The organism is Streptomyces sp. NPDC042364 (assembly GCF_056437585.1).
The window spans coordinates 187,941-303,283 of sequence record NZ_JBWKAJ010000006.1; the positions used below are offsets into that span (position 1 = coordinate 187,941).

97 protein-coding genes, 4 tRNA genes and 2 pseudogenes (2 of these 103 cut by a window edge) are annotated in these 115,343 nt (G+C 70.0%); 52 read left to right on the forward strand and 51 right to left on the reverse strand.

Going from position 1 to position 115,343, the window contains the following annotated elements; genetic code table 11:
* From AC067N_RS15040 to AC067N_RS15070, 7 genes are all read right to left on the reverse strand, one after another.
* Positions 1–325, reverse strand: the beginning of a protein-coding gene (locus AC067N_RS15040) for a sensor histidine kinase (RefSeq protein ID WP_478679306.1). 1,394 nt of this gene lie to the left of the window's left edge; only the first 325 of its 1,719 coding nucleotides appear in the window; its start codon is at positions 323–325; its stop codon lies beyond the left edge, outside the window.
* Positions 322–1,062 carry a response regulator transcription factor gene (locus AC067N_RS15045; RefSeq protein ID WP_478679307.1) on the reverse strand — a complete coding sequence of 247 codons (741 nt, stop codon included), beginning with the start codon at positions 1,060–1,062 and terminating at the stop codon, positions 322–324. Before AC067N_RS15045 ends, AC067N_RS15040 begins: the two co-directional genes overlap by 4 nt.
* Before the next feature lie 253 nt (positions 1,063–1,315).
* The gene (locus tag AC067N_RS15050) at positions 1,316–1,705 is read right to left on the reverse strand and encodes an antibiotic biosynthesis monooxygenase family protein (RefSeq protein WP_478679308.1); all 390 of its coding nucleotides are present in this window, start codon (positions 1,703–1,705) and stop codon (positions 1,316–1,318) included.
* Positions 1,706–1,927: 222 nt separating this feature from the next.
* Complete coding sequence (locus AC067N_RS15055; RefSeq protein ID WP_478679309.1) at positions 1,928–2,812, reverse strand: DUF2797 domain-containing protein; 885 nt, start codon at positions 2,810–2,812, stop codon at positions 1,928–1,930.
* 121 nt (positions 2,813–2,933) lie between these two features.
* Complete coding sequence (locus tag AC067N_RS15060; RefSeq protein WP_478679310.1) at positions 2,934–3,383, reverse strand: hypothetical protein; 450 nt, start codon at positions 3,381–3,383, stop codon at positions 2,934–2,936.
* A 651-nt stretch (positions 3,384–4,034) separates the two neighbouring features.
* Positions 4,035–4,469, reverse strand: a complete 435-nt coding sequence (locus AC067N_RS15065; RefSeq protein WP_141689522.1) for a hypothetical protein — start codon at positions 4,467–4,469, stop codon at positions 4,035–4,037.
* Positions 4,470–5,037: 568 nt separating this feature from the next.
* Positions 5,038–5,838, reverse strand: a complete 801-nt coding sequence (locus AC067N_RS15070) for a TIGR04255 family protein (RefSeq protein ID WP_478679311.1) — start codon at positions 5,836–5,838, stop codon at positions 5,038–5,040.
* A gap of 444 nt (positions 5,839–6,282) precedes the next feature.
* Here AC067N_RS15070 and AC067N_RS15075 point away from each other — a divergent pair, with 444 nt between their 5' ends.
* Positions 6,283–6,816, forward strand: coding sequence for an NUDIX hydrolase (locus tag AC067N_RS15075; protein WP_043407174.1), 534 nt, complete (start codon positions 6,283–6,285; stop codon positions 6,814–6,816).
* On the opposite strand, the pseudogene AC067N_RS15080 reads toward AC067N_RS15075, so the two are convergent.
* From AC067N_RS15080 to AC067N_RS15100, 5 genes and pseudogenes are all read right to left on the reverse strand, one after another.
* Positions 6,794–7,453: pseudogene (locus tag AC067N_RS15080) on the reverse strand (hypothetical protein); the annotation flags it as partial. The gene AC067N_RS15075 and the pseudogene AC067N_RS15080 sit on opposite strands and share 23 nt — an antisense overlap.
* A 172-nt stretch (positions 7,454–7,625) precedes the next feature.
* Entirely contained in the window at positions 7,626–7,805 is a 180-nt protein-coding gene (locus tag AC067N_RS15085; protein WP_053560289.1) for a hypothetical protein, read from the reverse strand.
* A gap of 5 nt (positions 7,806–7,810) precedes the next feature.
* Complete coding sequence (locus tag AC067N_RS15090; protein WP_478679312.1) at positions 7,811–8,023, reverse strand: DUF2188 domain-containing protein; 213 nt, start codon at positions 8,021–8,023, stop codon at positions 7,811–7,813.
* A gap of 680 nt (positions 8,024–8,703) precedes the next feature.
* The gene (locus AC067N_RS15095; protein WP_478679313.1) at positions 8,704–12,210 is read right to left on the reverse strand and encodes a tetratricopeptide repeat protein; all 3,507 of its coding nucleotides are present in this window, start codon (positions 12,208–12,210) and stop codon (positions 8,704–8,706) included.
* A gap of 1 nt (position 12,211) precedes the next feature.
* On the reverse strand, positions 12,212–12,622 hold the full coding sequence (locus AC067N_RS15100) for a trypco2 family protein (protein ID WP_478679314.1): 411 nt from the start codon (positions 12,620–12,622) through the stop codon (positions 12,212–12,214).
* Between the two features lie 786 nt (positions 12,623–13,408).
* On the opposite strand from AC067N_RS15100, the gene AC067N_RS15105 reads away from it, so the two are divergent.
* The 13 genes from AC067N_RS15105 (at position 13,409) to AC067N_RS15165 (ending at position 22,941) form a co-directional block, all read left to right on the forward strand.
* Positions 13,409–14,263, forward strand: coding sequence for a helix-turn-helix domain-containing protein (locus tag AC067N_RS15105; protein ID WP_478679315.1), 855 nt, complete (start codon positions 13,409–13,411; stop codon positions 14,261–14,263).
* A 98-nt stretch (positions 14,264–14,361) separates the two neighbouring features.
* A complete protein-coding gene (locus AC067N_RS15110) occupies positions 14,362–14,757 on the forward strand; it encodes an ATP-binding protein (RefSeq protein ID WP_478477079.1) in 396 nt (131 codons plus the stop codon).
* Between the two features lie 175 nt (positions 14,758–14,932).
* On the forward strand, positions 14,933–15,793 hold the full coding sequence (locus AC067N_RS15115) for a sigma factor-like helix-turn-helix DNA-binding protein (protein WP_478679316.1): 861 nt from the start codon (positions 14,933–14,935) through the stop codon (positions 15,791–15,793).
* Positions 15,790–16,611 (forward strand): integrase, encoded by an 822-nt coding sequence (locus AC067N_RS15120; protein WP_478679317.1) that lies wholly within the window; start codon positions 15,790–15,792, stop codon positions 16,609–16,611. The genes AC067N_RS15115 and AC067N_RS15120 overlap by 4 nt, the downstream gene beginning before the upstream one ends.
* 210 nt (positions 16,612–16,821) lie before the next feature.
* Positions 16,822–17,169, forward strand: coding sequence for an SCO3933 family regulatory protein (locus tag AC067N_RS15125; protein ID WP_055713649.1), 348 nt, complete (start codon positions 16,822–16,824; stop codon positions 17,167–17,169).
* Positions 17,170–17,258: 89 nt separating this feature from the next.
* A complete protein-coding gene (locus AC067N_RS15130; protein ID WP_478679522.1) occupies positions 17,259–18,566 on the forward strand; it encodes an FtsK/SpoIIIE domain-containing protein in 1,308 nt (435 codons plus the stop codon).
* 88 nt (positions 18,567–18,654) lie between these two features.
* Positions 18,655–19,386, forward strand: coding sequence for a DUF2637 domain-containing protein (locus AC067N_RS15135; RefSeq protein WP_478679523.1), 732 nt, complete (start codon positions 18,655–18,657; stop codon positions 19,384–19,386).
* Between the two features lie 12 nt (positions 19,387–19,398).
* The gene (locus AC067N_RS15140) at positions 19,399–19,578 is read left to right on the forward strand and encodes a mobile element transfer protein (protein WP_159773066.1); all 180 of its coding nucleotides are present in this window, start codon (positions 19,399–19,401) and stop codon (positions 19,576–19,578) included.
* Between the two features lie 16 nt (positions 19,579–19,594).
* Positions 19,595–19,750 (forward strand): hypothetical protein, encoded by a 156-nt coding sequence (locus AC067N_RS15145; RefSeq protein ID WP_123541968.1) that lies wholly within the window; start codon positions 19,595–19,597, stop codon positions 19,748–19,750.
* Positions 19,751–19,769: 19 nt separating this feature from the next.
* Positions 19,770–20,063 (forward strand): SpdD-like protein, encoded by a 294-nt coding sequence (locus tag AC067N_RS15150; protein ID WP_478679318.1) that lies wholly within the window; start codon positions 19,770–19,772, stop codon positions 20,061–20,063.
* 102 nt (positions 20,064–20,165) lie between these two features.
* Complete coding sequence (locus AC067N_RS15155; RefSeq protein ID WP_478679319.1) at positions 20,166–21,509, forward strand: replication initiator; 1,344 nt, start codon at positions 20,166–20,168, stop codon at positions 21,507–21,509.
* Positions 21,506–21,712 carry a helix-turn-helix domain-containing protein gene (locus tag AC067N_RS15160; protein WP_478679320.1) on the forward strand — a complete coding sequence of 69 codons (207 nt, stop codon included), beginning with the start codon at positions 21,506–21,508 and terminating at the stop codon, positions 21,710–21,712. The genes AC067N_RS15155 and AC067N_RS15160 overlap by 4 nt, the downstream gene beginning before the upstream one ends.
* Positions 21,709–22,941 carry a site-specific integrase gene (locus AC067N_RS15165; RefSeq protein ID WP_478679321.1) on the forward strand — a complete coding sequence of 411 codons (1,233 nt, stop codon included), beginning with the start codon at positions 21,709–21,711 and terminating at the stop codon, positions 22,939–22,941. The genes AC067N_RS15160 and AC067N_RS15165 overlap by 4 nt, the downstream gene beginning before the upstream one ends.
* 94 nt (positions 22,942–23,035) lie before the next feature.
* On the opposite strand, the gene AC067N_RS15170 is transcribed toward AC067N_RS15165, so the two are convergent.
* A tRNA-Arg gene (locus tag AC067N_RS15170) sits at positions 23,036–23,108 on the reverse strand.
* Between the two features lie 189 nt (positions 23,109–23,297).
* Positions 23,298–23,388, reverse strand: a tRNA-Ser gene (locus AC067N_RS15175).
* 417 nt (positions 23,389–23,805) lie between these two features.
* Between AC067N_RS15175 and AC067N_RS15180 the strand changes: the two genes are divergently transcribed.
* Both AC067N_RS15180 and AC067N_RS15185 read left to right on the forward strand, forming a co-directional pair.
* Positions 23,806–24,423: an SSI family serine proteinase inhibitor gene (locus AC067N_RS15180; RefSeq protein WP_478679322.1), complete on the forward strand. Its 618-nt coding sequence runs from the start codon at positions 23,806–23,808 to the stop codon at positions 24,421–24,423.
* Between the two features lie 329 nt (positions 24,424–24,752).
* Positions 24,753–29,867 carry a PAS domain-containing protein gene (locus AC067N_RS15185; protein ID WP_478679323.1) on the forward strand — a complete coding sequence of 1,705 codons (5,115 nt, stop codon included), beginning with the start codon at positions 24,753–24,755 and terminating at the stop codon, positions 29,865–29,867.
* 90 nt (positions 29,868–29,957) lie between these two features.
* On the opposite strand, the gene AC067N_RS15190 is transcribed toward AC067N_RS15185, so the two are convergent.
* The 5 genes and pseudogenes from AC067N_RS15190 to AC067N_RS15210 form a co-directional block, all read right to left on the reverse strand.
* Complete coding sequence (locus AC067N_RS15190; protein WP_478679324.1) at positions 29,958–31,616, reverse strand: long-chain fatty acid--CoA ligase; 1,659 nt, start codon at positions 31,614–31,616, stop codon at positions 29,958–29,960.
* Between the two features lie 155 nt (positions 31,617–31,771).
* Positions 31,772–32,350, reverse strand: a complete 579-nt coding sequence (locus tag AC067N_RS15195) for a SigE family RNA polymerase sigma factor (RefSeq protein ID WP_478679325.1) — start codon at positions 32,348–32,350, stop codon at positions 31,772–31,774.
* Positions 32,351–32,581: 231 nt separating this feature from the next.
* Entirely contained in the window at positions 32,582–33,748 is a 1,167-nt protein-coding gene (locus AC067N_RS15200) for a lipid-transfer protein (protein WP_478679326.1), read from the reverse strand.
* A gap of 368 nt (positions 33,749–34,116) precedes the next feature.
* Positions 34,117–34,500 (reverse strand): annotated as a pseudogene (locus AC067N_RS15205) (MaoC family dehydratase); the annotation flags it as partial.
* Positions 34,497–35,420 carry a bifunctional MaoC family dehydratase N-terminal/OB-fold nucleic acid binding domain-containing protein gene (locus tag AC067N_RS15210; protein ID WP_478679327.1) on the reverse strand — a complete coding sequence of 308 codons (924 nt, stop codon included), beginning with the start codon at positions 35,418–35,420 and terminating at the stop codon, positions 34,497–34,499. The gene AC067N_RS15210 and the pseudogene AC067N_RS15205, both read right to left, overlap by 4 nt.
* Positions 35,421–35,645: 225 nt before the next feature.
* On the opposite strand from AC067N_RS15210, the gene AC067N_RS15215 reads away from it, so the two are divergent.
* The gene (locus AC067N_RS15215) at positions 35,646–36,581 is read left to right on the forward strand and encodes a bifunctional DNA primase/polymerase (RefSeq protein ID WP_478679328.1); all 936 of its coding nucleotides are present in this window, start codon (positions 35,646–35,648) and stop codon (positions 36,579–36,581) included.
* 176 nt (positions 36,582–36,757) lie between these two features.
* Here the strand turns inward: AC067N_RS15215 and AC067N_RS15220 are convergent, their stop codons facing one another.
* Together AC067N_RS15220 and AC067N_RS15225 are read right to left on the reverse strand one after the other, a co-directional pair.
* The gene (locus AC067N_RS15220) at positions 36,758–36,982 is read right to left on the reverse strand and encodes an antitoxin (protein WP_478679329.1); all 225 of its coding nucleotides are present in this window, start codon (positions 36,980–36,982) and stop codon (positions 36,758–36,760) included.
* 137 nt (positions 36,983–37,119) lie between these two features.
* Positions 37,120–37,419, reverse strand: a complete 300-nt coding sequence (locus tag AC067N_RS15225) for a hypothetical protein (RefSeq protein WP_478679330.1) — start codon at positions 37,417–37,419, stop codon at positions 37,120–37,122.
* Positions 37,420–37,750: 331 nt separating this feature from the next.
* On the opposite strand from AC067N_RS15225, the gene AC067N_RS15230 reads away from it, so the two are divergent.
* Positions 37,751–37,972, forward strand: coding sequence for a hypothetical protein (locus tag AC067N_RS15230; protein ID WP_478679331.1), 222 nt, complete (start codon positions 37,751–37,753; stop codon positions 37,970–37,972).
* A gap of 664 nt (positions 37,973–38,636) precedes the next feature.
* Here the strand turns inward: AC067N_RS15230 and AC067N_RS15235 are convergent.
* The 5 genes from AC067N_RS15235 to AC067N_RS15255 form a co-directional block, all read right to left on the reverse strand.
* Positions 38,637–38,888: a hypothetical protein gene (locus AC067N_RS15235; RefSeq protein ID WP_478679332.1), complete on the reverse strand. Its 252-nt coding sequence runs from the start codon at positions 38,886–38,888 to the stop codon at positions 38,637–38,639.
* A 389-nt stretch (positions 38,889–39,277) separates the two neighbouring features.
* Positions 39,278–39,362: transfer RNA gene (locus AC067N_RS15240), tRNA-Ser, on the reverse strand.
* A gap of 774 nt (positions 39,363–40,136) precedes the next feature.
* Positions 40,137–40,352: a hypothetical protein gene (locus tag AC067N_RS15245; RefSeq protein WP_478679333.1), complete on the reverse strand. Its 216-nt coding sequence runs from the start codon at positions 40,350–40,352 to the stop codon at positions 40,137–40,139.
* Entirely contained in the window at positions 40,346–40,513 is a 168-nt protein-coding gene (locus AC067N_RS15250) for a hypothetical protein (RefSeq protein WP_478679334.1), read from the reverse strand. The genes AC067N_RS15245 and AC067N_RS15250 overlap by 7 nt, the downstream gene beginning before the upstream one ends.
* Before the next feature lie 419 nt (positions 40,514–40,932).
* Positions 40,933–42,750 (reverse strand): S1C family serine protease, encoded by a 1,818-nt coding sequence (locus AC067N_RS15255; protein ID WP_478679335.1) that lies wholly within the window; start codon positions 42,748–42,750, stop codon positions 40,933–40,935.
* Between the two features lie 256 nt (positions 42,751–43,006).
* On the opposite strand from AC067N_RS15255, the gene AC067N_RS15260 reads away from it, so the two are divergent.
* The 3 genes from AC067N_RS15260 (at position 43,007) to AC067N_RS15270 (ending at position 45,996) form a co-directional block, all read left to right on the forward strand.
* Positions 43,007–43,816 carry a glycerophosphodiester phosphodiesterase gene (locus tag AC067N_RS15260; RefSeq protein ID WP_478679336.1) on the forward strand — a complete coding sequence of 270 codons (810 nt, stop codon included), beginning with the start codon at positions 43,007–43,009 and terminating at the stop codon, positions 43,814–43,816.
* 322 nt (positions 43,817–44,138) lie between these two features.
* Positions 44,139–44,681, forward strand: coding sequence for an ATP-binding protein (locus AC067N_RS15265; protein WP_478679524.1), 543 nt, complete (start codon positions 44,139–44,141; stop codon positions 44,679–44,681).
* A 325-nt stretch (positions 44,682–45,006) separates the two neighbouring features.
* Entirely contained in the window at positions 45,007–45,996 is a 990-nt protein-coding gene (locus AC067N_RS15270) for a DUF5926 family protein (protein ID WP_478679337.1), read from the forward strand.
* 255 nt (positions 45,997–46,251) lie between these two features.
* Here AC067N_RS15270 and AC067N_RS15275 read toward each other — a convergent pair whose 3' ends face one another.
* Together AC067N_RS15275 and AC067N_RS15280 are read right to left on the reverse strand one after the other, a co-directional pair.
* Positions 46,252–46,836, reverse strand: coding sequence for a hypothetical protein (locus tag AC067N_RS15275; protein ID WP_478679338.1), 585 nt, complete (start codon positions 46,834–46,836; stop codon positions 46,252–46,254).
* Between the two features lie 225 nt (positions 46,837–47,061).
* Positions 47,062–47,727: a bifunctional DNA primase/polymerase gene (locus AC067N_RS15280; protein WP_478679339.1), complete on the reverse strand. Its 666-nt coding sequence runs from the start codon at positions 47,725–47,727 to the stop codon at positions 47,062–47,064.
* A 512-nt stretch (positions 47,728–48,239) separates the two neighbouring features.
* On the opposite strand from AC067N_RS15280, the gene AC067N_RS15285 reads away from it, so the two are divergent.
* Both AC067N_RS15285 and AC067N_RS15290 read left to right on the forward strand, forming a co-directional pair.
* Positions 48,240–49,763, forward strand: a complete 1,524-nt coding sequence (locus tag AC067N_RS15285) for a PP2C family protein-serine/threonine phosphatase (protein WP_478679340.1) — start codon at positions 48,240–48,242, stop codon at positions 49,761–49,763.
* A 127-nt stretch (positions 49,764–49,890) separates the two neighbouring features.
* Positions 49,891–51,378, forward strand: a complete 1,488-nt coding sequence (locus AC067N_RS15290) for an aminopeptidase P family protein (protein WP_478679341.1) — start codon at positions 49,891–49,893, stop codon at positions 51,376–51,378.
* 162 nt (positions 51,379–51,540) lie between these two features.
* Here AC067N_RS15290 and AC067N_RS15295 read toward each other — a convergent pair whose 3' ends face one another.
* Positions 51,541–52,374 carry a triphosphoribosyl-dephospho-CoA synthase gene (locus AC067N_RS15295; protein ID WP_478679342.1) on the reverse strand — a complete coding sequence of 278 codons (834 nt, stop codon included), beginning with the start codon at positions 52,372–52,374 and terminating at the stop codon, positions 51,541–51,543.
* A 9-nt stretch (positions 52,375–52,383) separates the two neighbouring features.
* Positions 52,384–53,334: an intradiol ring-cleavage dioxygenase gene (locus AC067N_RS15300; RefSeq protein ID WP_478679343.1), complete on the reverse strand. Its 951-nt coding sequence runs from the start codon at positions 53,332–53,334 to the stop codon at positions 52,384–52,386.
* 730 nt (positions 53,335–54,064) lie between these two features.
* Between AC067N_RS15300 and fxsA the strand changes: the two genes are divergently transcribed.
* From fxsA to fxsT, 4 genes are all read left to right on the forward strand, one after another.
* Positions 54,065–54,262 (forward strand): FxSxx-COOH cyclophane-containing RiPP peptide, encoded by a 198-nt coding sequence (gene fxsA / locus AC067N_RS15305; RefSeq protein WP_055538757.1) that lies wholly within the window; start codon positions 54,065–54,067, stop codon positions 54,260–54,262.
* Between the two features lie 39 nt (positions 54,263–54,301).
* Complete coding sequence (locus tag AC067N_RS15310; protein WP_478679344.1) at positions 54,302–56,710, forward strand: FxsB family cyclophane-forming radical SAM/SPASM peptide maturase; 2,409 nt, start codon at positions 54,302–54,304, stop codon at positions 56,708–56,710.
* Between the two features lie 235 nt (positions 56,711–56,945).
* Positions 56,946–58,193 carry a TIR-like protein FxsC gene (locus tag AC067N_RS15315; protein WP_478679345.1) on the forward strand — a complete coding sequence of 416 codons (1,248 nt, stop codon included), beginning with the start codon at positions 56,946–56,948 and terminating at the stop codon, positions 58,191–58,193.
* 102 nt (positions 58,194–58,295) lie between these two features.
* Positions 58,296–62,267, forward strand: coding sequence for an FxSxx-COOH system tetratricopeptide repeat protein (gene fxsT / locus AC067N_RS15320; protein ID WP_478679525.1), 3,972 nt, complete (start codon positions 58,296–58,298; stop codon positions 62,265–62,267).
* A gap of 177 nt (positions 62,268–62,444) precedes the next feature.
* On the opposite strand, the gene AC067N_RS15325 is transcribed toward fxsT, so the two are convergent.
* Positions 62,445–63,308 carry an alpha/beta fold hydrolase gene (locus AC067N_RS15325; RefSeq protein WP_478679346.1) on the reverse strand — a complete coding sequence of 288 codons (864 nt, stop codon included), beginning with the start codon at positions 63,306–63,308 and terminating at the stop codon, positions 62,445–62,447.
* Positions 63,309–63,786: 478 nt separating this feature from the next.
* On the reverse strand, positions 63,787–64,233 hold the full coding sequence (locus tag AC067N_RS15330; RefSeq protein ID WP_478679347.1) for an ATP-binding protein: 447 nt from the start codon (positions 64,231–64,233) through the stop codon (positions 63,787–63,789).
* Positions 64,234–64,587: 354 nt separating this feature from the next.
* Here AC067N_RS15330 and AC067N_RS15335 point away from each other — a divergent pair, with 354 nt between their 5' ends.
* The 9 genes from AC067N_RS15335 to AC067N_RS15375 all read left to right on the forward strand — a co-directional run bounded on the left by AC067N_RS15335 (position 64,588) and on the right by AC067N_RS15375 (position 75,408).
* Positions 64,588–65,367 (forward strand): hypothetical protein, encoded by a 780-nt coding sequence (locus AC067N_RS15335; RefSeq protein ID WP_478679348.1) that lies wholly within the window; start codon positions 64,588–64,590, stop codon positions 65,365–65,367.
* Positions 65,368–65,686: 319 nt separating this feature from the next.
* Complete coding sequence (locus AC067N_RS15340; RefSeq protein WP_478679349.1) at positions 65,687–66,448, forward strand: YcnI family copper-binding membrane protein; 762 nt, start codon at positions 65,687–65,689, stop codon at positions 66,446–66,448.
* 118 nt (positions 66,449–66,566) lie between these two features.
* Positions 66,567–67,262: an SCO family protein gene (locus AC067N_RS15345; RefSeq protein ID WP_478679350.1), complete on the forward strand. Its 696-nt coding sequence runs from the start codon at positions 66,567–66,569 to the stop codon at positions 67,260–67,262.
* 11 nt (positions 67,263–67,273) lie between these two features.
* Positions 67,274–67,753 (forward strand): copper chaperone PCu(A)C, encoded by a 480-nt coding sequence (locus AC067N_RS15350; RefSeq protein WP_478679351.1) that lies wholly within the window; start codon positions 67,274–67,276, stop codon positions 67,751–67,753.
* A gap of 68 nt (positions 67,754–67,821) precedes the next feature.
* Entirely contained in the window at positions 67,822–70,194 is a 2,373-nt protein-coding gene (locus AC067N_RS15355) for a copper resistance CopC/CopD family protein (RefSeq protein ID WP_478679352.1), read from the forward strand.
* Positions 70,195–70,202: 8 nt separating this feature from the next.
* Complete coding sequence (gene efeB, locus AC067N_RS15360) at positions 70,203–71,642, forward strand: iron uptake transporter deferrochelatase/peroxidase subunit (protein WP_478679353.1); 1,440 nt, start codon at positions 70,203–70,205, stop codon at positions 71,640–71,642.
* Positions 71,643–71,788: 146 nt separating this feature from the next.
* The gene (pheA, locus tag AC067N_RS15365; RefSeq protein ID WP_478679354.1) at positions 71,789–72,724 is read left to right on the forward strand and encodes a prephenate dehydratase; all 936 of its coding nucleotides are present in this window, start codon (positions 71,789–71,791) and stop codon (positions 72,722–72,724) included.
* Between the two features lie 555 nt (positions 72,725–73,279).
* A complete protein-coding gene (gene serS, locus AC067N_RS15370) occupies positions 73,280–74,557 on the forward strand; it encodes a serine--tRNA ligase (RefSeq protein WP_478679355.1) in 1,278 nt (425 codons plus the stop codon).
* Positions 74,554–75,408, forward strand: coding sequence for an HAD family hydrolase (locus AC067N_RS15375; protein WP_478679356.1), 855 nt, complete (start codon positions 74,554–74,556; stop codon positions 75,406–75,408). Before serS ends, AC067N_RS15375 begins: the two co-directional genes overlap by 4 nt.
* Before the next feature lie 711 nt (positions 75,409–76,119).
* Here the strand turns inward: AC067N_RS15375 and AC067N_RS15380 are convergent.
* The 6 genes from AC067N_RS15380 to AC067N_RS15405 form a co-directional block, all read right to left on the reverse strand.
* Positions 76,120–76,203 (reverse strand) — tRNA-Ser (locus AC067N_RS15380).
* A 281-nt stretch (positions 76,204–76,484) separates the two neighbouring features.
* The gene (locus tag AC067N_RS15385; protein ID WP_478679357.1) at positions 76,485–76,787 is read right to left on the reverse strand and encodes an SGM_3592 family protein; all 303 of its coding nucleotides are present in this window, start codon (positions 76,785–76,787) and stop codon (positions 76,485–76,487) included.
* A gap of 356 nt (positions 76,788–77,143) precedes the next feature.
* Entirely contained in the window at positions 77,144–77,863 is a 720-nt protein-coding gene (locus AC067N_RS15390) for an ABC transporter permease (RefSeq protein ID WP_478679358.1), read from the reverse strand.
* A 10-nt stretch (positions 77,864–77,873) separates the two neighbouring features.
* A complete protein-coding gene (locus tag AC067N_RS15395) occupies positions 77,874–78,785 on the reverse strand; it encodes an ABC transporter ATP-binding protein (RefSeq protein ID WP_478679359.1) in 912 nt (303 codons plus the stop codon).
* Positions 78,782–79,720, reverse strand: coding sequence for an ABC transporter permease subunit (locus tag AC067N_RS15400; RefSeq protein WP_478679360.1), 939 nt, complete (start codon positions 79,718–79,720; stop codon positions 78,782–78,784). The genes AC067N_RS15395 and AC067N_RS15400 overlap by 4 nt, the downstream gene beginning before the upstream one ends.
* Positions 79,710–80,699: an ABC transporter ATP-binding protein gene (locus AC067N_RS15405; protein ID WP_478679526.1), complete on the reverse strand. Its 990-nt coding sequence runs from the start codon at positions 80,697–80,699 to the stop codon at positions 79,710–79,712. Before AC067N_RS15405 ends, AC067N_RS15400 begins: the two co-directional genes overlap by 11 nt.
* 327 nt (positions 80,700–81,026) lie before the next feature.
* Here AC067N_RS15405 and AC067N_RS15410 point away from each other — a divergent pair, with 327 nt between their 5' ends.
* The 6 genes from AC067N_RS15410 to AC067N_RS15435 all read left to right on the forward strand — a co-directional run bounded on the left by AC067N_RS15410 (position 81,027) and on the right by AC067N_RS15435 (position 87,680).
* The gene (locus AC067N_RS15410; RefSeq protein WP_478679361.1) at positions 81,027–81,872 is read left to right on the forward strand and encodes a M24 family metallopeptidase; all 846 of its coding nucleotides are present in this window, start codon (positions 81,027–81,029) and stop codon (positions 81,870–81,872) included.
* Positions 81,869–83,656: an SDR family oxidoreductase gene (locus tag AC067N_RS15415; protein WP_478679362.1), complete on the forward strand. Its 1,788-nt coding sequence runs from the start codon at positions 81,869–81,871 to the stop codon at positions 83,654–83,656. The genes AC067N_RS15410 and AC067N_RS15415 overlap by 4 nt, the downstream gene beginning before the upstream one ends.
* Before the next feature lie 169 nt (positions 83,657–83,825).
* Positions 83,826–84,935 (forward strand): MerR family transcriptional regulator, encoded by a 1,110-nt coding sequence (locus tag AC067N_RS15420; protein ID WP_478679363.1) that lies wholly within the window; start codon positions 83,826–83,828, stop codon positions 84,933–84,935.
* A 131-nt stretch (positions 84,936–85,066) separates the two neighbouring features.
* Positions 85,067–85,615 (forward strand): RNA 2'-phosphotransferase, encoded by a 549-nt coding sequence (locus AC067N_RS15425; RefSeq protein WP_478679364.1) that lies wholly within the window; start codon positions 85,067–85,069, stop codon positions 85,613–85,615.
* A gap of 155 nt (positions 85,616–85,770) precedes the next feature.
* Positions 85,771–86,673, forward strand: coding sequence for an LLM class flavin-dependent oxidoreductase (locus tag AC067N_RS15430; protein ID WP_478679365.1), 903 nt, complete (start codon positions 85,771–85,773; stop codon positions 86,671–86,673).
* Between the two features lie 137 nt (positions 86,674–86,810).
* Positions 86,811–87,680 (forward strand): HAD-IIB family hydrolase, encoded by an 870-nt coding sequence (locus tag AC067N_RS15435; RefSeq protein WP_478679366.1) that lies wholly within the window; start codon positions 86,811–86,813, stop codon positions 87,678–87,680.
* A gap of 114 nt (positions 87,681–87,794) precedes the next feature.
* Here the strand turns inward: AC067N_RS15435 and AC067N_RS15440 are convergent, their stop codons facing one another.
* From AC067N_RS15440 to hisC, 5 genes are all read right to left on the reverse strand, one after another.
* On the reverse strand, positions 87,795–88,865 hold the full coding sequence (locus AC067N_RS15440) for a M23 family metallopeptidase (protein ID WP_478679367.1): 1,071 nt from the start codon (positions 88,863–88,865) through the stop codon (positions 87,795–87,797).
* 212 nt (positions 88,866–89,077) lie between these two features.
* Positions 89,078–92,572 (reverse strand): thiol reductant ABC exporter subunit CydD, encoded by a 3,495-nt coding sequence (gene cydD / locus AC067N_RS15445; protein ID WP_478679368.1) that lies wholly within the window; start codon positions 92,570–92,572, stop codon positions 89,078–89,080.
* A 108-nt stretch (positions 92,573–92,680) separates the two neighbouring features.
* A complete protein-coding gene (gene cydB / locus AC067N_RS15450) occupies positions 92,681–93,685 on the reverse strand; it encodes a cytochrome d ubiquinol oxidase subunit II (protein ID WP_478679369.1) in 1,005 nt (334 codons plus the stop codon).
* Positions 93,686–93,705: 20 nt separating this feature from the next.
* Positions 93,706–95,214, reverse strand: coding sequence for a cytochrome ubiquinol oxidase subunit I (locus AC067N_RS15455; protein ID WP_478679370.1), 1,509 nt, complete (start codon positions 95,212–95,214; stop codon positions 93,706–93,708).
* Between the two features lie 260 nt (positions 95,215–95,474).
* Positions 95,475–96,554, reverse strand: coding sequence for a histidinol-phosphate transaminase (gene hisC, locus AC067N_RS15460; protein ID WP_478679371.1), 1,080 nt, complete (start codon positions 96,552–96,554; stop codon positions 95,475–95,477).
* 400 nt (positions 96,555–96,954) lie between these two features.
* Here hisC and AC067N_RS15465 point away from each other — a divergent pair, with 400 nt between their 5' ends.
* The 3 genes from AC067N_RS15465 to AC067N_RS15475 all read left to right on the forward strand — a co-directional run bounded on the left by AC067N_RS15465 (position 96,955) and on the right by AC067N_RS15475 (position 100,413).
* Complete coding sequence (locus AC067N_RS15465; RefSeq protein WP_478679372.1) at positions 96,955–98,067, forward strand: LacI family DNA-binding transcriptional regulator; 1,113 nt, start codon at positions 96,955–96,957, stop codon at positions 98,065–98,067.
* Between the two features lie 201 nt (positions 98,068–98,268).
* On the forward strand, positions 98,269–99,357 hold the full coding sequence (locus AC067N_RS15470) for a metallophosphoesterase (protein WP_478679527.1): 1,089 nt from the start codon (positions 98,269–98,271) through the stop codon (positions 99,355–99,357).
* A gap of 183 nt (positions 99,358–99,540) precedes the next feature.
* The gene (locus AC067N_RS15475) at positions 99,541–100,413 is read left to right on the forward strand and encodes a hypothetical protein (protein WP_478679373.1); all 873 of its coding nucleotides are present in this window, start codon (positions 99,541–99,543) and stop codon (positions 100,411–100,413) included.
* Positions 100,414–100,679: 266 nt separating this feature from the next.
* Here AC067N_RS15475 and AC067N_RS15480 read toward each other — a convergent pair whose 3' ends face one another.
* Together AC067N_RS15480 and thiC are read right to left on the reverse strand one after the other, a co-directional pair.
* Complete coding sequence (locus AC067N_RS15480) at positions 100,680–101,873, reverse strand: DUF4241 domain-containing protein (RefSeq protein WP_478679374.1); 1,194 nt, start codon at positions 101,871–101,873, stop codon at positions 100,680–100,682.
* Between the two features lie 238 nt (positions 101,874–102,111).
* Positions 102,112–103,956 carry a phosphomethylpyrimidine synthase ThiC gene (gene thiC, locus AC067N_RS15485; protein WP_478679375.1) on the reverse strand — a complete coding sequence of 615 codons (1,845 nt, stop codon included), beginning with the start codon at positions 103,954–103,956 and terminating at the stop codon, positions 102,112–102,114.
* Between the two features lie 220 nt (positions 103,957–104,176).
* On the opposite strand from thiC, the gene AC067N_RS15490 reads away from it, so the two are divergent.
* Complete coding sequence (locus tag AC067N_RS15490) at positions 104,177–105,640, forward strand: YibE/F family protein (protein ID WP_478679376.1); 1,464 nt, start codon at positions 104,177–104,179, stop codon at positions 105,638–105,640.
* Between the two features lie 29 nt (positions 105,641–105,669).
* Here the strand turns inward: AC067N_RS15490 and AC067N_RS15495 are convergent, their stop codons facing one another.
* From AC067N_RS15495 to AC067N_RS15510, 4 genes are all read right to left on the reverse strand, one after another.
* A complete protein-coding gene (locus AC067N_RS15495) occupies positions 105,670–106,107 on the reverse strand; it encodes an SsgA family sporulation/cell division regulator (RefSeq protein ID WP_478679377.1) in 438 nt (145 codons plus the stop codon).
* A gap of 99 nt (positions 106,108–106,206) precedes the next feature.
* Positions 106,207–106,920, reverse strand: a complete 714-nt coding sequence (locus tag AC067N_RS15500; protein WP_478679528.1) for an IclR family transcriptional regulator — start codon at positions 106,918–106,920, stop codon at positions 106,207–106,209.
* Positions 106,921–107,655: 735 nt separating this feature from the next.
* Complete coding sequence (locus AC067N_RS15505) at positions 107,656–107,868, reverse strand: DUF5326 family protein (RefSeq protein ID WP_478679378.1); 213 nt, start codon at positions 107,866–107,868, stop codon at positions 107,656–107,658.
* Positions 107,869–108,026: 158 nt separating this feature from the next.
* Positions 108,027–108,344, reverse strand: a complete 318-nt coding sequence (locus AC067N_RS15510) for a cupin domain-containing protein (RefSeq protein WP_478679379.1) — start codon at positions 108,342–108,344, stop codon at positions 108,027–108,029.
* Positions 108,345–108,401: 57 nt separating this feature from the next.
* Here AC067N_RS15510 and AC067N_RS15515 point away from each other — a divergent pair, with 57 nt between their 5' ends.
* The 5 genes from AC067N_RS15515 (at position 108,402) to AC067N_RS15535 (ending at position 112,149) form a co-directional block, all read left to right on the forward strand.
* On the forward strand, positions 108,402–108,779 hold the full coding sequence (locus tag AC067N_RS15515) for a phage holin family protein (protein ID WP_478679380.1): 378 nt from the start codon (positions 108,402–108,404) through the stop codon (positions 108,777–108,779).
* A 10-nt stretch (positions 108,780–108,789) separates the two neighbouring features.
* Entirely contained in the window at positions 108,790–109,281 is a 492-nt protein-coding gene (locus AC067N_RS15520) for a low molecular weight protein-tyrosine-phosphatase (protein ID WP_478679381.1), read from the forward strand.
* Positions 109,278–110,423 (forward strand): cystathionine gamma-lyase, encoded by a 1,146-nt coding sequence (locus AC067N_RS15525; protein ID WP_478679382.1) that lies wholly within the window; start codon positions 109,278–109,280, stop codon positions 110,421–110,423. Before AC067N_RS15520 ends, AC067N_RS15525 begins: the two co-directional genes overlap by 4 nt.
* 184 nt (positions 110,424–110,607) lie before the next feature.
* A complete protein-coding gene (locus tag AC067N_RS15530) occupies positions 110,608–111,513 on the forward strand; it encodes a LysR family transcriptional regulator (RefSeq protein WP_478679383.1) in 906 nt (301 codons plus the stop codon).
* A 153-nt stretch (positions 111,514–111,666) separates the two neighbouring features.
* Positions 111,667–112,149, forward strand: a complete 483-nt coding sequence (locus AC067N_RS15535; RefSeq protein WP_468096909.1) for an NUDIX domain-containing protein — start codon at positions 111,667–111,669, stop codon at positions 112,147–112,149.
* A 45-nt stretch (positions 112,150–112,194) separates the two neighbouring features.
* Here the strand turns inward: AC067N_RS15535 and AC067N_RS15540 are convergent, their stop codons facing one another.
* Positions 112,195–113,673, reverse strand: coding sequence for a globin domain-containing protein (locus AC067N_RS15540; RefSeq protein WP_478679384.1), 1,479 nt, complete (start codon positions 113,671–113,673; stop codon positions 112,195–112,197).
* 765 nt (positions 113,674–114,438) lie between these two features.
* Here AC067N_RS15540 and AC067N_RS15545 point away from each other — a divergent pair.
* Entirely contained in the window at positions 114,439–115,305 is an 867-nt protein-coding gene (locus AC067N_RS15545) for a GNAT family N-acetyltransferase (protein WP_478679385.1), read from the forward strand.
* Between the two features lie 37 nt (positions 115,306–115,342).
* On the opposite strand, the gene AC067N_RS15550 is transcribed toward AC067N_RS15545, so the two are convergent.
* Position 115,343, reverse strand: partial view of an MFS transporter gene (locus AC067N_RS15550; RefSeq protein ID WP_478679386.1) — a 1-nt sliver only. It continues 1,208 nt past the right edge of the window; just 1 of its 1,209 coding nucleotides falls inside the window; its start codon lies off the right edge, out of view; only part of the stop codon is in view: it crosses the right edge, with 1 base visible at position 115,343.

The window sequence follows — 115,343 nt, forward strand, 5'->3', positions numbered from 1 at the left end:
GGTCCGGTGGCCCCATCAGCTTCTTGTCGGGATCGACGGCCCCTTGCTGCTCATCGGGTTTGGGCTGCGCGACGTTGGGAGGTACGCCGTCGGGACCCTTGCCCGCGGCACGCCCCAGCACCTCACTGACCGACTTGTCGAGCTGGTCGTACAGACGTTCCTGCATCGCGAACGTCGTCACCGTCCCGATCACCGCGCACACCACCGCGATCAACGCCACCGCAGAGACGACGAGCCGCGTACGCAGCGTGCGCGGCTGCCGCTTCCCTCGTCCCGGCTCGAGCTGCGGCCACCACTGCGTACGCGTCCGTCGCCGACCGCTCATGACGCCGCGGGCTTGATCAGGTAGCCGGCCCCACGCCGGGTGTGGATCATCGGCTCGCGCCCGGCGTCGATCTTCCGCCGCAGATACGAGATGTACAGCTCGACCACGTTCGCCTGGCCGCCGAAGTCGTACGACCACACGCGATCGAGGATCTGTGCCTTGCTGAGCACCCGCCGAGGGTTGCGCATCAAAAACCGCAGCAGCTCGAACTCGGTGGCGGTGAGGTGGATGTCGTCCCCGCCCCGCGACACCTCGTGACTGTCCTCGTCGAGCATGAGGTCACCGACGACGAGCACCGAGTCGGAGCGCCGGTCGGCCGCGCCGGAGCGCCGGATGAGCCCGCGCAGCCGAGCGACGACCTCTTCCAGGCTGAACGGCTTGGTGACGTAGTCGTCGCCGCCGGCGGTGAGCCCGGCGATCCGGTCCTCCACCGCGTCCTTCGCGGTGAGGAAGAGGACCGGCACGTCCGGCAGCTCACGCCGCAGCCGCCCGAGGACGGTCAGCCCGTCCATGTCCGGGAGCATCATGTCCAGGACGACGGCGTCGGGCCGGAAGTCGCGCGCGGTCTGGAGGGCACCCGTGCCGTCCCCCGCACTCCGGATCTGCCATCCCTCGTAGCGAAGGGCCATGGACAGCAGCTCGGTGATCGACAGTTCGTCGTCCACCACAAGCACTCGGACGGGGCTCCCGTCCGGCCTCAGCAGTTCGGTGCGCCCCTGGGGCGAGGTCGTGGTCATGCTGGACACCTTGTCGGGGTCCTCTGAGAACACCCTTTCTGGAACCTGTGATTTTTCTGAGAAACGCACAGGCACCTCTCAGGGAACTCCTGGGAAGATCCCCGACTTCCGGGACAGACCCCCCTCCCACCAGGGGTTTCCCGCCCCGCCTCACGGTCTGCACCAGGTCGCCACACCGGGGGCCCACAGCTTCCCGCCCCACAGGAAACCGGGCGCGCACCCCCGCTCTGACTCCACTCTTATGCAAGCGCCGTCATGCTGCTCCCCCGCTCGCCGGACCGCCCGTCCCTGATCCCGTCCCCTGCCTCACGAACCCGTGGCTGCGCTCGACCTTGGCGACGTGCAGGGAATAGCTCTCGTACCATTCGGCCCGCCCCCGCTTCTGGGCCGCCCGGTGTTCCGCATCGCTCCGCCACCGTTCGAGGGCGTCGGCGTCCCGGAAGTACCCCACGGTGATGGCGAGACCGCCGGGAGTCCGCGCGTGGTCCATCCCGAGATACCCCGGCACCTCCCGCACCAGTTCCTCCATCCGCTCCGCCGTCTCCCCGTACCCGCTCTGGTCCTCGGTCCGCGTGGAGGTGAACACCACGGCGTAGTAAGGCGGTTCGAAGGCGGGGACAGGTGCTATCTGCTGATCGCTCATGTCGCCACTGTCTCGTCGGCCATCGGCCGGCGTCCAGCGCCTTTCCGCACGGGATCCAGAAGGGATCGAACTCTTTACCCACGGCCGGTCGCCCCGGGGCCGGCGCCCCACGGCCGGTCGACCTGCGGTCCACCGCCGGTGCCGAGGCCCGAGGACCGGCAGCCGGGGCGGGACTGGCGAGTCTGCACGGCCGACGGCCGGACTGTGCAGCACCGCCCGCCCTCAGAACAACCCGTCCTGCACCCCTTCCCCTCGTTCCCTCAACTCTCTGACCGGCACGGTGACCCCGGCACGCCCGCCCCCGCCCGTGGGAGCGGTCAACTCCCACCCGGTCATGAGCCTGGTGTCGAGGACGACGGCTCCCCTCCCGGTGGCCAGATGCAGATCGGGCCCTGCCACGGCGAGCACCTCACCGCCCACCACGCCACCCGCGACCAGCTCGCTCACCACCCCGTCGGCAGCCGGCAGCCCGCTCAGCCCGAACACCTCGACATGATCGAATGCCCGGAACGCCATCGGCTCCAAGGACTCCGGCCATCCCGGCAGCCCGAGAGCCCGCTCGTGCACCGCCGCCAACTCCCCTGTGCGCTCCGCCCTTTCCGGCAGAGCGGAACGCACCGTCCTCTTCTCGGCGTACGGAATCCGGTCCGGCACCTTCAACGCGGCCCGCAGCAGCTCCTCGGCGCGCCGCGTGGCCATCAGCGGCCCCCGCCCGAGCCAGGCGAAGCACACCGCCCCCTGCTCCAGCAGCCGCGCGGACCCCCGCTCGACGGCTGTGATCCCGACCTTCACCATGCCGGGCCCGAACCACGCGAGATACACGTGGTACGGCCGTGGATCATCGGCGATGGTGTCCGCGGCCACGGAATGCGCCCGGTCGAGCCGCGCACACTCCTCGCACCGCGCCCCGGTACTCCGCCCCGGCACCTCCGCCCGCACCGGACACGCGTGCCCCCGAGCCCCGACGCACGTCCGTCCGCCCCCGCCCACGACCTCGAAAGCCACCGCCTTCCCCCGAGGCAGGGGACTTCTCCGCCCGCCTTCCCACACCAGACAGGGCTCGGTGCCGCCCCACCGCAGCCCGGTACATCTCCACGTGTGTGCCATCCCTCACGACAGTAGAGTGCACCACTGACAATGACCCTGACCTGCGGAAACCCCGTGACCGTGGGGCGGTTCCCAGTCCGGGTACCGGCGAGGGGGCGAGGACCGCTCCGGCGCGAGCCGCTCAGGGGCGGGAGTCGGGCCGGGCGGTGTGGGCAGGGTGACCGGCCGTACGGCGGGCCTCTTTCATCTCGGCCTCGTAAAGATGGTCCCGGCCATCGGCCAATTCACCCACGGCGCTCTTCTCGAGCGCCTTGAACGGCTCGTAGTACGTGTCGTTGTAGGCCTCGACGATCTGGAACGTCCAGTGCCCGGGGATGACGTTGCGCCCGAGGATCTCCGTCCGCACCTTCTCGGCCCACTCCGGATGCCCGGCCTCCCGCAGCAGGCGTACCGCCCGGTCCAGCTCCAGATCGGCGCCGCCCGTCAGCTGGTGGAAGCCGTAGAGGTGGCCGCGGGCCCGCTCGGTCATCTCCAGCGCCTTGGAGAGCGCTCCGAGTGCCTCCACCGTCGTGTCGCTGATGCCCTCGGGCCGCTGATGGGCGCGGTCGGGGCCGTCGTGGTGAGCATTCATGATTCCCGAAGTGCCCGTTTTCTGCGCATTCCATTCGGTCGGCGTGGGTGTGTCACAGCCGGGGTGTGTCACGGCATCCCGGCGCGGTACTCGTGACACCGCCATGCAGACGTTCCTGCCCTACCCCGACTTCCGGGCCTCGGCGCTCTGCTGCGCGGCCACCCTCGTCGCGACCCCCTCGCCTTCCGCCCCAGCACGCGTGCCCTCCGCCAGCACCCCTGGCGGAGGCCGGCGAACTATCCCCCTGGCTGGGCGACGCCCCAGTCCACCGCAGCCACCGCTCGGCGCCACCGAGCCCTGAGGCCGCCGCGTCCGACGTCCATGGCCTCGGCCGACATCAACCGCTGCTGTACTTCCTGCGATACGGGCACGACAAAGCCCCCTCCGGGATGATCCCGAGGGGGCTTTGACCTGTGTGCACTCGGCAGGATTCGAACCTGCAACCTTCTGATCCGTAGGATCGGGCAGTGCGTTGGGCGGGGGCTCCGCCTTCCCCCCGGCTGATCGCTGGCGATCGTGATCAACGGCCTCTGTGTGCCGTCGTTGCCGTCAGCGTTGCCGTCAAGCACTGTGATCCAGCGCTGCCCTTCAAACGTCCACAATGCGCGTCTCGCAACAGAACACACCGAGTCAAGAGGGCGTGCCATCAGGCTACATACCGTCTGGATGATGAACACAGGAAGCTTGACGCGCAAGCTCCTTCGCCTTCTTGCCTATCTGATTCTGTGAAAGTCCTTGCCATCCTACGATGAGTGCATGTGCAGCATGGCGTGGATGTTCTGGCTCTGGCACATCCGGTGGCCACGGATCTGGAACTACATCAAGATCTTGATCCCGCACGCCCTTAACTTCCAGCTCCCAGATGGAGTCATGCGGATCTTCAGATAAGCCAGTCGGCTCCACACGGTGCTCATCTAGAATCCTGCGAACATAGACGGAGGTACCGTCATCATGGGGCTTAAATGCCGCACTAGAGGGCCCAAGTTCCTCCTGCGTCACACTATCGCGACGGATCATGCTTGGAACTTTGGTGTTTACTCTCCGCCAGAGCAGATCCCCATCGAGAATCTCCTGCTCTTCACTCATCCCCGCCCCCGATAACACAGACTTCACCTAGAAGCAGGCCTTCTTGCTTGCAGGGAGAAGTGCAGCAGGATCCTACGGAACTCGACAAGCCTGTCTCGCCGACTTGGGATGCTGAACTCAACTTCAGCTTCATCTTGCCCATCTGCTAGCGCGCATCCAGATTGGCCATCAGGGGCAACTTCGATCTCGATCGAATTGCCACTCACATGCCACTCAGCCTGGAGTCCACCGTTAGGGAGTGGGAAGATCTGAGGCTGCAAGCTGCGCCGATCCATGACCGAGAGCAGAACGTGAAGCATTGCCACACCGGCCTCGACGGTGACTTGCTCGGCACGGTATCCGTCCCAAGCTTTAGGCAGAGCGAGCAGCTTGTTGATCTTCTCAACCGCTAGGCCCATGTCCGGCACACCCGCGCCCTCTTCTTGGACATCGATTGTGGCCGACGGCCCTACCCTGGAACGCCGTGTGCGACGAGTCGTTGCACTGTCGACGGATGGGCCAGCCGGCGCTGCTCTCCTCGTGGTCAACCCAGTAACCACGGGATTCATCGCTTCCACTGCCATCAGAGTCATGAGCGTTTCCCCCAGCGTTCATGAGCTGTCTGCGTCGTAATTTCCGCGAAGCTTCTCACGAGATGATCATGAGCCTCTTTGAGAGCATCCAAGGCCCCATCAACTGACGTACTCGACGGCTTACCTTGGGTCGTCATAGTCAGGAATGCACCCGGCGTCTCATCACCCACAACTCCAGGCTCAATGGAAACACGCAAGAAGAAATCTCTACCAGTGCGGGCACCCTCGATCGGGAAGTCAAAGACTATCTGCGAATTTGCCGGGCGGCCGAGATGGTGAGTCGCAAAGTCGGGCCAGGTATGGAAGATGTCCTCCAAGTCCCATTGGCCAGACTCTCCAGCACGGAGCGTATTGATGTAACTCAGCTCAACATGAAGAATCTCAAGCTTCGACCGAAATGACTCTTCAACAAACCTTGAAACATCAGCGACACGTCGAGAAAAATGATTCAGGACATATGCGAACCGGGGATACGTGTCACCAACGCCGCAGCTACGCCAATTAACGATGAGTCGATCCGGCTGCAACTGAACTAGATCATTCCCGTTTTCACCATGGAACCAGTAGCGAGTTTCCCTCAGGGATGGAAAATCTACCCTGATCTTAGGACTCGAGCCAGCCGGACCAGACTCCACAGATGGAAGCGTCGGTTGTTCTTCAATTTGAGGCAGTTCCGACTTCCACATGTCATAAAGAGGAGCAAGCCGAATGCCACTCAGCTCCGGCACTTTGCGGAACTTAACCCCGCACGCCACTTCAACCACTGGCGGCTCAGAGAAGTCTGGCAGGCTTGTCACTGTATCCTCCTGTGTGCGCCGCCCGGCTTCATGCCCGTCTCGTAGTTCATGCCCCCCGCTTCCTGAGCAGACACCTACCCGCCCACTTGTTAACGAGCATAAGAGGACCAGACCTCACTGTCGATGGGAAAGTGTGACTTCAGTCACCCCTTGTAGTGAAACTGTTGCCTCTGTTCACCCATGTGTACGACAGATGCCTAGGTTTGACCCGACGCGTGACCTTCGCTGTCAACTGCCGGAAGTCGACCAGGCCGTCGGCCGGATGTGATCACGATGGGGCCCCTCAACGCCTGCTGCGCCACTACCACCACCTGCCCCGCCGCCATTGCGAGTGATCCGATCAACACATCCATTTCGTCACTCTGACGTGAATGTCGTTGAACCCTATGTTGCATGCCATCTTGGTCTGAGATCCTGTAGGCCGGATCGAGAAGGGCTGCAGGTATGGAGTGGAAGACGCACGGTGAGCGACAGATCTACACGAACAAGTGGGTGAATCTGTGCCTGGTCGACGTCCAGCAGCCTGACGGGCGCAGGTGGGAGTACCACGTTGTTCGTCTGCGGCACCTGGCCGTGGCCGCCGTGGTCAACGATCGTCAAGAGGTCCTGATGATGTGGCGGCACCGCTTCATCACGGACTCGTGGGCCTGGGAGTTGCCCATGGGCCTGGTCGAGGAGGGCGAGACTCCGGAGGAGGCTGCGGCCCGTGAGGTTCTAGAGGAGACGGGCTGGCGCCCCGGCCCCATCAAGCCCCTGATCTACGCCGAGCCGGCCAACGGGATTACCGACTCGCAGCACCACGTCTTCAGGATCGACGGCGCCACCTATGCCGGGCCGCCCACGGAGAAGAACGAGTCCGACCGCATCGAGTGGATTCCCCTCTCTGAGGTGCGGGGCATGATCGATCGCCGGGAGGTCGTGAGTAGCGGCTCGCTCGTCGGCCTGCTGTACCTGCTCATGGATGAAGCGATCCGCTGACTGGCGGGAGGAGTTCCCGTAGCCGCGCCTCGAAGGCCAGGGCTACGGGCTCCTGCCTGTGTGGGGCCAACTGGTCGTAGAACTCCCTGAGATGGCCTGATACTCGCTCGGATGCCACTGCCGACGCCGGTTCCAGTGCCTGCGTGGCGGTGTCGCACGCCTGGTCGAGCTTGCCCTGATCCAGCTGCGTACGGGCAAGCCAGAACGAGTGAAACGCCCGGCCGCGCTGGTTGGTGCGGGCCTCGCGCAGCAACGCGTCCGCGATCAGGGGTTCGGCGGTGGCTGCTTCGCCCAGTCGGCCGTGGGCAATGCCCGTGTCCACGATCAGCTTCGTCTCGTCGAAGTACGACACCCAGGACGGATCCGGGTCGCTGACCTGAATCAGCTCGAAATGGCGGTGAGCCTCCCCGATCGCCCGGTGCGTGGAGTCCCGGTTGCCGAGCGTGGCGTGAGCGAAGGCTTCGCGCATCGACAGCATGGACAGGACCCGCGGCGTGGTGTCGATAGCCGAGCGGGCCTGGTCCTGGGCGGCGGTGACGAAGGCCAGGGAGTCAGCGGGCTTGTCCTGGTACGTGCCCTGCAAGCTCATGCAGGCAAGGACGTTGGCCATGAACTGGCGGTCGTCGATCTCCTTGGTGCCTTCAACCGAGTGGGCGAAGTCCTGCGAGAGGACGACGGCAACCCGCTCGACGAAGCCGACAAGTAGCAGCGAAGCCCCCGGGTTACTCCCCCTGCTCCACAGGCTCAAGGTCAAGACGGAGCCCCCACCGACCTCGGTGGGGGCTCCGTCCTTTGGTGGGGCGGTCGGCTCAGCCGCTGATCCGATCGATGGTCTCCACCCGAGTGGCCCGGATGCGCAACGTCACGGCCGTGCCGCCGTGGCCATCGTGCGTGTAGAAGTCGATGAACTCTCCGACGGTGGCGAACCCCGTCGCTTCGACCTCGCGCTTGCTGCTGCTGAAATCCTTGTTGATCACGTACTTGTCCATAGCGGTCATCCCTTCGACCGCTTCGGGTCGTTACCCTGCGGAACCGTGTTCTGCTCCCGCACCTGGCCGTTCTTGCCACGGATACGCAGCTCTCCGCCACCACCGTTGGCCAAGATCTCCTTGGCACGCGAGACCGCCTCGGCCTGAGTCGGCAGCACGGCGCTGGCTCGCTCGGCTCCGGGCTTCGTCACTGCCCAGCCGTCGTCTCGCTTTGACACGTCCCGTGTGTTGGGCCGGCCTGTCATGGCACATCCGTTTCCGAGGACGGACGCACGGGACGGCCATCTTGGAAGAACCAAGAGAGAGCGATAGGGTCCGAAAGCGCTACCAACGCATCAGGCCCCATGCCGTGCGCCCAGCCTCAAGTTGGGCCCCAGCTGGGGCCTGCTTTGGTTTGGCGGATCAAGTGAAGCACCACAGACGCCCCGTCAGCAAGCAAGGAACCCCTACATATACGGGGGTGTCAGCGAAATGCCACAACATCTTGTGTCTGGCAGAGAGCTCAACACCAGACTACCGGCACCCACTGACAGTCAGGAGTCCTCGACGGGGAGGACCCGACTGCGAAGCTCCCCCGGCGCACCCACACGCCATCGAGCGCGGGGGTCACGGATCGGGGCCTCGCGGCAGAGGGCAGGATGGCGTGCCGCCGAGAACAAGGCCCGGCCTGCTGGACACCCGCCGTCCGCGCTCCTGCGTGACGGTCATGATCAGGGTCGACCGCACCGCAAAATCGATGCGGAGGCGGTTGCCGTCAAACACTGCCGTCAAAGCAAAAGCCAGAGGCCCTGTGGATCGCTCCACAGGGCCTCTGGTCTGCTGTGCACTCGGCAGGATTCGAACCTGCAACCTTCTGATCCGTAGCTCTACAGAGAACGGTCGGCGGCGGTCATACCGGTTACTTTGGGGAGTCTGATGGGTGTTGAAGGTCGGCGGTGGTTGCTTGGGTTGCTGTATCCGGTTGCTGCACAGCTGCCGCAGCATCACGGACATGGGCGAGGTTGGCGCGGGCGGTGAGCGTGTCAGGGTGCTCGCCGCCCTGCAGCCGCTCCCGTTCGGACGCCACCTGTTCGAGCAGCTCGATCGCTTCGCCGGTTCGCCCCGCCTGCCAGTAGGAGACGGCGAGGTTGCCGCGGGCGGTGAGCGTGTCAGGGTGCTCGCTGCCCTGCAGCCGCTCCAGGTCGGCCGCCACCTGTTCGAGCAGCTCGATCGCTTCGCCGGTTCGCCCCGCCTGCCAGTAGGAGGCGGCGAGGTTGGCGCGGGCGGTGAGCGTGTCAGGGTGCTCGCTGCCCTGCAGCCGCTCCAGGTCGGCCGCGACCTGTTCGAGCAGCTCGATCGCTTCGCCGGTTCGCCCCGCCTGCCGGTAGGAGGCGGCGAGGTTGCCGCGGGCGGTGAGCGTGTCAGGGTGCTCGCCGCCCAGCAGCCGCTCCAGGTCGGCCGCCACCTGTTCGAGCAGCTCGATCGCTTCGCCGGTTCGCCCCGCCTGCAGATAGGAGGTGGCGAGGTTGGCGCGGGCGGTGAGCGTGTCAGGGTGCTCGCTGCCCAGCAGCCGCTCCCGGTCGGCCGCCACCTGCTCCTCGATTTCGATCGCTTCGCCGGTCCGCCCCGCCTGCCAGTAGAAGGTGGCGAGGTTGGCGCGGGCGGTGAGCGTGTCAGGGTGCTCGCTGCCCTGCAGCCGCTCCCGGTCGGCCGCCACCTGCTCCTCGATTTCGATCGCTTCGCCGGTTCGCCCCGCCTGCCAGTAGGAGATGGCGAGGCTGGCGCGGGCGGTGAGCGTGTCAGGGTGCTCGCCGTCCTGCAGCCGCTCCCGGTCGGCCGCCACCTGCTCCTCGATCTCGATCGCTTCGCCGGTTCGCCCCGCCCGCCGGTAGGAGGTGGCGAGGTTGGCGCGGGCGGTGAGCGTGTCGGGGTGCTCGCTGCCCAGCAGCCGGTCCAGGTCGGCCGCCACCTGCTCCTCGATCTCGATCGCTTCGCCGGTCCGCCCCGCCTGCCGGTAGGAGGCGGCGAGGTTGCCGCGGGCGGTGAGCGTGGCGGGGTGCTCGCCGCCCAGCAGCCGCTCCCGGTCGGCCGCCACCTGTTCGAGCAGCTCGATCGCTTCGCCGGTTCGCCCCGCCTGCCGGTAGAAGGTGGCGAGGTTGGCGCGGGCGGTGAGCGTGTCAGGGTGCTCGCCGTCCTGCAGCCGCTCCCGGTCGGCCGCCACCTGCTCCTCGATTTCGATCGCTTCGCCGGTTCGCCCCGCCTGCCAGTAGGAGATGGCGAGGCTGGCGCGGGCGGTGAGCGTGTCGGGGTGCTCGCTGCCCAGCAGCCGCTCGCTGTCCGAGGTCATGTCCTGCCAGTAGGCGGTGGCGGAGGCGGCCAGCCCTGCGTTGAGGAGGCTGTTGCCTGCGCGGAAAAGGACCGGGTGCCCGTCCGGGTTCCAGAGGCAATGGTTGGAGTGGCCGGAGAGCGCGCTGGTGTTGGCTCGCAGGACGGCGGCGTGGTCAGCGTGGTGCTGGTCGGGGCTGGGCCAGAGCTGGAGGATACCGTCGGCCGCCGCGGTGGCAAGGGTCGGCATTTCGTTGGCAGGGATGGTCTCGCGGGTGGCGCGGGCGGTCAGGGCGTGCATGCTGACAGCGCGCGGTTCTGCCCGGGTGTCGCAGGTTAGCAGTGCGTAGCGGTGCAGGAGGCGGAGGGCCGCGTGGGCCTGCTCTGCTGTAGCCGATGCGCGTGACGCAGGGGTGGCGCCTTGTGGGGCTGTGGTGCGGTGGGTGGTGAGGTGGTCAAGGAGAGCGGGGGTGTTCCACAAGGCGTGGGGGTGGCCAGCAGGGTCGAGCAGGGCGGTGAAGCGCAGGGCTGTGGTGGCGAGACCGGTGGTGTCGCTGGCCCTTACAGCGTCGAGAGAGAGCAAAAGAGCGGCGGCAACCTGCGTGGGCTGTTTCGGCTTGTGGTAGCCCTCCGTGTCTGCGGCCGGCGGCATGAGCTCCTCCAAAAGGGCATGCCGATCGTTGTACCGGTTGAGGTACTGGGTGGAGGTGAGTTCTTCATTGATCATTTGGGCGGCGGCCATGCCGAGGCCGAGAGGGTGGTGCCCCAGAGCGTGGGTGAGTTCGGGCGTGTGGTCGTCGAGGAGGTGGCCCATGTTCTCGGCGTTGAGGCGTTGGTGCAGGTAGGCGTCAGATTCGGCGGGCGTGTAGACGTCGATGTCGATGCGGATGCGGCCGTTGCCGGTCAGGGAGGCGTCCCTACTGCGCGTGGTGGCCAGCACCCGGCCGCTGCCGGTCTGGCTGACAGGCCACAGTGGTTGGACGCCGTGCGGATCGGTGATGTCGTCCAGGACGACGAGCCATCGGCGGCTTGTGTTGCGCAGCCAGCCCAGCAGCAAGTCGGCGTCTGCTTCCAGATCCTCGCCGCTGGCGCCGGGCAGTTTCAGGCTGACGGCAGTCTGCGCGTAAAGGGTGATCACCTGTTGTACCTCTGAGGCAGCCACCCACAAGACCAGGTCGGTACGTTTTTTAACGGCATCAGTGGCGTAGGCGGCGGCGAGCTGGGTCTTCCCGACCCCGCCTCCGCCGGACAGCACGCGCGGCTGATCCTGCGTTAGTACGACCGAACGGTTGTCCGACCACGCTGCGTCGATCTGGTCCCGCAGAACGCTGCGGGGCTGGAACGCCGTCGCCAGTTGAGGGATCGGCAAAGGCACCACCGGCTGGGCCACGGCTTCACTTGGCTCCGTGTCTGCCTGGGCGGCGGTGATCTCCTCCGGAGATGCAGTGGTGCCGGGATGGCCGTGCCGCGTGACCAGGTCGGCGAAGCCGGGCAGGCTGAGAGCTTCATGGACGGGCGCGGCCTGCAGACGGCGACCGCCCATAGGCCGGTTGTCCTCAACCGCTACCCCGACCAGCCGGTCCCGGCAGAAGACCGCGGCTCCCGACGCGCCCGCCCATGGACGCTCACCACCGTGTCCGAGGTCCGGCCATACCCGGCAGTCCAAGACCCAGTCGGACGACGACGTGGACACCACCGGCAGCTCGCCCCGCAGATACTCGACATCCCCGCGGGCGGCTTCATCGGCGAAGGCAGGGAAACCGGCTCCGTCGAACGGCAGCGGCACAATCCCCCCGGGCCGCCCCCACCGCACCGGACCACCCTCCACAAGGACAGGCTCCTCCAACCACAACAGCGCCATGTCGAGAGAGTCCTTGGCGGGAACACCCTCACGGGGATCCGGCCAGCACACCTCGGCCCGCCGGTGCACAACGTCACCGAAACGGGGATGCCCCACCCGCGCCTGCACCCGCAGCGCCCACCGCTGGTCCGGCAGCACCACATGCAGGGCCGTCAGCACGAGCTGCGGCCCGATCAGATAGCCGGAACCGGAACCCCCCGGATCCCCGGTACGCACCCACACAAGGCGCCGAGCGTCCATCTCACCGCTCCCACGGCCGCTTCGCCCCGACTCCAGAACCTGACGCCCCATCCGGCGATTCAGCCGCCGCAGACTCTGCGATGGTGGCATCGTCACCGTCCTTGGCTGACGAGCGGCGGATCTTGGCACGGCTGCCGCCCATGGCCTCGTCATGGACCTGCAGACTCAGCGTCAAAGTCTGACGGTGCGTGGCCTCCAACCTGCCACCCGTCTCCACGCCGGCCTTTACTCCGGGAAGGCCAACCTCGACCTTCACCTTCCCGTCGCCACCGCGGCGGAACTCCACATCCAGCGTCAGCTGTGCCTGCTCCACCTCGAACCGCAGTTGCTGGCCGGCCCCGTCGTCCTGCGCGGCATACAACGCACGCCGCAACTCCATCAATGCTTCCGCCAGCGTGATCTTCGCTTCCACGGCAACCCCCAAGTACCGCGCCGAACTGGCGCAACCGGAAAACAATCAGCATGTCCCATTCGTCATGTGCCCCGCAGCACTTCCGCACGGATCCACGGTCGGCCTGAGAGGAGACATCCCCGCACGAACAGGGTGGGCTGTTCCTGAGCGGCAGCCTGGCGGCGGCTGCGGGACTGGACAGAGACTGGGTCCGGCCGTAACTGCACGCCGCCCTGATGGACCTGTACGAGCGCGCTGCGGACGGCTTGCCGTCCGAGCCATCAAACGCGAACAAACCGCGCTCTGATATGCCTCATGCGCCAAAGCTCATGCTGAAACGATCAGTAAGCCGAAAGCCCTCAACTCACCGCTCACCCCAGCTCCCATCCCGTCTGCCGTCGACCCACACACTGTGGAGCGGGCGTGGTTCAGGGCGTCAAGGTGGAGCGCGCCACTGTACGAACGACCTTGACGCCCTGGGCCACGTCCGCTCGGCTCTGCCTGGGTCGACGGCAGACGGGATGGGAGCTCCCTCGCGCACGCCATCCATCGGCCGGCACACGCGGACGGTCCCCCTGCCATCTCGGAGCTTGAGTGCCCCCGCCGGAGGCACGTCTGTGACCCGCAGGCGACTTCCTTACCTTTGCCCGCTACACGTAGCGCGCCGCCGGGCGCGGCCAGCCGGGGCGCAGACAGGAGGCAGGCCGCGCCGCAGAGGCGGCGCGCGCCCGCGCTGTGCGCGGGCCTTGAACCAGTAGAGAAAGTTTGAATCATGCTCGTGATGCCCCGTGGTGTAGAACCCTCAGCATGGGGAGTGAGCGGCGGGAGCGGATGCGGGCGCTTGGTGCGCGTCTTCGGGAACTTCGGGCAGAAGCTGGGCTGACGGGTGCTGTGCTGGCGCAACATGCCGGGGTAGGACAGCCGACCGTGTCCAAGGTCGAGACCGGGCGCATGGTTCCTAGCGTTGATGTGCTCGACCGGCTCTCGGGGGCCCTCGGCCTCGACGAGTCGACCGCTCGTGAGGTCCGTGAGCTACTGCACGCTGTGATGGCGGCTTCTGGTGCCGACCAACAGGCACAGGGCACAACTGCGGGCGCCGGTAGCACCGTTGATGAAGAGGTGCGGTCCGCGCAGCTGGTGAGGTCGTTCCAGTGCGTTGTGCTGCCGGCCCTGCTTCAGACCGCGGAGTACGCCCGCCACGTCTTCGCGAGTGCGCCGAACTCGACGCCTGATGCCATCGGTCGGGCGGTGGCTGCCCGCGTCGAGCGGCAGAGCGTGTTGTATGAGCCCGGTCGGGAGTCGGTGTTCGTGCTGACCGAGGCCGTGTTGCGTACCTGGCCAGGGTCTCCGGCGCTCATGCTCGCCCAGCTCGACCGGCTGCTGGCCGTCGAGAGCCTGGACACCGTGCGGCTCGGGGTCATCCCCTGGCGTCGGCGGGTGCCGGTGCTGCCTCGCCACGGGTTCACCCTGTGCGACAAGCGGGCCGTTGTCGTCGAGACCTTCGACCGTGAGCGTGTGTCGGCTGACCCCGCCGAACTGGCCGCCTACGAGGAGACGTTCGCCCGCTTCAAGGAAGCGGCCGTCTTCGGCGACGAGGTGCGGGAGCTGTTGGTGCGGTCGATGGCGGACTTCCGCAGCTTGGGAGACACCCTCACTCGATAGAGGAATAATTCCTCTAGATGCCTAGCTTGCTGCTCCGTCATGGGAATACTCTGCCGTTGCGCTGTCTAGCCCCCTAGACGTAGAGTGAGGGATCTCCCATGCGTACCAAGTGGTGCCGCGCCTTTCCCGGGCTGGCCGAGGAGGTGGGTCATGCTCGACGCTTCGTCGCTGCTCTGTTGGAGGAGCGAGGACCGGTCGACGAGGCGGTCTTGGTCGTCAGTGAGCTTGCGACCAACGCTGTGCGGCATTCGTTGAGCGGCGCGGCCGGCGGCTGGTTCGTCGTGGTCGTCAGCTTCGGCGACGACAGTGACCTTGTGCGCATCGAGGTAGTCGATGTGGGAGGTGAGCGCGAGCCTCACCTGTGCGACGTGACGGACCGGGATGAAGGTGGTCGCGGCTTGGCGCTGGTGGCCGCGTGCGCCAAGGACTGGGGTATCAAGAGCTGGCCCGACGGGCGGACGGTGTGGGCGGACCTAGTGCGGGAGAGCGTGTGATCGCGCCCGCCTCGACGGTCGTCTCTGGTCGCCTCGCGGGCGGTGACGGGTGAGCCCTCGGGGGGTGCCCGGCAGACGGTCGCGGTTCTACGTGGTCGGCGTAAGTACGGGACGCCGTCTCCCGCCCATTCCGTCTAGGGCCCTAGACTCCTGGTTAGTGCTAGGAGGTGAAGTCATGTCGGACGAGTTGCAGCGGATCATGGCGATTGACGATCCGTACCGGCTGTTGCGCGAGGTCACGACCAGGTTGGCTGATGCACAGCAGGAGGTGACCGAGCTGGCTCGCCTTCGTCGACGCGTGGTCCAGGACCTGCATGCGCAAGGGCTGTCGTATGCGCAGATCGCCGAGAAGGCGGGCCTGAGCCGCGGGCGCATTCACCAGATCCGGCACACCGGTCCGGCGCCGGAAGGGGCCTTCCTCGGCCGGGGCTCCGTCGTCGTCGCTACGCCGCTGCGGCGTGATGACGAGCGCGGGCGGACGGTCGTCGCCATGGACGACGTCAGCTCCGGCAAGCGGCTGGAGGACCTCGCGCGCACTTACGGGCTCGAAGTCGCCTCGGAGCATGTGTCGGTCGGTGGAGGGATCGACCTCAATCGCGACGGCCTGGTCGTCGTCTGTGGGCCTCGCATGTCCCAGGAGATGTGGGACACGTACGCGCAAGATCCTGTTCTGAGCTGGGAGCGCGCGGAAGACGGGCCCTGGACGGTGGTGGACCGGCGCACCGGCACGGTGTACCGGTCGGGCCAGGACAGCGACCCGGCCCGGCCGTACGACGTCGGATACCTCGGTCGGCTGCCGCGCCCGGACGGCAACGGTTCCTTGCTTGCCATCGCCGGTATCCACACTCAGGGTTCTCTCGGTGTTGTGCAGCTGCTCGCCAGCGACCTGAATGCGCTGTGGGGCCAGGTCGGTGACCGCCGGTTCTCCACGCTGGTCGGTGTCGAGTACGACCCGGAGACCAGCGAACCGCAGTCCGCCGAGCTGCTCTGCCCTCTCTACCGGCACGACGAAGAGGTGACGGGGGCGGCGGGGTGAGGTTCGTCCTCGCCACACTGCCCGCCGAACCCGACCGCGAGAACGAGGACTTCGCCGCTGCCGCCCCCGGCGCGGCCGTTGTCCTCGACGGTGCCGGTGTGGGCGGGGCTGAGACCGGTTGCACGCACGGCGTCGCCTGGTTCTCCGCAACCCTGGGCGCTCTGCTGCTGCGCAGCATGACCGCGCATCCCGCCAGGCCGCTCGCCGACTGCCTCGCCGACTCGATCAGTCTCGTCCGGTCGCTGCACGAGGACAGTTGCGACCTCGCCTACCGGGCCAGTCCCACCAGTACGGTCGTCGCCTCGCGGCTCGGCAGGGGAGCTCTTGAGTACCTCGTTCTCGGCGACTCGTCCCTGCTGCTGGCATACAGGGAAGGCCGTACGACCGTGGTCACCGACCGGCGCCTGGACGAGGTCGGCAAGCGGCTGCGCGGGGCCGTCGACCAACTGCCCACCGGATCGCCGGAACACACTGCCGCGCTCGCCGAGTACCGGGATGCCTTGACCGGGCTCCGTAACCGGCCGGGCGGCTTCTGGATCGCCGGCCCCGATCCGCGGGCGGCCGAGCATGCTCTGACCGGGACGGTGCCGTTGGACTCGCTGGCGTCCGTGACGCTGCTGAGCGACGGTGCCACGCGACTTGTCGACCGGTTCGAACTCGCGGACTGGAGCGAGACGTTGTCTCTCCTCGACTCGTCGGGGCCGGATGCGCTGATCCGCCGTGTACGTGAAGCCGAGGCTGGCGACCCAGAGGGCCGGCGCTGGCCGCGGGGCAAGGCTCGCGACGACGCGACCGCCCTCCACTGGGCCTTGGACTGACTGACGCACGCAACTCACGCGAGCGGTGAGGCCGCGACCCAACTCGTATACCCCCCTAGACAGTTCGAGCGACGGTCGTTTACCTTAGCTGTAGACCCCCCTAGACAGTTCAGGCGGCGGTCACCCTCCCTTCGTGCTGTCTAGGGGGGTATCCAGTTGGAATGGTGCTGCTCAGCGAGTGGGCATCAACGACCCTGTGAGGTACAGACAATGCGTGTCATCCCCGTGGACACCTCGGCCGCGACGCTGCTCATCACCAAGCTGCCGGAGGTCAAGGTGAGGGACCGGCAGACCGGTGAGGTGGCTGTTGACCCGGTGACCAACCAGCGGCTTATGACCGTGGAGTTGGTGTTCATCGCGGCCGGTGGCTCGGACATGATCAAGGTGACCGTTCCCGAGCCCGGCATCGGTGACGGTCTGGTCATGGGCGCCCCGGTCATCCTGTCCGGTCTGGTCGCCCGGCCCTGGGAGAGCGAGTTCGGGGGGCGTGCCCGGCACGGCATCGCCTACCGGGCCGACGCCGTCATGGTCAACGCCCCGGCTCCGGTTCAGGGTTGATCGCCGTGACCGAGGGATTCCGGATTCCGCTGTCGATTCTGCTGCCGGTCCTGCTGGGCCTGGTCGTGCTACTGGTCGTGCGCCGTCGTATGCCGGTCGTGTTCTGGTGGGCCATCGGCTATCCGGTCGCCGCGCTGCGGGTCCTCGTGTCGTACCGGGACACGATGGACGCCTGTGGTCTGACGGTCCCGGCTTCGGCCGTCCGTCGGGCCACGGCCCGGATGGTCGGGCGTCAGGCCGCGCCGGTACCGCCTCGGCGGTCGTTCCCGCTGCCGACCGGGTCCGGTCTCGTGATGCGGCTGCGTATGGCGGCGGGTCAGGCTCCCGAGGACTTCATGGCCTCCGCCGACCGGCTGCGGCACGCCTGGGGCGTCCATGCCGTGTACGTCCGCACCACCAAGCCGGGGCGACTCGAACTGCGGTTGGTCGGCTGGGACGTGCTCGCCGAGGTCAGGCCGGCCCGGCGTCGGCTGGGCTCGGATCCGCTCTGCCTGCCGCTGGCGCTGCGGGAGGACGGTGAGTGGCACGTACGGGACTTCCGCACCGTGCCGCACGAACTGATCCTCGGCGCCACGCAGTCCGGCAAATCCGTCTACCTGCGCAACCTGCTGTGCGGTCTGGCCCGGCAGTCGGTCGTGCTCGTCGGCATCGACTGCAAGTGGGGCGTGGAACTCGCCCCGTTCGCACCACGGTTGTCCGCGCTCGCCGACACTCCCGACCGGGCTGACGAACTCCTGGACGCGCTGGTGGACGAGATGGAGGCACGGTTCCGGCTCATCGGGCTCCGTGGTGGTGCGGGCAGTGGGGCCGATCCGGACGCCGTGCTCACCTCGGATGTGTGGGGGTTGCCGGAAGCCGTGCGGCCGGTGCCGGTCGTGGTCGTCGTCGACGAAGTGGCGGAACTGTTCCTCGCCGCGAACCGGGACGACGAGAAGCGACGAGACGCCATGGTCACCAAGCTGATTCGCCTCGCCCAGCTTGGGCGTGCGGCTGGCATCTATCTGGAGGTGTGCGGGCAGCGTTTCGGATCCGAACTCGGCAAGGGGGCCACCATGCTCCGTGCCCAGCTGACCGGCCGGGTTTGCCACCGCGTCAACGATGAAGCCTCGGCGAACATGGCACTCGCCGACATCTCCCCGGAAGCGGCCCTCGCTGCTACCGCCATCCCGGCCGAACGCCCCGGCGTCGCCGTCGTCGGTGACTCCTCTGGCGGCTGGTCCCGCGTCCGCGCACCACACTTCACCCTCGCCGAAGCGGCGGCCGTCTGCCGTGATACCGCCGCACTGATGCCGGACCTGCCCCGGCTCGACTCCTTCCGGCCCGCCGTCGCCGTGGAGTCCGCCGTCCCGTCCTCTGCCACCGCTGCCGTTCCCACCGCCCAGCCGGTGACCGAGTAGCCCCTTCCTCACCCGGTCGGCGCGACCGTCTCGCGCCACGTCCCTACCTCTCCCATGCCAAAAACCGGAAGGAAACCCGATGACCGCCATGGTCAAGCGCCTGCGGGTCGACGCCGTGATCGTCCAGGCCGTCATCGCCGGTGCCCTGTCCTTCTCCCACCTGCACGACCTCGCCGAAGCGGCCGGGCAAGGCGGCTGGAAAGCGTGGGCCTACCCCGTCAGCGTCGACCTGCTGCTGGTCGCCGCCTGGCGCCGGATGCGGCAGGCACAGCGAGCGGGGCTGAGGGCTGGGGGCCCGCGGCTGTGGTTCCTGGTGGCCCTGACCGCCTCACTCGGCGCCAATGTCGCCACCGCCGGGCTCCTGGACCTCGATCAGGTCCCCGCCTGGCTCCGCGTCCTGGTCGCGGGCTGGCCGGCCGTCGCCTTCTTCGGCGGCACGCTCCTCGCCCACACACCACACCACCCCCAGGAAGCGCCCGAGGGCCCGGCCTCGTCGACGACCGACCCGCACGAGGAATCACGCTCCGCCTCGACTGCCGTCGACCTTTCCGACCCGGTCGCGCTCCCCGCCCCCGACCTCGTCCCTGAGCCCACCATCAGCGAAGCAACCACCGTCGCCGACCCGGTGGCCGAATCCACTCCTGCTCGGGCCCCGGCGGCCGTTCCCGCCGTCGCCCTCCCTCCCGCTCTCGTCGACCGCGTCCGGGCACTCGCCGACGAACACCACTCGGCCACCGGCCACCCCGCCGACCCCGACGACGTACGCGCCCGGCTCGGCCTGCCCCCGTCCATGACCGCATCCGTCGCCGCCCACCTCTGAGAAGGGACCGCCATGCATCGCCGCTTCCGCAACGTCCGCCGTATCGGCCCCGTGAACGTCGCCTCCTACCTCGAACGCGGCAAGCACCGTCACCTGGCCGCCTGCACCGCGCCCCGCTGCGACTTCTCCGCCGAGTACGACTCCCGCGCCGCCGCCGAACTCGCCGCCCGCACCCACCGCTGCTCGGCCTGACAGGAGACCACCCCTCATGGACGTACCTCTCTGGCTCGCCCTCCTCTGCATCGGGGTCCTCGGCGTCAAGCTCATCCGCCCGCCCTGGTGGCTCATCACCGTGCTGCTCCTCGGCGGCTACCTCATCGCCGACAGCCTGCTGGCCCCCGTCATCAACTCCCTCGTCAAGTAACCGAGAAGGAGACCCGCTCATGCTCCGGCCCAAGATCCCGACCATGCCTCAGCCCACCGGCCTGGTGACACCGCCCGCAGTCATCGAGCCGACCACCGTCACCCCGGCCGCCCTGACCCCGCAACCGGCCCCCGCGCCGTCCCGTCCGGCCGTCCAGCTCACCCCCGGCACCGCACTCGCCCTCGTCGGCGGCGGCACCGCCGTGGTCCTGGTCGTCGGCACCGTCCTCGTCTCCATGCTCCTCGCCGTCGCCGTCACGGCCACCTCGACCGCCGTGTGCGCCGTCGTCATCCGCTCCCGCCGCGACCGCTGACGCGACAACTCCACGCGCCCGGCCCTACCCACACTGTCTAGCCCCCTCGACAGATGGGTCGGGCGCACCCGATCCGCAGCCCCTGCAAGGAGGAACCCGCACATGCGTCCCCCGGCTCCCCTCGGAGCCATCCGTCACCTGGCCGCCCTCGCCCGTTACGGCGACCTTGGCGCCTACGCCCGGCAGATCCAGCGCCTGGGCGGCTGTGAGCGGCCCGTACGGATGGAGGGCCACCGGCTCGACGTCGACGCCGCAACGGGCGAGATCGTCCGGGAGATCACCGACACCGACCTTCCGGCCGGACAGCTCCTCATCCGCTGCAACAACCGACGGGCCACCAGATGCGCCGCCTGCGCCGAGGTGTACCGCAAAGACACCTTCCACCTCGTCACGGCCGGACTGAGCGGAGGCAAGGGCATCGGCCCGGCCGTCGCCCAACACCCTCGCGTTTTCGCCACCTTCACCGCCCCTTCCTTCGGTCCCGTCCACAACCGCCCCACCGGCGGCCGGTGCCGCTGCGGTCGACTCCACCGCGACGACGACGCCGCACTCGGCACAGCCCTGGACCCTGACCGCTACGACTACCGCGCCGCCGTTCTCTGGAACGCCCACGCGGGCGCGCTCTGGGCCCGCTTCACCACCTACCTGCGCCAACAACTCGCCTCCCGCGCGGGCCTCACCCGCTCGGAGCTCCGCAACAGCCTCAAGGTCTCCTACGCCAAAGTCGCCGAGTACCAGCGACGCGGAGCCGTCCACTTCCACGCCGTCATCCGCCTCGACGGCCCGGAAGGTGCCGAGGACGCCCCACCGCCCTGGGCCACCACCGAACTCCTTACCGACGCCATCCGCACAGCGGCCCGCCTCGCCGAGACTCCCGGCCCCCTCCTCGACGGACGCCCCTACACCTTCCGCTTCGGCAAACAGCTCGACATCCGCCCCATCCGCTCGTCGGACTTCGCGGGCACCTCGGAGCTATCGAGCCGCGCCGTCGCCGCGTACATCGCGAAGTACGCCACCAAGGGCGCCGAGACCGCCGGCACCCTCGACCGCCCCATCCGCAACCCGATCACCGACCTCATCGGCACCCAGGTCACCGACCACGCACGACAGCTGATCCTCACCTGCTGGCACCTCGGCGCCCGCCCCGAACTCGAAGCCCTGCGCCTGCGCAAGTGGGCCCACATGCTCGGCTTCCGCGGCCACTTCTCCACCAAGTCCCGCGCCTACTCCGTCACCCTCGGCGCCCTCCGCCAAGAACGCGCCGACCACAACGAAGCCCTCACCCGCGCCCGCGCCGCCGAAACAGGCCACCCCCTGCCCGACCCGGACACCGTTCTCGTCCTCTCCCACTGGCGCTTCGCCGGGACCGGCCTGACCTCCGCAGAGACCTGGTTCGCCGCCTCTCATCGAACTGCCCCCGCATCGGAAGGAGAAGCAACCCAGTGACCACGGTGATGATCCAGCGTAAGTGGCACACGACGGCCGAGGTCGCCGAGATGCTCGGCTTCGGTCTCTCCAAGACAAAGGCGCTGGTACTGAGCGGCGAGATCCGCTCCGTGAAGATCGGTCGTAACCGGCGCATCCTCCCGGCCTGGGTCGACGAGTACGTGAACCGCTGCGCGACCGAGGCAGAGGAGTGGGCGGCATGAGCGGGAAGCGCGCCAACGGCGAAGGGTCCATCTACCCCTACAAGAACGGCTTCGCCGCCTACGTCTGGGTGACCACCCCCGACAACGACCGCAAGCGCAAGTACGTCTACGGCAAGACCCGCGAGGAGACCCACGAGAAGTGGATCAAGCTGCACAGTGAAGCCAGCAGAGGCCCGGTACAGACCCGGCACCGCACGGTGGAGGCGTTCCTCTCCTACTGGCTTGAGTCGATCGTGAAGCCGAACCTCGCCCCGCTGTCATACGTCTCGTACGAGGGATCGACCCGGCTCTACATCGTTCCGCACCTGGGCTCGAAGCGGCTCGACAAGCTGACCGTCCGGGACGTGCGGGAGTGGCTGACCAAGCTGGCCGGCATCTGCCAGTGCTGCGCCCAGGGCAAGGACGCCAAGCGGCCGAAGGAGCGGCAGCGGTGCTGTGCACTGCGCGAGTGCTGTGAGGCTTACCCGTCACGGCGGGTCGTCCAGGCCGCCCGTGATGCCCTGCGCGCCGCTCTCACGCATGCCGTGACCGAGGAGGAGATCAGCAAGAACGTGGCCTCGTTGGTGAAGGTCCCCAAGCCGCGCCGTCGGCGGATCAAGCCGTGGTCCGTCGTCGAAGCGGGTCGCTTCCTCTCCGATGCGCTCACCCGCGAAGATCCACTGTTCGCTGCCTGGGTCCTGGTCCTGTGCCTCGGTCTCCGCCGGGGTGAGGTTCTCGGGCTCACCTGGAAGTCGATCGACTTCGAGACGGGAGAGTTGTACGTCGATCACCAGATCCAGCGGGCGGGCCGCCAGATCCTCCATCGGGAGACGAAGACCGAGGAGTCCGACGACTTCCTTCCTCTCCCTGAGTTCTGCCTCAAGGCACTGCGGATGCGGCGCGCTCAGCAGACGGGAGACCGGAAGGCTGCCGGTGATCTCTGGCAGGACACGCGCGGCCTGGTCTTCACCACGAAGTACGGAACGCCTATCGAGCCGGGGAACCTCACCCGCATGTTCGCCTTGCGGGCCCGCCGCGCCGGCCTCCGCGTGATCCCGCTCCGAAACACCCGGCACACGTGCAGCTCACTGCTCGTCGCCCTGAAAGTGCACCCGAAGGTGGCTCAGCGCATCCTTCGGCACTCGCAGATCGCCATGACGATGGAGGTCTACGCGGAAGCGAGCGAGGAGCAGGTGCGTGCCGCCCTCGGCAAGCTTTCCGCAGCGATGGGCGGCGGCGCACCGGGCTGACATCAACGCCTGACATCAACCGTTGCTGTACTTCGCTGCTGTACAGCACGACAAAGCCCCCTCCGGGATGATCCCGAGGGGGCTTTGACCTGTGTGCACTCGGCAGGATTCGAACCTGCAACCTTCTGATCCGTAGTCAGATGCTCTATCCGTTAAGCTACGAGTGCTTGTTCTGTTTTCTCGCCGGTCCCGGTCCTTTCGGCCCGCTCTCGGCGACAGGAAGAACATTACATGACTGCCGTCGCCATGTGAAATCCGTTTGCCGCACCCCTTGTGACCTGCGGAAACGCCTCATCGGACGCCCTGGGGAACGACGAAGCCCCGGTCGCGTGGACCGGGGCTTCGGTGATCAAGCGCGGAGGCGGAGGGATTTGAACCCTCGATGGGCTTTAAGACCCAAACCGCATTAGCAGTGCGGCGCCATAGACCGGACTAGGCGACGCCTCCAGCACAACCGCCCGCGCGAGCGCGAGTGGTGCGTGCAGATGATGACACAGCCGGGTGGGCTGTCACCAATCGCCTCCCACGGTACTAGGCGGAGAGGCCGCAGGGCAAAGCCGTATGGCACGTCGCGGCGGGTCGGAGGGCGTTCGGAAACGGTTCGTCAGGGACGTCCTGGATCAATCGCCGCCAGGGCTCGACGTCGGTCGCCGCGAAAGGCCCGGCACCACCCGCCCGCCGCAGACATCCCCCGGCGCGGCGGACCGACCGGGAGGGCGGAGGACGGGGGACGGGGGACGCTAGGCGGCCGGCGCTCGCGGGCGGATGCGCGGTGCCGGCGCCCCCTCCCCGTACGGAAGCCGGCACGGGTACCGCGCGCTCGGTCCACCGCAACCGTGGGACCCGCCTGGCGTTATCCAGGTCATGTTGCAGACTCCTCCCCCCACACCGCCGCGGGCGTCCTCCGCCGACGCCTCCCGCACCGCGGCCCCCCGCCGCCCCGCCCGCCGGTTCGCCCTCGCGGCCGGTGTGCCCCGCACCACCGCCTTTGGCCGTCCCGCCCGTCGGCTGCTCCTCGGTGCCGCCGCCTTCCTCGCCGCGGCCGCCGGGGCGTTCTCGCCCGCGACCGTTCCGGTCGCGTACGCATCCGACGCGTCACCCCGTACCGGCGACGTACTCCCTCGTACGTGGTTGCCCATGCCCGTCGCCGGGCCGCAGGACCGGCTGGTCGTCACGGTCCGGGGAGCCGGCGGTGGGGCCGACGGCCGGTTCGTGCTGCGTTGCCATCCCGAGGGGGGCAGCCATCCGCAGGTCCGGGACGCCTGCGGGCAGCTCGACCGGCGGACCACCTGGGGCACGGACCCCTTCGCGCCCGTCCAGCCGGGGAGCGCGTGCACGATGCTGTACGGGGGCCGGGCCACCGCTCATGTCACCGGGACCTGGGCCGGTCGCCGGGTCGACGCCCGCTTCGACCGCGGCAACGGCTGCGAGATCGCCCGCTGGGACGCGCTCGTACCCGTACTCCCCGACCTCCGCGGGTAACGGCACGTCCCCATCCGGCACGGTTCGACGGCGTCCAGCCCCACCGGCCCCCGCGCGCCCCCGCTCGAGCCCGTCCCCGATAACTCCGACGGCATATGCCCATAAGCCGGAGCGGGGGCCGTGGGCGCCGTACATATGTGCCGCGGGGCGTGTCGCTCGGCAAAACACACGGTCACGGCATCTCCGTATCTTCGGTGTGCGACCTCCCTCTCATCCGGCGTCGCGAGCGCAACCTCTGCCCGTAGACTCCCTCGCGTGACACGTTGCGGGCCGGTTGGCAAGATGGCCCAGGCGGTCGGCAAGATGCGGTAACAGGGAGGAAGCGTCTCGTGAGCAGCAGGCCATCCCGAGGCGCTGCTCGCCTCGCAGCCATACTGGACGCGCTGCCCGATGCGTTGGTGCTGGTCAACGCCAATGGGACCGTCGTCAACGCGAACACCATCGCCCTGGAGGCCTTCGAGACCCCGGGTACCGCCCTCGTGGGGCGCGGGTTGCTGGACCTCCTCCCCGAGTTCGACTCACGGCTCATCCCCGGCTCGATGCGCCGGCCCGACACCATGGACCCCACCGGGCGGACCAAGCCGACCCGTATGATCGCCCGCCGGACCGACGGCAGCGAGTTCCCGGTCGAGGTCACAAGCGCGAATCTGGAGAACGGGCAGCAGGCGTACGACGGTTACGGCTACGCCAATGACGAGCTGCTCATGCTGGTCGTGCGCGACCTCTCCGGCACCGTCGACACCGAGGCCGAACTCGCGCGTTCGCAACGGCAGACCGAGATGATCCTGCGGGCCGTGGCCGAGGGCGTCGTGGGGACGGACACCGACGGGCGGATCGTCCTCGTGAACCCGGCCGCCGCCCAGATCCTGGGCTACCGGGCCAGCGATCTCGGGGGGCGCGAGCTGCACACGCTCGTCCTGCACTCCCGCGAGGACGGCTCCCCGTTCCCGTACGGCGAGTCGCCGCTCGCCGACACCCTGCGGTCCGGGCGCAAGCACCGGGTGCGCGGACAGGTGCTGTGGTCCAAGAGCGGCGACAAGGTGTCGGTCGACCTGACGACGGCGCCGGTGCGCGACGGGGACCAGCTCGTCGGGGCCGTGATGACGTTCACCGACCGGCGGCCCTACGACCAGCTCGCCGAGGAGAAGAACGCCGAGGCCCAGCGGCACGCGGAGGAGCTGAAGCAGGTCACCGAGGAGCACGCCGAGGAACTGGAGGGCGTGCGGGAGAAGCACACCGCCGAACTCGCCGAGCTGCGCGAGAAGCACGCCGAGGAACTCGCCTCCGGTGACGAGCGCTACGCCGCGCTCGGTGAGCGGGAGAAGGACCGCTACGAGGCGCTGGCGGCGCGGCACGAGCAGCTGCTCGCCGTGCTGGGCACCTCCCTGCGCGGCCCGCTCGACCAGCTCCGCAGCGAACTGGGCACCCTCGCCGCCGACGACGCCGGCCAGCTGTGGCCCGAGGCCAACCAGGTGCTCCACCACCTCACCGCCGGGTACTCGCGGATCACGACCCTGATCGACAACGTGCTGGGGTACCAGCGGATCGACGCCGGCGAGGAGGACCTCGTCCGTACGACCGTCATGCTCGACGCGGTCGTGGCCGCCGGCGTCGACGGCGCCGTGGAGCTGGTCGGGCCGGGGCGGGTGCAGTTCGCCGTGCACGCGCCGCCCATCGAGGCCGAGGTGGACCAGGCCCGCCTCGCGACCGCGCTCGCACACCTCATCGCGGATGTCGCCGGCGTCGACGCGACCGGCAACGCGCCCATGTCCGTCGGCGGCTACATGGACAACACCGTCGTCGTCGCGGCGGCGCAGCGCGGCGAGGTCGTACGGATCGAGGTGCGCGGGCCCTACGCCGGGGGAGACCCCGTCCACCAGCCGATCGTCCAGGGGATCGTGCGCGCCCACGGCGGTGTGCTGCAGACGCACGAGGTGCCGGGGATGAGCGGCAGCGCGTATGTGCTGGAGGTGCCGCTCGGAGGCGGCGCGGGAACGGTTTCCGTCCAGGCACCGGTCGTGGCCGTCGACGAGCCGGAGACCGCTTCCGGGACGCCTGCCGACGCGGCTCCCGTGGCCGCCGGTGCCGAGGTCTCGTTGCCCGAGCAGGCCGGCGGTGGTGCCGGTGGCGGGCGGCGACGGGCCCGGCGGTCGTCCGTTGACGCGTTCCTGGAGGGCGACGACGCCCCCGGGGAGGAGACCCAGCCCGCCGCGCCTCCCACCGGGCGGCGCCGGCGCCGGGCCGAGGACGCCGCGGGCGGCCCCACCGCCGGGGACGCGCACGTGCCGGCGCAGGGCGGCGCCGACGACGCCGAGGGCACCGGGCGGCGGCGCGGCCGGACAGCCGCGGCCGGCGGTGAGTCCGTGGCCGCCGAGGGTGCGGTCGTCATGGCGGCCGAGCACGCCGCCGGAACCGCTGCCGCCGCCAACGGGCTCGGCGGGACCGTGCCGCCGCAAGGCGTTCCCGCGCCCAGCGGGCGACGGGCACGCCGGGAGCCCGCCGCTCAGAACGCACTGCCGCCCGCGCTGCCCGCCGGTCCGGGCACGACTCCCGCGCCCGACGCCGCGAGCGGCGGCTCCGGCTCCGGCGACACGGCCGGGGGCCAGCCGACCGGGCGCCGCCGTCGTGCGCTGGCCAAAGCGGAGGAGCGGGCCGCCGCCGAGCCGGCCGGGCGTGCGGTCTTCGCGCTGCCACCGGCCGAGGCCGACCGAGGGCCCGAGTACGCGCAGAACGCCGGGCTCGGGCCGATGCCCCTCCCTGTGCCCGCGGCGCCGGAAGCACAGGGTGCGCCTGGCGGGCCCGTGGCCGTGCCTCCCGCGCCTGCGCAGGGTGCGCAGGCGGGCGAGGTGTACGAGGGAGAGGGCGGCCAAGGGGCCGCTGTGGCCGGGGGGATGCATCCCGCGGGTGGTGGCCTGCCCGCAGGAGGGGTCGTACCGCCTGGTGGGGCCGTGCCGATGGGTGGGGCCGCAGCTGCCGGAGGGCCGGTGCCCGCCACAGGGCCGGTGCCCGCCGGGCAACCTGTTGCCGCAGGACCGGTGCCCGCCGGACAGCCACTTCCCGGTGGGCCGGTGCCCGCCGGACAGCCGACTACCGCAGGACCGGTGCCCGCCGGGGAGACGGTCCCCGTCGCAGGACCCGTACCCGCGGCCGGGATCGCCCAGCAGGCCGCTCCGGCGCAGGTCCAGGCACCGGGGCAGGCGGCCCGGCCGCAGCCTCAGGCGCATGGTCAGGTTCAGGCTCAGCCGCAGGTCCAGGCCGCCGGGCAGGTTGCCGTACCGGTCGCCGAGGCGGCGCAGGCGCCCGGGGTCGGACCGGCGGTCGCCGCCGGTCAGGTGCCGGGGGCTCCCGCCGGTGGTGTGGACGACGGGCGCCATGACGCCGCGCTGCACCATCCGGCGGACGACCACACCCCGCCACAACCCCACCCGGTGCCCGCTCCGACCGGCCGCCGCCGAGCCGTCCGCCCGGCGGCACAGCAGGATGACGCCGGGGCCACGGTCGCCCCAGGGCAGCCGGTGCCCGCACAGGGCCTCCCGGCGGGACCACAGCCCGTCCCCGCGCAAGGTGCCCCCATGGCGGCCGCGCCCGCGCAGGCGGCGGCACCCGGTCAGCCCATCACCGCCCAGGGTCTTCCGGGCGCCCCGCAGCCGGTGCCCGCACAGGGCGTTCCCGGTGCCGCCGCTCAGGTATCGGCCGTACCGCCCGAGGGTGGTACCGGCCCCGCTCAGCCGGGATACGCCCCGGCCCCGAACCAGCCCGGCGCCGCTCCGGTCGCCGGAGCACAGCCCGTACCCGAACAGGCCGCCGCCGTGGCGCCTCCGGGTGCCCCGCAGCAGGTTCCGCCCCAGGCCGCGGCGGCCCCTGGCCTGTCCATGCCCGCGCAGGGAGCCGTGCCGGGCGCTCAGGGCGCGCCCCAGCCGGTGCCCGCCCAAGGGGCGCCCGGCGCAGGCAGGCCAATTCCCGCTCAGGCCGCGCCTCAGCCGCAGGCCCAGCCGCAGCCCCAGTCATGGCCCGACCCCGGTCACGACACTTCCGGCGCGGGCATCCCCGTGGCGGGCGCGCGGGCCCCGCTGCCTCCGCAGTCGACGCCTTCGTCGGGCACCCCGCTGCCGCCGGAGCGTGCTGTTCGGCAGCAGCCGCGGGCCGCGCAGCCGCTGCCCGCGGAGGCGGCACCGGCCGCCGCGCCCGCCGCGTCGCTCGACCCCAACTCGACGCAGGGGCGGGCGATCAGCGTGCGGACGCTGGGCCAGGGGGTCCCGTTCGCCCGCCAGGGCGCCGCGCAGGCGCAGGGCCAGCCCCAGCCGGGCTCCACTCCGGCCCCGAACCAGCCCGGCGGTTCCGGTCGGCGCCGCAAGCTCGGTACGCCGCCCGCGCCCGCCGGTGACCGCGCCGAGTCGGCCGCGCGCCCCCACCCGCAGTCGGCCCAGGCCAAGGGCAACGGCAGTGGGCAGACCCCGCTCCCCGCTCAGTCGGGCCCGCCCTCACTGGCCGGGCAGGTGCCGTTGCCGCCCCATGCCTCGCTCGCCGGGCAGGTCCCCCTGCCGCCGCAGCCCTCCCTCGCCGGGCAGTCCCGGCTGGTCGGCAACACCGACGGGGCCGGGCGGTCGTACGCCATAGGTGCCCCGGACGAGAACGCGGCCGAAGGGCCCGAGCCTCTGGACGGGCCCGGCGGTGCGGTGGAGGTCCCCGACCGGCCCCAGCCGCAGCCGATGGACGACGAGTTGCCGCCGGAGCCGTTGGACAACCCGCGCCGGCTGCTGGTGTGGCCGGCTCCGGACGCGCCCACCCACCAGGCGCTGAGCGAGCGCGGCTACCGTCCCGTCATCGTGAACTCGCGTGAGGACGTCGACGCGCAGATCGCCGCCTATCCGGCCGCCCTGTTCGTCGACCCGCTCACCGGTCCCATCACGCGCACGGCCCTCCAGTCGCTGCGGCAGGCCGCGGTAGCCGCCGAGGTGCCCGTGCTCGTCACGGCGGGGCTCGGCCAGGCGACGCGCGACGCCGCGTACGGGGCCGACCCGGCCATCCTGCTGAAGGCGCTCGCGCCGCGTGACTCCGAGCAGCACCCTCCACGTGTCCTGCTGATCGAGGAGCACGCGGAGATCGCGCTCGCCCTGACGGCCACGCTGGAACGGCGTGGCATGCAGGTCGCGAGGGCCGCGTCCGACGCGGACGCCGTCACCCTGGCCGCGCAGATGCGGCCCAACCTCGTGGTGATGGATCTGCTCCAGGTCCACCGTCACCAGGCCGGGATCATCGACTGGCTGCGGACGAACGGGCAGTTGAGCCGCACCCCGCTCGTCGTCTACACCGCCGCCGTCGACCAGGCCGAACTCCCGCGCCTGGCCTCGGGGGAGACCGTGCTCTTCCTCGCCGAACGCTCGACGAGCCCGGACGTCCAGACCCGCATCGTGGACCTCCTGGCACGCATCGGCACGAACTGAGGCGGCCGGCCACCAGCACTTGGGGCACTGTTTCACGTGAAACAGTGCCCCAAGTCGTCCAGGTCTTCTCAGTCGGTCAGCCGCCGCCGCTCAGAGCTGCGTCACGTCCAGCTGCCCTTCCGCGTACTGCCTGCGCAGCACCTTCTTGTCGAACTTGCCGACGCTCGTCTTCGGCACCGACTCGATGATCGTCCAGCGCTCCGGCAGCTGCCACTTCGCGATGTGGCCCTCCTCCGCGAGGAAGGACCGCAGCGCCGTGAAGTCCGTGCTCGCGCCTTCCCTCAGCACGACGGTGGCCAGTGGGCGCTCGCCCCACTTCTCGTCCGGTACGGCGACGACGGCGGCCTCGGCGACATCCGGGTGGGACATGAGGGCGTTCTCCAGCTCGACCGAGGAGATCCACTCACCGCCGGACTTGATGACGTCCTTGGCTCGGTCGGTGAGGGTGAGGAAGCCGTCCGGGCTGATCGTGCCGACGTCGCCCGTCTTCAGCCAGCCGTCCTCGCTGAACTTGTCCTCGGGCCGGATGTGCTCGGCGCCCTGGCCGCCGTAGTACGCGCCCGCGATCCAGGGGCCGCGGACCTCCAGCTCGCCGGCGGACTCGCCGTCCCAGGGAAGCCGCTCGCCACCGGGACCGGTGAGGCGGGCCTCCACGGAGGCGGGGAAGCGGCCCTGGGTGAGCCGGTACGCGAACTCCTCCTCCGAGTCGGCCTCCACATGGGCCGGCGGCCGGGCGATGGTGCCCAGCGGGGACGTCTCCGTCATGCCCCAGGCGTGACAGACACGCATCCCGAGCTTGTCGAAGGCCTGCATGAGGGAGGGCGGGCAGGCGGAGCCGCCGATGGTGACCTGGGTGAGGGAGGAAACCTCCCGCGGGCGGGCGTTCAGCTCGGCCAGCAGTCCCTGCCAGATGGTCGGGACGGCGGCGGCGTGGGTCGGCTTCTGCGTCTCGATCATCTCGGCGAGGGGGGCGGGCTGCAGGAACCGGTCCGGCATCAGCATGTTGACGCCGGTCATGAACGTGGCGTGGGGCAGGCCCCAGGCGTTCACATGGAACTGCGGGACGACGACGAGGGACAGGTCCGCGTCCGTCAGGCCCATGGACTGGGCCATGTTGACCTGCATGGAGTGCAGATAGATCGAGCGGTGGGAGTAGACGACGCCCTTGGGGTCGCCGGTGGTGCCGGAGGTGTAGCACATGGCGGCGGCGGAGCGCTCGTCCAGCTCCGGCCAGTCGTAGGTGGTCGGCTTGCCGGCGATCAGGTCCTCGTACTCGTGCACCTGGACGCTCGCTCCGGCGAGCAGCGACCGGTCACCGGGGCCGGACACGACGACGTGCTCCACCGGCTTGAGGTGCGGGAGGAGCGGTGCGAGGAGGGGGAGCAGCGAGCCGTTGGCGATGATCACGCGGTCCGCGGCGTGGTTGACGATCCAGGCGAGCTGCTCGGGGGGCAGGCGCAGATTGAGGGTGTGGAGGACGGCTCCCATGGAGGGGATCGCGAAGTACGCCTCGACATGCTCCGCGTTGTTCCACATGAGGGTCGCGACCCGCTCGTCGCCCTCGACTCCGAGGTCCTCGCGCAGGGCGTGGGCCAGCTGGGCGGTTCGGGCGCCGATCTCGGCGTAGGAGCGGCGGTCGGGTTCCCCCTCACCGGTCCAGGTGATCACCTGCGACGTCCCGTGGATGACCTGCCCATGGGCCAGGATCCTGGAGATCAACAGCGGTACGTCCTGCATGGTGCTCAGCACGGCGTCCTCCCGGGGCGGCTCTGCCTACGCGGTGGTAACGGTTGCGCTGATTCTGCTCACATACCGCGCGGTATGTCACTAGGTGCCGGGATGATCGATCAGAGAGTGTTACTCGGAGAGCCCGGTCGCAGCCGCGTGTCAGGCCAACGTTCGGGCTAGCGGACGGGTTCCAGCTCCGGATCCTCGCGCAGCTTGCCCAGCGCCCGCGACACCGCCGATTTCACCGTGCCCACCGAGACCCCGAGGACCTCGGCCGTCTGCACCTCGCTGAGATCCTCGTAGTACCTGAGGACGACCATCGCCCGCTGCCGCGCCGGCAGCTTCATGATCGCCCGCCACATCGCGTCGCGCAGTGCCTGCTGTTCGGCCGGGTCCGCCGTGTGGACGCCGTCCGGCTCCGGCAGCTCGTCGCAGGCGAACTCGTCCACCTTGCGCTTGCGCCACTGGGACGTCCGCGTGTTCAGCAGCGCCCGCCGTACGTACCCGTCGAGCGCCCGGTGGTCCTCGATCCGCTCCCAGGCGACATACGTCTTGGCCAGCGCGGTCTGCAGCAGGTCCTCGGCGTCGCTCGGGTTCGCCGTCAGTGACCGGGCGGTCCGCAGCAGCAGCGGCTGGCGGGCCTTCACGTACGCCGAGAACGACGGGTACGACAGGGTCACCAGCGGCGGGGTCGGCAGGGTCCGCGTCGCCGGTGCAGCGGCGTTGGAAGCGCTGGTGCAGACGAGTGTGGTCATGGCTCCACGCTAGGAGCGGGCCCGCCCCGGCGGATCGGCCGCAGGTCCCGAAGACGAATCCCCCTCAGGTTGTAGGAGTGGGGCAGACCTCACCTACTGGAGGTGGATGAACGGCCCCCATCCACTGAGGGTGTACCCCTGAGGAACGCCTGCCCGGAGCGAAGGGGGCACACCTGGCCTGGGAGTACGGAGAGCACCCGCTCGGGGCATACGGGGACGAGGCCGCCGCCCTCACCCGTCCGTGCCCAGCACCAGACCCGAGGTGGGTACCCCGGTGCCCGCGGTGACCAGGACGTGTTCCGTGCCGGTGATCTGGTTGACCGCGGTGCCGCGGAGCTGCCGTACCGCCTCCGCGATGCCGTTCATCCCGTGCAGATAGGCCTCCCCGAGCTGGCCGCCGTGCGTGTTCAGCGGCAGCCGTTCCTCCGCGACGAAGCCGGCCGCCTCGCCGGCCGCGCAGAACCCGAACTCCTCCAGCTGCATCAGCACGAACGGCGTGAAGTGGTCGTAGAGGATGCCCACGTCGATGTCGCCCGGCCCGAGCCCGGAGGTCCGCCACAGCTGGCGGGCGACGAGGCCCATCTCGGGCAGACCCGTCAGGTCGGTGCCGTAGAAGCTCGTCATCTGCTCCTGGGCCCGGCCGGCGCCCTGGGCGGCGGCGACGATCACCGCGGGCGGCTTCGGCAGGTCCCGCGCCCGTTCCACCGACGTCACCACGAGAGCCTGACCGCCGTCCGTCTCCTGGCAGCAGTCCAGCAGCCGCAGCGGCTCGACGATCCACCGCGAGGCCGCGTGCTCGGCGAGCGTGATGGGGCGCCCGTGGAAGTAGGCCGCCGGGTTGGTCGCCGCGTACGTCCGGCCCACGACCGCCACATGCCCGAACGCCTCCGGCGTCAGCCCGTACGCGTGCAGGTACCGCTGCGCCGCCATCGCCACCCACGAGGCCGGGGTGAGCAGCCCGAACGGCAGCGCCCAGCCGAGCGCCACTCCCTCCGCCGAGGGCTCGCGGTGCCGCACCCCGGCCCCGAACCGCCGCCCCGAACGTTCGTTGAACGCCCGGTAGCAGACCACGACCTCCGCCACGCCCGTCGCCACGGCCAGCGCCGCCTGCTGCACCGTCGCGCACGCCGCCCCGCCGCCGTAGTGGACGCGGGAGAAGAAGGACAGCTCGCCGATGCCGGCCGCCTGCGCGACCGTGATCTCCGGGCTCGTGTCCATCGTGAACGTCACCATTCCGTCCACGTCCGCCGGCGTGAGCCCGGCGTCGTCCAGCGCCGCCCGCACCGCCTGCACGGCCAGCCGCAGCTCACTGCGCCCCGAGTCCTTGGAGAAGTCGGTCGCCCCGATCCCGACGACGGCGGCCCGGCCGCCGAGGTGGTCCTTCGCCCGCACGCTCATACGGCGCCCTCCGCCGGGTCGGTCACGGTCGTCCACGGCTCCCTCGCGACCGCCGCGACCGCCGCGCTCGCCGCTCCGGCGTCCGCCGGGTCCGCCGTCACGTCCGGTGGCGCGTCCGCGGTCGCCTCCGCCGTCACATCCGCAGTCGCCTCCGCCGTCCCGTCCGCAGTCGCCTCCGCAGTCGCCTCCGCCGTCACATCCGGTGGCGCGTCCGCGGTCGCCTCCGCCGTCACATCCGGTGGCGCGTCCGCAGTCGCCTCCGCGGTCGCCTCCGCCGTCACATCCGGTGGCGCGTCCGCAGTCGCCTCCGCCGTCACATCCGGTGGCGCGTCCGCAGTCGCCTGCGCCGTCACGTCCGTGGTCGCGTCCGGTGGCGGGAGGGTGAGGGTGACCGTCCCCGTGACGTGGCGCCCGATGCCGTTGTCGCCCACGATCCTCACGGTGGCCGTGTTCCCGTCGACCGCCTCGACCGTTCCGGTCAACACCATCGTGTCGCCCGGGTAGTTGGGCGCGCCGAGCCGGATGGCGACTTTGCGGAGGACGGCACGCGGGCCGAAGCAGTCGGTGACGTACCGTCCGACCAGCCCGTTCGTCGTCAGGATGTTCATGAAGACGTCGGGCGATCCGCGCCGCCGCGCCAGTTCGGGGTCGTGGTGCACGTCCTGGTAGTCGCGTGAGGCGATGGCTCCGGCGACCACGAGGGTCCGCGTGATCGGGATCCGCAGCGGAGGGAGTCCGTCCCCGGCCCTCATGCCCGCACCTCCTCCCGCGCACGGAACACGGGCAACTCCAACTCCTCGTCGCAGCGAACGAATTCGAGCCGTACGGGCATACCGATCCGCACCTTGTCGTACGGCACCCCGATGACGTTGCTGATCATCCGGACGCCCTCGGCGAGTTCGATCAGCCCGACGGCGTACGGGGGGTCGAAGGCCGGGAAGGACGGGTGGTGCATGACGACGTACGAGTGGACGGTGCCGTCGCCGCTCGCCTCGACCGTGTCCCACTCGGGCGAGCCGCACGCGTTGCACCCCGGCAGCCAGGGGAAACGCAGCGTGCCGCACCCGGCGCAGCGCTGGATGAGGAGGCGATGCCGGGCGACGCCCTCCCAGAAGCCGGCGTTGTCGCGGTTGACGACGGGGCGGGGGCGCCGCTCGGCCCGGCCCCGGTCCTGCTGTGGGGCGGGGGCGTTCGGCGCGTACTTGAGAATCCGGAAGCGGTGGGTGCCGGCGAGTTCGCCGCCGACCCGGACGTCCGTGCGGGTGGTGACGAAGTACCCGGTGCCGAGTCTGGTGCCCTTCCGGTCCGACACCGACTCGATGACCGAGTCGAAGGTGATCTCGTCCCCCGGCCGCAGCGCCCGCAGGTACTCCTGCTCGCAGTCGGTGGCGACGACGGAGGTGTACCCGGCGTCGTCGAGGAGGGCGAGGAGTTCCTCGTACGCGGGCGAACGCGTCTCGTGTCCGCTCAGCCCGCCCATGGTCCACACCTGGAGCATGGTGGGCGGCGCGATCGCGTCGGGGCCGGTGTACGCGGGGCTGGTGTCGCCCATGGCCTCGCACCAGTGCCGGATCATGGGCGAGTTGACGGGGTCCTTGCCGAGGCCACCGCGTACCGCAGGACGCCCCTCATAGGCCTTGAGCCGTACCGACGACAGATCCTCGACCACCACGCCACGGCCCCCTCCGGAGATTTCTGACTATCCGTCAGATTGAAGGAAGAGGTGGGGCGACTGTCAATACGCCCGCACGGCGGCACCGAGACGGCGCCACACCTGGACCAGGCGCGGAAGGGCGGGAGCGTTCCGCGCTTTCCAGCCGCCCCCGAAAAGCCGCGGGACACATGGAAGCCCAACCGGCCCCTTCCTTTTATCGAACATGCGTACGAACATAGAAGTATGGCCACCACGGACCGGCAGGCCACCACCCTGGCCCTGGCACACGCCCTCTCCGTCGCCGAACGCGGACTGGCGGTGATCCCCCTGTCCCGCTCGAAACTCCCGGCCCTGCGCTCACCTCACCGGGACGACCCGGCCCCCACCCCCTGCCACGGCGAATGCGGTCGCTTCGGCCACGGCGTCTACGACGCCTCCACCGACCCCCGCCGCATCCGAGCCCTTTTCGCGGCCGCGCCGTGGGCCACCGGCTACGGCATCGCGTGCGGTCTCCACCCCCACCATCTGATCGGCATCGACCTCGACACGAAAACCGGTACGGACTCCTCCGCGGCCCTCCGTGAACTGGCTCTCCGCCACCTCTTCACGATCCCGGACACGGTCGTGATCGTGACCCCCAGCGGCGGCCGCCATCTGTGGCTCACCGGCCCACCCGACGTCGTGGTGCCCAACTCGGCGAGCCGTCTGGCCCCCGGCATCGACGTCCGCGGCTCCGGCGGCTATCTGGTCGGCCCCGGCTCCCGCACCGACCACGGCGTCTACGGCACGGCTCCGGGAACGGCCCACCTCCCGCCGGCCCCCTGCCCGGCCGCTCTGCTGCGCCTGCTCCTGCCGCCGCCTCGTGCCCCTCGGAACCCACGCGCAAGCTCCCCCTCCGGAGCGGACCGGAATCGAGGCCAGGGCCGCAGCTACGGCAACGGCCTCGGTCACGGTCATGGCCAAGACCCTGGCCACGGGCTGATCCACTTCGTCCTCAGCGCCCATGAAGGCCAACGCAACACCCGCCTCTTCTGGGCCGCCTGCCGCGCCTACGAGAACGGCCTCGGCCCCGACCTGACCAACGCCCTCATCGACGCCGCGATCCACACGGGACTCACCGAACGCGAGGCCCGCTCGACGGTGGCCTCGGCGGCCCGGATGTCGGGGCGGCGAGAGTGAGGGGGTGGCGGGAGCGCGAGGACGGTGGGAGCGCGAGGGGCGGGCGGTAAGGGCGCGGCTGGGCAACCGACCCCCACCGGCGCCCCACATCGGGGCGCCGGACTCATACGGCTGAGGGCCGCGGGTCTCCGGTCCGACTCGGCGGACCAGCCGGCCGGCCGCACGACCCCACGCCCCTACCGCGGAGGCGGCTCTTCCCGGCCACCCAGGTCCCTCTGGCCCGTCTGGCCCGTCTGATCAGTGCCCAGCCGCTGCCTGAGCCGGTCCTGAGCGGTGTCGACGTGTCGGCTGTGCCTTCCCTGCGTCTTCTCGTCGACGATGTCACCGGCCCGGTCGACGCCCTTGCCGGCCTGCTCCTCGTGGCCCTTCAGCATGTGCTTGAGCTTGTCCATCATGGACATCGCGGCTCCTTCCGCCGTTCGCCATTGCCTCCAGAATCAGCGCGCGCCCTCCACCCCGCATCCGGAGACGCGAAAGGGGCGCCCCGCAACCGGGGGCACCCCTTCCGCCCAGTGAGTTCACCGGGACGTGCGCGTGCTCACGCCGCACCGCTGACGCCGGGCGCGATGAACCGCCGGTGCAGCGAGCTGAACACGACCTCGGGCGCGCCCGTGAGGCCGGCCTTCTGAATCGCGGGCGCGAGCCGCTCGCCGAAGAACGCCTCGAACGCCTCCTGGGAGTCCCAGACATCGGTCACATGGAGCCCCTGGTCGTCGAACCAGGCAACATGCGTCTGCCCACCGGCCGCCGGCACGTCCTCCCAGCCGACCGCGTCCCGCACCAGGTCGTACTGCTCCGGCGTGACCCCCGCCCACCACATCGACAACACCACAGCCATCCCAGGCCCCCTTCAGCTGATCCCCTGATCCACTGATCCACTGATCCACTGATCCACTGATCCCTCGCCGAAACCGGCACGGGGATCGTTCCAGCGGGTGGGTCCCACCGGGCAGAGCGTGCGGACGCACACGGGCGAGCGCTCAAGCCTCCGTACGCTCGCCCGGCACGGCTTTGTGTGAGCCCACAGGCTTGTACGAGACGGCCGTGTCGGCTGATCACAGGCGTGACGGGTCTCCCCGGAGGGACCTGTGCCGATTTTCCCGATTTTCCCGGAGGGATCTGTGCCGACGGCCACAGCGGGCAGGATGCGCGTAGGCTCATACTGAGCCATGACAAAGCCCGCGGCACCGAAGCGTCATTTGCCCACCAGCCCGTTCAAGGCCCCGGTCATCCCGGCTCCCAAGCACTTCGCCCTGGGCGACCAGGTCACGCACGACGTGTACGGCCTCGGCCGCGTGGTCGGCATCGAGGACGGAATCGCGGCCCTCGTAGATTTCGGCTCGGCGCAGGTGCGGGTCTCCAGCCCGTACGCCAAGATGACCAAGCTGTAGAACCGCTGTGCCCGGTCACGGCACACCAGGTCCCCTCAGGGATCTGTAACGAAAGGCAGACCTCTCATCGACCCGACGTCGCTGTTCTCCGCCATGGAAGGGCACCCCAGCCGTTCCACCGCGGTATCGCCGCCTCCGACGACCGACCCGTTCCGGGCCCCGGACTTCGGAGAGGACGAGCCCTACTGGCCCGAGGACGCACAGGACCCCGCTCCGAGCCCACGCGCCCGGCGCCCCAAGGCTGCCTAGTAGCGGCTGTCGTCAAACCCCCGTCGTCGCCCGGAGGGCGGCCCCGCGGCGTCTGGTGCGTGCTCTCGGCACACCGGCGGAAGTCCTCGTACCCGGTGTACTCGGCGTACACGGCGTACTCGGGCTTTCGCCCGGTGCGGTGAAGGTGCTTGCCAGGCGCCCCGGGGCGGACGGGAGTTCGACCACACCCCCTGGCGCCCACCGCGAAGACCAACGGCCCCCGCCGTCCGACCTGGTCAGGGGGCCGTCCACGAGGTGATCCCAGCTGCGGGGACGGGGACGCCACCGGGCCTCGTTCTCCGCGCCGCCAGGCCGCTGATCAGGCCGGCCCGGCTGGTACGGCCGGGAGGCGCGGATACGAGGCCGAGCATGCGGCACGCCACTGCCGTCAGCCCCACCGACGTTCGCGGCGCCTTCACGTACGCGCGGCCGCCGAGGCGTTGTCGTCCTGGCCGGTCACCGCGTCGGGCGTACGTTCCTGTCTGTCGGGAAACATCAGCCAGGCGCCGCCGTGGATCGCTCCGAGAGACGCGAGTCCCAACCCGTGGCGCAGCCACCTCATGCCGCCCTCCCAGTCCTGCGGAGAACCGAAGACCAGCCAGGTCGCGAGGGCAATGCTGCCCAGCACGCACATGACGCCGACAGTACGACGTAATGCATAACTCATGAGGTCATCATCCCCTGCCCCCTCCGGCACCGACCACCGAATTCACGGCTCTGGCAGTTCGACGCCGCAAGCGGCTTCCCACGCCCGTACGCCGGCCCAGCCGACGGGAGACCGTCGGAGATCTCCGGGGACAGCATCGCTGAGGACGGAGATCGCCCTTCGCAGCCGATGCCGCTCCGAGCTACCTGTCATGTACATAGCGAACACCAGGGCAGACGGCAAAGGCCGTGGCCCGGGTCCCTGAAGAGTCTGCTGCCTCACCGGCACCGCGGGCGCCGTGCCGGTCCGTGCCCGATCGTGCGGGAACCGCGGGGAACCACGGCCGCCACCAGGCATGCGCAATACAACGGCCCCCGACCGATTCACCTGGTCAGGGGCCGTTCACTACGCGGTGGGTGTGGGATTTGAACCCACGGTGACTCGCGCCACGACGGTTTTCAAGACCGTTCCCTTAGGCCGCTCGGGCAACCCACCCGCGCCCCGTCCCACCAGGGGCGGAGCGGGTACAGCGTACCGGCCTCCGGCCTCGTGCGGGGCTCTTGGTCCACACGGGTCCACCGGCTCCGACTCGACTCGGGGTCCCTCCGGATCCAGCGAATGGCCGAGGGCCTCGCCATACGAGGAAGCGTACTGTTGCGTGAGCCGCTCGCGTCGTCCTCCGTCGTTCTTCAGCGGCGGCGAGTGCGTCGATGCCAGACGGCACCTTCTCTGGTGGGACTGAGCATCTCTCTGGCGGGCTTCACCAGATGAAGTGATCAGTTTGAAAAGTACGTCAGTCAGCTTCTCCAGGCCTTTGGCCTCGCTGTTCGTCAAAAGTTGGGCGCACTGCATCCACCGCGACCCGCAGCAGCCAGCAGGGCTGACAGCGCCGCGGCCGCCTCATCGGCGGGGACCGCACGCGCACCACGCCAGTGCTCAGCGCGGCGGTTGCCGTAGGCGTTGCATTGCTCGATCGTGACCACCCCGTGCAGGCGCAGTCGAGGGCCGTCAAACACCTTGCACGGCCACAGCCGCCACGAGGGTGAGCGAGTGTTTGGAAGGTTCTCCACCACGCACATGAAGCCAGCCTCTTGGTGCACCTGTTCTCCTGGGTGCCCGGCTGGCAGGATCTCTGTTCTACGGGCACGGCCTGGGATTGCGGCAACGTCGTGGATTCCACCTCGGGCCAGGATCCGAGCTCGGAGTTCAGCGCTGCCATAGCCGCGGGGCCCGGCGACGGTCTTCGCCGTGCCGGGCCGCACGGGCGGGCTACCGGCGGTTGCTGCGCCATTTCTCCCAGAGAGGCCCGACGGCCACTGAGAGCAATCCCACGGCAGCGGCAACCAACGCCGAGCGAAGCGTGACCTCTCCCTCGAAGGCGAACTGCATGACGAGCAGGATCGCAACGACGCTGGCAAAGGTCACGGCTGTGCTACGAGCAGTGCCCACGGGTTCTCCTCGCTCTGCGTTCTCCGGCGTCAGCATGCGACCTTCTTCCACTCGGGCCAACCGATGACGACACCGATCGGGGCGTAGGGCAGCCGGATCTGGACACAGCGGTTCTGGCTCGCGGCGTCCTTGAAGGTCTTCCGCAGGCTCTGGGAAGCCGCGCCAAGGGCCCCACGGCAGATAGTCCGCACGGGCATGTTGCGAACCCGGTTCGGGACCTTCTGGCATGCAGCGACGTCGAACCGGCGCCGCCGATGCCAAGCAGTCGCCCGCCGCTGTCACTACCTGCGGCGTTGTCGCACGATCGAGGGGCGGTCTCCGTGAGCCGCCCCCGCACGATCGAAGTCCCGCTACACTCCCGCCACCCGACGAAAAGACCAGGTCAGACAGCAAAATCCTGCTGGAGTACTAGGCCGCTCGGGCAACCCACCATGCCCCGGCCCACCAGGGGCGGAGCGGGTACAGCGAACCGGCCCGGAGCGGTTCGCGGGGGCCGTGGGCCGCGGGCGGAGGCCCGTGGGGAGGACGGGCGACGCACCGCGCCGGGAGAGGAGCGGTGCGTCGCGGTCGTCATGCGCCGGTGTCCTCCCCCGGCCGGCTGTCGCGTAGCCTCCCGTCAGCTGTCGCCCTCGCGTTCGCCGAGGGTCACCTCGGCGGTGCGGGTCTTGCCGTCACGGATGTACGTGAGGGTGACCTTGTCGCCGGGCTGGTGGGTCCAGATCTCACCGATGAGGGTGGGGCCGCTGTCGATGACGTGGTCGTCGAGCTTGGTGATCACGTCTCCGGGCTTCAGACCCGCCTTGTCGGCGGGCCCGTTGGGCGTGACCGAGGAAGCGCCGCCCTCACCGGAGTCGGTGATCTCCGCGCCGCCGGTGCCCTCGCTGAGGGAGACCGAGGCGCCGATCACCGGGTACACCGGCTTGCCCGTCCTGATCAGCTGCTGGGCCACGTTCTTCGCCTGGTTGATCGGGATCGCGAAGCCAAGGCCGATCGAACCCGCCTGGCCCGAGCCGAAGCCTCCGCTGCTGGCGGACTGGATCGCCGAGTTGATGCCGATCACGTTGCCCCGGGCGTCGAGCAGGGGACCGCCGGAGTTTCCGGGGTTGATCGACGCGTCGGTCTGCAGGGCGCTCATGTACGAGGCCTTGCTGCCCGAGGAGCCGTCGCTGGAGGCGACCGGGCGGTTCTTCGCGCTGATGATGCCCGTCGTCACCGTGTTCGACAGACCGAAGGGGGCGCCGATCGCGATCGTCGAGTCGCCCACGGCCACCTTGTCGGAGTCGCCGAGCGTCAGCGGGTTCAGGTCCGACGGGGCGTTCTTCAGCTTGATGACCGCCACGTCGTAGCCCTGCGCGTGGCCGACGACCTCGGCGCTGTACTTCTTGCCGTTGGGGAAGGTCGCCGCCACCTTGCCGCCGTCGACCGCGTCCGCCACCACGTGGTTGTTGGTGACGATGTGCCCTTCCTTGTCGAACACGAAGCCCGTGCCCGTGCCGCCCTCACCGTCGTTGCCCGACGCCTCGATCGTGACCGTGCTCGGCAGCGCCGCCGCGGCCACCGCGGCGACCGTACCGGCCGCGCGCTTGACGTCACCGCCGTTCTGGGAGGCCGAAACGGTCGTGGAGCCCGTCGAATTGTCGCTGCGGTCGGCCAGCGTGTAGCCGATGCCGCCGCCGACGCCGCCCGCCACCAGCGCGGCCACGAGGACCGCCGCGATCAGGCCGCCGCGCTTCTTGCCGCCCGGGTTGGGGGCCGGCTGCTGCGTCTGCTGCCACGAGGAGCCCCAGCCGCCGCCCGCGCCGCCGCCGTGACCACCGGCGCCGGCGTGGTCACCGGGTCCGCCCGGCCCGGCGACACCACTGCCGTCGGCGTACGTGTGGCCGCCGTCCGCGTACGACGGGACGGCGGGCGGCGCCGGGGGCGGCCACGCGGCGTCGGGCGCGGACGAGCCACCGGGACCGCCGGGAGCGCCCGGCGCCTGGCCGTAACCTCCACCGGCGCCGGGGCCCGGTGCCTGGCCGTAGGCAGACCCGTGGCCATGGCCGGAAGCGGGCCCGTACCCGGGTGCGCCCGCGGTCACCAGCTCAGGCTGGGCCTGCTGCCCATGGGGATGGGGGTGCGGCTGGGTGTGAGGTGCCGGCTGCTCGTACGGCTGCTGCTGAACGGCGGTCGGCTGCTGCTGAACGGCGGTCCGGTCCGGGGCAGTCGGCGGGACCGGCGGGAGCTGGGCCGTCGGGGCGTTCTCGGCGGTCGTGCCGCCGGCCGGGGCCGGGGGCGCCGTGTGCCCCGTCGGTGCCGACTCGGAGGTGGTCCCCGCGGGCGCCTCGCCCGGCTCGGGAGCGGGTGCCGGCGCGGGGGCAGCGGGAGTGTCCACCGGCACGGGAGGTGCGGACGGGGCCGGGGGTACCGCGGTGCCCTCGTTCTCGGTGCTCACAGCTTCTCTCCTCGATCCACGGCTGTCACCTGTCAGCGGTCGGCTCTTCTCGGTCGCACAGCGGGGCTGTGCGCGAGTCTTGTATGCGGTCAGCTTTTCCCACGAGCCGTCAGGGCACCATAAGCGGTGTCTGTGGGTCCGGGAGCAACCTTTATATAGGATCTATCCGACTAAAGGAGCGCATCACCCATGGAGCCGCAGCCGTACGACGCCACCGTCCCGACGCGTACCCCCTTCACGGTGGCACCATGACGCGGTGACCCATGCACGACAGCTCCCGATTCAGGTCGTCGCCCATCGAGGGGCCTCCGAGGAAGCCCCCGAGCACACCCTGGCCGCGTACAAGAAGGCGATCGAGGACGGTGCGGACGCCCTCGAGTGCGATGTCCGGCTGACCGCGGACGGTCATCTGGTCTGTGTGCACGACCGACGCGTCAACCGTACGTCGAACGGCCGGGGCGCGGTGTCCGCCCTGGAGCTCGCCGATCTCGCCGCGCTGGACTTCGGCTCCTGGAAGAACGGCGACGAGGCACCCGACTGGGAGATCGCCCCCGAGGAACGGGCCGACACCTCCGTCCTCACCCTTGAACGACTGCTCGAACTCGTGGCGGACGCGGGACGCCGCGTGGAACTGGCCATCGAGACCAAGCACCCCACACGCTGGGCGGGGCAGGTCGAGGAACGGCTGCTGGTCCTGCTGAAGCGGTTCGGGCTGGACGCACCGGCGACGGCCGACGAGTCCCCGGTACGGGTCATGAGCTTCTCGGCGCGTTCACTGCACCGCGTGCGTGCCGCGTCCCCGACACTGCCGACGGTCTACCTCATGCAGTTCGTCTCGCCCCGGCTGCGGGACGGACGCCTGCCGGCCGGGGTCCGGATCGCGGGCCCCTCCATCCGGATCGTGCGCAACCACCCCGCGTACATCGAGCGCTTGAAGAAGGCCGGCCACCAGGTCCACGTGTGGACCGTGAACGAACCCGAGGACGTCGACCTGTGCGCCGGCCTCGGCGTCGACGCGATCATCACCAACCGCCCGCGCGCGGTGCTCGGCCAACTCGGACGCTGACCCCGCCGGGCGCCCGCGGCCGCCCCCGCCCCGCAGCACTCCGAACACACCGCTGTTCAGACTTGGCCATGCCACTGGCCCTCTCCGCACCCCTCACACGGTTTCGGCGGAGGTAAGAATTCCGCCGCCCCGGCCCATCCGCGTGCGGGGACAAGTCCGTACATCGGGGGCGGAATTCGGCCACTTGCTCACAGGGAGTGCACCGGCGCGTTCGGACCGTGTTCGATCGATAGGAGTGCGTCAGAGCACAGGTGTTGGCCGGTTTCCAGTCCAGTCCAATGGGGCATTCACACCGTGGCGTGGGGTGAAGGAGGTCTCGGGGGTGGCGTTGGTGGTGGCACAGGAGGTGCCCACGTCGTCGAGCATGGCCGTACCCCATGGCCCTGCGGGCGTAGGGCTGGCGAGGCATCGGTTGCGTGATCAGTTGCGTGACGGTGGTGTGGCGGAATCGGTCATCGACGATGCCCTGCTGATCCTTTCCGAACTGCTCAGCAATGCCTGCAAACACGGCAGGCCCCTCGACGACGCGTTGGCCGGCGACGGCGACGTGCGCTGCGCCTGGCGCATGGACCCCACGGGGCGGCTCACACTGGAGGTCACGGACGGCGGTGGTCCGACCCGCCCGGTTCCGTCCACGCCCTCGGTCACCGCGCACGGCGGCCGCGGGCTGAACATCGTGACGGCACTGGCCGACGACTGGGGCGTACGGGACGACGCCCGGGGCGAGGTCACGGTCTGGGTGGTCGTCCAGGACGACGTCCGCCGCACCCACCGTCGGGACGACTTCGCCACGCGCGTCGCGGCTCCCCCGGTCACCGCGATCCCCGACCTGGACTTCGCGGACGCGTTCGAGGACATGGACTGAACCACCCGTCCCGACACGTCCACGACGGCGACCGCCCCGGGACGCGAACGCGTACCGGTGACCGCACACCGGCGATCCCGGACCCGCGTCCCGTACCGGCACAGACGCGGCCCCGTACCCGCGCAGATCCGCGCGACGCCCACCTCCCCGTACACGCGGCGCACACCTCCCATACAACAGTCACCCCGGCCACCACCGAACAACCTGGCCTGATTCACCGGTTCCGGGACGACTTGGTGCGTTGTCCACAGGGTCCCGTCGGCCGCCGTACGAGCGGCTAGGCTCGCGCCAGTACGAGACGAGCCGTGATCGGGAGACACCCACGATGGCCAAGAAGCGACCCCACACGAAGGCCAAGCGCCCGCAGGGCACCGGCGGAGTCGGCGCCGCCGGCGCCGATGGGCAGGTTCCGGTTGTCGGTGCGCGCGAGCCCTGCCCCTGCGGCAGCGGCCGGCGCTACAAGGCCTGCCACGGCCGGGCCGCCGCGCAGGCGGTGACCGAGCTGGTGCAGCGCCCGTTCGAGGGCCTGCCCGGCGAGTGCGACTGGGTCGCCCTGCGCGAGCTGGTGCCCGCCGCCACCGTCGAACTGACGCTGCGCGAGGCGCTCCCCGAGGGCGTCCCGTCGGTGACGCTCGCCACGGTCCTGCCGATGGCGTGGCCCGCGCTGCGCCGTGACGACGGCTCCGTGCTGATCGGCCTGCAGAACGACACGGCGTCCGGCGACATCAGCCGCGACCTCGCCGACACCCTGCAGCGCGCCCTCGTGGCCAAGCCGGGCACCCCGGTGCAGGGCCGGCGCGCCCCGGCCGACGGGCCGCGGCTGCAGGACCTGCTCGACCCCGAAGGAAAGTTCGAGCCAGTTGTGCACTCGGGCTTCGAGTTCTGGGTTCCCGACACGGAGAACGCCACCCCGGAGGTCACCGCCTCCCTGGAGCGGGCCAACTCCGCGGCGATCCCGACCGTGAAGCTCTCCGGGGTCGACGCGGCCTACTGGTGCGAGACCCCGGACAGGAACCACCTGCGCTGGGTCATGCCGCACCCGGAGGAGCGTCTTCTGGACGCTTTGGCGCGGTTGCACGCGGCGGGCGGCTCCAGCCTCGGCGAGGGCACCCGTCTGGTCGGCTCCTTCCGTGCTCACGGGCTCACGGTGCCCGTGTGGGACCTCCCCAGCGCGGTCGGCGCGGACGACGTCGAGAAGCCGGCCGCCGAGTTCGCCGAGCGGCTCACAGCGGCTCTGGCGGAAGAGGCTCCGCTCACCCACGACGAGCGCCGGGCCCGCGGTGGACTCACCAACCGGCAGGTCACGCTCAGCTGACACCAGAGGCGGTCGGCCGACCCGGCGATCGGCCGGCCGCCACCCTGGGTCTGTGGTGACTCCTGTCACAACTCCCCTACGTGACAGGCTAATTCGTGTCCGAATAGCCGAGATCGAATTTGCGAAGCGCCGATCTCTTGTTACGGTTCCATCAGCCCGGTTGCTGGTGCATCCCCCGTCGCCAGCAACCGGGTCTTTTCATGCCCTGGTTCGCGAGCGGCCTCGCGTGCGGAACCACTGGCGCCGTCAACGCCCTTACGCGGGGCTGGAGTTGCTTCCGGAACGGAGCAGCAGCGGCCCGCTCCCGTCCGGCGCCGCGAACTCCGCCACGGCCGTGTAAGCGCCCGGCACACCACGTGTGCGCTCCCTCGGCGTCTCACACACTCCGGGCTCGTCCCCCGCGCCCACGGGGCAGTGGACGCGTACGTTGCGGCCGCCGGGCGCCATCATGCTGAGGACGGAGCTCAGCTCGCCTCCCGTCGCGTTGCGGTAGTACGTACGCGCCCATGTCTCCTCACCCTGGGTGAGGACGCAGGTCTGGGCCTCGATGCCGTCGGGCGAGGTGAGTTCGGGGCCGCAGTGGGCGGCGGTCGCGAGCCCCAGCCCGAGCAGCTTGCGCGAGCGGGTCGCATCGGCGGCCCCACGGGCGTCGGGCGCCCTGTCGCCGGATCCGTCGCCGGGCCCGGCCGCCGCCCTCCCGGCGGACCCCTCCCCGGAGCGCTCGGTCACCGGGTGCCCCGCTGCTTCGGCGGGGAGCCGCCCGGCCGCGCCCCCCAGGTGTCCGCTCGCCTGCCTCGTCACCGTGTCGCCGGCGTCGGCGAGGGGTCCCGCGGACGCCACGAGCGGCAGGGTGAGGGTGCATGCCACCCCGACCGTCAGCACGAGGAGCCGGAGCCTGCGCGCGTCCGGACCACCGCGCGCCGCCTTGGGCGCTCGGTGGGTCCGGGGTGAGGGGGCACTGTGCCGGCCACGCGGCGACGGGGCCCCGAGGCCCCCGGGAAGACGCTGCATGTGCGGAAGATAACGACCGGCCGTGGCGCCCGGCCAAGCGCGCGCCGGGCGGACTCAGAACTCGGGGGCGCTCACACCCGTACGAGTGAGGGCGTCGACCACCGCGTCCACCACGGCCTCGACATCGGGCACCCAGGGGGCCGCCGAGCCGGGCAGCGGCGCGCGCTCCCAGCGGACCCGGCCGTGGCCCGTCTCGGACGGCGGCAGCGCGACATAGCCGCCCTCGCCGTGGAAGCGGAGCGAGCCCGGGACGAAGTCCTTGGCGTAGAGCAGTTCGCCCAGCTGCTCCATCGAGTACGGGGCGACGAGGATCGCCCAGCGGTGCGGGGCCGCGACGACGGGGCCGAGGCGCATGCCGCTGCGGTCGAGCGCGGCGAGGGCCCGCGAGGCGGCGAGCGCCGGCAGGCTGACCGCGCACGGCGCGCTGCCCCCCGTGGCGAGGACGATGGGCGCCGTGGGCCGGTTGGTCCACCACCAGCGGACCATGCGCTCGTCGGTGGTGGCGGCGAGCAGGCCGGGGTCGAACGGGTGAGCGCCGGGCACCACGCACTCCGGGTCCGGGCAGGCGCAGCGGGCGCGCCCCTGCGGGTCCGGCGCCACGCCCGGGAGTACGGGCCACTGCCATTCCGTCGCGAACGTCAGGGCCTGCTCGAGCAGCTCGTGCCTCCCGCCGTTGCGCTTGGACAGGAGCCTGCGTCGCTTTCCGGGGATCTCGCGCATCAGCGCTCGTCCTTTCCGTTGCACGCATGGCAACACCGTGGGTCACTCACAACATGTGTCGTTCACTTCACTGTGCATACCTGCTGGCGCATCACACCCCTGTCGCGGACAAGGGGAACCCCTGCGGGCCTGGCTCGGCTACGTCCGCTTCCATCGCTTGCGCTGACTTGCGTCTGTCTGAAGCATGGGCATGGCGTGGGGGTGGCGACGCCTGGCGTTTTGTCGTCCGGCGTTTGCTCGCCGCCTCCGCCACGGGAGGATGGGGCTCGGTCGTCGGTGGATAGGACGCCCGGTTCCGTCGCCAGGTTCCGGATGGCTGACGCCACCCCTGGCCTTCACCGAGTACGTACCCATCACGACCGCTGTGACGCTCTGTTGAACAAGGCCAGTCGACCGCAATACACCGTTCACCACAACACTTTTAAGCCAACTTTGTTTTTTCCAAAGGACTGGACAAGAACCCAACACAAGTCCAACACAGCCCCACGGACACCACTTATCCCAGCAGGACAATGCTGGACATCCCCTTACGAGTGCGTGTAGATGTGGAGACACTGCTAGCGGCGCAGAATGACATGGGGGTTTGCGATGCTTTTGAGCAATACGCACCGGTCGGAAAGCCGGACACCATGAACGCCCCTCACCTCCCGAAAGTGGCCGGAATCGATTCAACGGTTCCCTCCCCCGCACACACTGTCGCGCCCGCGCCAGCCGCCACGGGCACCTCAGCGGCCACACCCGCCACAGGAGCGGGCACGCCCCCCGGGGCCGTGCTCCAGGACCGGCTCGCCGGCTGGGTCTCGGACCTCACGACCCTGCACGAACTCACCGAACGCCTGGCACACACGGACGCACTCGACAGCGCCCTTCAGGAAGCCCTGCGCGCCGGAGCCGCCCTGGTCGGCGCCCGGCGGGGCCTCGTCGTCATGGAACCGCGCGACGGACTGGGGCCCGACACGACCATCGGCCTCGGCCTCGGCCGCGCCGACCTCGGCCACATGGAGACCGTGCCGCGCAGCTCACTGCCGTACGGCCGCATCCTCGACGGACTGCCCGGCGGCGACGGCGAGATCGCGCAACCCGACCTGTTCGCCGAGGACGGGCTCGACCCACGCCACCGCGAGGTCGCCGCCCGGCTCGGATACGCCGCGAGCTACGCGCTCCCCCTGTCCACCGAGGCCGCCGGCCGCCTCGGCGCCGTCGTCTGGCTGTACGACGAGCCCGCCGAGCCGGCCGAACGGCAGCGGCACCTCGTCGGGCTGTACGCGCGGTACGCCGCCGAGCACCTGGCCCGGCTCGTCGAGGTCGAGCGCACCCGCAGGTCCATGGCCACGATCGCCGAGGAACTGCTGCCCTCCCGGCTGCCCCGCGTCGCCGGCGTCCAGCTCGCCGCCCGGCACCGTACCGGGCCGCGCGGCGGCGGCGACTGGTACGACGCCCTGCCGCTGCCCGACGCCGCGCTCGGCCTCGCGGTCGGCTCGGTGTCGGGGTCCGGACCCAGCGCGATCGCCGCGATGGGCCGGCTGCGGGCCTCGCTGCGCGCGTACGCCGTGATGGAGGGCGAGGACCCCGTCGCCGTCCTCTCCGATCTCGAACTGCTGCTGCGTCTCACGGAGCCCGCCCGCTCCGCCACCGCGCTCTTCGCCTATGTCGAGCCCGCGCTGCGCAAGCTGACGCTGGCCGGGGCCGGGCACAGTCCGCCGCTGGTGATCGGCGAACGGCGCACCGAGTTCGTGGAGACGTCCCTGTCGGCACCGCTCGGCATGCTCGCCTGCTGGGAGGCGCCCAGTATCGAGCTGACCGCCGCACGAGGAGAAACCGTCCTGCTGTACACCGACGGCCTCCTCCAGCGCACCGGCGAGCCGGTCGACCGCGCCTTCGCCCGGCTGCACGCGGCGGCCGCCGGCGTCCCCCGGGCACTGCGCTCCGACCCCGGCGCCGTCGCCGACCACGTCCTGCGGACCGTGCTTCCGGACGAGCTGGACGCGACAAACGGCGCCGAGGACGTGGCGCTGCTGGCGGCGCGGTTCGAGTAGCCGCCCGAGCCTCCGCCGCTGCCTCGTGTGAGCCTTCGGTGACCGCCCGTGAGAGGTCCTGAACGGCCCCTGGGCCCCGTCTCGTGCGACCGTACGATGGACGGGGTCCAGTGCCGTACCTAGGAGGATGACCGTGGCGGACGAGCTCGAGCCGGTGACCCCGGAGAACGAGGCGACCGAAGCCGAGGAGCCCATCAAGCAGCGCAAGAACGGCCTGTACCCGGGCGTGTCCGACGAGCTGGCCGAGAACATGAAGTCCGGCTGGGCGGACACCGAGCTGCACGACCTGCGGCCCGTCGCCCAGGCCGCCGAGACCGCCGCCCGCCGCGCCGCGCTCTCCGCGCGCTTCCCCGGCGACCGTCTGGTGATCCCCTCGGGCAACCTGAAGACCCGCTCGAACGACACCGAGTACCCCTTCCGGGCCTCGGTGGAGTACGCGTACCTCACCGGAAACCAGACCGAGGACGGTGTCCTCGTCCTGGAGCCGAAGGGCGAGGGCCACGAGGCGACGCTCTACCTCCTGCCGCGGTCCGACCGCGAGAACGGCGAGTTCTGGCTCTCCGGCCAGGGCGAGCTGTGGGTCGGCCGCCGCCACTCGCTGACCGAGTCGGAGAAGCTGTACGGCATCCCCGTCTCCGACGTGCGCGAACTCGCCGACAAGCTGCGCGAGGCCTCCGGCCCGGTCCGGGTCGTCCGCGGTCACGACGCGGGCATCGAGGCGGCGCTGACCGACAAGGTCACCGCCGAGCGCGACGAGGAGCTGCGGGTCTTCCTCTCCGAGGCGCGGCTGGTCAAGGACGAGTTCGAGATCGGCGAGCTGCAGAAGGCGGTCGACTCGACCGTGCGCGGCTTCGAGGACGTCGTCCGCGTGCTGGACAAGGCGGAGGCCACCTCCGAGCGCTACATCGAGGGCACGTTCTTCCTGCGCGCCCGGGTCGAGGGCAACGACGTCGGCTACGGCTCCATCTGCGCCGCGGGCCCGCACGCCACCACGCTGCACTGGGTCCGCAACGACGGCCCCGTGCGCTCCGGCGATCTGCTCCTGCTCGACGCGGGCGTGGAGACCCACACGTACTACACCGCCGATGTCACGCGCACGCTGCCCGTCAACGGCCGCTACAGCGAGATCCAGCGGAAGATCTACGACGCCGTGTACGACGCGCAGGAGGCCGGTATCGCGGCGGTGCAGCCGGGCGCCAAGTACCGCGGCTTCCACGATGCCGCGCAGCGTGTGCTGACCGAGCGGCTGGTGGAGTGGGGGCTCGTCGAGGGCCCGGTGGAGCGCGTCCTGGAGCTGGGTCTGCAGCGCCGGTGGACGCTGCACGGGACCGGGCACATGCTCGGCATGGACGTGCACGACTGCGCGGCGGCGCGGGTGGAGACCTACGTCGACGGCACGCTGGAGCCGGGGATGGTGCTGACCGTCGAGCCCGGACTGTACTTCCAGGCGGACGACCTGACCGTCCCGGAGGAGTACCGGGGGATCGGCGTCCGGATCGAGGACGACATCCTGGTGACGGAGGACGGCAACCGGAACCTGAGCGCCGCGCTTCCTCGCCGAAGTGACGAGGTCGAGCTGTGGATGGCGTCCCTGAAGGGTGCCGGACAGGGCTGAGAGTCGGCGTTGGCCGGGGTGCCCTTGCGGGGTGCTCCGGCCATCGTCGTTTGTCTGCGGGTGGGTGGGGATTACTCGCGCAGTGCCCCGCGCAGGGGCGCGGGGAGCTGCGCGAGGAACCACGAACCACCCGCACCCGCCGACGAGAGGCGCACCCCCGAGTCACCGGGCGCCCCTGCCCGATCGCATCGGCAGCCCGTCGGCGAAGAGCGCCCCGGCGAGCAGTGACCCGCTGCCCCGCGGACTCCACCCGCGCTGCTGAAGGTCCGCGTCGAACACGGCCAGGGCTCGGCGGCCGGCCCCCGTGGTCGTGCCGCCCGCGTCGAGGACGCCGCGGGCGGCCGCCTGGACGTGGCGGAGGCCGTGGGGGCCCGCGGTGTAGAGCAGTCCGGTGTCCTGGAGGGTCGACATGACCGTCAGCAGGGCGTCGAGACGGGCGTCCTCCTCGCGGGCACCGGCGGCGCGCGCCGCGGCCAGGGCGTCCAGGGCCCGGCGTACATGGGGGAAGCCGGCGCGGGCCTCGCCCCGGGCGCCGGCCGCGCCGTACTTGACGGAGACCGACGACCCCGGGGAGGGCCGCCGGGGTGCCCTTCGGTCGGGGTGGGCGGCGATCTTCTTCGCCGTGGCGACGAGTTCGCGGCCCCGGGCGCCCGGTTCGAGGGCCGCCGCTGCGACCAGCAGGCCGAGGACCCAGGTGGCGCCCCGGTGGCCGCCCCCGGCAAGGGCCAGTGAGTGCTCGGTGGAGCGCCCTATCGCGCCGAGTTCCGTGCGGAGTCCGGCCGTCGGGGCGCCGTTGCGGCGGGCACAGGCCGCCATCGCCGCGAGGCCGGGGAGCAGGGCCTTCGCCGACCAGCGCAGGGCGCGGTGGTCCTGGCGGGTGACGCGGGCGCGGAGGTCGCGCGGGTCGGGCAGCCCGGGTTTGGGAGTGAGTTCCAACTGCCGGGTGAGCGCGGTCACGGCGGCGTGCGCCAACGTCTCGTCCTCGCGGCTGCTCATGGCCGTACCTCACGAAGCGGTCGCGGGGGCGGAGGCGGCGTCGGTCGAGGCGTCCGACGGGGGGTCGGCCGGGGGCTCGCCCGAAGGGGGCGCACCTCCCTCGCCGCCGCCGTTTCCGGCGCCGGTGTTCTCCGCGTCGGGGTCGATGCCGAGGGTGAGGAAGCCCAGGTAACCGCGGGCCGGGTTGCCCTTCCTCACCGCCTTGAGGGTCAGCAGGCCGCCGGCGGCGCCACCGCCGTCGTAGACCATGTCGTCGTCGAGGGTGGTGTAGCTGCCGGTGTGCCGGGAGTACGGCTCCAGGGTGAAGACCTCCCGGGCGATCTCGTCGTCGAAGAAGAACTGGCCGGTGTGGTTGACCTTGCCGCCCTCGTAGGTGCCGTCCTCCTTCTCGCCGCCGGTGTGGACCTTGACGTGGATGTGGCAGGTACGGGGGGTGTACCAACCGGGGAAGACCGTCTGGAACTTGACGACCCCGTTGGCGTTGGCGATCTGGTAGCCGCGGAGGTAGGTGTCGTCGTCGGCGGTGGAGCCGTCCTCGCTCTCGGCGGGGGCCGAGCCGCCCGGGTTGGCGGTGGTGTAGCCGGAGTAGTAGCCCCACGCGTCGCAGTGCCAGATCTCCACGGCCGCGCCGGGGACCGGGGTGCAGCCGTCGGTGGCGTCGACGACCGTCAGCCGCAGGGTGAGCGGGACGCCGCTCTTTCCCTCGGTGATGTCCTTTCGTACCAGGGCGCCGTCCAGGTAGTACGGCCCCTCGGTGACGCTCGTCATCAGCGTCATGCAGGCGCTGCCGCTCGCACTCGTCGCCGAGGCCGTGGCCGCCGTCTCCGCCGCGCCGGTCGTCTCGTCCGCGAGCGCCGACCGGTGGCCCGCGACGGCCAGCCCCCCGGCCGCGACCGTCCCGCCGGTCACGGCGAGAGCGCGGCGCCGCGTGATCGTTTTGCTTGCGTGGTGTCCCGTCATGCCGCAGAACCTAGGGACGCAGTCCGTCACCGGGCTGGGGGGTGGCTGTGCGGGCGCTGAGAGAGGGGGCAGGCCGGACTGCGAGAGGTGCAACCGTTCACCGGGGCCGTGGCGTCGTCACTTTGCGCGACCCCTGTGGAGGGGCTCGGCACTGCGGAGAGTGACGTTTCCTGATCTCGCCTGAACCCGGCGCAGGCATGGCCGCGCCCAGGGGGTGGGGCAGGGAAGGCAGTCAAGTCGCCTGGGGGCGCACTTAGTTGCGGTGGGGCGCGGAAGGGTGCGCTGCTGCCTGTTGCGTGCTTCAAGCTCGGTCAAGTGCGCTACCCGGAGGACCGATTTGTCCGTGTGACCGGCCGGTCGGATGGTAAAGAATGAGCAAAAGCCTTCCGGGGTTACGGTCGGCTCGCGATCGTCGTGATTGCAAGGTTGACCAGGAGTCAGGGCGGTGGCCTCGGCATTGGCGACAGAGGGAGGTGCGGGTGTTCACCCACCAGTGTGACCTGCCTCACGTTTATCTGCTGAAGTCTCGTGGACGAGCCCCCTCGCGGCCAATCCTGGCGCTATCGTCAGCACGCAATCAGACCGGCTGGCACCTGACGCCGCTCGTCCAGTCGGCCCCTGCAACACCCTGGCTCGGCCCTCACGACAGGCGGTTCCCGTCGGCTGGTGCTTCAGTTATCGAAGGCCATACAGGTCAGCACCTGAGGTGCTGTCAGAAGATGAGGTCCGAATGAACGCTTCCCTCGACATCGCGGCCGAAGAGCCGGGAAAGCCGACCGCTGTCGGCCCTGAGCGGGTTTCACTTGTGCGTCTGGCTGCGCAGAGTAGCGGTGCGCTGTCCCCGGCGGTGACTCGTGCCGTATCGAACGGCGTCGAGCGGCGGGGGCCGGGCAGGGTCGCGGTCGCGGCCTTCCAGAGCTCGGTCTGATCTCATCGATCACCATCGATCGGAACCGACACACCTCTCATGACACCTATGGGCCGGCCAACCCACCCCTTACGCCAATTCGTGCTCAAAATGCACAGCCGCTGCGATCTGGCATGTGACCACTGCTATGTGTTCGAACATGCGGACCAAAGTTGGCGCGGTCGGCCCATTGTGACGTCCGAAAAGATCCTCGAGGCCACGGCGGAACGCATCGCCGAACATGCCACCACACATGGCCTGGACACCGTTCACGTGGTGCTGCACGGCGGCGAGCCGCTCCTGGCCGGCCGCACCCGGCTGCGCCGAGCGGCCGAGGAACTGCACCGGGCGCTCAGTGGTGTGTGCGCCCTGGACCTGCGTATCCACACCAACGCCGTAACCCTCGACGAGCGGTTCCTCGACCTGTTCGACGAGTTCGACATCAAGGTCGGCGTCTCGCTCGACGGCGACAAGGCCGCGAACGACCTCCACCGCCGCTACGCCAACGGGCGCAGCAGCCACGACCGGGTCCTACGGGGCATCGCCCTGCTCGACCGGCCCCGCTACCGCCACCTCTTCGCGGGCATCCTGTGCACCGTCGACGTGCGCAACGACCCGGTGGCCGTCTACGACGCGCTCGCCGAACTCCGGCCTCCCCGAGTCGACTTCCTCCTCCCGCACGCCACCTGGGACGAGCCCCCGCTCCGACCGGCCGACGACACGGACGGCACGGCGTACGCACGCTGGCTGCTGGCGGTGTACGACCGCTGGCTCGCGGACGGCCGCCCCATGGACGTACGTGTCTTCGACTCCGTCCTGCGCACCCTGCGCGGCGACAGCAGCCTCACCGAGTCGCTGGGGCTGGCCCCAGCAGACCTGGCCGTGATCGAGACCGACGGCAGCTTCGAGCAGGCCGACTCGCTCAAGACGGCCTACGACGGCGCCCCCGCCACCGGCATGGACGTGATCACCCACTCACTCGACGAGGTGGCCGCGCACCCGGGCCTCCTCGCCCGGCAGCAGGGGCTCGAGGGGTTGTCGGAGCAGTGCCGGGCCTGCCCGGTCGTGCGCTCCTGCGGCGGTGGGCTCTACGCCCACCGGTACCGGACCGGCAGCGGCTTCCTCAACCCGTCCGTGTACTGCTCCGACCTGCTGCGCCTCATCACCGACATCCGGGACCGACACATGTCCGACCAGTCCGTCCAGCCCGCGCTCGCCGACGAGCACCTCGACGAACTGGCGGCGGGCCTCGGCTCCACCGCCACCACGGACCTGCTGGCCCGCCACCAGCTCGCCCTCGGGCGCGAGTTGCTGGGCCTCGTCTGGCACGAGACACCGCACACCCCGCTGGGCGAGGCCGCCTGGGAGACGCTCACCCGCCTCGACGGCACTGCCCCGGAGTCCGTCGACCGGGTCCTCGCCCACCCCTACGTACGTCCCTGGGCCCTCCGGTCGCTGCGGGGTGACCCGGAAGCGGCCGACATCGCCATGCGCGGTGTCGCGGAGATCGCCGCGTCCGCCGCGCTCCGCGCCGGACGGGCGGAGGCCGTCGTCGTCCCCGTCCGCCACGGGGCGCTGCGGCTGCCGACGCTGGGCACGCTGGCGCTGCGGGACGGCGTCGAACGCGCCGAGGTGCGCGCGAACGACGAAGGCTTCACGGTCGGCGCGGACGGGCAGACGTACACGGTGTGCTGGAAGGGTCCCAGGGATCCCGCCTGGCGGGGGAACCGAAGGTTCGAGCTGGACGGCTGGGCCGTCGCGCTGGAGGACACCGACCCCTGGCGGGACTGCCACGGACACCCGGCGCACCCCCGGCTCGCCGAGGACGAGGCCGAGGCATGGCGGGCCGGGCTGGCCGGCGCGTGGGCGTGGATCCGCCGCGAACTTCCGCAGTACGCCCCGGGCATCGCCGCCGGACTCCAGGTGGTCACCCCCCTCCGCCCCTCCTCCGACGGCTCCGACATCAGTTCGGCGGCCCGCGACGCGTTCGGGGCCGTCGCCATCGCCCGCCCCGCCGGGCCGGAGTCTCTCGCGCTGCTGCTCGTCCACGAGTTCCAACACGTCAAGCTGGGTGCCGTACTCGATCTGACCGACCTCTACGACCCGTCCTGCGAAGAGCTGTTCTACGCGCCGTGGCGCCCTGATCCCCGCCCCCTCGAGGGGCTGCTGCAGGGGACGTACGCCCATCTCGCGGTCATCGACTTCTGGTTCGCCCGGTGGCGTTCCGCCGCCGGCGACACGGCCCGCGACGCCGAGGTGCAGTTCTGCCGCTGGCGGGACCAGACGGCCGAAGCGGTGGAGACGCTGGCCGGGTCCGGTGCGCTCACTCCTGCCGGGGAGCGGTTCGTTGCGGGGATGCGGGGGACCCTCCGGGGCTTCATGACGGCCGAGGTCGGGGCGCGGGCGCTGCGGGCGGCTCGGGAACTGGCCATGCGGCATCGGGGCGCCTGGGAGGAGGAGGCACGGTAGCGCCCGCGGAGCGAGCGGCGGATTCCGCCTGCGGCGCCGGGACTTCCAGGCTGCTCACACGCCACTCGCGCCGCCGCGCACCGGCTCGGACCCTCACGCTTCGCGTCGGCTTTCCCGGCATCCCGTTGCCAGAACATGGCCTTCCGAGGCCGAGTCGGGTGTGTTCGTCCTGTTCCGAACAGGACTTGCGGCTTCCTACACTGGGGGCCCAGTCACGGAGCGTCGGGGGGCATACGTGCAAGGAGCCGGTCTGGCCAGAGGGGGGAGCAGTCCTTACTTCTTCCTCAGCTACGCGCACACACCGAGTCATGACTCGGGCGGTAGCGACCCCAATGTGTGGGTGAAAAAGCTGTTCGACGGTCTGTGCGAGCACATCATGGGGCTGACCGACCTGCCCCGGGGCGCGAAGGTGGGGTTCCTGGACCAGAAGATGTCGGTCGGCACCAAGTGGACCGACGAGTTGTCCATGAACCTGGCGCGCTGCAAGGTGTTCGTACCGCTGTACTCACCGCGCTACTTCACGAGCCAGCAGTGCGGCCGTGAGTGGTGGGCGTTCTCCCAACGCCAGGTCACCCAGCGGGCGCGCGGCGGCCCGGTGCGGGAGAACACGATCATCCCGGCGTTATGGGTGCCGGTGGAGCCGGCCCAGATGCCCCAGGTGGCCAGGGATCTGCAGTTCAACCACGCCGCGTTCGGGCAGGACTACGCGGACGAGGGCTTCTACGGACTGACCAAACTCCGGTACTTCAGGGACGAGTACGAGCGGGCCGTGTACCGGCTGGCCAAGGAGATCGTGCGGGTGGCCAACGAGGCCTCGCTGGAGGAAGGCAAGGTCTCCAAGGAGTACGAGTCGCTGCCGGCCGCATTCGGATCGGACGAACGGCCGCCGGAGTTCGACATATCCGTGCTCGCCTGCACCCGCTCCGATCTGCCGCAGGGACGCAAGCCGGACTACTACGGGGACCAGCCCCACGACTGGAACCCGTACCACCCCGAGTGCGCCCTGCCGCTGGGCGACCACGCGGCGGAGCTCGTGCGCACCAGGAACTACAAGGTCAACATCGGAGTGCTCGACGAGAGCGCCCGGATGCTCAACGAGGGCGGCCCGAAGGCGCCCGGGCTGATGCTGCTCGACCGGTGGGCGCTGGAGTCCCAGCGGAGCAGGGAGCTGGTGGGCCGGCTGTGCGGGGAGCAGCGGCCCTGGATCAGCGTCATGACTCCCCGGCACAAGGACGACGTCGTGACCGCCGAGCGGGAACGTGAGCTGGACGAGCTCACCTACCGCACGCTCGTGTCCCGCACGACGGACCGGTCCGGCCACTACTCGGCCCACGGCAGCATCCATGACCTGGACTCCTTCGGCAACGAGCTGCACCGGGCCGTGACGTCGGCCGTCCACTACTACTGGGAGAACGTCGAGACCTATCCACCGGAGGGACCACCGAGCGAGCCTCCACGGCTGAGGGGGCCCGACCTGGGTTAGCGAGCCCCGGGTGACGGACCCCGGCAGCACCACCTGGCACGACCACCGAAAGGCGCGCGACGAGCGAGGCCGAAAGAGGCCGACAGGGCGGAGGGCATGAGCATGACCAAGAGCCGCAACGGCACCGTGATCACGTTCTACTCGTACAAGGGCGGCACCGGGCGGACCATGGCGCTCGCCAACGTGGCCTGGATCCTGGCCGCCAACGGCCACCGGGTGCTGGCGGTGGACTGGGACCTGGAGGCGCCGGGCCTGCACAAGTTCTTCCACCCCTTCCTCGACGCACAGTTGCTGCGGGGGACCCCCGGGCTGATCAACCTGATCGACGAGTACCGCCGGGAGGCGCTGCGCAACCTGCCCGACCGGGCGCCGGACTGGCACCGCCACTACGCCCGGGTCAGGCCGCACGCGCTGTCGTTGGACTGGGCCTTTCCCGAGGGCGGCAGTCTTGACTTCCTGTCCGCCGGCAAACGGCACCGGGACTACCCGATCGTCGGCAACATGGACTGGGACCGCTTCTACGCGAGTTACGGCGGCGGCCAGTTCTTCGACGCGATGCGCGACGACATGCAGCGCTACTACGACTACACGCTGATCGACAGCCGGACGGGCCTGAGCGACCTCGCGGACATCTGCACCGTGCAGATGCCGAACACCCTGGTCGTCTGCTACACCCTGAGCGAGCAGAGCATCGAGGGTGCCGCCGCGGTCGCGCAGGACATCAGGGAACTGCACGGCGAGAAGGGCATCCGCATCCTGCCGGTCGCCATGCGCATCGACCTCGGTGAGAAGGACAAGCTGGACGCCGGCCGCGCCCGCGCCCGGGAACGCTTCTCCGGGCTGCCCTCCGGCCTGAACGCCGACCAGATGGCCGACTACTGGGCGACGACGGAGATCCTCTACCAGCCGTACTACGCCTACGAAGAGATCCTCGCGGCCTTCGGCGACCCGCCGAAGTCGGCCAACTCCATGCTGAGCGCCTGTGAACGGCTCACCTCCGTGATCACCGAGGAGCGGGTCACCAAGCTGCCGCCGATCAGTGAGGCGAAGCGGGCCCAGTTCAAGGCCGCGTACACCCGGCAGCGGCCGGTACCGCTGTCCCAGCTGACGCTCTACTACGTGTCCGAGGACCGGATGTGGGTGGACTGGCTGGAGTCGGTGCTGCGCGGTGCCGGTTTCGAGGTCGTGCCGAAGAACGTCCAGACGATGCCGACGGCCGAGATCGGCGCCGAGGCCATGCCGGGCGGCGCGCACCGGGTGCTCGCGGTGCTCTCGCCCAGCTTCGTCGACTCCCGCCGGGCGCGGGTGGCGTGGGAGGCGGCGGTGCACTCCGGCGGCTCGGAGAAGCGGCAGCAACCGGTGTCGATCCGTGTCGACGACGTGCAGATCAGCCTGCCGTTCGCCGGACGCGGCGTCATCGACCTCAAGGGCCTCAACGAGACCCAGGCGTACAGCGCCCTGCTGAACGGCCTCGACCGCCCCGAAGCCGTCTCCACCGTCTCCCCCAGCTCGCGCGGCCTGCGCTTCCCCAGTGTGGGCCGGCGGGTCTCCAACGTCCCGGCCCGCTACCGGTGGTTCACCGGCCGCTCCACGATCCTGGACAAGCTGCGCGAGCAGCTGACCACGAACCGCCCCGGACAGCGTGTGCCGCAGGTGCTGCACGGCCTCGGCGGTGTGGGCAAGACACAGCTCGCCCGCGAGTACGCCCACCGGTTCATGGCGGACTACGACGTGGTGTGGTGGGTCGACGCGGAGCAGCCCGAACTGGTGATGCCGAAGCTGGCGGCGCTCGCGCAGCACCTCGGCCTCGGTGTGGGCGAGGACGTCAAGGAGGCGGCCGAGGCCGTGATCCAGGCGCTGCGGGAAGGGGAACCGTTCAACCGCTGGCTGTTGATCTTCGACAACGTCGAGGATCTCGACAAGGTGCTGAACAAGTTCCCGGAGTACACCGCTCCGGTCCCTGACCACGTCTACGGCCACCTTCTGGCGACCACCCGCACCCGGCCCACGCTGCCGAAGGTCCAGCCGCTGGAGGTGGAGGTCTTCACCCGCGAGGAGAGCGTGGAGCACCTGTGCCGCCGGGTGCCGGGGCTGAGCGAGGAGGACGGGGGGCTGGTCGCCGACGCGGTGGGCGACCTGCCGCTCGCCATCGAGGTCGCGGCGGCCTGGCTGGAGGCGACGGCCACGCCCGTCGAGGAGTACATCGAGCAGCTGCGCGAACAGTCCACCCAGGTGCTCTCCGTGAAGGAGGCGGTGGAGGCGGTGGAGTACCCGAGGTCCGTGGGCGCCACGTGGAACATCTCCATCAACCGCCTCCGCGACGAGTCACCGGCCGCCGCCCGCCTCCTCGAACTCTGCGCGTTCTTCTCGGCCGAGCCCATCTCGATGAGCCTCATCGGCAGCGACGCGATGATCAAGGCGCTGCTGCCGTACGACCGGGACCTGCGCGCCCGCTACATGCTGGGCCGGGTCACCCAGGCACTGAACCGCTTCGCCCTGGCCAAGGTCGACTCGACCGACAACTCGATCCAGGTGCACCGCCTCGTCCAGGCCGCCGTGCGCGACGGCATGGACGACGTGAAGTTCGATGACACGATCCATGAGGTGCACCGCATCCTGGCCGCCGCCCGCCCTCCCGAGGAGGCCCTGGACGACCCGGCCCAGTGGCCGGGCTTCGAGGTGATCTGGCCGCATCTGACGCCCTCCAACATCCGCAACTGCTCGGAGGAGGAGCCGAGGCAGCTGATGGTCTACCGCGTCCGCTACCTGTGGAAGCGCGGTGACCTGCATGCCGCCCGCACCCTGAGCACCCAGCTCAACGAGTTCTGGTCGGACGAGTTCCCGGACGCCAACGACGAGCAGATACTCAATCTCCGCTTCGAGCTGGCGAATGTGCTGCGTTCGCAGGGGCAGTACCAGGAGGCCCTCGACCTGGACGAGAAGACCCTCGCCGACCAGCGGGAACTCCTCGGTGACGACCACCCGAGCATCCTGATCACCTCCGGCAGCTTCGCCGCCGACCTCCGCGCGGTGGGCCGCTTCAAGGAGGCCCTTGACCTGGATCAGCGGATCTACCGGGGCTTCCGTGAGATCTTCGGCGAGGACCACCCCCGTACCCTGTCCGCCGCCAACAACCTCGCCATCGACTACCGGCTGGCCGGTGACAGCGAGCCCGCCCGCCGGCTCGACGAGGACACCGTCCGGCGCCGTACCGCGCTGCTCGGGCCGCTGCACCCGTACACCCTCACCACCAAGGGGCATCACGCGCGCGACCTGCGGGAACTGGGCGACTACAAGAACTCGGTGGAGATCCTGCGCGAGGTGCGCGAGGGCTTCAAGCAGGTCCTGAACCCGAACGTGCCCGAGGTGCTGCGGGTCGACAAGAGCCTCGCGGTCTCCCTGCGCAAGGACGGCCAGATCGCCGAGGCGCTGCGGATCACCCAGGAGACCTGGGAGACGTACGCCCTGTACCGCGACCGCTACGGCAGCACCATTCCCGAGGCCCTGGCCTGCGGGCTCAACCTCGCCGCGGACTACTTCGCCACCGACCCGGACAGCGGTGCCGCGCGGGCGGTCGAGCTGGTCAACGAGGTGCTGGAGGGCTACAGGACCTCCTTCGGCCCCGAGCATCCGTTCGTCATGTACTGCCTCAACAACCTCTCCATCTACTACCGGGCCCTGGGCCAGGTGGAGAAGGCCGCCGAGTTGAGCAGGCAGGCCCGTGACGCCCTCGCGGAGGACCTCGGGGAGGATCACCCGGCTGTGCTCTGTGCCGGGATCAACCTCGCCAACGCCTACGGGGAGATGAACCTGTACGACCGGGCCGAGCACTGGGAGCGGCTGGCCGTGGAAGGTCTGCGCCGCCGCTTCGGCCCCACCCATCCGGACGTCCTGGTCAGCACCGGCAATCTGTCGATCACCCTGCGGGACATGCGGCGCCAGGAGGAGGCCGAGCGGCTGCAGCAGCAGGCCGAGTCCAGATCGTCCGTGCTGCTGGGCGACACCCACCCCGTCACCGAGGCCATCCGGGTGGGGCGCCGGGTGGGCAGGGACCTGGAGCCGCAGCAGACCTGATCCGGGAAGGTCCGGAAGGCCGGCGCTCCCGTGGAGCGCCGGCCTCCCCTCTCGGTCGGAGGTCGTGTGCCTCGTGCCGCGGCAGGCAACGTTTGCGACCGTACTTGGGCTTGTGCCCGGTACGGCGAGAGTGCGTGCCGGGCCTCGTGACGGGGCGAACGCTGCCTGTTTGCGGCACTAGCTCACGGCCCAGCTCAGGACTCGGGTCAGTACCCGCAGCGCGCCGAAGTGGGCGGCGCCCTGCTCCACCTCGACCTCCGCGTCCGGGATGTGCCGGCCCAGCCACCGGGTGTGCTCGACGGGGGCGAAGATGTCGTCCTCGCCGTGCCAGAGCTTCACCGGGGTGTTGATCCGGCCCAGATCGAACCCCCACCCCGTGCTGAACGCCATCACGTCGTCCACCCAGCCGTCGGCTGAACTGCGCAGCCCCTCCGCGAAGTTGCGTACCAGCATGTCCTGGATGCCGGCGTCCGCGACGATCCACCGGTCCGACTCCGGTAACCCGCCGGCCATCTCGGCGACGGACGCGGCGGGGTCGGCGAGGATCGACCGCGAACGGCGCCCGAGGGTCGCGGTCACCCGGTTGCGGCCGATGGCGGCGTTCACGTACTCGCGGACGTTCGACTCGGTCATCCCCTCGAACCAGTCCAGCCCGAGCGCGTCCCGCGGGGCGAGGCTCACCAGGGCCGCCACCCGAGTCGTACGGTCCGGCAGCAGCGCGGCACAGGCCAGCGCGTGCGGGGCGCCGCCCGAGCGGCCGACCACGGCGAAGCGGCCGATGCCGAGCGCGTCCGCGATGTGCCTGACATCGGCGGCGGCCGCGCTGACGGTACGGCCCGGCAGCCGGTCGGAGTCGCCGTACCCCGGCCGGTCGAAGGTGATCAGCCGGACGCCCAGGTGGTACAGCACCCGTTCACGCGGCGCGGGCCCGAATCTGCTGCCCGGCGTGCCGTGCAGCAGGAAGACCGGCCGACCGGCGGGATGCCCGCCGTCGTTGACCGACAGGCGCCGACCGTCCGAGATACGCACCGTGAGCTGCATTCGCCATCCCCTGTCGTCCCGTCCCGCCCGTGTGCCCCGCCAATCCCCGCCCTCGCCCGTCGTCAACCGCCAGGGCGGGCACGGACCTGGGGCCGCGCCGGACGTCGGCGGTGGAGAGCACCGGGGGAGTCCATGCCCTCGGACGCCCCGGGAGAGGAACGCCCGGGACGCGGTGGCGTGCGGCAGGAGTACTTCGTGGCACGAGTACTTCGTGGGGGGAGGCAGGTGTCGTACGGCTGGGCGCGGTCGTACGGGGTGGTGCGGTCGGCCGAGGCACGCTGTCGTACCGCTTGGCGCCGTCGGTCACGCGCGCCGTCGGCGCGGGTGCCTTCGCACAGGCCACGGCTGCCGTTTCCGGTGACTTGCTGTCGGCCCGTGACCGGGTCCCCCTCACCGGTGGACACCCGTGCTGGTCGCCAACTCCCCCATCCGGCCAGTATGCAACCGGGACGGCCACCCGGCCCAGACCGCGAACCCGCTACACCGCCACGAGCGGTGCGCCCTCCCGCCATTTGAGGATCTTGTCGAAGCTCACCACGGCACCGCCACGGCCCGGCTTGTTGCCGATGTGGACATGGTCGGCGAGTTCGCGGATCAGACAGAGGCCGCGGCCGTTCTCGTCGTCGGCATGGGCCGGGCGGGGCGGCTGGCGGTGCGGGAAGCCGGGGCCGGAGTCGGCGACCTCGATACGGCACTTCTCGCCGTCGAGGTACGCGGTGACCCGGTACGCCTCGGAAAGGCCGCCCGAGGGGGCGGCGCCACCGTGCTCGACGGCGTTGGCACACGCTTCGCTGAGGGCGACGGAGAGGTCGTAGGAGACATCCGGGTCGACGCCCGCCGTCTCCATCGTGCCGAGCAGCAACCGCCGGGCCAGCGGCACGCTCGCAGCCTCACGCCGCAAATGGAGTGACCACCAGATGCTCATGCTCCAGCCTCCCGGCCGCGGCTCGACATACCGTTACGTATTGCCACCGAGACGCGCGCGCAATCGCCCGGAACCGGCCCTCCCGCCCATACGGCGGATGCGTCCCCGTCACATTCGGTGTATGCGGACGAAACCCTTCCGAATCCCCCACCACTTCCACACCTCGGCCCCCGGGAACAAGGGGCACGGGCAGACGTCCGAAATGCCCCGACGAGGGCATTTGCAGGAACTACCACAAAGCCCCCTCCCTCCGGGTGTCACACCCCGCATGAACACCGGCCCCTCCTGTCCCGTACCTCCCCGCGGGAACCCGGCGCTCCCCCGACCGCACCCCGATGGGATGATGACCCCGCCATGAAAGCCCGCACGCGCACCGGAGGTGATCTCCGGGTTCTACGGGCCGCGGTGTTCGCCGCGGTCTGCGTCGTGCTGGCCGGGGCCGGCCACGCCCTCGCCTCGTGTGCGACGGTCCCGCTGTGGAGCCTCGGCGTCGGATTCGGCGGTGTCTTCGCCGTCGCCGCCACCCTGGCCGGACGGGAACGCTCGCTTCCGGGGACTGCGGCCCTGCTCGCGGTGGGCCAGACCGTGCTCCACACCCTCTTCGGGCTGGGCCGGCACGGCGCCGAGGCCACGTCCAAGGCCACCGCTGCCATGGACACGGCGCTCGTCGAACGCGCCGCCCGTCTCGTCTGCGGGACCACCGCGGCGGCCATGAGCCCCGCCGAGGCCCGACGCGTCCTCATCGATGCCGGGCTGGGCGGCACGTACGCCACGCACCATCCCGCGGACGCCATGACGGCCGCGCCGGACTCCTCGGCCGCCGTTCTGCCGTCACTGCCCATGCTGCTCGGCCATGTCCTCGCGGCCGTCGCGGCCGGGTGGCTGCTCCGCCACGGCGACCTGGCGCTGCTCCGCCTCGCCCGGCTGTCGGCCCTCGAGCCGCTCGTACGGTCGCTGCGGGGGGCGCTCGCACTGGCGCGGGCCCTGCGGTCCGGGCTCCCGGGCGCGCCGGACGCCGTAACGCGTGCCCCTCACGCCACGTGCGCGACATTGCCGGCCCCGCGTACGACCGCTCTCCACCACACCGTGATCCGACGCGGCCCCCCGACGGCCGCGCTCATCCTCGCCGCCTGACACGACGACGGCCCACTCGCACTCACACTCCACGCGCTGCACGGCTTGGCATCGCAGGGCTTCGCCCTGTGCCACCTCGCGTCGCCTCGCACGGGGGGGGAGGGGGGACGCCGGCGTGCGGCGCACGCGCGTGTGCGGGTGCGGGTGCGGTGCGGGGACGGGGGCCGTGCGGGTGCGGGCAGTTCCGCACTCCTCGCCCTTCCTCTCGCCCCTCCTCGCCCCCTGTCTCAGCTGTCGAGCCCAGATGTCGAGCTCAGCTGTCGAGGCGCGCGTTTCCCCTTTTCTTCTCCTACTCACTCACCGTGGAGTGTCACCAGCCATGAAGGCTTCTCGTATCACCGCCGTCGGCGCCCTCGCCGGTTCCGCCGTCCTCGTTCTCTCCGGTCCCGCGTTCGCGCACGTCAGCGTGGCGGCGGAGGGCACGGCGGCCAAGGGCGGATACGCGACCGTCAACTTCAAGGTCCCGAACGAGCGCGACAACGCCTCGACCACCAAGGTCGAGGTGAGTTTCCCGGCCGACCATCCGCTCGCCTCGGCCCAGCCGGAGGCCGTCCCGGGCTGGAAGATCAAGGTCACCCGGGCCAAGCTCGACAAGCCGATCGAGCTGCACGGCGAGCAGATCGACGAGGCCGTGTCCAAGGTCACCTGGACCGCCACCGGCAAGGGCATCGAGCCGGGCTACTTCCAGAAGTTCCCGCTCTCCCTGGGCCAGCTCCCCGAGGACACCGACGAGCTCGTCTTCAAGGCGCTGCAGACGTACTCCAACAAGGAGGTCGTCCGCTGGATCGAGGTCCCGCAGAAGGACCAGGAGGAGCCCGACTACCCGGCGCCCGTCCTCGCGCTGTCCGCCGCGTCCGACGACCACCACGGCTCGTCCACCTCCACCACCGCCTCGGACGGGTCGGACGGGTCGGACGGGTCGGATGCGAAGAACGCCGGGGCCGCCTCCGACGAGACGGCGGCCGGGCCCGCCGACAGCAGTGACACCACCGCCCGCGTGCTCGCCGTCGTCGGCATCGTCGTCGGCGCCGTCGGCGTGGCGTACGGCGTCCTCGCCGGCCGTCGGCGCACCGACGCCTGACGCCCGGCTCCCCCCTCCCTCCCCCGGCGCGCACGCGGTCGCCGTACGGCGCGTGTGTCCGCCGTCGCGGCGCACGTCCCGTGCGTGCCGGGGCTCGAACCATCTGGGACTTTTCCATATGCGCACGAACACCAAGAACACGAACACCAAGAACACGAAGAAGACGTACGCGGCCGGCGCCCTGCTCGTCGCCGCCGTCCTCGGCCTCTCCGCCTGCGGCAGCGAGGACGCGTCGACGACATCGGTCGCCGAGGTCTCCGACACCGGCCCGGCCGATGTGTCCACGGTCCTCGACCGGCCGTTCGTCAAGCCGGATCTGGTGCTCACCGACACCGAGGGCAAGCCGTACGACCTCCGCGAGGAGACCGAGGGCAAGCCGACGCTGATCTACTTCGGCTACACCAACTGCCCCGACGTGTGTCCGCTGACCATGAACAACATCGCGGTCGCGAAGAAGGAGGCGTCGAAGAAGCTGCCGAAGTCGGAGCTGGCGGACCTCCGGATCGTCTTCGTCACCACCGACCCGGAGCGGGACACCGCGGCCGAGCTCGGCAAGTGGCTCAAGGGCATCGATCCCGAGATCGTCGGTCTGACGGGCGACTTCGACAAGATCCAGGCCGGCGCCCTCAAGCTCGGCATCTCGGTGAACCCACCGACCAAGGACGAGAACGGCAAGACCGTCTCCGAGCACGGCACCCAGGTCATCGCGTTCTCACCGAAGACCGACGCGGGCTATGTGCTGTACGACGACGACGCGACCGTGCAGGACTACGAGAAGGACCTGCCGAAGCTGCTCAAGGGCGAGAAGCCGTGAGGCCGGCTTCCGTGCCCGCGGTTTCCGGGCGGCGTGGGCTCGGCGCGGTGGCCCTGGTCGCGGCCGGCGGGCTCGTGCTGGCCGGGTGCGGCTCGTCGGACTCCGCCGGTTCCTCCGCGGCGGAACTCTCCGTGAAGGCGGCGTACATGCCCCAGCCGGTCACCGACTCCATGGCGGCCGGATACCTCGTCATCGAGAACAAGGGCGGCGCCGCGGACGAACTCACCTCCGTGACCAGCGACCTCGCCCAGGACGTCACCGTCCATGAGACGGCCGGCCGGTCGATGCGTGAGGTCTCGGCCCTGAACGTCCCCGCCGGTGGCGAACTCGTCCTCCAGAGCGGTGGAAACCACCTGATGTTCGAGAACCTGAAGCGCAAGCCGAAGGAAGGCGAGACGGTGTCCCTGCGGTTGAACTTCACCAAGTCCGAGGCCATCACGGTCGAGATGCCCGTGAAGTCGGCGACGTACCGGCCGACGACCGGCCACTGAGGGAGGGAACCCCGTTGAGGCCCTTGAGCGGGTTGCGGCCGTGGAGCCGGTCGAGACCGTCGAGCGAGGTGCGGCGCTCCAGCGCGGCGTGGTGGTCGGGAGGTGGTGCCTCGCCGTCGCCGAACCGGCTGAGGCCGCTGCTTCTGCTGCTCGCCGTGGTGGCGGTGGTGCTCGCCGGCGCCGTGCCCGTCTCCGCGCACGCCGCGCTCACCGGCAGCGACCCGCAGCAAGGGTCGGTCGTCCAGGAGGCGCCGTCCCAGGTGTCGCTCACCTTCTCCGAGAAGGTCGCGATGTCGGACGGGTCGGTGCGGGTGTACGACCCCAAGGGCAAGCAGGCCGACACCGGTGACGTCACCGACCTGGGCGGCAACAGCTACGGGGTGAGGCTGCGCCCCGGGCAGCCCGACGGCACCTTCACCGTCACCTACCAGGTGGTCTCGGCGGACAGCCACCCCGTCTCCGGCGCCTTCACCTTCTCCGTGGGGGCGCCCTCGAAGACGACGGTCTCCGTGCCGGGCCAGGAGGCCGGCGGCGGGGTCGTCGGCGGGCTCTACGGCTTCGCCCGCTATCTGTCGTACGCCGGTTTCATCCTGCTGGTCGGCGGCGCCGCCTTCGTCCTGGCGTGCTGGCAGCGCGGCGCCGGGGTACGCCCCGTACAGCGCCTCGTGGTCTCCGGCTGGCTCACGCTCGCCGTCGCCACCCTCGCGATGCTGCTCCTGCGCGGCTCGTACACCGGCTCCGGCGAGTTCGGCGACGTCTTCGACCTGGACCTGCTCAGCGATGTCCTCCAGACGAAGACGGGGGCCGCCCTCATCTCCCGTCTGCTGCTGCTCGCCGCGGCGGCCCTCTTCATCGCGGTCCTCTTCGGCGCGTACGCCCGGCGGGACGAGGAGGACGTAGAGAGCGACGGCGAGAGCGACGTAGAGAGCGACGTCGAGGGGATGTCGGCTCCGGAGGGGACGAAGAAGGAGAAGAAAGCGGACGACGCCGCGGAGTGCGGCGCGGAGCCGGCGGAGGAAGACGGCGGGGAGCCGACAGGGGGTGCCCCCCGTGTCGTGGCTGCCCGGAACTCCGGGGAGGCGGGTGCCGAGGAAGAAGGTCCCGGGGACGGCGACGAGCCCTCCGACGTCGACGACGACTCCTACCAGCGGGACCTCACCTTCGGTCTGGCCATCGGCGGGGGCGTCGTCGCCGCCGGGCTCGCCGCGAGCTGGGCGATGGCCGAGCACGCCTCGACAGGAATCCAGACCGGCATCGCGATGCCCCTCGACATCCTGCACCTGCTGGCGGTCGCCGCCTGGCTGGGCGGTCTGGCGACGCTGCTCGTGGCGCTGCTCCGAGCACCCGCCGACGCACAGATCGAGACCACGGCCGTGCGCCGGTTCTCACGGGTCGCGTTCGGCAGTGTGCTGGTGCTGGCGGCCACCGGCCTGTACCAGTCCTGGCGGCAGACCGGCACCTGGTCGGCGCTGACGGGCACGTCGTACGGGCAGTTGCTGCTCGTGAAGATCGCCCTGGTCACCGTACTGGTCGGGATCGCCTGGATCTCCCGCCGGTGGACCGCGCGGCTGGCGGATGCACCGGCGTCCACGGAGACCGCCGTGGAGGCGGGGTCCGATGCCGGACGGGAGCCGGTGGCCGCCCTGGCGGAGCGGGCGGGGGCATCCGGCACGCCCGGCGAGGAGGCGGCGCCCGCCACCGGGCGGGCCAGGACCACCGCAACCTCGTCCGCTGCCGATGGCGCTCGCGAAGCCGTCGGCGCCGGCGAAGGTGGCTTCGCGAGCGAAACCGTCGGCGGGGGCAAAGGTGGCGGCAGGGGCGAGGCCGTCGGCGCCGGCGAAGGTGGCGGTGACGGTGGCGGGAACCCCGAGCGGGCCGCCCAGCTCGCCCGGCAGCGGGCCGCGATGGCCACCGCGCGCGAGAAGCGGCTGCGGGACGCCGATCCGGGCCGTCGGGGCCTGCGCCGGTCGGTGCTCGCGGAGGCGGGCGTCGCCGTCGTCCTTCTCGCCGTCACCACGGCGCTGACCTCCTCCGAACCCGGCCGCACGGTGGAAGAGGCCAAGGCGGCCAACGCGGCCGTCGCGCCGGACACCCAGTCGGGGGCCCTGGCGCTGGACATGTCGTTCGACACCGGCGGCAAGAACGGCAAGGGCGTCGTCCGGCTGGAGATCGACCCGGCGCGCGTGGGCGCCAACGAGATGCACGTCTACGTCCAGGGACCCGACGGCAAGGCGTACGACATCCCCGAGGTGAAGGTCGCCTTCACCCTGGAGGCCAAGGACATCGGCCCCCTGCCCGTGGTGCCCGACCACATCGCCGCCGGGCACTGGACGGCCGACGGTCTACAGATCCCCATGGCGGGCGACTGGAACATCGAGGTCACCGTGCGCACGTCCGACATCGACCAGGTGACCGTGAGCAAGAACGCGAAGATCGGCTGAACCGCACCATGACCGACCAGTCCACCACTGCCCCCTCCGAGGGGAACGGCCCCGCCCGCAACAGCGCGACGAGAAGCGTCGCCGCCGGCAACGGGACGGCCAAGAACTCCGCCACCCGGAACGGCACGACCGGAGGCTCCGCCACGGGGAACGGCTCCGCCGCGTCCCCCGCCGCGAGGATCTCCGTACCGGCCGAGGGGACGATCTCGCGCCGCCGTCTCCTCGGTACCGCGGGTGCCACCGGCCTCGCCCTGGGCGCGGCCGGGGGAGCCGTCGGATACGCGGCCGGGTCCTCGCTCTCGCCCTCCACCGCGAAAGAGGCCGTCCCTCTCTCCTCCCTCGGGGCGGGCGAGGTGATGTTTCACGGGAAACATCAGCCGGGGATCACGACGCCGCTCCAGGCCCGCGGCCATCTCGTCGCGTTCGACCTGGCCGCCGGGGCGGGTCGCAGAGAGGCGGCCGCCCTGCTGCGCCGCTGGTCGGAGACCGCCCGGCGGCTGATGGCGGGCGAGGCCGCGGCCCAGGGCGACACGGATGTGGCCCGCGACGCGGGGCCCTCGTCGTTGACGGTCACCTTCGGCTTCGGGCACAGCTTCTTCGCCCGTACGGGGCTGGAGAAGCAGCGCCCGGACTCACTGGACCCGCTGCCGGACTTCTCGTCCGACCGGCTGGACAAGGCGCGCAGCAACGGTGATCTGTGGGTGCAGATCGGCGCCGACGATGCCCTCGTCGCCTTCAACGCCCTGCGCGCGATCCAGAAGGACGCGGGCGGCGCGGCCCGGGTGCGCTGGCAGATGAACGGCTTCAACCGTTCGCCGGGTGCCACGGGCCGTCCCATGACGGCACGCAACCTGATGGGGCAGATCGACGGCACACGCAATCCCAAGCCGGCCGAGCCCGACTTCGATGAGCGGATCTTCGTACCCGCCTCCGGGGCGTCCGGCGACCCGGCGTGGATGGCGAACGGCTCGTACGCCGTCGTACGCCGTATCCGCATGCTCCTCGACGACTGGGAGCGGCTGTCGCCGAAGGAGCAGGAGGACGTCATCGGGCGCCGGAAGTCGGACGGCGCCCCGTTGAGCGGGGGCGCGAAGGCGACGGAGACGACCGAGATGGACCTGGAGAAGACGGATTCCCAGGGCAACCTCCTCGTTCCGATCAACGCGCACGCCCGTATCAGCCGCCCCGACCAGAACGGTGGCGCGGCGATGCTGCGCCGCCCCTTCTCCTTCCACGACGGCATCGACGCGAAGGGCGTACCCGACGCGGGCCTCCTCTTCGTCTGCTGGCAGGCCGACCCGCTCCGCGGCTTCGTCACCGTCCAGCGCAAGCTCGACCGCGGCGACGCCCTCTCCCCGTTCATCCGCCATGAGTCCAGCGGCCTCTTCGCGGTACCGGGCGGCGCGGCGCAGGGGGAGTACGTGGGCCAGCGGCTGCTGGAGGCCTAGAAAGCTCGTGAAGATCTTGGCGAGCCTTCCAGGGGACGTCCGGTGCGGTGCCGTGGTGGGGGCGCTCCGTGCCGTGGGTCGCCCGCGGGGGTGGGTGTGGACGGTGCTCGTGCCGCATGCCCCTGTGGGCCCATTAGGGTGAGGTCATGCCAGCCAGCTACGTGTACCTCGGCCCCGAGGGCACCTTCACCGAGGTCGCCCTGCGCACGCTGCCGGAGTCCGCGACCCGCGAGCTCGTCCCGATGGTGTCCGTCCCCGCAGCCCTCGACGCCGTCCGCACCGGCGAGGCCGAGGCCGCCTTCGTCCCGATCGAGAACTCCGTCGAGGGCGGTATCACCACCACCCTCGACGAGTTGGTCGCCGGCGCGCCGCTGATGATCTACCGCGAGGTGCTCCTCTCGATCACCTTCGCGCTGCTGGTCCGGCCGGGCACGAAGCTTTCCGAGATCAAGACGGTCACCGCGCACCCGGCCGCCCAGCCGCAGGTCCGCAACTGGATGAAGGCGAACCTGCCCCCCGACGTCGTCTGGGAGTCCGCCGCCTCGAACGCCGACGGCGCCCGCCTCGTCCAGGAGGGCCGTTACGACGCCGCCTTCGCCGGCGAGTTCGCGGCCTCGCGGTACGGCCTGGAGGCCCTGGAGACCGAGATCCACGACGCGGAGAACGCCCAGACCCGGTTCGTCCTGGTCGGCCGTCCCGCCCGGCCGGCCGCCCCGACCGGCGCCGACAAGACCTCCGTCGTCATCTGGCAGCGCGACGACCACCCGGGCGGTCTGCGTGATCTGCTGGGCGAGTTCGCCGTCCGCGGCGTCAACCTCATGCTGCTCCAGTCCCGCCCGACCGGTGAGGGCATCGGCAACTACTGCTTCGCCATCGACGCCGAGGGCCATATCTCCGACCGCCGGGTGGCCGAGGCGCTGATGGGCCTCAAGCGGGTCTGCCTCCAGGTGCGGTTCCTCGGTTCGTACCCCCGTGCGGACGCCGCCGTGGCGGAGGTACGGCCCACCCTGCCGGGGACCTCGGACGACGAGTTCGTCGCCGCCGCGGACTGGGTGGCTCGCTGCCAGGATGGCCGGTTCTAGGCCACCCGACCTGTCCTACCTGCCTATTTTCTTTGTCCACAGAAGTTATCCACAGGCGGGTCCTCGATCTGGGGACAAGTCGACAGCGCAGCGCCATTCAGTCGACAAGTCGCCTTGCGGGATCTTGCCCTGTCCACACCTCCGTGGATCACCCTTCGCCCATGCGTTTCCCCGAGTCAATCCTTTAGAGCGACCCATTTCCCCACGAATCCACTCGAACGTGGGCGTGAAGGTGGTTTGAGTCGGGAATCCTGAAGTCGACACCCGCCTCCGGAAACGATCATCTCGACCGTCCACAGATCTTTCACACAGCCTGTGGATAACTTTTCGGCACACAGGACCCCTGTGGACGACCGGCCCCAAGTCCCTTTCACCGCAAGGGAATCGAGTCAACCGAAGCCCTTCTTCGCGCCCTCTTTCGGGGAGTCGGCCCGTCAATTCATTGACGCCGGTCCATCTCGTCGGGGTGGCGAACATTCCTCTCAAGTCACCGCAGCGGCGGCGTACCGCAATTCCGAGTCGTGGGGCGGAAGGACTCCCCGGTAGCCTTGAGGGGTGATTGACCTTCGCCTGCTCCGTGAGGACCCCGACCGTGTGCGCGCGTCCCAGCGCGCCCGTGGAGAGGATGTCGCGCTCGTCGACGCTCTCCTGTCTGCCGACGAGCGGCGCAGGTCCTCCGGCGTCCGCTTCGACGAGCTCCGCGCCGAACAGAAGTCGCTCGGCAAGCTGATCCCCAAGGCCACCGCCGATGAGAAGGCCGAGCTGCTGAAGCGCGCGGAGCAGCTCAAGGCCGACGTCAAGGCCGCCGACGCCGAGCGCGACGCGGCCGACAACGAGACCCAGGAGCTGCTGCTCCAGCTCGGCAACCTCGTTCACCCCGACGTCCCCGTCGGCGGCGAGGAGGACTTCGTCACGCTGGAGACACACGGCGAGATCCGTGACTTCAGCGCCGAGGGCTTCGAGCCCAAGGACCACCTGGAGCTGGGCACGCTCCTCGGCGCCATCGACACCGAGCGCGGCGCCAAGGTCTCGGGCTCGCGCTTCTACTTCCTGACCGGCGTCGGCGCCCTCCTGGAACTCGCCCTGGTCAACGCGGCGATGGCCCAGGCCACCGCGGCCGGCTTCACTCCGATGCTGACCCCGGCGCTGGTCCGCCCGCAGTCGATGGCCGGCACCGGCTTCCTCGGTCAGGCCGCCCAGGACGTCTACCACCTGGACAAGGACGACCTCTATCTGGTCGGCACCTCCGAGGTCGCGCTCGCGGCGTACCACATGGACGAGATCATCGACGCCGACCGCCTCCCGCTGCGCTACGCCGGCTTCTCGCCGTGCTTCCGCCGCGAGGCCGGCTCGCACGGCAAGGACACCCGGGGCATCTTCCGCGTCCACCAGTTCGACAAGGTCGAGATGTTCTCGTACGTCACCCCGGAGGACTCCCAGGCCGAGCACCAGCGCCTGCTGGACTGGGAGAAGCAGTGGCTGACGTCGCTGGAACTGCCGTTCCGCGTCATCGACGTCGCCTCCGCGGACCTCGGTTCCTCGGCCTCGCGCAAGTTCGACTGCGAGGCCTGGATCCCGACCCAGGGCAAGTACCGCGAACTGACCTCGACCTCGGACTGCACCGAGTTCCAGTCCCGACGGCTGTCGATCCGCGTCCGTGACGGCAAGCAGGTCCGCCCGCTGGCCACGCTCAACGGCACCCTCTGCGCCATCCCGCGCACGATCGTCGCGATCCTGGAGAACCACCAGCAGGCCGACGGCTCCGTCCGGATTCCCGAGGTCCTGCGCCCGTACCTGGGCGGCCGCGAGGTCCTGGAGCCGGTCACCAAGTGAGCGAAGCGGCTGCCACCGGGGAAACACCCGCAGGAGTCTCCTCCGCGCCCTCGGGCTTCCCGTACAAGCTGATCGCGACCGACCTCGACGGAACGCTCCTGCGCTCCGACGACTCGGTCTCGCAGCGCACCCGTGAGGCGCTCGCCGCGGCCACCGCGGCGGGCGCCGCCCACATCGTCGTCACCGGCCGGGCCGTCCCCTGGACCCGCCACATCCTCGACGACCTCGGCTACCGCGGTCTGGCGGTCTGCGGCCAGGGCGCCCAGGTGTACGACGCGGGGGAGCACCGCCTCCTCACGGCGGTGACCCTGGACCGCAAGCTCGCCGCAGTGGCCCTCGCCAAGATCGAGGCGGAGGTCGGCCCGCTGTATCTCGCCGCCAGCCGCGCGGGGCTGGACGGCGAGCTGCTGGTCGGCGCCGGTTACGCCCTTCGCGGCTCCCTGCCCACCACCCCGCTCACGGACGTGTCCGACCTCTGGTCGGCGCCGCTGAACAAGATCTACATACAGCACCCCACCCTGAGCACCGACGAACTCACCGAAGCCGCCCGGCGGGCGGCCGGCGGCTTCGTCACGGTGGCCATGGCCGGCGAGGGCATCGTCGAACTCCTCCCTCTCGGCCTCACCAAGGCCACCGGGCTCTCCCTCGCCGCCCGCCGCCTCGGCGCCAAGGGCGCCGACACGATCGCCTTCGGCGACATGCCCAACGACATCCCCCTCCTCAACTGGTCCGCCCACGGCGTAGCCATGGCCAACGCCCACCCCACCCTCAAGACCATCGCCACCGAGGTCACCTCCTCCAACGACGCCGACGGCATCGCCGAGGTCCTGGAGCGCCTGCTGGCCGGCTGAACGGTTGGCCCTGCCGTTCCGATCACGCCGCCTTCGGGATCGGTGCCTTCGGCTACCGATGAGGGGGGTCGCGGAGCCGTACGGTTGCGGGGCGGAGGGGATGTCGACGCGGAGCGTTGGCAGCCGACCACAACACCGCCGCGGGTGTGCCATGCCTCGCGGCCCAGACGTGATCCAAACGCCAGGGCCCGGCCAGCGGCTGACACCGCTCCGTTTCTGCGCAGGCAGGAGTAAAGGGGCAGCGGCCGCCTCCCGCCAGGGCTCAGAGTGAAGGGCCTGGGACCGCCGAGGTTCAGGGAGTGACGGGACTGGGACCGCCAGGGCTCAGGGAGTGAGGGGCGGGAAACCGCCAAGACTCAGGAACTGACAGGCGGGCAACCGGGGGCGGACAGGACCGTGAAGGAGCAGGTCGTCTCTACCCCACCGCTACCCCTCGCTGCGGGCAGTCGTGCCGCTGGGGCGGCACGGGTGGGCGCAGGCGGCACCTGGCAAGCGCCGGTGAGCGAGACCGACCTCCGGCCGGCCCCCACCGCCGGGCGACCCAACTGCCAGGCAACCTAACCAGCGGCAGGCCCCCCGGCTGGCAGCACCCTTGGCGCCCCTGACCCCTTGGAGCCCCCTAGGGCACCGGGGCCGAGTACCACCACCGAGGGCCTCTCCCACGCGCCCCCGGCCCCAGCACTCGGCCAAGTCACAGCGACAGCGAACCGGCGGAGGATGCACGATTCGAACGTGCGCGGGCAAAACCCGACCACGGCTTAGCAAGCCGGTGCCTTACCACTCGGCCAATCCTCCGGGTGGGCGACCCACGCGAAGCGATTCGCGTGCTCGAAGCGGCCGCCCCGGGCAGTTTCCCTTGCTGCGGGACTCGACGGAGGGGTAACTACTCCGGAGCCCGCCGCGGACTGCCCTGTCGGGAACTCGGCGTACTGCACCTGATGAACAGCACCACCGGGCTCCTCTCCCAGAACGTGATGCCGCCTCGGTCCGGCGGCCTGGACATCAACCACTGTGCCGGGCGCCCGAGTTGTGCGCCACTGAATATCGACCACGTCGATCTCGCTCATGGAGAACGGTCAGCGGCGACGCCACTTGCGCCGACGCGCCTTGCTGAAGAACCACCCGGCAGGTGGTTCGTCCGACCGCCACGGCTGAGGATCGGGCGCCTTCTCCCGCCAGCGCGCCGTGAGCATCCGAGCCCGCGCCGACGGCTCGGCGGCCTCCGCGGACCGTATGAAGTTCTCGTCCAGAACGATGTCGTCCCAGACGCCCCCAGGCTCGTCCCCGCCCCGGTCCCCGGCTCCTGAAGCGGCCCCGGAGTCGTCCTCGGACGCCGTGCCCTGTCCCTCGCCCCCGTCGGGTGTGACCTCCGCTGTCATCCCCGTTCCTCCTGCCTCCTGGCCGCCCTTCCTGGCCATCTCCCCACTGCTTCGTACCCCTCGCCCAGTGTGTCTGGACGTGCGTGAAGCCCCCGTCAAGATCAGTAGAGGCGGCGGTACGCAGTCCGGTGGTGTTCCGGCCACTGCGGTCTTCGGTGGCGGTGCCCGCCCCTGGAATTCGGTGGCGGTGCCCGCCCCTGGAACAGGCACTGCGAAGCCGCGTCCCCTGAACGGTTCTCCGAAACCGCATCCTCAAGGTCCTCGGGGACGCCCCCTGAAGCCGAGTATCCGGAAGACCTCTCCCCCGGGGCGGCGGCATGCCCGAAGGGACATCCTCGCCTCCCCGGAGGGCTCCGTCACTCCTCGCCGGCCAGCTTCAACGTCCGAAGCTTCTGCCCCGCGTACCAGGTGGCCCCGGCCGTGACGACCGTCAGCAGGATCACCGCGGTCGGGAGTCCGACTTCTGAGGTCACGAGGTCTCCGTCGGTGACCTTGTGGGCCACTGCGAGGGACCACTGCTGAACACTGAGCGTGCGCGCTCCCTGCACCAGCGACCCGAACAGGGCCTCCCAGACCAGCGCGTAGACGAGCCCGAAGACGACCGCGTGCCGGGTCACCGTCCCCAGGAGCAGGAACATCGCCGCGTACGCGATCGAGGCGACCAGAGCGGCCACGGTGTAGGCGACCGCGATCTGCTGCCCGTTGCCGTTCAGGATCAGGCCCGCGAGGAACGTCGGTATGGCAGAGAAGGCCATGGTCACGGCGATCGCCACGATCAGCTTCGTGAAGATGATCGTCGACCGCTTCACCGGCTTCGCCAGCAGATACACCACCGAACCGTCGTCGATCTCAGGCCCGATGGCGCCCGTCCCCGCGATGACACCGATGATCGGCACCATGGTGGCGAGCGCGAAACCGCCGAGCAGGTCGGCTGCCACCTGGTCGTCGGCGCCGCTCAGCCCGCGTACAGCCGCGGAGATCACGAGCAGCAGTACGGGCAGCGCGCCGAGAATGAGGGCCCGACGGCGGCCGAGCAGGGCCCGGTAGGTGAGCCGGGCGACTGTGGGGTCGTACATCTTCGGCCTCCTACGCCGCGACCAGATACGAGAACACGGACTCGAGGGACTCGTCCGACGGCGAGACCGTGAGCAGACGAATGCCCTGGTCCCGGGCGACCCTTGGCAACAGAGAGGTGAACCGGCCAAAGTCGACGGCCTGGATGCGCAGCGCGCCCTCGGTCACGTCCACCTCGATCCCTGCGGTCGACGGATCGGCGATCAGCGCGGCGGCCAGTGCCCGGTCGTCACTGGAGCGGACCAGGTAGACGTGCGGCCGGTCGGTCATCAGGCGGCGGATGCGGCGGAAATCGCCGCTCGCCGCGTGCCGCCCGGCGACTATCACCTCGATGTGGGAGGCCAGTTGCTCCACCTCCTCGAGGATGTGCGAGGAGAACAGCACCGACCGGCCCTCGTCGCCCATGCGCCGCAGCAGTTCCATGAGCTGCATCCGCTGGCGCGGGTCCATGCCGTTGAACGGCTCGTCGAGCAGAAGCAGCGACGGATCGTGGACCAGCGCGGACGCCATCTTCACGCGCTGCCGCATGCCCTTGGAGTACGTGGAGATCTTGCGGTCCTGCGCGTACTCCATCTCCACCGTGGCGAGGGCCTTTTGGGCTGCCTTCGCCCCGAGCCCCTGCAGTTCGGCGTTGGCGACCACGAACTCGCGACCCGTGAGGAAGTCGTACATCGCCTCCCGCTCGGGGACGATGCCGATGTCCTTGTAGATCTGCTCATTGCGCCAGACCGGCCGGCCGTCGAGAGTGACCGAGCCCGTGGAGGGGGCGAGGAAGCCGGCCATCATGTTGATGAGGGTGGATTTCCCGGCGCCGTTCGGGCCGAGAAGGCCGGTGACACCGGGGCCGATCGTCATCGTGACGTCGTTGACCGCCACCACGTTGCCGAACCAGCGTGAGACGTGGTCGATGTTGAGCGTGGTCACAGCCCGGCCTTTCGGTAGCGGCGCATCAGCAGGCCGTAGCAGCCCGCGATGAGACCCAGGACGACGAGGAGGTAGACGACACCCTGTCCGCCGGACGGCCCGTGCCCACCGGGGAAGGCGGAGGTGGCTCCCAGGAAGGCGGTCTGCACTCCGTCTATCAGCGTGACCGGCGAGAAGAGGCCCAGCCAGGGGATCACGTCGCTGCTGGACTGCACGTCGGCGATGGCCTGGACGACGGACACGGCCCCGTAGGAGATGGTGAAGACGGCGATGACGGCCGCGATACCGAAACCTCGGCGCGGTGTGATCGCCGAGATCACCAGCCCGATGCCGGCGAAGAGGAGCGACAGGAGTGCCACGGACACCAGTCCTTGCGCGAAGCCCTTGGTCTGGTCCGTGAAGTCCAGCTTGGCCAGCAGGGCGCCCGCATAGAGCACGACGAGGGGAACGGCGGTGATGATGAACAGTGCGGAGGTCAGCGCGGCGAACTTGGAGCGCACGTAGTCCGCGGTCTCGATCGGACGCGAGAAGTACAACGGCACCGTCTTGAAGCGCAGATCCAGGGAGACGGACTGGGGCGCCTGGGAGGCGACGTACAGCCCGATGACGGCCTGCATGATGATCGCGTAGTCGGTGTACTTGATCGGGAGGTCATTGGCCTTGGTGGCGACCGAGACCGCCACCATGATGGCCGCCGGCACGCACATCACCGCGAAGAGCATCATCGGCAGCACCTTGGACCTGGCCGAGCGGCCGAGCCCGTACGCGCCGCGCAGGGACTGCGAGTACAGGGAACGGCGGGCGTAGGCGCGCCCCAGACGGGGGCCGTCGTAGCTGCGATAGCCGATGTTGTGGATACGGCTCTGTTCGCCCGTGTGGGGGGCCTGTGCGCCGACGTGCGCCGGGGCCTCGGCCCGGGTCTGCTCAACCGCCATGGCCGACGGCCTCCTTCCAGGCGTCCTGTGTGCGCTGGGAAATCGCCTGTTCGTCGCTGTCCTTGAACACCTCGGCGATGTGGTGCCTGCGCTGCTCCATGCGGACCAGACCGAGGCCCAGATCGGCGACGACGTCACGGATCAGGTCGTAGGTCTCCTCGCCCTGCGCGGTGAGCAGCAGGATGTGCCCGGCGCCGGGGAGGCCACTGCCGTCGGAGACGGTCACGCCGCGCGCGTGGAGCGCCTCGCGCAGCGCGCGGGTGCCGTCGGGGTGCTCGTCGGTGTCCGTGACCTCGATCGCGAGGGTGGCGGTGCTCTGGGTGAAGTCCCGCGTGGAGCTGGACCGCAGGAGCTTGCCACCGTCGATCACCACGACGTGGTCGCAGGTCCGCTCGAGCTCGCCCAGCAGGTGCGAGGTGACCAGAACCGAGATACCGAAGTCGGTGTGGATGCGGCGGATGAGGCCGAGCATCTCGTCCCGGCCGACCGGGTCGAGGCCGTTCGTCGGCTCGTCCAGGAAGACCAGCTGCGGGTCGTGCACCAGGGCCTGGGCCAGCTTCACCCGCTGCTTCATGCCGGTGGAGTAGCCGCCCATCGGGCGGTACCGCTCCTCGTAGAGGCCGACATGGCGCAGGGTGTCAGCGGTCCGCTCACGTGCGGCTGTCGGGGGAAGCCCCGACATACGGGCCATGTGCACGACGAACTCGGTGGCCGACACATCGGGCGGCAGGCAGTCGTGCTCCGGCATGTACCCGACGCGCTCGCGGATGGCGCCACCCTTGCTGGCGACGTCCAGTCCGAGCACCTCGGCACGGCCTTCCGTGGCGGGGGACAGACCCAGGAGGATCTTGATCAGCGTGGACTTGCCGGCGCCGTTGGCACCGACGAGTCCCGTCACACCGGGTCCGATGTCCACGGAGAGCCGGTCAAGAGCGGTCACCCTCGGGAACCGCTTGCTCAGGCTTTCGGTCGCGATCACAGTCACGTTTTCGACACTAGGGCCGGGGGCCCCTCACGGTCGTCACCCCGCAGAGCTGTCTCGGCGTCCCCCTCGAGTCGTACGGGCCCGTAGGGGGCATCAGCCGTCGGTCCCCCTAGGGGTCACCCTGAGGTCGAACGGCCGGCGGGTCGCACCGGCGGGACTGGTCGCCGTGACAGAAGAACGACCGGCGCCACGATGTGGTGCCCGCCGTGTTCCACAGCTTCGGCCCACCCACTATTGACGCAACCCCCGATCACTGTCACATTCATTGATGTCACATTGCGGACACGGACCGTAGTCGAAGGAGACGGGTGGGGCGGTGACATGACCTCTCTGACAGCGGAACGCGCAGCGGAGCTGCGGGAGTTCCGCGAGGTGCAGACCCTCGCGTACGAGTGCGCCGAAGCGGTCGCGGCCCAGCTGAAACCGGGCGTGACCGAGCGCGAGGCGGCGCGTATGCAGCGCCGCTGGCTGGTGGAGCGCGGGGTGCGGGACTGGTTCCATCTGCCCTTCGCCTGGTTCGGTGACCGCACGGCGTTCGTGAACTTCCGCATACCGCTGCAGTTCTTCCCCACCGATCGCCGACTTGAGCCGGGCATGCCGTTCATCCTCGACATGGCTCCCGTGTACAAGGGCCGCACCGCGGACATCGGCTACTCCGGCTGCCTGGGTCCCAGCCCCCTGCACGACAGGCTGATGACGGATCTGGGAGCGCACCGGGATCTGATCCTGCGCGAGGTGCGCGAGCGGCGGTCGTTGCGGGAGATCTACGAGAACGTGGACCGGCTCATGGTCCGCCAGGGATATGCCAACCGCCATCGCGCGTACCCCTTCGGGGTCATCGCGCACAAGGTGGACCGGGTCAAGGAACGGCGCTGGTCACCCCATGTCTTCGGGTTCGGCATTCAGGCGCTGAAGGGCCTGGCGGCGGACGCGTTGCGCGGACACCGTGACGGCTGGTCACCCCTGTGGTCGCCGTACCGGTTCTCGGACCACCCGCCGCAGCCGGGGCTGTGGGCCGTCGAGCCGCACCTCGGATTCCGGGGTACGGGGGCCAAGTTCGAGGAGCTTCTGGTCGTCACCGATTCCCGGGACCCGGAGGAGAGCGCGTTCTGGCTGGACGACGACCTGCCGCATGTACGGCGGTGGGCGGAGGAGAGGGGCCGATGAGTCAGGGGGAAGAGGTGCCGGGTTCGGTGGAGCTGGAAGGCGCGCGGGAGCGCCGGGTGCGCGCGAACGGGGTCGAGCTGTGCGTGGCAGAGCTGGGCGACCCCCAGCAGCCGACCGTGCTGCTCGTGCACGGCTACCCCGACTCCAAGGAGGTCTGGTCCGAGGTGGCCGTACGCCTCGCGGAGCGCTTCCACGTCGTCCTGTACGACGTGCGTGGCCACGGTGGGTCGACGGCGCCGCGGCCGTTGCGCGGGGGGTTCACCCTGGAGAAGCTGACGGACGACTTCCTGGCGGTCGCCGACGCCGTCAGTCCCGACCGGCCCGTCCACCTGGTGGGACACGACTGGGGCTCGGTACAGGGCTGGGAGTTCGTGACGGTAGAACGCACCGAGGGCCGCATCGCGTCCTTCACTTCGATGTCCGGGCCGTCGCTCGACCACCTCGGCCACTGGATCAAGCGGCGTGCGAAGGCTCCGACCCCGCGCCGGCTCGCCCAACTGCTCAACCAGGGCGTCAGATCCTGGTACATCTACGCGCTCCACACGCCCGTACTCCCCGAGTTCGCCTGGCGCGGCCCTCTCGGCAGGCGGTGGCCCGGAATGGTCCAGCGGGCCGAGAAGCTGTCACCGAACGGGGGCTATCCGGCCAGGTCGCTGCCCCAGGACGCCGCGCACGGCGTGTGGCTGTACCGGGACAACGTGCGACCCCGCCTCTCCGACCCGCGCGACGACGCGTACGCGCACGCGCCCGTGCAGCTCATCACGCCTCTCGGGGACGCTTTTCTGTCCGAGCGGCTCTACGACGAACTGGAGCAGTGGGCTCCGCGGCTGACCCGTCGCACTCTCCCTGCCAAGCACTGGATCCCGCGCACACGCCCTGACCAACTGGCTTCCTGGATAACCGAGTTCATCACGGCCGTCGACGGCGGACGGAACTCGCCGACGGCCACCGGGAAGTACGCCGACCGGTTCGGCGGTCAGTTGGTGCTCATCACCGGCGCGGCCGGTGGGATCGGCCGGGCCACCGCCTTCGCGTTCGCCGAAGCCGGGGCGCGCGTCATCGCCGTCGACCGGGACGCGGAGGGGGCGGCCCGCACCGCGGAGTTGTCCCGGCTGATCGGCGCCGCCGATGCCTGGGCCGAGACGGTCGACGTCTCCGACGAGCAGGCCATGGAGAAACTCGCCGAGAAGGTCGCCGCCGAGTACGGGGTGGTGGACGTGCTGGTGAACAACGCGGGGATCGGGCTCTCGGGCTCCTTCCTCGACACCACCCCCGAGGACTGGCGGAAGGTTCTCGATGTCAACCTGTGGGGTGTGATCCACGGCTGCCGGCTCTTCGGCAGGCAGATGGCCGAGCGCGGGCAGGGGGGCCATATCGTCAACACCGCGTCGGCGGCGGCGTATCTGCCCTCGCGGACACTGCCCGCCTACAGCACCTCCAAGGCCGCCGTGCTGATGCTCAGCGAATGCCTCCGCGCCGAACTGGCCGGCAAGGGCATCGGGGTCTCGGCGATCTGCCCCGGCATCGTCAACACCGGCATCACCTCGTCCGCCCGCTTCGCCGGTGTCGACGCCGAGGAGGAGAAGCGCAGGCAGCGGAACGCCGCCCGGCTGTACGGGCTGCGGAACTACCCGCCGGAGAAGGTCGCTGACGCCGTTCTGCGGGCGGTGGTACGCAACCAGGCCGTCGTCCCCGTCACCCCGGAAGCCCGCGGCGGACGGCTGATGTCGCGCTTCACACCGAAGGCACTGCGCGCGCTCGCCCGGCTGGAGCCACGGCTGTGAGCCCGTATGAAGAGCGCCCGTGCGACGGTGCGAAGCCGCACAAGATCGCACCACCGGGGGTCTCCTGGGAGCAGCGGCGGCAGTAGCGGGATCACACGAGCGGGGATGTGGGCGGCACGGCCGCCGGCCGTGGGCGCAAGGAGAAGGAGGCAGAGGAGGCGTGAGAACCATGAACGACGAACCGGCCGAAACGACCGGCGCGCCCACGGCGAGTGCCGTGCGCGCCTCCGAGCCGTCCGCACACCACGCCAGCACTCCGCCCGGCCCCGCCATGCCGCCCGAGCCGCCCTCCAACCACCGGACCCCGCCCGCGGACGAGCCCACCACTCCGTCCAAGTCCGCATCCGCCCAAGGCCCCGCCTCCCTTTACCGCATCGAGGATCTGGCGCACCGCAGCGGCGCCACCGTTCGTACCATCCGCGCCTACCAGGACAAGGGGTTGCTCCCCCGACCCGAACGGCGCGGGCGGGCCAACGTCTACTCGGACACCCACCTCCACCGGTTGCACCAGATCGCAGATCTCCTCGACCGCGGATACACACTGGCCTCCATCAAGGAGCTCCTCGAGGCCTGGGACACGGGCCGCGGACTCGGAGGGGTGCTCGGCCTTGCCGCCGAGGTCGACGGACCGTGGACCGACGAAGAGGCAGTCCGGATCACCCGGGCCGAGTTGAACGAGCGGTTCGGTGGAGCTCCGGACGATGCAGCGGTGACGGACGCGATCGAGTTGGGCGTACTGGAGCCGGTGTCCGGCGAGGAGGACCTCTTTCTCGTGCCGAGCCCGCAAGAGCTGGCGGTGGCGGCCGAGTTGCACACCGCCGGGGTCCCGCTGTCGGCGATCGCCGGTCATCTCCGGGAGTTGAGGAGCCAGATCGAGCACATCGCCGCCCGTTTCCTGGACTTCACCACGGAGCACGTGTTCGCGCGCTACCTCGGAGCACACCAGCCGCCGACCGAAGCGGATGCAGCCGAGGCCGCAGCGCTCGTACGTCGGCTGCGGCCCCTTGCCCAGCAGTCGGTGGACGCAGAACTCGCCCGCGCGATGCGCTCGTTGGCGACGCGCCACCTCCGACAACACCTCGGTTCGGACACGCCTGTCCAACGGACGAACGCGTCGTTCCCGGTCCAGATACCCGCCTCCACAATTCAGGCGGTGGAGAAGGTCGTCGGTCCCGAGCACGTCCAGGCATTCATCACAGCCGCAGCTGAACGAGAGGTGCAGACACGCACCTTGGACTCCTTGGCGGCGAATTGCCACAAAAGCAGTAATATTGACTAATCACCTTGGCGTGCATATACAGTTGTCCACAGAATCTTCAATTCACCTGTGGATAACTCCACTTGGCTGTGGATCAAACATCGGGATCAAAATCGCGTGCGTGACGCGTGTCTCGCGGGCACGCTGGCGAGATGGACGAAAGACGCACCGTGAAGGTGTCGAAGTACCTCTCGAAGCACCTGCGGCACCAGCCCGAGCGGATCGGACTGATTCTGGACGAGGCCGGCTGGGTCGAGATCGACACGCTCATCGAGGCGGCCGCCGCACACGGCTTCCGCTTCACCAGGGTAGAACTCGACCATGTGGTCGAGGCCAACGACAAACGGCGCTTCGCCGTGCAGGGCGACCGGATCCGCGCCAACCAGGGCCACACCGTCGACGTCGACCTCGGTCTGGCCCCGGCGACCCCGCCGCCGTGCCTCTACCACGGGACCGTCGCGGCGTATCTGACCGCGATCCGCGCGGAGGGCCTGCGTCCCATGAACCGGCACGACGTCCACCTGTCACCCGACAGAGAGACAGCCACCCGAGTCGGTGCCCGGCGTGGCCGTCCGGTCGTGCTCTCCGTCGACGCCGGAGCGATGCACCACGACGGCCACGTGTTCCGGGTCAGTGACAACGGCGTGTGGCTGACCGAAGCGGTTCCGCCCCGGTACCTGCGGTTCCCGGAGCCCCACTGAGCACGGCCAGGGCAGGACCCCCGCACCGGTGGGCCCGCACCGGACCGACGCCCCCGGCAGAACAGACCCCGTGTCCCCGACCACCCCGGACGGGCCCGGACCGCTCCGGGTCGGGTCGGGTCGGACCATCTCGCGTCTACGCTTACGCTCGATGCATGAGTCTGCGTCTGAGCACCGTGATCCTGCCGTACCTCCGCTGGCACGAAGGCGGCCGCACCACCTGGCAGCGGGCCGAGCAGCTCGGGTTCCACACCGCGTACACATACGACCACCTGTCGTGGCGGACCTTCCGGGACGGACCGTGGTACGGCGCCGTACCCACCCTGACCGCCGCGGCAGCGGCCACCGACCGGCTGCGCCTCGGCACCCTGGTGACCTCCCCGAACTTCCGCCACCCGGTCACTCTCGCGAAAGAGCTGATCTCCCTCGACGACATCTCCGGCGGCCGGGTGACCCTCGGCGTCGGTGCGGGCGGCACCGGCTTCGACGCCACCGTCCTCGGCCAGGAGCCGTGGACGCCGCGCGAGCGCGCCGACCGGTTCGCCGAGTTCGTCCCCCTGCTCGACCGGCTGCTCAGCGAGGACTCGGTCTCCTACGAGGGCGACTACTACTCGGCGCACGAGGCTCGCAACATCCCCGGCTGCGTCCAGCGCCCCAGGCTGCCCTTCGCGGTGGCCGCCACCGGTCCTCGCGGGATGAGGCTGGCGGCGCGCCACGGGCAGGCGTGGGTGACCACCGGCGACCCCAAGCTGTTCGAGGCGGGCACTCCGGAACAGTCGGTCCAGGCCATTCGGGGTCAGGTCGAGAGGCTGGCCGACGCCGCCGCCCAGATCGGGCGCGACCCGTCCCGGATCGACAAGATCCTGCTCACCGGCTTCACCCCGGACCGCGGCCGCCCGCTGGAATCGCTCGACGCGTTCGTGGACTTCGCCGGCCGCCACGCGGAGCTGGGCTTCACCGACATCGTGATCCACTGGCCGATCCCGGACTCCGACTTCGCCGCGGACGAGAAGGTCTTCGAACGCATCGCCATGGAGGCCCCCACCCAGCTGTCCTGAACCGGCCGGTCCGCCGCCGCGGCCGGAAGGGTGACGGCGCGTATCGACGCAGGTCGAGACAAGTGCACAGGACAGTCATCACTCACCTGTGCAGTCACCCGCACGGCCGTGCACGCATATGCGCGACAATGGGGTCCGTGACCCAAGCGACGAGACAGCCCGAGACCCCGGCCCCGACCGTCCCGCCGCGGCTGATAGCCACGGACCTCGACGGCACCCTGCTCCGCGACGACAAGTCCGTCTCCCCCCGTACGGTCGCCGCCCTGGCGGCCGCTGAGCAGGCCGGCATCGAGGTCTTCTTCGTCACCGGCCGCCCGGCCCGCTGGATGGACGTCGTGAGCGAGCACGTCCATGGCCACGGTCTCGCGATCTGCGGTAACGGAGCGGCCGTCGTCGACCTGCACGGCGGCCCCGGAACCCACCGTTTCGTCAAGGTCCGCGAACTGGCGCGGGAGAACGCTCTCGACGCCGTGGGACTGCTGCGCGATGCCGCGCCGGGCACGGTCTACGCGGTCGAGCAGACATACGGCTTCAACCAGGAGCCCGAATACCCGAAGCTCCACATGGAGATCCCCGACATCCTCGCGCCCGCCGAGGAACTGCTGGCCCCGGGCGGTGTCGCCGACCACGAACCGGTGCTGAAGATCCTCGCGTACCACCCCACGCTCGACCCCGACGACTTCCTCGCCACCGCCCGCATCGCCGTCGGCGACCGGGCCGCCATCACCCGGTCCAGCCCCAGCGCCCTGCTGGAGATCAGCGGCCCGGATGTCTCCAAGGCCAGCACCCTCGCCCTGTGCTGCGCCGAGCGCGGTATCTCCCACGAGGAGGTCGTCGCCTTCGGTGACATGCCGAACGACGTCGAGATGCTCACCTGGGCCGGCCAGTCGTACGCCATGGGCAACGCCCACCCGGACGTCGTCGCGGCCGCCTCCGGCCGAACCGTCGCCAACAACGAGGACGGCGTCGCGGTCGTCATCGAGCGCCTGTTGGCAGAACGGCTGTAACAGCGGGCGGGCGGCACAGCCGAGCCCCCAGCCGGAGCAGCCGTCCGCACTCCGGGCAGAGGGTGCCCGCGCCCCGCGGCCCCAGCCACCGAGGTCCGTGGCCCGCCCCGGCTGCTACAGCCGCACCCCGTGCTGCAGCAGCCACGGCACAGGGTCCACACCCGACCCGAGCTCCGGCGTGACGCGTACCTCGAAGTGCAGATGCGGCCCGGTGGAGTTCCCTGTGGTGCCCGACTGGCCGATCCACTGGCCGGGCGCCACCCGCTCGCCCTGGTCGACGGTGACCGCGGCGAGGTGCGCGTACTGGGTGTAGTAGCCGTCCGGGTGCTGGAGCACGACCTCGATCCCGAAGGCACCGCCGCACGACACCTTCACCACCCGCGCTTCCCCGACCGCGCGCACCGGCGTACCGATGGCTACCGCGAAGTCCTGTCCGGTGTGCCGACTGGACCAGCGCTCACCACCGCTGCCGAAGCCCGCGGAGAGCTCGTACGACTCGACGGGCGCGACCCACGGTCGGGTGCGTCCCCTGTCCGGTTGGTCCAGGCGGGCGGCGCCCCGGCAGGCGCCGGCCGCGACGGCCGCGTCAGCATCACCCTGGAGAGCCCACTGGGCCTGTTCGAGTTTCCGCTGGATGTCCCGCTTGATCTCGCCGAGTTCGGCGTTCCGCTCCTCAAGCCTTCGCCAGGCCGTCGCGGCTCTCGCCTCGCCCGTCGTGAACCGCGCCTCCGCACGACGGCTCTTCGTCACCGCCTTGTCGAGCGCCAGGTCGGCCTGCCGTCCGGCCCGCTGCCCCCGCACGAGTTCGTCGGGATCTTCCGCGAGGAGCATCTGCGCGGTGTAAGGCATCCCACCGCCCTCGCGGTACTGGGCACGGGCGATCCTGCCGAGGTCGGCGTTGAGGGCGGCGAGCTGGCGTCGCTCCCTTCCGAGCAGCCTCTCCAGCCGCCGAGCCTGCGCCCGCTGCCTCTCCGCCGCCTTCCGCCCGGCCTCGTACTGCTGAGTCGCCACGGCCGCCTCCTCGAACAGCCGCGCCACCTGGGCGCTGACCCCGGCGTCACCGGCCGCGAAGACCGTGCCCTCGGTGCCGTCGCCGCTCTCGGCGACCGTCGGCCGAGCCGCGAGGACCACGGCGGCACACAGCAACACGGCGACAGGCAACCGATGTCGGCGAAGTGAACGCATGCCGCGATCGTGTCCCCCGCCGGAGACCGCGGTCACGTCGGGGGCGTCCAGCCGGGGGACAGCCTGCCCTGGATGGACCAAACCACCTGGTCCGAACAGGGGCCCGTCACCTGCGCATTCGGCGAGGGACTTCACGTAGGTCCCACCCACAAAGGGCACCTGACGTGACACCACCCGCAACGGCGTCCACGACCACGGTCCGGGGGCAGCGTTCAAGCCCTGACCAGCAGCTCCCCCGCCGTTTCCCGCTCGACCATCGCCCGCAAGGGGCCGTCGGCCGAGGCCAGTTCGGCGTAGGTCCCGCGCTGCGCGACCCGTCCCTCCGCCAGGACCACGACCTCGTCCACGGCCTCCAGCCCGGCCAGCCGATGGGTGATCAGCAGGGTCGTCCGGCCCTCGGTCGCGGCCAGCAGATCGGCGGTGAGCGCGTCGGCCGTCGGCAGGTCGAGGTGTTCGGCGGGCTCGTCCAGGACGAGGACCGGGAAGTCGGCCAGCAGCGCCCGGGCGAGAGCCAGCCGCTGACGCTGTCCCCCGGACAGCCGCGCCCCGTGCTCACCGATCAACGTGTCCAGCCCCTCGGGCAGCCCGTCGACCCAGTCGAGGAGCCGCGCCCGCGCAAGCGCGTCCCTCAACTGCTCCTCGTCGGCGTCCTTACGGGCCAGCAACAGGTTCTCGCGTACGGAGCTGTCGAAGAGATGCGCGTCCTGGGCGCATAGCCCCACGAAACGACGTACGTCGTCCCCGTCGAGCGCGTAGGCGTCCGCACCGCCCAGCGTGTACGCCCCCTCACGCGCGTCCAGGAAGCGCAGCAGCACCTGAGCGAGCGTCGTCTTGCCCGCCCCCGAGGCGCCGACCACGGCGACCCTCCGCCCCTGTTCGAGGGTGAGGTCCAGTCCGGTGAGCGCATTCCGCTCCTGCCCCGTGTACCGGGCCCCGAGCCCTTCGAGTCGCAGCGGGAACGGTGACACCGGCGGCTTCGCGGGCCGCTCCGGTTCGCGGACGGGGTCAGGAGTGTCCAGGACCTCGTACACACGCTCCGCGCTCCTGCGCACCCGCTGGCGGAACTGCGCTGCCAGGGGCATCCCGAGCACCGCCTCGAACGCGGCGAGCGGGGTGAGCACGACGACGGCCATGGCCACACCGCTCAGCCGCCCGTCGACGACCGCCTGCGCTCCCAGCAGCGCGGTGACGGCGACGGTGAGCCCCGAGACGAGCGCGGTCAGCCCGTCGCCGATGGCGGTGGCGGTGGCGGCGCGTGCGGCGATCCGGGTGAGCACGCGATCGGCCCCCCTGACCTCCGCGGTACGAGCAGGCAGCGCACCGGCGACCGACAGTTCGGCCGTGCCGCTCAGCAGGTCGGCCACATGGGTGGCCAGCACCCCACGAGCGGGCGCCAGCCGCTGCTCGGACCTCCTGGCCACCGCTGCGGTCACCAGGGGCACCCCGGCCCCGGCGGCGAGCAGCCCGACGGCGAGGGCGGCACCGGCCTCGGGCAGCAACCAGGCGGTGAACCCGACGGAGACGGCGGACACGGCCACCGCCGCCCCGGCCGGCAGCAACCAGCGCACCCAGTAGTCCTGCAAGGCGTCCACATCGGCGACGAGCCGCGAGAGCAGGTCGCCCCGTCGCGTCGTACGCAACCCGGCGGGCGCCAGCCGCTCCAGCCGCCGGTAGACGGCCACTCTGGTGTCGGCCAGCATCCGCAGCACGGCGTCGTGCGACACCAGCCGCTCCGCGTACCGGAACACGGCCCGTCCGATGCCGAATGCCCGCGTGGCCGTCACCGCGACCATCAGATACAGCACCGGAGGCTGCTGTGAGGCCCGCGAGATCAGCCACCCTGACGTCGCCATCAGCCCCACGGCGCTGCCCAGAGCGAGGCTGCCGAGCACCAGGGCGAGAGCGAGGCGGCCCCGGCGGGGTCCGGCCATATGACGGACTCGGGTCAGTACGCCGCCCCGCGGCTCGACCGGGAGGGTCGGGGAAGGCACCACGGCCACCGTTCGCGGCCGGTCGGGCTGACGGGGCGCAACGGCGTCCGCGCGGTCGGTGGAGGGTGCCGCGGCAGGTACCGTGGCTTCCTCCAGTCGGACCACCCGGTCCGCGACCTCGAGCAGCGCCGGTCGGTGCACCACCAGAAGGACGGTCCGGCCGACGGCCAGCCGCCGCACCGCTTCCACGACCTCCGCCTCGGTCTCTCCGTCCAGCGAGGCCGTCGGCTCGTCGAGGAGCAGGACGGGCCGGTCGGCGAGGAAGGCCCGGGCGAGCGCGAGCCGTTGCCGCTGGCCGGCGGAGAGTCCGGCGCCGTCCTCGCCGAGCACCGTGTCGGCCCCGGCGGGCAGCGCGTCCACGAACTCCAGCGCTCCGGCGTCGGCCAGCGCCCGCCGCACCGCCACGTCGTCCGCGTCCGGCCGGGCCAGCCGTACGTTCTCGGCGATCGACCCGGCGTACAGGTGCGGGCGCTGTGGCACCCAGGCGATGCGCGAGCGCCACTGGTCCACGTCCAGCGAGGCGAGATCGGCTCCTCCGATCGACACGGTGCCCGCGGTGGTGCTGGTGAACCCCAGCAGGACGTTCAGGAGCGTGGACTTGCCCACGCCGCTGGGCCCGACGAGCGCCACCGTCTCTCCGGGTGTGACCGAGAAGGACACATCGGAGACGGCGTCGTACGACCGCCCGGGGTATCGGACGGTCACGGCCTCGAAGCGGAGGTCAGCGGAGAGCGGAACCTGCCGTGTGCCGGAATCCGGGACCGGTGTCTCCAGAACCTCGAAGATCTCCTCGGCCGCCGCGAGCCCCTCGGCGGCCGCGTGGAACTGGGCACCCACCTGGCGGAGCGGCAGATATGCCTCGGGCGCCAGGATGAGGATGACGAGCCCGATGTAGAGATCCATCTCGCCGTGCACGAGCCGCATGCCGATGGTGACCGCGACCAACGCCACCGAGATCGTCGCCAGCAGTTCCAGCGCGAAGGACGACAGGAAGGCGATCCGCAGTGTCCGCATGGTCGCCTGCCGGTACTCGCCGGTGATCCGTTTGATCGACTCGGCCTGCGCCTTGGCGCGGCCGAACACCTTGAGCGTCGGAAGTCCCGCGACGACGTCGAGGAAGTGCCCCGAGAGCCGGGACAGCAGGCGCCACTGGCGATCCATCTGGGAGCGTGTGGCCCAGCCGATGAGCACCATGAAGATCGGGATCAGGGGCAGAGTGCCGACGATGATCGCCGCCGACACCCAGTCCTCCGTGACGATCCGCGCGAGCACCGCCACGGGCACGACCACCGCGAGGCCCAGCTGCGGCAGGTACCGCGAGAAGTAGTCATCGAGCGCATCGACGCCGCGCGTGGCGAGGGCGACCAGGGAGCCCGTGCGCTGGCCGTTGAGCCAGCCGGGCCCGAGCGCCACGGCTCGATCGAGGAGCCGGCGTCGTAGCTCCGACTTCACGGCCGCGCTCGCACGGTGGGCGGCCAGCTCGGTGAGCCACGAGACGACGGCCCGCCCGGCGGCGACGGACACCAACAGCACCAGGGGAGTGCGGAGTTCTCCGACGGTCATCCCGTGCTGAAATGCACCGACCACCACTTCGGCGATGAGCATCGCCTGCGCGATGACGAGCGTGGCCCCGACGGCACCCAAGCCGACAACCGCGGCCAGAAAGAGACGGGTCGCGCGGGCGTACCGCAACAGTCGCGGGTCGATCGGTTTCACGTGAAACACCCTCTTTTCAGCGGACATGTTTCACGTGAAACATGCCTCTTCGGCCCGGGGAGGCATGTTCCACGTGAAACATCGCGAAACGCACCTCCCGGCCCAGGCTCAGTGCGCCGGCTCGGCGATGTGCTGCGTGCCGATCCGCTTGCGGAACACCCAGTACGTCCACCCCTGGTAGAGGATCACGATCGGCGTGGCGACCGCCGCGCACCACGTCATGATCTTCAGGGTGTACGGGCTCGACGAGGCGTTGGTGACCGTCAGGCTCCACTCCTCGTTCAGTGAGGACGGCATGACGTTGGGGAAGAGCGTCAGGAAGAGCATCGCGACGGCCGCCACGATGGTGAGCCCCGACAGAGCGAACGCCCAGCCTTCACGGCCCGCACCAGCGGTGACCAGCGCTGCCACGAGCGCGGCGACCGCCACGGCCATGGCGACCAGCGAGGCACCATCGCCCTTCTCGATCTGCGTCCAGAGGAGGAACAGCAGCGCCACCCCCGCGGTCACGGCTCCGACGCGAAGCGCCAGTTTCCGCGCCCTTTCCCGGATGTCTCCGACGGTCTTGAGCCCGACGAACACCGTCCCGTGGAAGGTGAACAGCGTCAGCGTGACCAGGCCGCCCAGCAGGGCGTACGGGTTCAGTAGATCGACGACGCTGCCCACGTACTCGAAGTCACGGTCGATCTCGACGCCGCGCACGATGTTGGCGAAGGCGACACCCCACAGGAAGGCGGGCAACAGCGAGGTCCAGAAGATCGCCGTCTCCCAGTTGCGCTGCCACTTCTCCTCGGGCCGCTTCGCCCGGTACTCGAAGGCGACACCGCGGATGATCAGGCAGACCAGGATGAGCAGCAGTGGCAGGTAGAAGCCGGAGAAGAGTGTGGCGTACCACTCGGGGAAAGCGGCGAAGGTCGCACCGCCGGCCGTGAGGAGCCATACCTCGTTGCCGTCCCAGACAGGTCCGATGGTGTTGATGAGGACCCGCTTCTCCGGCCGGTTCCGCGCCAGGAGCCTGGTGAGAACACCGACCCCGAAGTCGAAGCCCTCCAGGAAGAAGTAGCCGATCCACAGGACCGCGATGACGACGAACCAGACGTCGTGAAGTTCCATGACTGTGCAGCTCCCTCGGCCTAGTACGAGAAGGCCATCGGCTTGTCGGCGTCACGGGAGTCGCCGCCGATCTTCGTGGGCGGGTTGAGGTCGGCCTCCGTCAGCTCGGGCGGCCCGGCCTTGACGTACTTGGCGAGCAGCTTGACCTCGACGACGGCGAGGATCGCGTACAGGGCGGTGAAGACGATCATCGACATGAGGACCTCGCCCTGCGAGACACCGGGGGAGACCGCGTCACGGGTCCGCAGCACTCCGTAGACGGCCCATGGCTGGCGGCCCATCTCGGTGAAGATCCATCCCCAGGAGTTGGCGATGAGGGGGAAGCACAGGGTGAGGATCGCGATCCGCCAGTACCACTTGGTGAGGGTCGGGCCGAGGGCCTTGCCCGGCAGGAGAGACAGGCGCGGTACCTCGTCGTCGCCGACCCGCAGGTGCTGCGGGAGCAGGAACTTCTTCCGGGTCAGCCAGAGCCCGACGGCACCGAGGGCGAACGAGGCCATTCCGAAGCCGATCATCCAGCGGAAGCCCCAGTAGGCGACGGGGATGTTGGGCCGGTAGTCGCCGGGCCCGTACTTCTCCTGCTCGGCCTTGTTGACATCGTTGATGCCCGGTACGTACGAGCTGAAGTCGTCCTTGGCCAGGAAGGAGAGCAGACCCGGGATCTCGATGGCGACCTTGTTGTGGCCCTTGTCGACGTCACCGACGGCGAAGACCGAGAAGGGCGCGGGCGCCTCGCCGTCCCAGAGAGCCTCGGCGGCGGCCATCTTCATGGGCTGCTGCTGGTACATGACCTTGCCCAACAGGTCGCCGCTGATCGCGGTGAGCATGCCGCCGACGATCACGGTGACCAGGCCGAGCCGCAGCGAGGTCTTCATCACGGGGATGTGCTTCTTGCGGGCCAGGTGGAAGGCGGCGATGCCGACCATGAAGGCTCCGCCGGTGAGGAAGGCTGCCGAGAGGGTGTGGAAGACCTGGGTGAGCGCCGTGTTCTGGGTCAGTACCAACCAGAAGTCGGTGAGCTCGGCACGGCCCTTGGCCTCGTTGATGCGGTATCCAACGGGGTGCTGCATCCACGAGTTGGCCGCGAGAATGAAGTACGCCGAGAGGATCGTGCCGATGGAGACCATCCAGATGCAGGCCAGATGGATCTTCTGGGGCAGCTTGTCCCAGCCGAAGATCCACAGCCCGATGAAGGTGGACTCGAAGAAGAAGGCGATCAGCGCCTCGAAGGCGAGGGGGGCTCCGAAGACATCGCCCACGAAGCGAGAGTAGTCGGACCAGTTCATGCCGAACTGGAACTCCTGCACGATGCCCGTGACGACGCCCATCGCGATGTTGATCAGAAAGAGCTTGCCCCAGAACTTGGTGGCTTTGAGGTACTTCTCCTTCCCCGAGCGCACCCACGCGGTCTGCAGGCCGGCTGTGAGCGCGGCGAGCGAGATGGTGAGCGGGACGAAGAGGAAGTGGTAGACGGTCGTGATGCCGAACTGCCATCGCGCCAGTGTCTCCGGCGCCAGAGCGAGGTCCACGTCTTCTCCTTACATGCCGTGGCACTGCGGCAGCCTGCCCCGCCTGTTCCGTGCATAACGGGGCAACCGGGACGCGCTTGTGAAAGCGTTCACATTCACAAGCAATTATGCCGCATCCCTGTTCGCGCCTCGAGGGGTGGGGGGTCCCTAATCCCGGGCCAAAGGTCCCTCAGGGCAAACCTGCACGTCAGAGCAGCGATGGAACGTCGAAGGGCCCGAGGGGAAACCTCGGGCCCGCGTCCTTGACAGCCGCCGAAAGGCTAGAGCTCCTTGCGGAACTCCTCCGTCACCTTCAGGAAGATGTCGTTCGCCTCGTCCTCGCCGATCGTCACCCGGACGCCTTCGCCCGCGAAGGGCCGCACGACGACGCCGGCCCGCTCGCACGCGGCGGCGAAGTCGAGCGTCCGATCCCCCAGCCGCAGCCACACGAAGTTCGCCTGGGTGTCGGGCACCGTCCAGCCCTGACCGCGCAGTGACTCGACGACCCTGTTTCGCTCGCAAACCAGCGTGCCCACCCGTCCGAGAAGCTCGTCCTCGGCGCGCAGCGAGGCGACCGCGGCGTCCTGGGCGAGCTGGCTCACCCCGAACGGCACGGCCGTCTTGCGCAGAGCGGCCGCCACCGGTTCGTGGGCGATCGCGAAGCCCACCCGGAGCCCTGCGAGCCCGTACGCCTTGGAGAAGGTCCGCAGCACACACACATTCGACCGCTCACGGTAGAACTCGACGCCGTCCGGCACCTCGACATCACGCACGAACTCGCGGTACGCCTCGTCCAGCACCACCAGCACATCGCCGGGTACCCGGTCGAGGAACCGCGCCAGCTCGGCCCGGCGGACAGCCGTGCCCGTCGGGTTGTTGGGGTTGCAGACGAAAATCAACCGGGTTCGGTCGGTGATCGCGTCCGCCATCGCGTCCAGGTCGTGCACTTCGCCCGACGTCAGCGGCACCCGCACGGACGTCGCCCCGCTGATCTGCGTGATGATCGGATATGCCTCGAACGACCGCCAGGCGTAGATCACCTCGTCACCGGGCCCGGCGGTCGCCTGAAGCAGCTGCTGGGCGACGCCGACCGAGCCGGTGCCCGTGGCGAGGTGCGAGAGCGGCACCCCGAAGCGGTCGGACAGCTCGCCCATCAGCCCCGTGCACGCCATGTCGGGGTACCGGTTGAACGTCGAGGCAGCCCCGGTCACGCTCTCCAGCACACCGGGCAGCGGCGGGTAGGGGTTCTCGTTGGAGGACAGCTTGTATGCCACCGGGCCGCCCGCCGCGGCCGGCTTGCCGGGCTTGTAGGTGGGGATACCCTCCAGCTCGGCTCGCAGCTTCGGGCTCGTCTCGCTCACCGCAGTCCTCCTCGTCGACGTAATGCTCCTCACCTTAAGAGGATTCGGCGCGCCTGCGAATGGGCTGCGGGAAACCAGGTTCCGTCACTACCGCACCACCAGCATCACGGGCATCAGCGCACGAAGGTGTACGAATCAGGGGGCGCGCTGCTCACAAACGCACGCGCCGGTGGCTCGCGCCGTAGCGCGCATCACCCGTGCAGGTGAGTTGAGACCTCTTCGAAACATGAGCCACTTGGCAGGCTCATGCGTGCCGACAAGTAGCGTACTGATATCGGATCGCTCAACTCCCTTGCATTGAAAGGTAATTGGCTACTGTTGACCTTGCAGAAACGTCCCTGTCAACGGGTGCATATGCGTCCGCACTACCCCACCGCATGAGCCCTACTATCGGCTCGCCATGACAGCAGCAGGGAAGCACCAGGTGAGCCGGGCGGAAACTCCCCGCCGAGGCAGCCGGTCGGGCCGGGCGGGCATCCGAGACGTGGCCGCCGCCGCCGGGGTCTCCATCACGACCGTTTCCGACGCCCTCAACGGCAAGGGCCGGCTCCCGGACGCCACCCGACGCCATGTACGCGAGGTCGCCGACCGACTTGGCTACCGCCCCTCGGCGGCGGCCCGAACCCTGAGAACGGGCAAGTCCGGCCTCATCGGCCTGACCGTGACCACGTACGGGGATGAACCTTTCACCTTCACCGAGTTCGCGTACTTCGCGGAGATGGCGCGAGCGGCCACCTCGGCCGCGCTGGCCCGGGGCTACGCCCTGGTCATCCTGCCCGCGACCTCGCGCCACGACGTGTGGTCCAACGTCGCCCTGGACGGCACCGTGGTCATCGACCCGTCCGATCAGGACCCGGTGGTCGGGGAACTGGTCCGCCAGGGATTACCGGTGGTCTCCGACGGCCGCCCGGCCGGAGCACTGCCGGTCACCGCATGGGTCGACAACGACCACGAGGCCGCGGTCCTCGGCATCCTCGACCATCTCGCCGACGCCGGCGCCCGCCGGATCGGCCTGCTCACGGGCACGACGACGGACACGTACACCCATCTGTCCACGACCGCATACCTGCGTTGGTGCGAGCGCGTGGGCCAGGATCCGGTGTACGAGGCCTATCCGGCGCACGATCCGTGCGCGGGAGCCGTCGCCGCCGACCGGCTGCTGGCCCGGCCCGACCGCCCCGACGCGGTCTACGGCCTCTTCGACCCGAACGGCACGGACCTCCTCGCCGCGGCAAGGCGGTACGGCCTACGGGTCCCGGACGACCTGCTCCTCGTGTGCTGCAGCGAGTCCGCCGTGTACGCGAACACCGAGCCGCCGATCACCACGCTCTCGCTGAAGCCGCGCCGGATCGGCACAGCGGTGGTCCAGCTCCTCATCGACGCCATCGAGGGCGTCGAGTCGGACCAACCGGTTGAGCAGGTGATACCGACGGAGCTGATCGTGCGGACTTCGTCCGAGCGGCGTTCGCCACGCAGGACGGTCAGTCCGCCACGATCACCTGACGAGGGTTGACGCGCGAACGGGGGACCCGAACGCGGATCGGGCGGGGAGAGCCCCGCCCAATTCGGGAGAAAACCGCGGTGAAGCGGGGCCCCGCGCCATTTCACCACCCCTGGGTCATCACATGGCGCGATCCGCATTCCTATGATGGGCGGACGACACCGCGGGCCGCTGCGACCAGGCAGTCCGATGCGGTGCAGATGCGGCGCGATGGTGGTGGAGGGGTCGATGACTCAGGGGGCCGGTCAGGGACCCGAGGTGCGGACGCCGACGGTGCGCGATTTCCGTGTGCCGGCGTACGTCCACGAGGCCGGTCCGTACGGACACACCACGCAGCCCGGCCAGACGGGCGATCCCGACACCATGGAGTACCCCGAGGGGTACACCCCCACCCAGCGGGACCTTCCGGTGATCAACCGGGGTGACACGCTTCAGGTGACGATCGACCCGGAGGCCGCGGCGGCCGAGCAGTCCACCGCGGGGCCGGGCCCCCTGTTCGTCGTCGGCGACGTTCACGGCTACCTGGACGAGCTCATCGCCGCCCTGCGGGAGAAGGGCCTCGTCGACGCGGCGGGCAACTGGTCGGCGGGCACCGCCCGACTCTGGTTCCTCGGCGATTTCACCGACCGCGGCCCGGACGGCATCGGCGTCATCGATCTCGTGATGCGCCTGTCCGCCGAGGCCGCGGCGGCCGGCGGCTACTGCAAGGCCCTGATGGGCAACCACGAGCTGCTGCTGCTCGGCGCCAAGCGCTTCGGCGACACACCCGTCAACTCGGGCGCGGGCACCGCCACCTTCCAGGCCGCCTGGCTCCTCAACGGCGGCCAGAAGACCGACATGGACCGTCTCCAGGACCATCACCTGCAGTGGATGGCCCGGCTCGACGCCATGGAGGAGGTCGACGGCCACCTCCTGGTGCACTCAGACACCACCGCCTACCGCGACTACGGCGACTCCATCGAAGCGGTCAACGACACCATCCGCGAGACCATCACCCGCAACGATCCTGACGAGGTCTGGGACCTCTTCCGCAAGTTCACCCGGCGCTTCTCCTTCCGTGACGAGGGCGGTGCCGACGCCGTGCGCTCCCTGCTCGACCTCTACGGCGGCACACGCATCGTCCACGGCCACAGCCCGATCCCATATCTCCTGGGCGAGGTCGGCTCGGAGGACGGCGAGGACGGAGCGGGTCCCACGGTCGAGGGGCCGTACATCTACGCGGACGGTCTGGCCGTCGCCATGGACGGCGGCGTGACGATGGCCGGAAAGCTGCTGGTCCAGCAACTCCCGCTGCAGAGCTGATCCCGTGGCGGGCCGGCGCCCTCCGTCGAAAGAGTTCGCCGGCCAGGACCCAATTTCTTCAAACCCCCTGTCACCGCCCGCCGTCACCGCTCTACCATCGGCTTATCCGTAGCAGGCTCCCCTCCGTTTCTGCCCGACGGCTCGTCAGCATGCCGAGCCACAAGCCCTACGGAGCATCGGGGGATGCACATGAACAGCGTTCCGCAGCACCTGCTCAGTGAGGACCGCCAGGAGTACGAGCGGATCCTCGGCGAGGCGCTGCGCTCCGCACCGTACCGCCCGGAATTCGCCGCCGGCCTGCAGCGGCTCAACCCCGAACAACTGCGCACCATGGCTCTCAACGCCACGGCCGTCATCACGGCGGCCGCGACGGCCGAGTACGAGCACTACGTCAAGGTCCGCGACGAACTACGCAACCCGCCACCGACCCGACCCGCTACCGGAGGCACGGCGTCCGGCTCCTCCGAGCCCGACGGGACGGCGGTGGGACTCGTCACCGCCATGGGCGAGGTCGGCGAGGCCGCCGGAGCCGGCGCGGGTGCCGTCGCCGCCGTACTCGCCCCCGTCCTCGCCGGTACCGCCGCGGCGATCTTCCTGCTCGTCGGCTACATCATGAAGGTGCTCGATCCCGAGCGGGCGATCGCCGACACCCTGCTCACCACCGGATGGGTCTTCGGCGCGGTCACGGCGGCGGCGATCCTCGTGGCCGCGGTCGGCCTCCTGCTCACCGCCCTGCGCAACGGCTCCACCGCCCTGGCGGACCGTGGCGCACGCGACGAGCTGAACGAAGAGGTGGCCCGCGCCAAGGAGGCATGGCTTGACGCCCTCCTGCAGCGCGGCATCCTGCCCTTCCTCCGGGACGCCCTCGCCAACCCGGACCCCGCGGTGCTGGGCGAACAGGACCGGCCGACCCCGCCCGGCCGGATGCCGCACCTCGGCTACAACCGCCCCCACTTCACCAGCCCCGGCGGCGGCCCCTCAGGTTCCCGCCCCAGCTTCACCAGCCCGGATTTCAGCAGTCCGGACTTCGGCGGCCCGGAGCACCAGCCGGAGTGACGCGTCGGGACCGAGCCGCCGCCCGGTATCCACCGGGGTCGGCGGCCCCGGCCGGGGCACCTGTCATGAAGGCCACCGGCCGCGCTTGTGCGGTCGCCGACCGACACTGCCTGGCGCACCGACTCGAAGACTCCACGCGCCTGCGGGCCACACGCACGGGACGGCCCGTCGGCTCAACCGCCCCGGGCCGCGCAGCGGCGGCCCCCGGGCAAACACCCGTCGCAGCACAGGGCGGCACCCGAGCAGTCGGCGAGCGGTAGACAGATTCACAGGATTCGCAGGTCGGGGAGAAACCCGCACTCGACCACGACGGACACCAATTTTCCGGAGTCCGAGCGTCCCAGCCAGACCGGGCGCGTCCCGTCTGCACCGGTGCAAAACGAAACCAGATCACTGCCGGTCACGTCGTCAGAGGTCCGTACGGAGCCCTCAGCGAGGCTCTCTCCGGCGTCGTTCTGCTGACCCACCAGGTAGCGCCGGTACTTATGCGCAAGCACTTCCCAACCGGAGGAGTCGGCGAAGCAGCCTGCCGCGCGATCCGTGTCGAATCCGTAGATCTCGTCGTCCCGCAGCAGCCTGGCGTCTTCTCCCTCGGCGAGTGCCAACTCCCAGGAGACGGGCGGTTCAGCGTGCACCAGCAGGCGGATGGCGACTTGCTCCTCCACGGGAAACCGCTCGTCCTCGTATCGCCCCTCGTAGGAGATCACGGAGGCCTGCACCGGGTATTCAGCCTGCGGAATGCGCTCAGACAACTCCCGGCCGGCGGATTTCCCAGTCGTCAGAGGATCGGCAACGGTAAGCCTGCCGCTGGGGACACGCAACACTGCGATCTCTCGCACGGCGCCGACTGTCATCTCCGGTTCGAACCGCGTCGCAATGCGAGTGCCAGGCTCGAACAACTCGCGCAAGTGAGCCGGCCGGGCCGGGCTGGGTGGCGCCCAGGGGGACGGAGCGGCAGGCGCGCCTTCGCGTACGGCCTCGGCGGAGTCCTGATGGACAAAGTGCCGGCCATGCAGCGACGGCTGGGAACAAAGCGGATTCCGACTGGCCCGTACACCGAACTCCGCCCTGTCACGCCAGCGATCCTTTTCAGGAATGTCCGCGAGGGTGTGCAGCGACGAACCTCGGTCGCCCTCCGGTTCGGACACTTTGCGCCCCTGGCCACCAGGACGGAGATCCCACCTCGTGCGCCAGGCATCCTGTGCGAACTCCGCCTGTGCGGGAGAGCGGTAGCGCCACTCTGCCACGTGGCGAAGGAACAGCCGCCCGGGCTCGATCAATCGCCAGTCCATCTCCCGGATCCGGCGGCCTTGATCGTCGTATGCCCAGACGCCCACGTAGTGATCACCCCAAGCCACCAGGTGCACTTCGACCGGTGCGGACCGGTCTCCTTCTCGGTGGACCACCTCATACGGCTTCCCCGCACGGTCCAGGGCCTCGGCCTCGGAACGTGAGAGCACACCCAGAGGGGTACGCGAGGACAGATCCCATCCCCTCGCGTACGACATCACCACTGTCCGTCCCTCGCCGCCACCACAATGCCCTCCGCGCTTCCCAGGTCCCGGCCCCGGCCTTCGAGCGAACCGTAGCGGCCGCCTACGACAAACGGCCGGGGGGACCAGGGGCAGGGCAACTGCCACTACGGACGCGGGCGATGCTCATGGTCAGTCGTCAGTCGCGAGCACCGCCCGGGGACCGTCAGTCCGCAAGCGGCAGGTACACCCTGCTCCCCCTGGCCGCGAACTCCTTCGACTTCTGGAGCATCCCCTCGGCGATCTCCTCGGGAGAAGCCCCCTCGGCCGCGGCACCCCCGAACCGCTCTGTGATGCTTTGGCTGATCTTCATCGAGCAGAATTTCGGACCGCACATGGAGCAGAAGTGAGCCGTCTTGGCCGGCTCCGCGGGCAGCGTCTCGTCGTGGAACTCGCGAGCCGTGTCGGGGTCGAGGGCCAGGTTGAACTGGTCCTCCCAACGGAACTCGAAACGGGCGTCCGACAACGCGTCGTCCCACTCCTGTGCGCCCGGGTGTCCCTTGGCGAGGTCCGCCGCATGGGCCGCGATCTTGTAGGTGATGACGCCGGTCTTGACGTCGTCACGATTGGGCAGGCCCAGGTGCTCCTTGGGCGTGACATAGCAGAGCATCGCGGTGCCCCACCACGCGATCATCGCGGCGCCTATGCCCGAGGTGATGTGGTCGTACGCCGGTGCGACGTCGGTGGTCAGCGGACCGAGGGTATAGAACGGAGCTTCATCGCAGATCTCCTGCTGAAGGTCGATGTTCTCCTTGATCTTGTGCATCGGGACATGTCCCGGGCCCTCGATCATCGTCTGTACGTGGAAACGCTTCGCGATGCGGTTGAGTTCGCCGAGCGTGCGCAACTCCGCGAACTGCGCCTCGTCGTTGGCGTCCGCGATCGAGCCGGGCCGCAGACCGTCGCCGAGCGAGTACGTGACGTCGTACGCGGCGAGGATCTCGCACAGTTCCTCGAAGTTCTCGTAGAGGAACGATTCCTTGTGGTGCGCCAGGCACCAGGCGGCCATGATCGAGCCGCCGCGCGAGACGATACCGGTCTTGCGGTTGGCGGTGAGCGGTACATAGGCCAGGCGGACGCCGGCGTGGACCGTCATGTAGTCCACGCCCTGCTCGGCCTGCTCGATGACCGTGTCCTTGTAGATCTCCCAGGTCAGTTCCTCGGCCTTGCCGTCGACCTTCTCCAAGGCCTGGTAGAGCGGCACCGTGCCGATGGGAACGGGGGAGTTGCGCAGCACCCACTCACGGGTGGTGTGGATGTTCCGTCCGGTCGACAGGTCCATGACCGTGTCGGCGCCCCATCGGGTCGCCCAGGTCATTTTCTCCACCTCCTCCTCGATGGAGGAGGTGACCGCCGAGTTACCGATGTTGGCGTTGACCTTCACCAGGAACCGCTTGCCGATGATCATCGGCTCGATCTCCGGGTGGTTCACGTTCGCCGGAAGCACCGCCCGGCCCGCTGCGATCTCCTCGCGGACGACCTCGGGCGAGACGTTCTCGCGTACCGCCACGAACTCCATCTCGGGGGTGATCTCCCCGCGTCGCGCATACGCGAGTTGCGTCACCGCGCGGCCGTCGCGACTACGGCGCGGCTGACGTGGCCGGCCGGGGAACACCGCGTCAAGGTTGCGCAGTCCTCCGCGGGGCGACGTGTGCTTGATCCCGTCGTCCTCGGGGCGGACGGGACGGCCCGTGTACTCCTCGGTGTCACCCCGGGCGATGATCCAGTTCTCACGGAGAGGAGTGAGACCCCTCCTGACATCGGTCTCCGTGGTCGGGTCGGTGTACGGGCCGGAGGTGTCGTACAGGGTGACGGACCGGCCGTTGGTGAGATGCACCTGCCGGACCGGCACCCGTAGATCGGGGCGCGAGCCCTCGATGTACGCCTTGTGCCAGCCGACGGACTTGCCAGTTTCCACAGGCTGCTCACCCTGAGGATTTCCGCCCTGTTGTGAGGCATTTGCCACGTCTGTCCGACTGGAGGCAGACGTGCGTGTGTCCTCGATGGTCATGAGACCTACTCCCTACGCCGGCATTACCCGGTAACAGGTTCAGCGGTCGACGCAGCAATTTCCGCCCGCCGATGTTCCACGTGAAACATCGCGTCTGCGGAGGTCAGCGCCCTCTCAGCCCGGTGCTCCGAGCTCCCGCGTGTGCAAAGGTGTCTCCACGCTAGCGTCAGATGTGGCGCGGTGAACAGTGGGCCTCGCTCGTTCTTGCGATGATCGGTCGGTGACCACGATGCAGCAGCCTCCATCTCCCCCCTCCGAGCCGCCCCACGGCCATGGCCGTGGAAATGGGCATGGCCATGGCTCCGGCGGAGGTCATGGGCATGGCCCCGGAGGCGGCAACGGACCCGGCGACGGGCATGGCCAAGGCCCGTTCTCCGGGGGCGGCCACGGCCACTCCCACAGTCACGGGCCGGCCGCGCCCGTGTCACAGCACCTGCGCAAGGTGATCGCGGCGGTGCTGATCCCCTTCGCCACCGCTGTCCTCGTGGGCCTCGTCGTCCTGTGGCCCGGAGGCGCCCCGGCGCACGAGCGCACCGGTGTGGGCTTCGACCGCCAGACACAGTCGGCCACCGTCACCAAGGTCGAAGAGGTCGACTGCTCCTCGGTGAACGCCTCGGGCGTCCCTCCCACCGGCGATACCTCCACCGCCGAGGGCTCGTCAGCCCAACAGCAGGCGAAGGGCACCTGCAAGAAGGCGACGGTGAGGGTCGACACCGGCAAGGACAAGGGCCGTACCTTCACGGAGATCGTCCAGCCGGACCAGTCACGGCAGTTGAAGCAGGGGCAGGAGGTCGTGGTCGCCTACGAGCCCGCCGCACCCAAGGATCTGCAGTACTCGGTCACCGATGTGAACCGTAAGTTCCCGATGGCGCTGCTCGCCGGGATCTTCGCGCTCGCCGTCGTGGTGGTGGGTCGCATGCGCGGTGTCATGGCGCTGGTGGCCCTGGCCATCAGCTTCCTGGTGCTGACGTTGTTCATCCTCCCGGCCATCCTGCAGGGTTCGAACCCTCTGGTGGTGGCGGTGGTCGGGGCGAGTGCGATCATGCTGATCGCGCTCTACATGTGCCATGGCCTCTCGGCCCGCACCTCGGTCGCGGTGATCGGCACCCTGATCTCGCTGCTGCTGATCGGTCTGCTGGGTTCACAGTTCATCGACTGGGCCGCGCTGACCGGGAACACGGATGACAACACCGGTCTGATCCACGGCCTGTACCCGGAGATCGACATGAGCGGCCTGCTGCTCGCAGGCGTCATCATCGGCTCCCTCGGTGTCCTCGACGATGTGACAGTGACCCAGACGTCGGCGGTCTGGGAGCTGCATGAGGCCAATCCGGCGATGGGCTGGCGCGGGCTGTACCGCGCGGGCATCCGCATCGGCCGCGACCACATCGCCTCGGTGGTCAACACGCTTGTCCTCGCCTACGCCGGCGCCGCGCTGCCGCTGCTGCTGCTCTTCTCGATCGCGCAGAGCAGCGTCGGTACGGTCGCCAACAGCGAGCTGGTCGCCGAGGAGATCGTGCGCACCCTTGTCGGGTCGATCGGCCTTGTCGCCTCGGTACCGGTGACCACCGCGCTGGCCGCGCTGGTGGTCTCGGCGGACCGCCCGAGCACCCCCTCGACGGCATCCGCGGCTCCGGCGACCGCCCCGGCACGTGGGGGGAGGGGACGCCGCCGCAAGCGGTGAAGCGTTACGGCAGACGGGTGATGTACGCCTCAGCCCGCACTCTGCTCCTCCGCCAGGATGCGGTCCAGCGCCTCGTCGAGCAGGGTGTCGAAGTCGGCGAGGGAACGCTCCTGCCCGAGCGGAACGAGCTTGTCCGTGCGGTCCAGGAAGGCCACCAGCGGCGCCGTGCCCACCCGGAACAGCGCTTGGTCGCTGCCCACCTGAAGCCGGATCAGCACCTCGCCGAAGGTTTCCGGTTCGGCGGGTGCGATGTGCACATCCCCGTCCCCGCACGGCCGGCCCACGCCGTCGATGAGCAACTCCCTACCGAAGGCCCAGGTCACCGGAGCATCGCCGGGCAGATGGAAAGTGAGCCGTACGGCATAGGGATCACAAGTCTCGTAGCGCAGCTCCACCGGGATGCGGAAGGAGAGCTCCTCCGACACGAGGAAGCTCATCATGACTTCTGCCTGTACCGACTCGCGCATCGCCTAACCCCGCCATGTTGGTCGACTGGCCAGGAAACATCCGCCTGACGCTCCTGGAAGTTTGCTGAAAGTACACGGGAGATCACAAGGAGTGATTTTTCAGATGCTGATAGAGATCGCGAGTGTCCCTAGCGTCTTTCCGATCTCCGTCTGCAACTGATGCGCCGCGGGCAGCAGCCGGTCGGCCTGGTGCACGGGAAGCGAGATGGCCAGGGTCGCGGCAGTCATCCCCGCGGTGATGGGAATCGCGGCACAGACCGTCCCCAGGGCGTACTCCTGGCGCTCGACGACGGGTTCCATCCGTCCGATCCGGGCCAGGCGCCGCAACAGCGTCTCGTTGTCACGCACTGTGTACGGCGTGATCGACTGTACGGGGTAGCGTTCCAGGTGGTCGCGGCGGGCCTCATCACCGAGTTGGGACAGCAGGCACTGGCCGATGGCGTGCGCGTGCCCGGTTTCCCGGAAGTCGGCCCACTCCTCGACCGCCGGGGCACTCGAACTGTCGGCGACGCACTTGACCTCGATCTCGCCGTCCTGGTAAATCGCGAAGTACACGGGGGCGCCGATGATGTCCCGCCAGTGCGCCAGGGCCTCGCCGACCGTGCTGCGACGTTTCTGCTGCGCTCCGCTGCTGCTGAGCCGTTCCGCGGCCTCACCGAGGAAGAACAGCCCCCTCTCCCGGCGGAGATAGCCCTCGTGCACCAGGGTGCGCAGCAGGTGGTAGGCCGTGGGCAGGGCGATTCCGGCGTCCCGCGCCAGCTGCTTGGCCGGCGCCCCGTGTTCTCGCTCGGCGACGGCCTCCAGCAACCTCATCGCACGCTGGACGGAGCCGATGAGGGTCGCTGACTGGGACTCGGGCACGACCGGCGGGGCGGTGGAGGAGGGGATGCGCGCGCCTCCTCCCGACCTGTGTCCGGGAGGTGGTGGTGCGGGCCGGGTGGGGGCGGCGGTCGGCTCCGACCCGGGTGCGGGTGCCGGGCCCGTCGACGGCGTGTGCGTCGGTGCCGGCACCGGCCGGGACGCCGGAGGGGGCCCCGTGGGGCGACCGGTGTCCTCCCCTGGCGATGTGCGCGGCTGGACCGGGGGCGCCGCGGGCTTCGAAGGGGTCACGCGTGGTTGCGAGGGGGCCGTCCGCAGTCGCGCCGGAGGGGTGGGCGGTTCGGCGGAGCGAGTGCGCGGCTGTCCGGGGGCACCGACCATCGGTGCAGATCGAGGGCCCGGCTGTGTCGGTGGGACGGCGCCCGGTGCGGACAGAGAGCTGGGCCGGGCCGGTGGGAAGAGGGGTTCTGCGGGTGCGGTGTCAGCCGTGGCCAAGGGTCACTCCCGAAGCGCGAGGAGGGCCGCCCGTGCAGGGAACACGGGAGGGGATGCGCCGCCCGCGGGGTTGGAGCCCGCGACGAGTTCCCGGACTCTAGCCGCCCGCCGTCGCTCGCAGACGGCACCGACGGGAAACTTCCCTCGGGCGAGGGAACCTCACGTTCCTGTTACCGCCGCGCTCTGACCGGCCCTCACTCACTCACACCTCTGCCGTGCCACCGTGCTGACGCGTCACCAGTCACCGCGCGACGACGAGCTCGCTGTGAACTTCCTTACGGCATACATGAGTCCGCCGACCAGGGCCACGAAGACCAGCACCTTGAAGAGCAGGCCGACGACGAACTGCAGGACGCTCATCATCAGCCCGCCGAACACGACCAGGGCGATGACCGGCACCGCGATCCACTTCACCCACCACGGCATTCCCGTGAAGATCTCCCGCATCGCCATGCTCCTTGTCTCCGCCCGTCGCCCTCGTCGGGGCACCGGCTTCGGTCCATTCATGTCCTGCCATCGATGCTAGGGGCGCACCAGGGGCGTTCGGGGGCCTCGCACCCCTTGTCCATCCCTGATCGTCCCCCTAGGGAACCCTGAAGCGGAGCTCAGCCCTCCGGCGGAGAGAACACCACCACGACCCGCAGGTCCTCGGTGATGTGGTGGAACCTGTGGGCGACCCCGGCAGGCACGTACACCACGCTGCCGCGTGCCACCTGCGTGGTCTCCAGGCCGACCGTGAGTGAGGCCCGGCCGCTCACGACGAGGTACACCTCGTCCTGGCCGTGCGGCCGCTGCGGGTCGAGCTCGCCCGCATCGAGCGCGTACAGACCGACCGACATGTTCCGCTCACGTAGGAACTGCAGATAGGCGCCGTCATTGGCGGCGCGCTCCGCCTCCAGTTCATCCAACCGGAATGCCTTCATCGACTTTGTCGCCCCTGCCCGGTGCTGGTACCGATCCGTTCTGCCACGATCAGACACATGATGAATTTCCTAGTCAAGACGATCGCCAACGCCGGCGCCCTGGCCGTCGCCGTCTGGCTGCTCGACAAGATCACGCTCACCGGGGACAGTACGGGCAAGAAGGTCGGCACGCTCCTGGTGGTGGCGCTCGTCTTCGGCCTGGTGAACGCCGTGGTCAAGCCGCTCGTCCAACTGCTCACGCTCCCCCTGTTCATACTCACCCTGGGCCTGTTCACCCTGGTGGTGAACGCCCTGATGCTGCTGCTCACCTCGTGGCTGGCCGACAAGCTCGATCTCAGCTTCCACGTGGAGGGCTTCTGGACCGCTGTCCTGGGCGGCCTGATCATCTCGATCGTGTCCTGGGCACTCCACCTCGTCCTTCCCGACGCCGACTGAGGCTTCCGAGATGACCTACCGCGTCTGTTTCGTCTGCACCGGCAACATCTGCCGCTCGCCGATGGCCGAGTCCGTCTTCCGCGCCCGTATAGGAGAGGCCGGAATCGACGGCCTGGTCGAGGTCGACAGCGCGGGCACCGGCGGCTGGCACGAGGGCGAGCCGGCCGATCCCCGGACCGTCAGCGTCCTGGAGGCCAACGGCTACGGCAGTGGCCATACCGCGCGCCAGTTCCACGCCTCGTGGTTCTCCCGGCTCGACCTCGTCATCGCCCTTGACGCAGGGCACTCGAAGGCACTGCGCCGCCTCGCGCCCACCCCGGCGGACGCGGACAAGGTCCGCCTGCTCCGCTCCTACGACCCCGCCGCCGGAGACGAGCTCGACGTTCCCGACCCGTACTACGGGGGCATGGACGGCTTCGAGGAGTGCCTTGAGCTGGTGGAGGCCGCGAGCGAGGGCCTTCTGACCGCCGTACGCGAGCAGGTGGAAGGACATGTCGCATGAGTGAGGAGAACAGCGTTCCGCAGCTGGGCGAGGGCACACGAGCCGTCCGCGTCGGGCTGCCGGAGCCCGTCAAGCATGAACCGACCCTTCCGGGTCCGGTCTTCGCCGCCCACTACCACCTGCCGGGCGACCCCACCGGCCCGTACGCCTACGGGCGCGACCAGAACCCCACCTGGACGCTCCTGGAACGTGCCATCGGCGAACTGGAAGCGCCCGACCAGGAGGAGGTCGAGACGCTCACCTTCGCCTCGGGAATGGCCGCCATCTCGGCGGTCCTCTTCTCCCAGCTGCGCTCGGGCGATGTCCTCGTCCTGCCGAGCGACGGCTACAACGTCCTGCCTCTGGCCGGTGAGCAGCTGCGGTCGTACGGCGTCGAGGTGCGCAGCGCCCCGACCGGAGGCGACGCCCAGCTCGGAGCCCTCGACGGTGCCAAGCTGCTGTGGGTGGAGACGCCGTCCAATCCAGGGCTCGACGTGTGCGACATCCGCCGGCTCTGCGAGGCGGCGCACGCGCGTGGCTGCCTGGTCGCCGTCGACAACACCCTGGCGACCCCGCTCGGGCAGCGCCCGCTTGAGCTGGGTGCGGACTTCGCGGTGGCCAGCGGCACCAAGCAGCTGACCGGGCACGGGGATGTGCTGCTCGGTTACGTCGTCGGCCGTGACGCCGGGCTGATGGCAGCCGTGCGGCGCTGGCGCAAGATCGTAGGAGCGATCCCCGGGCCGATGGAAGCCTGGCTCGCGCACCGTTCACTCGCCACGCTCCAACTGCGGGCCGATCGACAGAGCATCAACGCCCTGGCCGTCGCCGAGGCTCTGAAGGGCCGTCCCGAGGTGACCGGGCTGCGATATCCGGGCCTGCCGGACGATCCGTCCCACAAGACCGCCTCGCAGCAGATGCGGCGCTACGGGTGCGTCGTCTCGTTCTCGCTGCCCACCCGCGCGCGTGCCGACCGCTTCCTCGGCGCGCTCCGTCTCGTGGACGACGCCACGAGCTTCGGCGGCGTGCGGTCGACCGCCGAGCGGCGGGGACGGTGGGGCGGAGACGCGGTGCCGGAAGGCTTCATCCGATTCTCGGCCGGCGCGGAGGACACCGACGACCTGGTGGCGGACGTGCTGCGCGCCCTCGACGTGACCACCGGCTGAGACTCGACGCCGTACAGCGGACGGTCCGAGCCTCCCCCCTCGTGGCTCGGACCGTCCCGGTTCCGCGCGCGAAGAACCGCGCGACCAAGGCTAGTTGACTCTGTGTCAGTGTCCAATCACGGTAGCGACAGAGACCTATCGACATATTTATAGTTGAGCGCTCCGGGGCGGCGAAGGGGCGACCATGGATCTGGCCTTACTGCGTACGTTCGTGACCGTCCACCGGGCCGGTTCGTTCACCCGTGCCGCCGCCCTGCTCGGTCTCTCGCAGCCGGCCGTCACCTCGCAGATCCGCACCCTGGAACGGCAACTGGGCCGCCCACTGTTCCTGCGCCAGGCCCGGGGGGTGACGCCGACCACCATCGGCGACGAACTCGCCCACAAGGCGGCCCCTCACCTCGACGCGCTGATGGAGATCGTCGAGACCGGAGCCGGTGACGAATCCTCCTTGGGCACACTCCACCTCGCCGGTCCGCCGGAGTTCACCGCCGAGCGCGTCCTGCCCGCCCTCACGGAACTGATCGAGAGTGACGGCCGGGGCTTCGCACTGCGGGTGTCCTTCGGTAACGCCGACGAGACACTGGAGGGCCTCGCCGCCGGTCACCACGACCTGGCCATCACCACGGCGCAGCCGCGCGGCGCCCTCCTCACCGCGACCCCCCTCTGCGACGAGGAGCATGTGCTGGTCGCCACCCCGCGCTGGGCCGAGCGCATCGGCACCGGCAAACTCCATCCCAAGGAGGCTCACCTGCTGGAGGGGCTTCCGGTCGTCGAGGTGCACGAGTCACTGCCGTTCATCGTGCGCTACTGGGCGTCGGTCTTCGACTCCCGGCCCGTCGCCTCCGGCACCGTGGTCGTCCCGGACCTGCGCGCGGTGCTGGCCTGCGCGATCTCCGGGGGAGGCCTGGCCGTGCTGCCCCGCTACCTCTGCGTCACCGCCCTGGAGCGCGGCCACCTCGTGGCACTCCTCGATCCGGCGGTGCCGCCGCTGCGGACGTACTTCCTTGTGGTTCGTACGGGCACCCTGGCCATGCCGCACATCGCACGGGCCCATGAATGGCTGCTGCGCACAGCGGTGGGCTGGTCCTGAGGCGCGCTGCATCGGTGGCCTCAGGCAGGGCTGCCTTTGCGTCCGGGAGCAGGGCCTTCCTCATGGCCCGGTGACGATGGGCGAGCACCGGTATGCGTCATTTCCGTGGTCGGGCGATGTTTCACGTGGAACATGGCGGGCCACATTTCTCCCATGACCGTCCGACCCGTGGTCAAACGCACCGCCCGCGCCATCCTGCTCGACGGCGACGACCTGATCCTGATCAAGCGGACCAAGCCGGGTGTCGATCCCTACTGGCTCACACCGGGTGGCGGGGTCGAGCCGGAGGACACGACCGTCGTCGACGCGCTCCACCGCGAGGTGCACGAGGAACTCGGCGCCAAGATCACCGATGTCGTGCCCTGCTTCGTGGACACTGTCGAGCACATCGGTGAGGACGGGGGCGCCACCGGGGTCAAGGTCCAGCACTTCTTCGTCTGCCGCCTGGAATCCATGGACACGTCGAAGCGGCACGGTCCCGAGGTCGACGAGCCTCAGGGCGAGTACGAGATCGTGCGTGTGCCCTTCACCCGGGTCGGGATCGCCTCCGTCCATCTCGTCCCGCTGTCCCTGCGGCACTACCTCGACGGGAACATCGAGGGCGTTCGCGCGATGCACGCGCCTGACCTGGGCTGACGAACATCGGTCGCTGTCCGCCGCTTGCCGGGCCCGATCCCCGGTTCAGTCGCCGGTGGCCACCAGTTCCTCCACCGAGTCGTGGCGTATCCGTTCCGAGGGGACACCCACGCCCCTGAGAGCGTCCACACCGCTGCGGATCATCCCGGGCGGGCCGGAGAGGTAGGCGTCGTACTCGGCCCAAGGCCCGTACTCGCGTATGGCGTCGGGTAGCTGGAGCAGCCCGTGCCGGTCGACCACCGGGCGGACCTTCAGCCAGGGGTTGCTCTGCTGCAGTCGCAGGAGGGTGTCGATGTCGTAGAGGTCCTGGCCGCTGCGGGCTCCGTAGAAGACCTCGGCCGGGCGGTGCCGACCGCGTTCGGCGACGTCCTCGATCATGGCCTTGATGGGTGCGATGCCGGTGCCGCCGCCCAGGCAGAGCAGTCCGCTGTCGCTGCCGTGATCGACGGTCATCGCACCGGCCGGTGGGCCGAGCCGTATGACGTCGCCGGGGTGGGCGCGGTGCACGAGCGCGTTGGAGACCCAGCCCGCCGGGACCGCCTTCACATGGAACGACAGCAGTCCGTCCGAGCGGGGCGCCGAGGCGAAGGAGTAGTGCCGCCAGATCCGTGGCCACCAGGGAGTCTCCAGGCTGGCGTACTGTCCGGCGAGGAACGGATACGGCTGGTTCGGTCGGACGGTGATGACCGCTATGTCGGCGGTTCTCAGCTCGTGGGAGACGACCTCGGCGAGCCACCAGGGAGGGGAACGCAGTTCGTCCGCGGCCGCCGCGTCGATCATCACCTGCGAGATCGTGGTGTACGTCCGGACCCAGGCGGCCTCGGTCTCGTCGGTCCAGGTCGTGGGTGCGTAACGGCTCAGCGCGCCGATCAGGCACTCCCCGACCGCCGGGTAGTGCTCGGGCCGCGTGCCGTACTTGCGGTGGCCTCGGCCGAGGTTCTGCAGGTAGTCGACGAGGACGGGGGTGTTGTCGATGTGCTCGGCCGCGGTCAGCAGCGCCTTGAGCAGACGGTCCCGTTGGGCGTCCATCGCCGGCGGAAAGAGGGAGCGCAGATCGGGGTGCTGGACGAAGAGGAGTGCGTAGAAGTACGAGGTGACCTTGTCCGCGACAGGTCCCACCTCGGCCATGGTGCGCCGGATGAGCACGGCGTCGGGAGACGCCTCGGGTGCCTGGTCAGCCCGCGTGGGCACCCGGGCCTCGAATACGGACTGCTCGGAGCCGTGCTCCTCACCAAGAGGGGCCGGTCGGGGTGGGGGCAGAGCGCTGGACGGCAAATCCTGGAGCGGGGGTATTCGCTCCCGGGGAATTTCGTCCCGGGCCGACTGCGCCCCGGCCGGTGGCTCCTGAGGGCGGCGCACGGGACGCAGCCCGGCAAGACGGTTGCCCTCGACTTCCTGGTCCCCGCCGGGTGACGGCTGTGTGCGCGGTGTGAACCAGCCGCCTCCGTCACTGTCCCCCGCAGCGCCGTTGCCGGCCGACGTGGTGGTGGTCGGAGCGTCCATGGTGTGCCTCGCCTCGAGCATCTTTCGGTCGATCTGCGTACTTCCTCAGCCGGAAGTCGCATGTTTCCCCCGCGGACGGCCTTGCTTTCCCCGTTATGTTCCCCGTCGACCAATGCGGCCTCATTCAACCGGGCTTCCCGCACCGTACGGAGAAGTAGGCGAGAGTGTGACGTGGGCCGCAGCATCAGAAGGCAGCGTTCCACAGCACACCAACGCCCACGTTCCTCAGCGGTGAACGGGGGTCTTCGATCTCTCTGTCCGGTTAGGCTGCATTGGACTGTGTTCGTACCCGGAGGATGAGACGGCTACATCTCGCTTCGGACACGAACCGGACTCGACCCTACCGGCACGCGCGTCACATACAAGTCCCCCCTTGTCGCAGCGGGAATTCGGCAGGGGCGAATCAGCGATTCCTTCAACTACCGGGCGCGGCACACCAATTCATAGGCATTCCACAGATCCCGCCCCGTGTATGAGTGCATGGTCAGTGCAGCCAGGCGCTGATCGGCATTAACGGCGATCGAGGTCGGCACCGAGCCGAGGAGTTCCGCGTCGGACAGCGCGTCACCGCAAGGGATGCAGTCGGCGCGGGTGCGTCCGAATCGCGCGCAGAGGTGATCCGCAGTGTCGAGCGCTTCATGAATGCTCGGGTGTGCCTGCGCGCGGCTGTTTCACGTGAAACATCTGCCCGCGCGCTGTGCGGTTGTGGGCAACATGGCCAAAAGCACGTGCGTCCCCCCGCAAAGCGGTAGACGCCAGGGTGCCGTGTCGGACAACCTGGCCCGCGTGCCGACACCGTCCCCCGCTGCCCTGCCCATCCGTCGTCTGACCCCGCGCGACCTGACCGCCTGCGCCGACTTGTCCGAGGACCGGGGCTGGCCCCGCGAAGAGCACAAGTGGGGGCTGCTTCTGGCAGCCGGGACCGGGTACGGCATCGACGATCCAGAGGGGGGACTCGTCACCGCCTGTGTGGTGACCGAGTACGGGGCCGCGGATCGTCCGGATCTGGGGGCGATCGGCATGGTGCTGGTGGCCGAGCGGCACGCCCGGCAGGGCGTCGGTCGCCGTCTGATGCGCCACGTCATCGCCGAGTCCGGGCCGACTCCGCTGACACTGCACGCCACACCCAACGGACAGCCGCTCTACGAGCAACTGGGGTTCAAGGTCACGGGGCGGGCCGAGATGGTCCGGGGGCGCTTCTCTGACGACGGGCACGCCTCCGTTGTCACCACCCGCCCGGCCACCGCCGAGGACCTCGCGGCGATCCTTCTGCTGGACGGGGAGGTCTTCGGCACGGACCGCACTCATATGCTCGCCCGGCTCCCCGCCTTCGCCGACCAGATCCGCATTGCCGAGGAAGGCGGCAGGATCATCGGCTACGCGGCCGCCTGGCCCAACATGGACTGCCATGTCCTCGGCCCGCTGATCGCCCGGGACACCCGGACGGCGAAGGCACTCATCGCGTCCCTGGCCGCCCACACCGACCTCCCGTTGCGCACGGACATCGACGTACGCCACGAGGACCTACTGGCGTGGGTGAAGGAGCGTGGGCTGGAGTCGGTCGCCTTCAACGCGGTCATGACCTACGGGATCCCCGAACTGCCGGGCGACTGGTCTCGGCGGTTCGCTCCACTGACGGTGGCCGCGGGCTGAGGACCGAGCCGTGCGGGCCAAGCCGGCTCATGGGCGGT

What these genes read in the sequence shown, in the direction of transcription:
- AC067N_RS15045 (WP_478679307.1), bottom strand. Translation starts at nt 1,062, where the DNA reads ATGACCACGACCTCGCCCCAGGGGCGCACCGAACTGCTGAGGCCGGAC.
- AC067N_RS15050 (WP_478679308.1), bottom strand. Translation starts at nt 1,705, where the DNA reads ATGAGCGATCAGCAGATAGCACCTGTCCCCGCCTTCGAACCGCCTTAC.
- AC067N_RS15055 (WP_478679309.1), bottom strand. Translation starts at nt 2,812, where the DNA reads ATGGCACACACGTGGAGATGTACCGGGCTGCGGTGGGGCGGCACCGAG.
- AC067N_RS15060 (WP_478679310.1), bottom strand. Translation starts at nt 3,383, where the DNA reads ATGAATGCTCACCACGACGGCCCCGACCGCGCCCATCAGCGGCCCGAG.
- AC067N_RS15065 (WP_141689522.1), bottom strand. Translation starts at nt 4,469, where the DNA reads ATGAGTGAAGAGCAGGAGATTCTCGATGGGGATCTGCTCTGGCGGAGA.
- AC067N_RS15075 (WP_043407174.1), top strand. Translation starts at nt 6,283, where the DNA reads ATGGAGTGGAAGACGCACGGTGAGCGACAGATCTACACGAACAAGTGG.
- AC067N_RS15085 (WP_053560289.1), bottom strand. Translation starts at nt 7,805, where the DNA reads ATGGACAAGTACGTGATCAACAAGGATTTCAGCAGCAGCAAGCGCGAG.
- AC067N_RS15095 (WP_478679313.1), bottom strand. Translation starts at nt 12,210, where the DNA reads ATGGACGCTCGGCGCCTTGTGTGGGTGCGTACCGGGGATCCGGGGGGT.
- AC067N_RS15105 (WP_478679315.1), top strand. Translation starts at nt 13,409, where the DNA reads ATGGGGAGTGAGCGGCGGGAGCGGATGCGGGCGCTTGGTGCGCGTCTT.
- AC067N_RS15110 (WP_478477079.1), top strand. Translation starts at nt 14,362, where the DNA reads ATGCGTACCAAGTGGTGCCGCGCCTTTCCCGGGCTGGCCGAGGAGGTG.
- AC067N_RS15115 (WP_478679316.1), top strand. Translation starts at nt 14,933, where the DNA reads ATGTCGGACGAGTTGCAGCGGATCATGGCGATTGACGATCCGTACCGG.
- AC067N_RS15125 (WP_055713649.1), top strand. Translation starts at nt 16,822, where the DNA reads ATGCGTGTCATCCCCGTGGACACCTCGGCCGCGACGCTGCTCATCACC.
- AC067N_RS15130 (WP_478679522.1), top strand. Translation starts at nt 17,259, where the DNA reads ATGCCGGTCGTGTTCTGGTGGGCCATCGGCTATCCGGTCGCCGCGCTG.
- AC067N_RS15135 (WP_478679523.1), top strand. Translation starts at nt 18,655, where the DNA reads ATGGTCAAGCGCCTGCGGGTCGACGCCGTGATCGTCCAGGCCGTCATC.
- AC067N_RS15140 (WP_159773066.1), top strand. Translation starts at nt 19,399, where the DNA reads ATGCATCGCCGCTTCCGCAACGTCCGCCGTATCGGCCCCGTGAACGTC.
- AC067N_RS15145 (WP_123541968.1), top strand. Translation starts at nt 19,595, where the DNA reads ATGGACGTACCTCTCTGGCTCGCCCTCCTCTGCATCGGGGTCCTCGGC.
- AC067N_RS15150 (WP_478679318.1), top strand. Translation starts at nt 19,770, where the DNA reads ATGCTCCGGCCCAAGATCCCGACCATGCCTCAGCCCACCGGCCTGGTG.
- AC067N_RS15155 (WP_478679319.1), top strand. Translation starts at nt 20,166, where the DNA reads ATGCGTCCCCCGGCTCCCCTCGGAGCCATCCGTCACCTGGCCGCCCTC.
- AC067N_RS15165 (WP_478679321.1), top strand. Translation starts at nt 21,709, where the DNA reads ATGAGCGGGAAGCGCGCCAACGGCGAAGGGTCCATCTACCCCTACAAG.
- AC067N_RS15180 (WP_478679322.1), top strand. Translation starts at nt 23,806, where the DNA reads ATGTTGCAGACTCCTCCCCCCACACCGCCGCGGGCGTCCTCCGCCGAC.
- AC067N_RS15195 (WP_478679325.1), bottom strand. Translation starts at nt 32,350, where the DNA reads ATGACCACACTCGTCTGCACCAGCGCTTCCAACGCCGCTGCACCGGCG.
- AC067N_RS15200 (WP_478679326.1), bottom strand. Translation starts at nt 33,748, where the DNA reads ATGAGCGTGCGGGCGAAGGACCACCTCGGCGGCCGGGCCGCCGTCGTC.
- AC067N_RS15215 (WP_478679328.1), top strand. Translation starts at nt 35,646, where the DNA reads ATGGCCACCACGGACCGGCAGGCCACCACCCTGGCCCTGGCACACGCC.
- AC067N_RS15220 (WP_478679329.1), bottom strand. Translation starts at nt 36,982, where the DNA reads ATGTCCATGATGGACAAGCTCAAGCACATGCTGAAGGGCCACGAGGAG.
- AC067N_RS15225 (WP_478679330.1), bottom strand. Translation starts at nt 37,419, where the DNA reads ATGGCTGTGGTGTTGTCGATGTGGTGGGCGGGGGTCACGCCGGAGCAG.
- AC067N_RS15230 (WP_478679331.1), top strand. Translation starts at nt 37,751, where the DNA reads ATGACAAAGCCCGCGGCACCGAAGCGTCATTTGCCCACCAGCCCGTTC.
- AC067N_RS15235 (WP_478679332.1), bottom strand. Translation starts at nt 38,888, where the DNA reads ATGAGTTATGCATTACGTCGTACTGTCGGCGTCATGTGCGTGCTGGGC.
- AC067N_RS15245 (WP_478679333.1), bottom strand. Translation starts at nt 40,352, where the DNA reads ATGCTGACGCCGGAGAACGCAGAGCGAGGAGAACCCGTGGGCACTGCT.
- AC067N_RS15250 (WP_478679334.1), bottom strand. Translation starts at nt 40,513, where the DNA reads ATGCCCGTGCGGACTATCTGCCGTGGGGCCCTTGGCGCGGCTTCCCAG.
- AC067N_RS15270 (WP_478679337.1), top strand. Translation starts at nt 45,007, where the DNA reads ATGGCCAAGAAGCGACCCCACACGAAGGCCAAGCGCCCGCAGGGCACC.
- AC067N_RS15280 (WP_478679339.1), bottom strand. Translation starts at nt 47,727, where the DNA reads ATGCGCGAGATCCCCGGAAAGCGACGCAGGCTCCTGTCCAAGCGCAAC.
- AC067N_RS15285 (WP_478679340.1), top strand. Translation starts at nt 48,240, where the DNA reads ATGCTGGACATCCCCTTACGAGTGCGTGTAGATGTGGAGACACTGCTA.
- AC067N_RS15290 (WP_478679341.1), top strand. Translation starts at nt 49,891, where the DNA reads ATGACCGTGGCGGACGAGCTCGAGCCGGTGACCCCGGAGAACGAGGCG.
- AC067N_RS15295 (WP_478679342.1), bottom strand. Translation starts at nt 52,374, where the DNA reads ATGAGCAGCCGCGAGGACGAGACGTTGGCGCACGCCGCCGTGACCGCG.
- AC067N_RS15300 (WP_478679343.1), bottom strand. Translation starts at nt 53,334, where the DNA reads ATGACGGGACACCACGCAAGCAAAACGATCACGCGGCGCCGCGCTCTC.
- fxsA (WP_055538757.1), top strand. Translation starts at nt 54,065, where the DNA reads ATGAACGCTTCCCTCGACATCGCGGCCGAAGAGCCGGGAAAGCCGACC.
- AC067N_RS15310 (WP_478679344.1), top strand. Translation starts at nt 54,302, where the DNA reads ATGACACCTATGGGCCGGCCAACCCACCCCTTACGCCAATTCGTGCTC.
- fxsT (WP_478679525.1), top strand. Translation starts at nt 58,296, where the DNA reads ATGACCAAGAGCCGCAACGGCACCGTGATCACGTTCTACTCGTACAAG.
- AC067N_RS15325 (WP_478679346.1), bottom strand. Translation starts at nt 63,308, where the DNA reads ATGCAGCTCACGGTGCGTATCTCGGACGGTCGGCGCCTGTCGGTCAAC.
- AC067N_RS15330 (WP_478679347.1), bottom strand. Translation starts at nt 64,233, where the DNA reads ATGAGCATCTGGTGGTCACTCCATTTGCGGCGTGAGGCTGCGAGCGTG.
- AC067N_RS15335 (WP_478679348.1), top strand. Translation starts at nt 64,588, where the DNA reads ATGAAAGCCCGCACGCGCACCGGAGGTGATCTCCGGGTTCTACGGGCC.
- AC067N_RS15340 (WP_478679349.1), top strand. Translation starts at nt 65,687, where the DNA reads ATGAAGGCTTCTCGTATCACCGCCGTCGGCGCCCTCGCCGGTTCCGCC.
- AC067N_RS15345 (WP_478679350.1), top strand. Translation starts at nt 66,567, where the DNA reads ATGCGCACGAACACCAAGAACACGAACACCAAGAACACGAAGAAGACG.
- efeB (WP_478679353.1), top strand. Translation starts at nt 70,203, where the DNA reads ATGACCGACCAGTCCACCACTGCCCCCTCCGAGGGGAACGGCCCCGCC.
- pheA (WP_478679354.1), top strand. Translation starts at nt 71,789, where the DNA reads ATGCCAGCCAGCTACGTGTACCTCGGCCCCGAGGGCACCTTCACCGAG.
- AC067N_RS15385 (WP_478679357.1), bottom strand. Translation starts at nt 76,787, where the DNA reads ATGACAGCGGAGGTCACACCCGACGGGGGCGAGGGACAGGGCACGGCG.
- AC067N_RS15390 (WP_478679358.1), bottom strand. Translation starts at nt 77,863, where the DNA reads ATGTACGACCCCACAGTCGCCCGGCTCACCTACCGGGCCCTGCTCGGC.
- AC067N_RS15400 (WP_478679360.1), bottom strand. Translation starts at nt 79,720, where the DNA reads ATGGCGGTTGAGCAGACCCGGGCCGAGGCCCCGGCGCACGTCGGCGCA.
- AC067N_RS15410 (WP_478679361.1), top strand. Translation starts at nt 81,027, where the DNA reads ATGACCTCTCTGACAGCGGAACGCGCAGCGGAGCTGCGGGAGTTCCGC.
- AC067N_RS15415 (WP_478679362.1), top strand. Translation starts at nt 81,869, where the DNA reads ATGAGTCAGGGGGAAGAGGTGCCGGGTTCGGTGGAGCTGGAAGGCGCG.
- AC067N_RS15420 (WP_478679363.1), top strand. Translation starts at nt 83,826, where the DNA reads ATGAACGACGAACCGGCCGAAACGACCGGCGCGCCCACGGCGAGTGCC.
- AC067N_RS15425 (WP_478679364.1), top strand. Translation starts at nt 85,067, where the DNA reads ATGGACGAAAGACGCACCGTGAAGGTGTCGAAGTACCTCTCGAAGCAC.
- AC067N_RS15430 (WP_478679365.1), top strand. Translation starts at nt 85,771, where the DNA reads ATGAGTCTGCGTCTGAGCACCGTGATCCTGCCGTACCTCCGCTGGCAC.
- AC067N_RS15440 (WP_478679367.1), bottom strand. Translation starts at nt 88,865, where the DNA reads ATGCGTTCACTTCGCCGACATCGGTTGCCTGTCGCCGTGTTGCTGTGT.
- cydB (WP_478679369.1), bottom strand. Translation starts at nt 93,685, where the DNA reads ATGGAACTTCACGACGTCTGGTTCGTCGTCATCGCGGTCCTGTGGATC.
- AC067N_RS15465 (WP_478679372.1), top strand. Translation starts at nt 96,955, where the DNA reads ATGACAGCAGCAGGGAAGCACCAGGTGAGCCGGGCGGAAACTCCCCGC.
- AC067N_RS15475 (WP_478679373.1), top strand. Translation starts at nt 99,541, where the DNA reads ATGCACATGAACAGCGTTCCGCAGCACCTGCTCAGTGAGGACCGCCAG.
- thiC (WP_478679375.1), bottom strand. Translation starts at nt 103,956, where the DNA reads ATGACCATCGAGGACACACGCACGTCTGCCTCCAGTCGGACAGACGTG.
- AC067N_RS15495 (WP_478679377.1), bottom strand. Translation starts at nt 106,107, where the DNA reads ATGCGCGAGTCGGTACAGGCAGAAGTCATGATGAGCTTCCTCGTGTCG.
- AC067N_RS15500 (WP_478679528.1), bottom strand. Translation starts at nt 106,920, where the DNA reads ATGAGGTTGCTGGAGGCCGTCGCCGAGCGAGAACACGGGGCGCCGGCC.
- AC067N_RS15505 (WP_478679378.1), bottom strand. Translation starts at nt 107,868, where the DNA reads ATGCGGGAGATCTTCACGGGAATGCCGTGGTGGGTGAAGTGGATCGCG.
- AC067N_RS15510 (WP_478679379.1), bottom strand. Translation starts at nt 108,344, where the DNA reads ATGAAGGCATTCCGGTTGGATGAACTGGAGGCGGAGCGCGCCGCCAAT.
- AC067N_RS15515 (WP_478679380.1), top strand. Translation starts at nt 108,402, where the DNA reads ATGATGAATTTCCTAGTCAAGACGATCGCCAACGCCGGCGCCCTGGCC.
- AC067N_RS15520 (WP_478679381.1), top strand. Translation starts at nt 108,790, where the DNA reads ATGACCTACCGCGTCTGTTTCGTCTGCACCGGCAACATCTGCCGCTCG.
- AC067N_RS15525 (WP_478679382.1), top strand. Translation starts at nt 109,278, where the DNA reads ATGAGTGAGGAGAACAGCGTTCCGCAGCTGGGCGAGGGCACACGAGCC.
- AC067N_RS15530 (WP_478679383.1), top strand. Translation starts at nt 110,608, where the DNA reads ATGGATCTGGCCTTACTGCGTACGTTCGTGACCGTCCACCGGGCCGGT.
- AC067N_RS15535 (WP_468096909.1), top strand. Translation starts at nt 111,667, where the DNA reads ATGACCGTCCGACCCGTGGTCAAACGCACCGCCCGCGCCATCCTGCTC.
- AC067N_RS15540 (WP_478679384.1), bottom strand. Translation starts at nt 113,673, where the DNA reads ATGCTCGAGGCGAGGCACACCATGGACGCTCCGACCACCACCACGTCG.